This window comes from Pandoraea cepalis (genome assembly GCF_902459625.1).
GTDB lineage: Bacteria > Pseudomonadota > Gammaproteobacteria > Burkholderiales > Burkholderiaceae > Pandoraea > Pandoraea cepalis.
On the sequence record NZ_CABPRY010000010.1, the window covers coordinates 1 to 115343 of the forward strand.

Sequence of the window (115343 nt, forward strand, 5' to 3'; positions counted from 1 at the left end):
CTCTGCGGCAAGCCATACACGCGCAAACGCGCCAGACCACCATCGGGGTACAGGTTCACTCGCACATGGGTCACCGCGCGCGACTGCGTGATCGCATGGTAGTGGTGCGCATTGCCCTGCAAGCTGGTCGACGCCAGCAATTCGAACCACTCGGCCGACTCGCCCGGGGCGCCGTCCGGGCTGTGGCAACCCTCGAGCGACGCGGCCGGCGGAAAGTTGCCGGTGAAGTGGCTGGTGTCGAGGTCAACGCCAAACAACACGCCCGGTCGCGCCAGCTTGACCACGCACCAGTCGTAGCCGTTCACACGCTTGCGACGTGTCTCCCAACCATCCATCCACTTGCCGTTGTCGTCGTATTTGCCCGGGATGAAGACGGCCGGCTCTGGATTGAGCATGCGCTCCTTGGCTGCGAAGAATTCGTCGCTGGCCTCCAACGCCTGCGCACCCAGGCGCGGATCAGCCAAGTTCACGTAACGGCGCACAAATTCCGGTGCGTTCGGGTCTTGCGGGGCGAGGGCCATGCCAACTCCTTGGTGCTGGGTAATGTCTGAAACGGGGCGAATCGGGTTGCAACGCACGGGAACCGCTCGGGCCGACACTATCCGGCCGGTCTCCTTACGGTTCAGTCGCGAACCAGATCCTGCAGACGGAATCCGGCGATACGGAAGATCTGTCGCAAGCATTCTTCGATCTCGTCCGCCCGGCTGTTTGCAACGCGCGCCGCGAAGTTTTCGATGATGCTGGCACGCGTATGCCCACGCACCGCCAGGATGTACGGGAACCCGAACTTGGCTTTGTACGCATCGTTGAGTTCGGTCAGTCGCGCAAATTCGCCGGCACTGCACTGGTCCAGCCCCGCTCCTGCCTGCTCACGCGTGGACTCGGCCGTCAGTTCGCCTCGTACGGCCGCTTTGCCCGCCAATTCCGGGTGAGCACGGATGAGGTCGAGCTGAGGGCCTTCGCCAGCATCGATGACGGCCTGGCACAGGGCGTCCTGCAACGCCTCGACGGTGGCAAACGGACGGTCGTCCCAAGCCGCTTCGGCCACCCAAGGCGAATGCTCGAAGATGCCGTCGAGCGCCGCAACGAACTCGGCACGGGGCAACGCCGACAGTTCGGCAACGGTACGTTGGGTCATAGACAACGGGGCGTTCATTCACTGCTCTCCCGGAGAACAAAGGTGGCGCCCCGCCATGCTTTTCGCACAGCCCAGTGACGCCTGTCGGATTCAAATTTCTACCAGTGACCACGCCGGTTCCCGACGTAGCCGCCTCACCCAAATCTGCTCGCTCACGCCGCCACGTACGGATGGCGGGCCTGCCAGTGACGTGCCACGTCAATTCGACGACACACCCACACACGATCATGTTTCTCAATGTGATCGAGGAATCGCTGCAACGCCGCAAATCGCCCTGGGCGACCCAGCAAGCGGCAATGCATGCCCACCGACAACATCTTCGGCGCCTCGTCCCCTTCCGCATACAAGACGTCAAAGGCATCGCGCAGATAATGGAAAAAGTGATCCGCCGTATTGAAGCCCTGCGGTGCCGCGAAGCGCATGTCGTTGGAATCAAGGGTGTAAGGCACGACAAGGTGAGGCTTGACGTCCCCCGTCCCGGTCCGCACCTGTGTCCAGAATGGCAGGTCGTCGCCATAGTTGTCGGAGTCGTACACGAACCCGCCCTGCTCGACCACCAGACGCCTCGTATTCGGGCTGTCACGACCGGTGTACCAACCCAGCGGTGCGCTCCCCGTCATTTCCTTGAAGATGTCGATGGCAATGCGCATGTGCTCACGCTCAGTCGCCTCGTCCATGCTCTGGTAGTGAATCCAGCGCCACCCGTGACACGCGATCTCATGCCCCAATTCCTGAAAAGCGGCTGTCACCTCGGGATGGCGCTGCATGGCCATCGCCACGCCAAACACAGTCAACGGCAGCCCGCGGCGCTCGAATTCGCGCAAGATGCGCCACACGCCCGCCCGCGACCCATATTCGTAAATGGACTCCATGCTCATGTGACGCGCTTCGTACGCCGCCGCGCCAATGATCTCGGACAGGAATTGCTCGGACGCGCGATCACCGTGCAATACACAATTCTCGCCGCCTTCTTCGTAATTCAGAACGAACTGAACGGCAATGCGCGCACGCCCCGGCCAGTCGGCAAACGGTACGTGACGGCCATAACCGATGAGGTCGCGCGGATAGTCGCTGGAACTTGCAATGTGGTTGGCCATGGTGTCCTGGCATTCGGGGAATGGCGAAACGATCGAAGCAGTGTAGCCAAATCCATCCCGCGGAAACATAGCCAGATTCGGATATTCAGGCTGTGCTTAAACGTATAGTCGCCCCCGCACGACCCCGCCCTTTCACGCGTACTCCTTCGCTCAGGCTCATTCGGCACCCTCCCCGCCCGCGGATTTCAGCTCGCGACAAATCCGCCAAAAATACCCTCAAATAGCACAAAAAATCCTATATCTTCACCCAATACGCATCAATCTACGCAACAACAAAAAAGCACGCCGGGCCGTTGTATCGACCCGGCGTGCTTTCGCTTGCCACTATGCCGCTTTACCGAACGCTCAGTCGGCGCTCGCTTGGAAATTACGCATACAGACAGGGATATCCCGTAAGCGTCAGCGTGACCTGCGCCCCGGATGTCTGCAGTCTGGCCTGTCCGCCCACCGGCAAGGTCAGTTTGTCGGGGCAATGACCAAACGGCATATCGGTCACGATCGGAATGCCGATCGCTTTACGCACGCTCTCGATCATCGCAGGCATGTCGTATCCGTTGTCGTATTCGGTCACTCGGTACTGTGAGAAATCCCCAAGCACCAACGCACGTTGACGCGCCAGAATGCCGGACTGATGCAACTGGTACAGCATCCGCTCAACCCGATACGGCGGCTCGTTGACATCTTCGACGAACAACACGCCCCCCTCGATCTGCGGCAGGTACCGGGTACCGATCAGACTGCAGACCATCGCCAGGTTCCCGCCCCACAAGGTGCCCGATACGTCGATATCGCCGCTCGCCCCATCGCCCTGCCACTCGGCCACATGACTCGGCGAACGCAATACGGACTGGAATTGCGTCAGGGTGAAATCGCTCAGCGGTTCGGCCCCGAAGTCCGCCAGCAACATCGGCCCCGCAAACGTGGTGAGATGGGCCTGCGCCAACAGTGCCAACTGCACGGCCGTGAAGTCGCTATGACCGATGATGGCGACCGGTGCTCCCGATAACCGGCGATGCAGGCCGTCGTAGTCGAGCTGGTCGAGCAGATGCACGGCGCCGTATCCGCCGCGCACCGCGAGCACGATCTCGGGCACGGGATGGTCACGCCCCGCCAACTGGTTGATTTCGGCAACGCGCTCGGCATCGGTTCCCGCAAAGCGCAAGTACCGACGCGCAAGCGCCTCGCGATTGCTGACGGTGTAGCCGAGTCGCTCCAATGTCGCGATGCCGCGCGAGGCGACGTCGGGGTCGGGCGCGTAGCCCGACGGGGCAATCAGTTCGAGAAGCCTGGTCTGCGTCAATTGAGGGATCCCGGTGTTGGGGTTGGGGTCTCGCCCACCGCCTCGGCGGCCGCCGACGAGCGACGCGCCTTCGCAGCGGCACGTCGTTCACTGAAGAAGGTCTGGAGAATGTCGACGCACTCGTCGCGCATGACCCCGCCGAGCACTTCGGCATGATGATTGAGCCGAGGTTCCGCGAACAGGTCGACCACGCTGCCGCATGCCCCGGTCTTGGGATCCGCCGCCCCATACACGACGCGCTTCACGCGCGCATGCATGATCGCACCCGCACACATGACGCACGGCTCGAGCGTCACGTACAGCTCGCAGTCCGGCAGGCGATAGTTGCCCAACGCCTGTGCCGCCGCGCGCAGCGCCTGCATTTCGGCATGAGCCGACGGGTCATGGCCGCCGACCGGACAGTTGTGTCCAACGGCAATCACCTGTCCGCCGCAAACGACGACGGCGCCGACCGGTACCTCTCCCTGCACCATCGCGGCGCGGGCCTGCTGCAGCGCCAGGCCCATGTAGGTCTCGTCGGTGGCGGGTAAATCTCGATTCATGAAACGTTGACGAAAAGCCGCCGCGCGTCGCCCGCCCCGTTTCGGACGCGCCCCGCACAGCGCAATTGGCCGCTATCGGCAATGCGCTATTCTCGCACACGCCCCGCCACCGTCACACATCGAGCGCGTGCTCCGCAATCCCCCGCCGCACCCGCAATCCCCCGACTCGCGCGTATTTCAGTCCCAAGCCGGCGCGAGCGACGCCGGATTGGCCTGACGCTCGTTGCGATCGAGCGTGGCGATCCGTGCCATGTCGTCATTGCTTAGCCTCAGGTCGCACGCCTTCATGTTGCTCGCCAGATTCTCGCGCTTGGTGGACGATGGAATGACGGCGTATCCCTGCTGCATCGCCCACGCCAGGGCGACTTGCGCCGTGGTCGCCTCGTGCGCCTCGGCAATTTTCACGAGCACCGGATCGTTCAAGACTTTTCCGTACGCCAGCGTCATGTATGACGTGACGTGAACGCCCTGCGACCGCGCAAATTCCGCCAGTTTGCGGTTCTGCAGGTATGGACTCAGCTCGATCTGCAAGGTCGCCAGCTCGCCAGGCCCCACAATGTCAATGGCCTGCTGCAGTAGCGCAACGGTGAAATTGGACACGCCGACGGCACAGGTCAAGCCCTGCTCGCGGGCTTCGCGCAACGCGCCAAGGTATTCCGCCATCGGCACTGTGTTGGCCGGCGACGGCCAGTGAATCAGCGTGAGATCGACCCGGTCGGTGCCGAGCTTCAAGAGACTGTCCTTCAGGCTCGGAATCAACTTGTCACGGGAAAAGTTGTCGACCCAGATCTTGGTGGTCAGATGCAACGCGTCACGCTTGACGCCCGATGCCGCCATTGCGCGCCCGATGTCGGCTTCGTTCTCGTAGATCTGCGCGGTGTCGATCGCGCGGTATCCCAGCGCGAGCGCCTGGGTAACGGTATCGACGACGGTTTGGCCCTTCAAACGGAACGTGCCGAGGCCAAAGGCGGGAAGACTCATGAGTGCAACTCCTGTCAGATGCGTCGCGCCAGGAAAATCAACGCCCGTTGAACGGCGCGACGGAAGTGCACAGTGTCCCGGATTCGCGCGCACACAAGAAGCCCCCGCAGACGAACAAGATTCGTGCACTGAATTCACAAATAAGGGCGAATCGGGGCGTCGACCGCTGCGATCGACTGTGGCGACTCAGACAGCAGCCTGCGGGAGGAAGCTGGCGTCTTCGCGCGCCATCGCCTTGATTTCGTTACGGGTGGCGAGGATATGCGCCTCAAGCAGGGACACGACCGCCACCACGTCGCGACGCCGGCATGCTGCGAGAATTTCGTAGTGATCGTGCTGCGGGTTCTCTTTGCCGGTCGCCTGCGACATCGCCAGATGCGAGTAGCGGTCGGTGTTCAGGCAGTAGGCTTCGACGAGCATCCGCAAACGGCGGTTGTTGGCGGGCGCCGACAGCGCAAGATGGAAGCGCCGGTTGTATTCGGCCCATTCCGAGACGGCTTCGGACGCCGAATAGTCCGCCAGGATCTGTTCCATCCCCTGGAAGTCACGCTCCGCCATGTTGGGCACGGCAAGCTTCGCGGCATGGCATTCGAGCGCGACACGAATGTCGAGCAACTCGCACAATAGCTCGAGGTTCATGCTCGTCACGGTCGCGCCACGGTTCAGATGGTGGGTAACCAACCCCTCCGCTTCCAATTGCCGCAACGCTTCGCGCACCGGCACCCGGCTTGCGTTGAAGCGCTCGGCAAGGGCTTCCTGACGCAGTTGATACCCACCCGGGAGCACGCCGCGCAAGATTTCGTCTCGCAGCGTGTCGCGGATGGCCTCATGAAGGGCTTGGGATCTGGGTGTTCGCATACTTACTTGCCCGCTCGCGCCTCCGCCAGCGCAATGGTCAGATGGGCCACCCGCTTCTTGAGCGCATCGCGCTCGGCGGTCATGGCTTTGAGTTCCTTTGACAGACGCGTGAGTTCGTCGGTCGGCTCCGCAGTGGTGTCCCACGGCGGCGTGCCGTCGTCTTCGTCAGCGATCTCATCGTCCTTCCTCTTGCGTGGCTTGACCGGACGCGCCTCACGCACCTGACGCGCCAGCTCACGCAACTCCTGCTTGCCAGCGACCACCGCGGCCACCTGTGCCGCCTGCGGCAAGGTCGAGACGGCCGCTGCCGCGTTGATCGACACCTCCCCACGCTTGACGGCATCCACCAACTCCGGCGCCGCCGCCGTGTGGATCTGCTCGATCTGCCCCAGCGTATTGCTCGACAATCGCGCCGCACGCGCCAACGCCGCGCGCGTGAGCGCCATCGTATGCGCGGGGATCGACGCATTGCCCCCCGTTGCCTCGGCCGAATCGCTCGCCGAAGCGGCCGGCGGCGCCTCGGCTTTCGCCGGACTGTCGCTACCGGTGCGGGCTTCGAGAATGGTCTTCTTGCGCAACGCCAGCACGCCGCGCTGGTAATCGGACACGCTGCGCCGGCCCAGATGATTGTCGATCATCCACAGGCGCACATCGTCCATGGATTTGAACGACAGGTTCTGCACCGTGCGGAATTCGATGTTGTGCTTGCGGCAAATCGCGTAGCGATTGTGGCCGTCGACCAGCACGTCGCCCCACAGTACAAGGGCGTCGCGACATCCCTCGACCAGCAGGCTCTGTTCGAGCGCCGCATATTCATCAGGCGTGAGCGGATCGATGTATGCCTTGAGTTCTTCGTTGATCTGGACTGTCATGGATTTCTGTGACGATGCCGCCGCCCCCCGGTACCGCTGGCTGCGGCACGGCGCGGAACGTCGGCATGGAAAGTCGTTGCAGGCGGCATTATCGCCTGTGTGGCCGGCTTTGACGAAACGAGCGCCCGGACCCTGCCCGGGTTGGCGTTCAGGACAGCACGCCGTGATCGGTCAGGAACGCCTGAATGCGCGACAGACGCGCCGCCGGATCGATGATGCCCAGCAGGGCCTCTTTCTCGTGCGGCGGCAGCGGCAACAGCTCGGCCCATCGATCCGCGACCCACCCGCACTCGTCCAGACGATACGGCGGTGCGAGCGGCAATTTTGCCGCGCGTGCCGGGTCGCGCTGCAAGCCGGCGATCAGCTTGCCCAGTGTGTCGGCACTGATCTGCAAGTTGTCCGGGATGGCGATGTCGACGTCGTCCGGCAGCATTTGCGCTTCGCCCGTCCAGAGACCGTACTTCCCCTGCTCGACGGACGCGAGCCGAAACTTGGTCGTGCCACGGCACACGAGCTCGAGCAGCGACGGCATGGTCGCGCGCCAGTCGTCGATGCGCGCCATCGTGCCGATCATGGCGGGCTCCTCGACGCCGTCGGGCAAGCGTACCTCGCTGCCCTTGCGCAGGACGACCACACCGAATTCGGTGCCCTCGGCGAGACATCGCTTGATCATGTCGAGATAGCGCACCTCGAAGATGCGCAGATGCAACACCCCAGCAGGAAACAGGGCGTTGCCAAGCGGGAAGAGTGGGATCTGGACCATGCCATATGATGACACGAAGTCACTCGCGGTATGCGCCATTGTCTTGCGACGGCGCCTAGCGCCTACCCGCCCGCAAGCGACGCAACGCGATGACCGTTTGTCGCAATCCCCCGCGGCCGAGCGCGCGGCCGGCGCCTCATCGAGCAACGGCTCGACAAGCGGGCTGCCCCCTATGACGGCCATCGCGGCCGGATGTCGCTCGACCCGCCTCACGCCCAATGCCGCCCCGAGGCGCGGTTTTTCTGAGCGATGGCCGCCCACGTAACACCGGGTTCCCTGGTAGCGAGCCGGTGTGTCATCGGGGATGCGCCGAGATGTTACGCTTTCAGACGCGAATCGTAATGCGGGCTGCCGTTGTGGGCATGCCAGCGTCTCTGGAGGTTAGGTATGACAGTGGAAAAAGTGGCGTTGATTACGGCGGGCGGCAGTGGCATGGGCGCTGCCGCGGCGCGGCGTCTCGCGGCAGATGGCTTCAAAGTCGGCATCCTGTCGTCGTCGGGCAAGGGCGAGGCCCTGGCCACGGCGCTGGGTGGCGTGGGCGTGACGGGGTCGAATCAATCGAACGAGGCGCTGGCGACGCTGGTCGCGTTGGCCGTCGACCGCTGGGGACGTATCGATGTGCTGGTCAACAGCGCCGGTCACGGACCGCGAGCGCCGATTCTGGAGATTTCGGACGACGACTGGCACCGCGGCATGGACACCTATCTGATGAACGTGATACGCCCGACGCGGCTGGTGACGCCGGTCATGCAGAAGCAAGGTGCGGGCGCGATCATCAACATCTCGACGGCGTGGGCGTTCGAGCCGAGCGAGATGTTTCCGACTTCCGCGGTGTTTCGCGCCGGTCTGGCATCGTTCACGAAGCTGTTTGCAGACAAGTACGCGAAGGACAACGTGCGGATGAACAATGTGTTGCCGGGATGGATCGACAGCCTGCCGCAGCAGGAGACGCGCCGTGAGAGCGTGCCGATGCAGCGTTACGGCACGGCGGAAGAGATCGCCGCAACCGTGGCGTTCCTCGCGTCGGAAGGCGGTGGGTACATCACCGGACAGAACATTCGCGTTGATGGCGGACTGACGCGCTCGGTGTGAGCGTCGCGCGCCTGCCTTCACCGGATCAAATCGGTATGGCTGCCTCCCTCCCCCATCGCGCACAAGATTGGAGCGGCTCTATCCCTCGGGAACTATCGATACAGGCACGGCCACGATCGTCAGGCTGACATTCCGATGGACGCCCCTCCGTCTGGAGCTAGCTTGAGAACGCCACTCGTGGCTGCCCGCAAACTCAAGCCTGTGCCAGGACCTGCTGCGCGATGACGCTCGTAATGCCGGTCTTGTCGTCGCGCACACGCGCCAGCAGACCAATGCTACGTTGCTCGGTCACGTCGGGCAGCGCGACGACGCGCAGGGTGTCTTCTTGCGCCCATGTGGCGTTGCGCAGCATTGGCACGACGGTGACGCCGAGTCCCTGCCGCACCAGCCCCACAATGCCCTCAATCGAACTCAACTCCAGGAATTCGTTGACCTTGATGCGCTGACGCCGCAAAGCGCGATCGATCAGCGCCCCCGTGCGTTGTGTGTGGTCGAATCGCAGGAAGGGTTCCGTCGCCAGCAGCCGCGCGCTCAACGCCTGCTTCATTCCGGAAGGCGCAAGCATCACCAAAGGCTCTCGATACAAGGGCGTCCAGCGCACCCCCGCGGGCCGACGCCCCGGCGGCTCGACCAGCACCGCGCAGTCAATATCACCGGCGTCGAGCTGGGCCGTCAGTTCCATCGAGCGCGCGGTCACGATCGAGACCTCCAGGCCCGGGCGCGCCTGCTTGATCTGCAGCACGGCGGGCGCCAACGCGCTCACCGCTGACTCGATCGCACCAATCGCGACAGGGCCGACGGGCGACTCGATGCCGGACGCCAATATGCGCATGTTCTGGTATTGCGCCAGCAACAACTGCGCGTGCGGCAGCAACGCCCGGCCCATGGCGTTGAGTGCAATCGAACGCCCCACCCGATCGAATATTGCGTGACCGAACTCCTCTTCCAGCGCGCGCATTTGCATGCTCACCGCCGACTGCGTCATCGCCAGACGTTCGGCCGCCGAAGCGAACGAGCCGTACCGAGCCACCGCTATGAAAGTGCGCATGAATCGCAGGTTGCTCACGGGTTTCCTCGCGGGTCGTGTCGAGATCCCGTCGACCGCGAATTCATCAAAATATTTGCGATGACGGATCACAAATTCTAGCTTTTATTGATTTTTTTACACAAGCAGAATCAGTCGGAGCAAGTAAATCCGGCTTGCCACGGTCAAACTTCGAGACAGGAGCCTCTCCATGGAAGTTTCAGTTGAGCGCGACAGCGCCGCTACCCCGACAGCCCCGGAACGATCGGGCAAACGTATCGACGTAGGCGTGATTGCGGTATCTACGATCGGCAATGCGCTCGAATGGTTCGATTTCACGGTCTTCACGTTTTTCGCGGCCAACATCGCCCGCCAGTTCTTTCCCAGCGATAACCCGACCGCCGCCCTGCTCGCCACCTGGACGACGTTTGGCGTGGGGTTCCTCACGCGGCCGCTCGGCGGCATTGTTTTGGGTAACGTCGCCGACAGGCATGGCCGCAAGTCGGCCCTGCTGCTGACCATCTCTGTCATGGCGGTCGGTGTCGCCGTCATCGCCTTTGCGCCGACCTATGCGTCAATCGGCATGGCCGCACCGGTGCTGATGTTGATCGGCCGCTTCCTGCAAGGCTTTTCCGCCGGCGGCGAAGTGGGCAGCGCCACCGCCTTTCTGGTCGAGCATGCCCCGGTCGAACGACGCGGCGTATACGGCAGCTTCCAGATGATCGCTCAGGCCTGCAGCATGTTGCTCGGGGCCATCGTATCGGTGGGCATCACGCAAACCCTGACACCGGAGCAAATCGACGCATTCGGATGGCGCATTCCCTTCGCAATCGGCCTGCTGATCGTGCCGGTCGGCCTGTATGTGCGCTCGCGCCTGGACGAATCCCCGGTGTTCAAGCACGCCACCCAGCATGCCGAGCCCCGTCGCTCGCCTTTCATCGAATCGGTGACCACGCACTGGCGACAGGTGCTGGCCGGCTTCGGCCTGACGGTGTACGGCACCATTGGCACGTACATCTTTTATTACTACATGCCGAGTTACGCCACGAAGTCGCTGGGCATTCCGTTCAAGAGCAGCGTGATCGCGTCGCTGTGCGCGGCGGTCGCTTACATCGTCGGCACCTTTGCATCGGGTCGGATTTCAGACGTCATCGGCCGCAAGAAGCCGATGGTCGCGTCCGGCGTGATCAGCCTGGTCATCACGTATCCGCTGTTCCTGGCCGTGAGTCACACGCCGACACTGCCGATGCTGATCCTCGTGCAGTGCTGCCTGATGCTCTCGCTCGGCCTGTTCCAGGGCTCGTATTGCGCCTTCGTCTGTGAACTCTTCCCATCGCGAGTACGTGCCACGTCGATGGCGATTGGCTACAACTTCGCGGTCATGATCTTCGGCGGCTTCGCCGGCGCCATTGCCACGCTTCTCATCAGTTGGACGGGGGACAAGCTCGCTGTCGTGTACTACGGAATGTTCGGCGCGGCAGTGGGCCTCATCACGATCCTGATGCTGCAAGACCGCTCGCGCATGCCGCTGCAGTAACGATTCGCGCATCGCTCCCCATGCGCGGGACGTCGTCTCGCGCGTGTCTGACCCACTTCTGTCCCACAACGCGCCCCATGGCCAATGTCGCGCCCCGGCTTTCTTGACGATCGCCGGCGGCGGCGCCATCGGGGCCTCCATGGAGAACCCGCTTACATGTCCATCATTCCCGAAATCGCTGAACGCACCACCGAGTTGCAGGCCATTCGCCGCGACCTCCACGCCCACCCGGAGCTGCGTTACGAGGAAGCGCGAACGTCCGACATCGTTGCGCGTCTGCTCGAATCCTGGGGTATCGAGGTCACCCGCGGCCTCGGCAAGACAGGTGTCGTCGGCGTGTTGCGCAACGGCACCGGCAAGAAGACCATCGGTCTGCGTGCCGACATGGATGCCCTGCCCATCCAGGAACTCAACAGCTTTGCGCACGCCTCGCAATATGCCGGCAAGATGCATGCGTGCGGTCACGATGGTCATACCGCCATGCTGCTGGGCGCTGCGCAGCACCTTGCCACGCATCGCACGTTCGACGGCACGATCGTGTTCATCTTCCAGCCCGCGGAAGAAGGCGGTGGCGGCGCCAAGGCCATGCTTCAGGACGGCCTGTTCGAGCGATTCCCGGTCGACGCGGTGTTCGCGCTGCACAATTGGCCGGGACTCGCCGCCGGTAGTTTTGGTGCACGCGTGGGTGCGACGCAGGCGTCGAGCAATGAGTTCCGGATCGTCGTCAAGGGGACGGGCGCGCACGCCGCCATGCCGCACGATGGCATCGACCCGGTCCTGACAGCCATGCAGATCGGTACCGGCCTGCAGAGCATCATGACGCGCAACAAGCGTCCGATCGATGCTGCCGTGCTATCCATCACACAAATGCAGGCGGGCGAAGCGATCAACGTCATCCCAAACACCGCCACGTTGGCCGGCACCGTGCGTACGTTCTCCATCGAAGTGCTCGATCTGGTGGAGACTCGCATGCGGGAGTTTTGCACGTCGACGGCGGCCGCCTATGGCTGTACGGCGGACTTCACGTTCGTGCGCAATTACCCGCCGACCGTCAACACGGCGACCGAGACGCAGTTCGCCGTCGATGTCATGCGAGAGATCGTCGGGCGCGACCACGTTGTCTACCCGATCGACCCGACCATGGGCGCGGAGGACTTTTCATTTTTCCTGCAAGAGCGGCCGGGGTGCTATGCGTATATCGGCAACGGGCTGGGCGATCACCGCGCGCACGGGCACGGGCTCGGCCCATGCATGCTCCACAACACAAGCTATGACTTCAACGATGACGTGCTGACGCTGGGCTCCACGTATTGGGTTCGACTGGCGGAAGCCTTCCTGGTCGCGTGACACGTTATGGCAGCCAATTTTTTCTCTGCGACCTATGCCCAGGCGCGCGAGCGGTTCGCCGACGCTGCGCGTGCGGCTGGCGTCGCGGTGACGAGCCATGTGATTCCCGACATTACCGGGCGCGAAGGCGAGGTGTTGGCCACGGATGTTGTGCGGCTTGGGGCACCGCATACGCGTCGGCTATTGATTCTGACGTCGGGCACGCATGGCGTAGAGGGCTTTTGCGGCAGTGCGGCGCAAATAGCACTGCTGGGCGATGCAGGGCTACAGGCCCGCCTGGCGGCGGCTGATGTGGCAATCCTCGTTGTGCATGCCATCAATCCTTACGGCTTCTCGTGGCTCTCGCGGACCAACGAAGACAATGTGGACTTGAACCGCAACAGCATCGACTTCACGCAGCCGGTGCCGGTCAACGATGCGTATGCCGATCTGCACGCGCTGCTCGTGCCACCAACGTGGCCGCCGTCGGACGACAATGCGGCGGCGATAGCGGACTATATCGCCGCGTATGGTGAATCGGCGTATCAGCGCGCGTTGACCCTTGGGCAATATCGATTTGCAGACGGATTGTTCTATGGCGGGCGGGCGCCGGTGGCGAGCACCCGCCTGATGGACGCGTTGTTCAAAGAGCATGCGCAGGCGTGCGACGCGGTGGGGTGGATTGACTTTCATACCGGGCTCGGTCCACCCGGTCATGGCGAGAAGATCAGCGTGGGACGCGTCGACGCTGCCGAACTCAAGCGCGCGCGCGCCTGGTGGGGTGCCGATTTGGCCAGTCCGGTCGACGGCACGACGGTGGCATCCAACGTTGGCGGACCCTTGCTCGACAGTTTGCGGTTTGCGTGTCCGGATGCGCAGGTGACCGCCATGGCCATCGAATATGGCACGGTCCCCCTGATCGACATGCTGCACATGCTGCGGGCCGATGCGTGGCTACGTCAGCATCCGGAAGCACCGACTGCACAGGCAGCGGCGATTCGAGCCGCGGTGCGCGCGGCGTTCTGCTTCGAGGACCCGATTTGGCAAGGGCAGATTCTGGGGCAGGCGCGTGTGGCAATCCTGCAAGCCGTAACGGGGTTGGGGCGAGGTGCTGTCGACTGAGCTCCGAGGCGAGCGTTGGCGTTGCCAGTGGTGGCACCCGCCCCTTCACCCCAATGCCGTTCAGTGCGCTGACTGAACGGCATCGTCCAAAAAAGCAAATCGGCAAGCCTCTGTCCGGCGCACAGGTTGCGGAACTCGATCAATGCGGTTGACTGGCGACGACAGGGACCGTTTCGATGGTCACTCGGCGGTCAACTGCGAGGCATTGCACAGCGGCCGTCGAACGTCCGTCGGGACATTCCGAAGACACCGGGTTCGCACTCCCCATACCGACGGCATCAATCCGATGGGCATCGATGCCACGGCTGGCGAAATAGTCGCGAACGGTCTGGGCTCGGTGAAGCGACAACTGCTGATTGTAGGCTTGAGATCCAATTCGGTCGGTGTATCCCGCGACCTTGATACGCTCACCGTGCGCCACGTTATCGCCAAGCGAGGCCGCGATACTGTCAAGTTTCGCGCGCCCTTCCGGCCGCAAATCGCTGAGCGCGAATTGGTTGAACCCGAACAGCAACGACGCGTCGAGCGTGATCCGCTTGACCGGCGCCGACGTCGCAGCCGCCACAGGCGTTGGATTCACATACTTCTCGCATTCCGGCTCCACAGCGCGATTATCAATACAGCAAAACTGTACAGTTAAACTGTAGTCATGCTATGGTTTGGACATGATCAAGTCGTCACTCACATCCAAGGCACCATCAGCGGCCATCCTAGCGGGTGAATTGCGCATTTCACTAGGCAAACTGATTCGACGGGTGAGGGAGCAAGCCCATCCGGGTGACTTCACGTCCGCCCAGAAGTCGGTACTTCTCCGCCTGGACCGCGACGGGCCCGCCACCGTGTCTGCCCTGGCCCGTGCGGAGAGCGTCCGTCCGCAGTCCATGCGTATCACGGTGGCCGGACTAGAGGCGATGAAGGCCGTCAGCGGCAAACCCGATCCCACCGATGGTCGGCAAACCCTCGTCGACCTGACGCCTGGTTTTCGGAAGACCCTCAAGGAGAGCCGGACTGCCAAAGAAGACTGGCTGGTCCGCGCCCTGCAGGCGCAACTATCCCCTCAGGAGCAAGGCGAACTCGCGGCTGCAGTGAAGCTGCTGCAGCGCCTCGCCGACTTCTGAGCCAGCACCACCCCGTTTCAGGAAAAAGCATGGCCCTCACCACGCTCGACCCGAATACCGCGCTTATCATCGTTGACCTGCAAAATGGCATCGTCGGCTCCCCTCTCATTCATCCCGTTGACGGCATAGTGGATCGTTCGCGCGCACTGCTCGATGCGTTTCGCGAACGCGGCCTGCCGGTCGTTCTCGTCAACGTTGCCGGCGTTGCGCCGGGGCGTACCGAGCGGCCGCGTCACAGCGGATCGTTCCCGGCGGGGTGGACCGACTTCATTCCCGAACTCGATCAGCAGCCCAGCGACATCGTCGTGACCAAGCGAACCTGGGGTGCGTTCGCCAACACCGGCCTCGAGAACCAGCTAAAGACGCTGGGCGTCACCCAAGTCGTTATCGCGGGTGTCGCCACCGGGACTGGCGTCGAAGCGACCGCGCGTCAGGCATACGAGCACGGCTTCAATGTCACCCTGCCCCTCGACGCCATGACGGACGCACGTTCCGAGGTGCATGACTACAGCATCAAGAACGTTTTCCCGAAGTTGGGGGAAACGGGCACGGTTCAAGACGTCATCGACCTATTGTCGACAAGGAGCGCCTGAAAATGGTATGGCTTCATCTCGTCTCTTACTTCTTCGGCGGTGCGTTTCTCGCAAACGCTGTGCCGCATTTCGTCGCCGGCGTGATGGGAAAACCGTTCCAGAGCCCATTCGCGAAACCGCCAGGGCAAGGCCTATCCTCATCAACGGTAAATGTGCTCTGGGGGTTTCTCAATCTGGTCATCAGCCACTCGCTCATTTTCCGCATGGGTGATTTCGACCTGAGGAGCACGCGCGATGCCGTCGCATTCGGGCTCGGCATCCTCGCCATCGGACTACTTTCTGCGCGGCTATTTGGCCGCTTCCACGGCGGCAATACGCCAGAGCATTCGTGAGCGCGGCAGCAACGGACGTCTTCCGTTCGCTGAAGAACTTCAACTACCGGATCTGGACGGCTGGAACGCTGGTCTCGAATGTCGGGACATGGGTGCAGCGCACGGCCCAGGACTGGCTTGTCCTCACCCAACTCACCCATCACGATGCGTCGGCCGTGGGCGCGGTCATGGCGCTCCAGTTCGGGCCACAACTCCTGCTGCTGCCCTGGACTGGCTTCGCGGCCGATCACTACAACCAGCGCAAGCTCCTGATGGCGACCCAGGCGATGATGGGTATTCTTGCCTTGGCGCTGGGGCTTCTCACCGTCACGGGTCGCGTCCATCTCTGGCATGTCTATGTATTCGCTTTTCTGTCCGGCTGCGCTTCGGCCTTTGATGCCCCCGTGCGCCAGACCTTTTTGACAGAACTGGTCGGCGATGCGGACCTGCCCAACGCGGTCGCGCTCAACTCGACCTCGTTCAACGCGGCGCGAATGATCGGGCCCTCGATGGCCGGTCTGGTCATCGCTTCGGTTGGCGTCGGTTGGGCGTTTCTGTTAAACGGGGCCAGCTTCGTCGCAGTACTGGCCTCCCTGTTTCTGCTCCGTACCTCCGGTCTGCATGCGAACGCACGGGCACACCGAACCAAGGGTAGTCTGACCGAGGGATTACGCTACGTAGGGTCTCGACCAGACCTCAAGGCGATCCTGGCCATGTTGTTCCTGATCGGTACGTTCGGACTGAATTTCCCGATCTTCATCTCAACCATGGCCGTCAGTGTCTTCCATACAGATGCACGTGGCTACGGCCTCCTGTCGTCGATCATGGCCATCGGTACTGTCTCAGGAGCACTGATGGCCGCCGGCCGCGGTCGGCCACAATTCACCTCGCTGCTGATCGGTGCCACGATTTTCGGACTCGGTTGCGCGCTGGCCGCTATTGCCCCGAACTATTGGCTGTTCGCCGGTGCGTTGGTCGTCATCGGGGTAGCCGCCTTGACCTTCACCAACGCGACCAACAGCCTGATGCAGCTCACGACCGAGCCCGCCATGCGGGGACGGGTGATGGCACTGCGCGTGGCCATCGCGCTCGGGGGTACGCCGATTGGTGCACCTATCGTGGGTTGGGTGGCGAACCATCTGGGTCCACGCTGGGCACTCGGCGTTGGCGCGGCATCGGGTATCGCCGCGGCCGTCGTGGCCGTCTCCACCATGACGCGGCAGATTCACCAGCCGTGGCGGGGCGAACTTCACAAGGAGGACCACTCGCGCTAATGTAACGACTCAGCGGCACCTGCTCAGATTGAGCGGCTAATGCGAATGCCTCAACCGGGGGTTTTCAACCCGAGCGCCTGGTGTGGGCGCCGGTGGTTATTGAAGCGTATCCGGGCACCGATTACGCTTGCAGCATGCTGGATTGTCTCGAAGCGTTGCCGATTCACGCAGCGCTCTTTCAAGGTACGGATCACGCGCTCAACCATGTCGTCCTGTTGCGGGCAATGCGGCGTGATTAATGCTTGGCGCAATCGGTAACCGCGCGCCAGCACCGTGTAGCTTCGCGAGGTAAACACCAGGCCACTGTCTGAGCGCAACAGAACCGAAGCAGGCCCGCGGGGGATCGAACGGTCGCCATGTGCGCCACATCTAACCGCGTCGGTCACAGCTCGGCCATGAAGGAGCCTTCGACATTGCTGCGTAGTTCGTGAACAATAAGTTCGGTCATCCCGCAACAATCTCCCCTGGCGCCAAGCCGTCGGAATGCGGTAATGAGGCACGGAGCACGATGGCGGATTGGCGTATGCGCACAAGACCAACGTTGACGAGGAAATAGCCTTATGAAAATGGACGCATTTGCCTTCGGCACGACCCACTGGGCGGAAGTCGAGACAACGGAGCACAGAGGGGAAACCGGGGTAGCTTATTGGCGCACACGCTTTTTTGGTGAAAAACCGAATCAAATTCGAGTGCGGATGGTGGAATATGCTCCTGGCTATCTTGCGGACCATTGGTGTCAAAAAGGTCACGTTCTTTTCTGCCTGGAAGGCGAGTTGGAAACAACCCTCGAAGATGGGCGGAAGTTCGTCTTGACAACCGGCATGAGTTATCAGGTTGGCGATAACGCGGAGCCGCACCAGTCCTATACGAAGACGGGTGCCAAGCTCTTCATCGTTGACTGAGCGGCGGCTACTGAGATCGTCAAAGGACTGCACGAGGTCATGTGATATCGACCGCATGGGGTCCGCGCCCGATGTGATCGTCGCGCTTGGCAGTCGGACGCTAGCCGGCGACTACCGATCATTCGACGCATGCGCCAAATTGTCCGCTGGCTCCGCCTTTCAGGGCAGAACTGTCTCTCACTTTGACGCCTTGCAACCGATCATCGAGATTGGGAATGACGATCAACGGGCCAAAGCAAACTATGAATCGACGCTACGTCACCGCCGATGTATTCACAGCCGAGAAATTTAAGGGCAATCCCGTCGCCGTCGTGCTTGACGCCGCCGGCTTGTCTACCCGTCAGATGCAGGCAATCGCCAGCGAGTTCGCTTATAGCGAAACGACATTCGTCTTGCCTCCCAGCGATGCTTCAAACACTGCGTGGGTAAGGATATTCACGCCAAGTCGCGAGATACCTTTCGCGGGACACCCGAACATCGGCACCGCATTCGTGCTCGCCTCACAGGCTGCGTCACATGGTGTGGAGGTGCCGAACTTGCTCGTCTTTGAGGAGCTCGCCGGTCTTGTTCCGGTGAGCCTGTTGAAGGAGGGAGCGACGATTCTTGGTGCTGAACTCATTGCGCCGGAACCGTTGGCGCAGCTTTCACAGGTCGCCGAAAATCGTGTGGCGGCTTGTCTCTCACTCAGCGTTGACGATATTCGGTTCGACGCTCATGCGCCTCAGGTCGCGTCAGTTGGCCTCCCGTTTCTCGTCGTCGAACTTGCTTCACGCGATGCGCTAAGGCGATGCGTACCCGATCTAGTGGCATTCAAAGGCCTTCTGCCAATCGACGGCGCTGTCTCTATTTACGCTTATACGCGCGATGTCGACCATGCGAGAGCGGGACACGCCTGTGATTTGGAGGCCCGCATGTTCACGCCACGCATGACGGAAGACCCCGCGACAGGCAGCGCAACAGCAGCGACTGCAGCGCTCATCGCACACGTGCGCGGGGTGCCAGAGTTGGCATTATGCGTTGCTCAAGGCGTTGACATGGGCCGACCCAGCATTCTCAGGGCCAGAATTGACTTGCATGACGGGCAGACACGGATTCGTGTTGGCGGGAAATGCGTCAGCGTCATGAGGGGATCGTTTCAACTTGAAGGCGATGATTGACGTTCGTGAGCGAATGCCCGCGACAACAGCCATTGCCAGACACGAATACAAAAAAGCCCGCAAAATCGCGGGCTTAGGTGTGTGTTACTGACAGTGGATGCCGGCCAGTGCCGGACGCCGAATCATTCCCACTCGATCGTCGCAGGCGGCTTGCCCGAGATGTCATACACGACCCGGTTCAAACCACGCACTTCGTTAATGATGCGGTTCGACACCTTGCCGAGCAGGTCATGCGGCAGGTGTGCCCAATGCGCCGTCATGAAGTCTTGCGTCTGCACGGCACGCAGCGCCACGACCCACTCATACGTGCGGCCATCGCCCATCACGCCCACGCTCTTGACCGGCAGGAACACCGCAAACGCCTGGCTCGTCAGCTCGTACCACGTCTTGCCGCTGTTGGGCTCGACCGTGTTGCGCAGCTCTTCGATGAAGATCGCATCGGCGCGACGCAGCAGATCGGCGTAATCACGCTTCACTTCGCCCAGAATGCGCACACCCAGACCCGGGCCCGGGAACGGGTGACGATAGACCATATCGTGCGGCAGACCCAGCGCCACGCCCAACTCGCGCACTTCATCCTTGAACAGGTCGCGCAGCGGCTCCAGCAGCTTCAGACCCAGCGTCTCCGGCAAGCCGCCCACGTTGTGGTGGCTCTTGATCGTCGTTGCCTTCTTCGTCTTCGCGCCGCCCGACTCGATCACGTCCGGATAGATCGTGCCTTGCGCCAGCCACTTCGCATTCTTCAGCTTCTTCGCTTCCGCCTGGAACACTTCGACGAACTCACGCCCGATAATCTTGCGCTTCTGCTCCGGATCAGTCACGCCCTTCAAATGCCCCATGAACTGCTCGGCGGCGTCCACATGCACGACCTTCGCATGCAGGCGGCCCGCGAACATCTCCATCACCATCTGGCCTTCGTTCAGACGCAGCAGACCGTGATCGACGAACACGCACGTCAGTTGGTCGCCAATGGCGCGATGAATCAGCGCCGCCGCAACGCTCGAATCGACACCGCCCGACAAGCCCAGAATCACTTCCTCGTCGCCCACCTGCTCGCGGATCGCCTTCACGGCCTCCTCGATGTGGTCGCGCATGATCCAGTCCGGCTTCGCCTCGGCAATCTCCAGCACGAAACGCTCCAGCAGCTCACGGCCCTTCACGGTGTGCGTGACTTCCGGATGGAACTGCACCGCATAGTAGCGACGCGACACGTCGGCCATGCCGGCGATCGGGCAGCTCGGCGTCGACGCCATCAGCACGAAACCCGGCGGCAACTGCGTGACCTTGTCACCATGGCTCATCCACACCTTGAGCATGCCGTGACCTTCGGCCGTACGGAAATCCTCGATGCCGTCGAGCAGCGGCGTATGGCCCTGGGCGCGAACCTCGGCGTAGCCGAATTCGCGATGATGGCTCGCCTCGACCTGACCACCCAACTGAACCGTCATCGCAAACATGCCGTAGCAAATGCCCAGCACCGGCACGCCCAGATCCCAGACCGCCTGCGGTGCGCGCAGATCCTGATCCTCATACGTGCTCGCGTGGCTACCCGACAGAATGATCGCCTTCGGATTGAATTCACGAATGAATTCGTCCGACACGTCGTTCGGGTGGATCTCGCAGTAGACGTGCGCTTCGCGAACGCGGCGGCCAATGAGCTGGGTGACTTGCGAACCGAAGTCAAGAATGAGGATTTTGTCGTGCATCGTGAGGTACGGAGGAAGTGGATTCGTTGGACGTCGGCGCCGTGGCGGAAGGCACGGGCGTGACAATACCGGTGGTGCCCGCAGGCGCGACCGGTGTGGTATTGACGGAAGCGGAGCCGCCGCGAGGCGCCTCCATGCGCGGTTCAGCGCGCTTGCCTCGGGCCTCGTCGCCGGCCCGGGCATCGGGATCATCGTAAGGTGCGTCACGCCGGGGGTCGCTCACGACCCCACCACGTCCGCGACCGCCTGCCTGCTGCGCCGCCTGCACGCGCTCTTTAGTGCGCACGCTCGACGCCAGCTTGACGAGAATGGCGCCCACCACCAGCAAGACGGCCCCGAGCGCCGGCATCAACAACTTGCCCCCCCCCGTCACCGCCAACTGGCCGGAAATCAGCCACCCCAGCACGAACGCACCGATCACCCAATTGATATGCCCCGTCACTTTCGCGACGGTCGCCGTCAACTGGCCGTTCACGGTCGCGTGCCATTGCAGCCAGGCCACGCCGACGAAGGCCACACCCAGCGCCTGCGCATACAGCACGGGCGATGGCGCGGGCACTTCAATGGCCGCATACAGCGATGACCAGAACGACACAATCAACAGCACACCGAGTGCCAGATTCAGCGCCGCATCGAGGAACAGTACCGTACGCAACATGGCCTTCATGGGCGATTACTCCACGTGGTAGTTGGGGGCTTCCTTCATGATCTGAACATCGTGCACATGCGATTCGCGCATGCCGGCGGCCGTGATTTGTACAAACTCCGCCTTCTCGTGCAGGTCCTGGATCGTCGGGCAACCCAGATACCCCATCGACGAACGGATACCGCCCGTCAACTGATGCAGGATGGCCATCACGCTGCCCTTGTAGGCCACACGGCCTTCAATGCCTTCCGGCACCAGCTTGTCGGCGTTGTTGGCCGGGTCCTGGAAGTAACGGTCAGCGGCGCCATCCTTCATCGCCCCCACCGAGCCCATGCCGCGATAGCTCTTGTACGAACGACCCTGGTACAGGAACACCTCGCCCGGCGCTTCTTCCGTGCCCGAGAACATGCTGCCCATCATCACCGTGTGCGCGCCAGCGGCCAGCGCCTTGGAGATGTCGCCCGAATAACGAATACCACCGTCCGCGATCAGCGGCACGCCGGTGTCCTTGAGCGCTTCGGCGACGTTGGCGATTGCCGTGATTTGCGGCACACCCACGCCCGCCACAATACGCGTCGTGCAGATCGAGCCCGGGCCGATACCGACCTTGACGGCGTCCGCCCCGTGTTCGACCAGCGCCACGGCGGCACTCGCCGTCGCAATATTGCCGCCGACCACTTCGATCTGCGGGAAATGCTTCTTGACCCACTGCACGCGGTCCAACACGCCCTGGCTGTGGCCGTGGGCCGTGTCAACCACGATCACGTCGACGCCCGCCGCCACCAGCAACTCGACACGCTCTTCATTGTCCGCGCCCACGCCAACGGCAGCACCGACACGCAGCTTGCCGTGTTCGTCCTTGTTCGCGAGCGGGTGCTCGGTCGCCTTCATGATGTCCTTGACGGTCATCAGGCCGCGCAGCTCGAAGGCGTCATTGACGACCAGCACGCGCTCCAGGCGGTGGCTATGCATCAAGTGCTCGGCATCGGCCGGCGACGCGCCTTCGCGTACCGTGATGAGCTTTTCCTTGGGCGTCATGATCGCGCGCACCGGCTCGTCCAGGCGGCTCTCGAAACGCAGGTCACGGTTGGTCACGATACCGATGAGCTGAGCGCCCTCGACGACCGGGAAACCGGAAATGCCATGCTGGCGCGACAACGCGATCACATCGCGCACCTTCATGTGCGGCGGAATCGTGATCGGATCGCGCAGAACGCCGGATTCAAAGCGCTTGACCTTCGACACTTCACGCGCCTGCTCGGCCGGCTTCAGATTCTTGTGAATAATGCCGATACCGCCCTGTTGTGCCATGGCGATAGCCAGACGCGCTTCGGTCACCGTATCCATGGCGGCCGACAGCAAAGGCATGTTCAAGGTGATATTGCGCGTGAGCTTGGTTTTCAGGCTGGTGTCGCGCGGAAGAACGGCAGAGTAAGCCGGGACGAGGAGCACGTCATCGAAAGTGAGTGCTTTTTGGATCAGACGCATGGCAAATCCTATAGGCGCAAAACCGAATTATACAGAAATCGCAGGACGCATGGCACGTCTGCCCCACATGTCAAGGGGCTTTTTCCCCGAGGGTCGGATCAGACACGCACGGGACGGCGCCGGGACACGTCGGGGACGCAATTTGGCATCACATCGAACCCATATCTGACACGTATCGCCCGCGCGGCGACGAACTTGCGAGCCTCGCTGGCTGCCGGATTTCACAAGAGCCGCGCCCCAGCCCCATGCTATTCTTCGGCCCTTTCCGCACCGACTCGCACCGCCCCGACCGGCATCACGGGCACTGTCCGGCACGGATTACCGGCATCTCGCCAAAACCAATCACGGGTACGAATTTCATGGGGCAAGGCATTTCTTTCGGACTGGCCGCGGGCGCCTTGTGGGGTCTGGTCTTCCTGGCCCCTCGCCTGCTGCCCGGGTTCTCGCCGCTGGAACTGTCGGCCGCCCGTTACGTCCTGTACGGACTGGTATCCGCCGTGCTGCTCGCCCCACTCTGGGCTCGCCTACGGCATACCGTCACCGGCAACGACTGGCGCGCGCTGTTCCGGCTGAGTCTTGTCGGCAACCTCATTTACTACCTCTTTCTCGCGGGCGCGGTCCAGATGGCGGGGATTGCGCCGGCCTCGTTGATCGTCGGCGTGCTGCCCGTGACGGTCACGCTCGTGGGCAGCCGTGACCACGGCGCCCTTCCCCTGTCACGGCTAGCGGGGCCGCTGGCACTGGTCGCGGCGGGCATCGTCTGCATCAACGTCGACGTGTTCGCCCACGCCTCGGCAAGCGGCGGAGACTGGCGGCTCACCCTCGCCGGCATTGGCTGCGCAGTCGGGGCGCTCGTGAGTTGGACATGGTATGCGGTGGCCAACGCCCGCTATCTGGCGCGATTCGGACACTTCACGAGTCAGGAATGGTCGCTGCTGACGGGCGTCGCCACGGGCGTGCTCGCGCTCGTGCTGGCGATTCCGGCCGTGTGGCTCCCGCACCCGGTCGTGCTCGACGCACCGCGCGACTGGCAGATGTTCCTGCTCGTCAACATCGCCGTGGCGGTGGGGGCATCGACCATTGGCAATGCGTTCTGGAATGCGGCAAGCCGACGGCTGCCGCTCACCCTGTCGGGACAGATGATCGTGTTTGAAACGCTCTTCGCGCTGATTTACGGCTTTGTCTACGAACAGCGCTTGCCACGCCTGCTGGAACTCGCCGCCATCGCGTTGCTGCTGGCGGGTGTCAGCGCCTCGGTAAAATTGCATGCACGAAAACCGGCGCACTGATTCGCCCGCCGTGATTCGTATAGAGACGCTAGTCGGCGCACCACTCAGCGCACTCAGCGCCCATGTGAGCGCTTTGGTTTGCGCGCCGGTCAGCGCGGCACCGGGTCGCGCACCGCGGACGTCAACTGCCGCGACGGCTACCCAGCCATTTCTGCCCTTCTCGGCTCCCTTCGTTGCGTACCTTTTCCACGCGTCGCTGACGCGCGAGCTTGGGATCGGCCTTCAACGCCCGGTAGATTTCGATGCGATCCCCGTCCTCCACGGCGGCGTCGAGCGCGCGCAGCTTACCGAAGACGCCGGCTTTCATGCGCGACAGGTCCAGCGCCGGAAACCGCTGCAGCAGTCCGCTGCGCTCGATCGCCTCGCGCATTGTGGCACCTTGCGGCAGCGTCAGCGCGACGATCGTCTGCTCGGCGGGCAAGGCGTAGCAAACCTCGACGTTCAACTCACCCGGCATAGACGGTCTCCGCACGTTTGACAAAGGCGTCGACGAACGTATTGGCGATGTGGCTGAATACCGGGCCGATCACCTTCTCGAGCAGAAAACTCGCAAATTCGTAGTGAAGACCGAACTCGATCTTGCAAGCGTTCTCGCGCAGCGGCGTGAACTTCCAGGTGCCGTGAAAGCGTTTGAAAGGCCCTTCGACGAAGGTCATCTGAATGGAGTGCGGACGCTCCTGGAGATTGCGCGTCGCGAACGAGTGCTTCAGCCCTTTGAAGTCGATGATCAGCGACGCCTCCATGCTGTGCTCGTCCTGGTGCCGAATATCGACACCCCCGCACCAGGGCAGGAATTTGGGGTAATCGGCGACATTGGTCACCAGGTCGTACATTTGCTCGGCGGAGAAATGCACGAGAACGGTTTTACTGACTTCGGCCATCGTCTGTCGGTCGAGGCGCATGCATGACGCGGCGGCCATCGAGGTCATATCGATGTGCACGCGACGCAAGCCGCCGGTTGCCGAGACTCTTTGTTAAAATCGGTATTTTACCCGAGCCCGACTCACCGGGTCCGACCAAGTTACCCGCCAAGGATCCATGAGCATCATCGACAACAAGAAGGCCTTCTTCGATTACTTCATCGAGGAGCGATACGAAGCCGGCATCGCGCTCGAAGGGTGGGAAGTCAAGGCCATTCGCGCCGGGCGGGCGCAGATCAAGGAAGGCTATGTCGTCATCAAGCATGGCGAGATCTTTCTGATCGGCACACACATCAGCCCGCTGCAATCCGCATCGACGCACATCAACCCCGACCCCGTGCGCACCCGGAAGCTCTTGCTCAAGGCCGACGAAATCAAGAAGCTCATCGGCAAGGTGGAGCAACGCGGCTACACGCTCGTACCGCTCAACCTGCACTACAGCAAAGGCCTAGTGAAATGCGAGATAGGGCTGGCCAAGGGCAAGAAGCTGCACGATAAGCGGGAGACGGAAAAGGCGCGCGACTGGGAACGCGAGCGAGCGCGCCTGATGCGCACGCCGACGTAAGGCGCTGCATCGGTGGGCGTGTGCATCGAGGCAGACCACCGCCTCCGCCCGCTACCCAGCGAAAACGGCCCGCATTGCACTGAACCCCAGACGTTGGACGGTTCAGTTCAGCGCGGGCCGTTTTTCTTTGCGAGGCCGGACTACCGTCGGGCACCCGAATTGCCGAAGCCACCGACGCCTTCACCGCTCGCCGTCGACCCACCGGCCGTCGATCCGCCTTCGGTACCGCGCACGATCTTGAGTGCCGACGCGATCATACTGCTCATGTCCGTCAGATTCCCCGGCACGATCAAGGTGTTATTGGTTCGGGCGATCTTGCTGAACGCTTCCACGTATTGCTCCGCGACCTTCAGGTTGACCGCCTCCATACCGCCCTGCGTCTGAATGGCGGTCGCAACCTTGTGGATGGCCTCAGCGTTGGCTTCCGCCACCGCCAGAATGGCCGATGCCTGACCTTGCGCCTGGTTGATCGCGGCCTGACGTTCCCCTTCGGACTTCTGAATCGCCGCCTCCCTCGCACCGGATGCCAGGTTGATCTGTTCCTGCTTCTTGCCTTCCGACGCCGCGATCAACGCGCGCTTTTCGCGCTCGGCCGTGATCTGCGCCTGCATCGCATGCAGGATCTCCTTCGGCGGCGTGAGGTCCTTGATTTCATAACGCAAGACCTTCACGCCCCAGTTCGACGCCGCCTCGTCGAGGGCATTCACCACACTGTGGTTGATGAATTCGCGCTCTTCGAACGTCTTGTCGAGTTCGAGCTTACCGACCACGCTGCGCAGCGTCGTTTGCGCCAGTTGCGTAATGGCGACGATGAAGTTGCTCGACCCATACGACGCCTTCATGGGATCCGTGACCTGGAAGTACAGAATTCCGTCGACCTGCAGCTGTGTGTTGTCCTTCGTGATACAGACCTGGCTCGGCACGTCGAGTGGCACTTCCTTGAGCATATGCTTGTATGCCACGCGATCGACGAATGGCACGACGATGGACAGTCCCGGTGTGAGCGTCGCGTGATACTTGCCGAGACGCTCGACCACCCAGGCGTGCTGCTGCGGCACGATCTTGATCGAGCGTGCCGCAACGATCACGGCGATGATGAAGAGAATAAACGCGACGTTGGAAAACATGTTCCCCCCTTGAAGCGCCTGCCATGACGGCGGGCGAATTCCCCGTCACCCGCGACCACGGGCGATACGATGCGATGCATGCCATGCGACGACGCCGAAGCGAAAGCGAGATGCGCGTTTGCGCGCCGATCCCGGCGCCTATGCCGTCACGTGTGCGACGTACAGCCGGCTGCCGCGAACCTCACAAATGACGAACCATCCGGCGCTGGGCGACTCGCCGGGCAAAAGCTCGACGTCCCATTCGGCACCGCGATACATCGCCCGCGCCTGACCGTCAGGGCCCCAAACATCCACGCGCAGACGCTGCCCGATATCGAGGTTGGTATTGGGGTCGGCCGTCGCGTCGACCTTGATGCGCCGCTGACCGAAGCGGCTGCGGCGCAGAATCCAGACCGCCACGCCCGCGACCGCCGCCGCTGCCACCCACTGCAATGGCCAGTCGATACGCAACAGCGCCGCAATACCTCCGGCCGTCATGCCGAGCGCCACCATCAGGAGATAGAACGTACCACTTGCCAGCTCCAGCACCACGGTCAATCCGGCAATGCCGAACCACAGCCAAGCCTGTTCCATCGCAGCTCCCAGACACAAAAAAACCCCGGTGTGATACCGGGGTTTATAGCACGAAACCCACCGATCAGCGCGCGCATCCCAGGGGATGGGTCGGCCTTTCGGCGGCGTCCGATGTGCCGCTCGGACGCGTCCTAACCGAGGTCGCTATATCGCGACCATCGGCGACGGTTACTTCGCCAATTTGGCGAGTTGTTGCCACGTTTCCATCACCGTGTCCGGGTTCAACGACATCGATGCGATGCCTTCGTTCGCCAGCCACACGGCCAGATCCGGATGGTCCGACGGGCCCTGACCGCAGATGCCGACATACTTGCCCTTGGACAGGCACGCCTTGATCGCACGACTGAGCATGAACCGCACCGCAGGGTCGCGTTCGTCGAAGTCCTTGGCCAGCAGCTCCATGCCCGAATCGCGGTCCAGACCCAAAGTGAGCTGCGTCAGATCGTTCGAACCGATCGAGAAGCCGTCGAAGTACTCGAGGAACTCATCGGCCAGAATGGCGTTCGACGGCACTTCGCACATCATCACCAGCTTCAGACCATTCTCGCCACGCTTCAGACCATAACCGGCCAGCATGTTGACCACACGCTCCGCCTGGCCCAGCGTACGCACGAACGGCACCATGATCTCGACATTGGTCAGGCCCATTTCATCGCGCACGCGCTTGAGCGCACGGCACTCCATCTCGAACGCTTCGGCGAAGTCTTCCGAGATGTAACGCGACGCGCCACGGAAGCCCAGCATCGGGTTTTCTTCGTCCGGCTCGTAGCGCGAACCGCCAATGAGCTTCTTGTACTCGTTCGACTTGAAGTCCGACAGACGCACGATCACGCTCTTCGGGTAGAAGGCGGCGGCAATCGTGGCGATCCCTTCGGCCAGCTTGTCCACGTAGAACGCACGCGGCGATGCATGACCGCGAGCCACCGATTCGACCGCCTTCTTCAGGTCGGCGTCGATGTTCGGGTACTCGAGAATCGCGCGCGGGTGCACCCCGATGTTGTTGTTGATGATGAATTCCAGACGCGCCAGACCCACGCCTTCGTTCGGCAGTTGCGCGAAATCAAAGGCGAGTTGCGGGTTGCCCACGTTCATCATGATCTTCACCGGGATCTTCGGCATTTCGCCGCGGTGGATCTCGGTGATTTCAGTTTCGAGCAGCCCGTCGTAAATCTTGCCTTCGTCGCCCTCGGCGCACGAGACGGTCACAAGCGCCCCGTCCTTGAGCACGTCGGTAGCGTCGCCGCAACCCACGACGGCCGGCACACCCAGTTCGCGCGCAATGATCGCCGCGTGGCAGGTACGGCCGCCGCGGTTCGTCACGATGGCGGCGGCACGCTTCATCACCGGCTCCCAGTTCGGGTCGGTCATGTCGGCCACCAGCACATCGCCCGGCTGCACGCGTTCCATCTCGCTCGGGTCCATGATCACGCGCACTGCGCCAGCACCGATCTTCTGGCCGATGGCACGGCCCGTGGCCAATACCGGCGCCTCGCCCTTGAGCTTGAAGCGCTGCTCGACCTTGCCGATCGCCTGGCTCTTCACGGTTTCCGGACGTGCCTGCAGAATGTAGATCTTGCCGTCCTTGCCGTCCTTGCCCCACTCGATGTCCATCGGACGGCCGTAGTGCTTCTCGATGATCAGCGCGAACTTGGCCAGCTCGACGCAATCGTCGTCGGTGATCGAGTAACGGTTGCGCAGCTCCATCGGCACGTCGATGGTCTTCACGCGGCCCGGCTCGCCCGGTTGCGTGAATTCCATCTTGAGCAGCTTCGAGCCGAGCGTGCGGCGAATGATCGGGTACTTGCCGGCCTTGAGCGTCGGCTTGAAGACGTAGAACTCGTCCGGGTTCACGGCGCCCTGCACAACCGTTTCCCCCAGGCCGTAGCTGGCCGTGATGAAGACGACGTCCTGGAAACCCGACTCGGTGTCGATCGTGAACATCACGCCCGACGCGCCGCAGTCCGAGCGCACCATGCGCTGCACACCGGCCGACAACGCCACTTCGGCGTGCGTGAAGCCCTTGTGAACGCGGTACGAGATGGCGCGGTCGTTGTACAGCGACGCGAACACGTGCTTCATGCGATCGAGCACGTCTTCGATGCCGACGACGTTCAGATAGCTTTCCTGCTGACCGGCGAACGATGCGTCAGGCAAGTCTTCCGCCGTAGCCGAGGAGCGCACGGCGAACGATGCGTCCGGCTGATCGGCCGTGATACGGGCAAACTGCTCGCGGATATCCTTCTCGAGCTGCGGCTGCAGCGGGGCGTCGACGATCCATTGACGGATTTCGGCACCGGCTTGCGCGAGCGCCTTGACGTCATCCACATCCAAACCCTCGAGGCGCTGGGCGACACGCTCGGTCAGGTTGTTGTGATGGAGGAATTCGCGGAAGGCGTAGGCCGTCGTGGCGAAACCACCCGGCACGCGCACGCCGGCGCCGGCCAGTTGGCTGATCATTTCGCCAAGCGATGCATTCTTGCCGCCGACCGACTCGACGTCGGTCATGCGCAGATGCTCAAACGGCACCACGTAGGCGCCGTCGTGTGCTGCGTTAGTCATAAAAGCCCCTAAGGTAAGAAAAAAAATTCTCGGAGGATCGGCTGGGACTGACAGGGGCCGATCGACCTGTTGGATAAGAAATCGTGCATACGCGGCGTCGTGAACCGGGGGCAAGGTCTCGACGACGAGCGTCGCCCCCTCCAGACTTCCCGCGCCGCCCCGCCCCATGGGCCTGGAGCCGGGCGGCGCGCGACGGTCGCACAATTGCTTATCCAACAAGTTGCCGCTATTCTACCGTGCAACGCACCATTTTGCGATTCTGCGCATGACCGACGCCACGACACCCGGAAACTCCCCGACATCCCCCGCCGCATCGACCCAACCGGTGGCCGCGCGCCCGGTCTTCATCGTGTCCGACGGCACGGGGATTACTGCCGAAACCTTCGCGCATTCAATCCTCGCGCAGTTCGAGATGCGTTTTCGTCAGATTCGCGTTCCTTTCGTGGATTCCGTCGATAAAGCCTATGAAACGGCGCAACGGATCAATGAAATGTATCGGACAGACAATATCCGCCCGATCATTTTCAGCACGCTCGTCGACGCCCGGGCCAACGAGATCCTGCGCAATTGCCAGGGCGTGATTCTCGACATGTTCCAGACGTTCATCGAACCGCTGGAACTGGAGCTGGGCCTCAAGTCGATGCACGCCATCGGCCGCGTTCACCAGAACGCCGACAGCGAGGCGTACAAGAACCGGATCGAGGCGGTGAATTTCTCGCTCGCGCACGACGACGGGCAGTCCAACAAGAACCTGCAAAGCGCGGATGTGATCCTCGTGGGCGTGTCGCGCAGCGGCAAGACACCCACGACGCTCTATCTCGCCATGCAATATGGCGTGAAGGCCGCGAACTATCCATTGATTCCGGAAGACTTCGTGCGTGAAAAGCTGCCCTCCACGCTCGATCAGTACAAGGAAAAGATTTTCGGGCTTTCCATCGATCCGCAACGCCTCTCGGAGATTCGCAACGAACGTCGCCCCGGCAGCAAGTATGCGTCGCTGGAAAACTGCCGATACGAGGTCAACGAGGCCGAGGCGATGATGCGACGTGAGGGCATCAAGTGGCTATCCTCGACGCACAAGTCGATTGAAGAAATCGCCACGACCATCCTGCAGGAAATCAAACTGGAGCGTGACGTCTACTGACGTTGCCCGCCGCGCATGCTGCGCCATGCCGAATGCAAGAAGGGACGCCATGAGCGTCCCTTCTTGTGGATATCCCGGATGTCCACGTGCGTCCCGCCGCGCGTCGCCTCAGGAGAGCCGCTGACGCACCGCTTCGAACAGGCAGATGGCCGCACAAGCCGCCACGTTGAGCGACTCCATGCCGCCCGGCTGCGGGATACGGATCGGCCGTTGCACGCGTTCGAGCCACTGCGGGGACACACCGGCCCCCTCGTTTCCGAACACCCACGCCACCGGCGCGCGCAGATCCTGCGCATAGAGCGACGTGCTGGCCTGCAGGCTCGTCGCCAGCAACGGCACCGACAAGCGCGGCGCGAGCGAATCCGGCGTGCAATGCTCCACGATGTTCAGCGAAAAATGTGCCCCCATACCGGCACGTAGCACCTTGCTCGACCAAGCGAGCGCCGTGCCCGACATGCAATACACGTCGCGAACACCGGCCGCCGCCGCGCTACGCAGGATCGAACCGACATTGCCCGCGTCCTGCACGGCGTCGAGAATGACGCAATCCGTCGTTTGCGTTGCCGGCAGGTGCCCTGACGGCATCTCGATCACGAAAAGCAGCGGCACACCGTTGACGAGCGTCGACAACGGCTCGAAAAGCGCATGTGGCAGACACACGCGCCGATCGCCGTCCACGCGCGCCCAGATCTGTGCCACTTCGGGGTTCTCCAGCGCCGATTCCGCTGCCACGCAAACAAGCGGCTGTCCGAGTGCGTCGAGATAGGCGTCGGCCAGGTGCACGCCTTCGAGCAGCGTCTGTCCGAGTTTGCGCCGCTGCGAGTTCGACTGCGCCAACTGTTTTAGCCGCTTGTAGAACGGGTTGTCTTTGGAACTGATCAGCTTCATGACGAATGGCCCACGCGGGCGACGGTGAGCGCGCCGAACAATGCAAAGGCCTCGCGTACCGGCGCGAACGATTGGCGATGATGCGGACTCGGTCCGTGCAGACGCAGCGCGGCGAGATGGCGCGGTGTGCCGTAGCCGACATGCTCGTCGAAACCATACTGCGGGAACGCCTCGTGCAGCGCGACCAGTTGGCGGTCACGTGTGACCTTCGCGAGAATCGACGCGGCTGAAATCGCAGGCACCTTGTCGTCGCCCTTGACGATGGCTTCCGAGCGCATCGGCAACGCGGGGCACCGGTTGCCGTCGATCAGCGCCAGCGTCGGCACACGCGGAAGTCCGTTCACCGCCCGCTGCATCGCGAGCATCGTCGCGTGGAGAATATTCAGCGAATCGATCTCGGCCACACTCGCCTCGGCGATGCAATATGCGAGCGAGCGTTCAACGATCTCCTCGTAAAGCGCCTCGCGACGCTGCGCCGTGAGTTTCTTCGAGTCGGCCAGCCCCTTGATCGGACGCGCCGGGTCGAGAATCACCGCCGCCGTCACGACAGGCCCGGCGAGCGGGCCGCGCCCCACTTCGTCGACGCCGCAAGTCAGATCGGCAGCCACGTCGGCGAACAGATCAAGCGCCATTTGCGGTAGCGTCGCCTTGGGCGCGCGGGCGTGCGGCTTTGCGGCCGGTACGTCGTCGCCCGAGGTACCCTTGCGCGCACCGCGACGCCCCTTCACTTCCTCGCTCATAACCGCCCCTTCTCACGCAGCACGCGCTCGATCACTTCTGCCGCGCGCGCGGCCGTGTTTTGACGCAGTTGCTCGTGGATCTTCGTGAAGCGCACCTGCAAGGACGCTCGCAACGCCGGGTCGGTCAATTGCTTCCAGACGGCGTCAGCGAGTGCTTCCGGGGTCGCGAACTGCTGCAACAACTCCGGCACGACGAACTCGCCCGACAGAATGTTCGGCAAACCCACGTACGGCAAATAGCCCTGGCGCTTCATGATCTGCGCCGTCAACCAAGGCACCTTGTACGAGATGACCATCGGCTTCTTGTACAGGGCCGCTTCCAGCGTGGCCGTACCGCTCGCGAGAAGCACGCTGTCCGCCGCCTCCAAGGCGAGCGGAGCTCGGCCGTCGATCACGATCAGGTTGAGATCGCTGTGCGCGTCCACGATCGGTTGCATCAGCGTGCGCAGCCGCGGCGTCGCCGCCGGGAGCACAAACTGAATCGACGGCTCGCGCTCGGCCAGCAGGCGCATGGCCGCGAAGAACACTGGCGTGAGCCGTTGCACTTCCGACGTCCGGCTACCCGGCAAAATAGCGACGACCGGGCCAGTGCCTTGCAGCGCCAGTTTGGCTCGCGCGCCTGCGACATCAGGCACCATCGGAATCTTGTCGGCCATCGGATGCCCGACAAACGTCGCGTCGATGCCCGCCCGACGGTAAATCTCCGGCTCGAACGGGAACAGGCACAACATGTGGTCGACGGCGCGCTTGATCTTCTTGATGCGCCCACCGCGCCACGCCCAGATCGACGGGCTCACGAAATGAATCGTGGGAATGCCCGCCTCACGCAGCTTGATTTCGAGATCGAAGTTGAAGTCGGGGGCATCGAAGCCGACGAACGCGAGCGGCTTCTCGGCCAGCCAGCGCTCGCGAAGTTGCTTGCGAATCGAGAGAATCTCGCGCAAATGCTTGATGACTTCGACATAGCCCATGACGGAGAGCTTGTCGATGGGCCAATAAGCATCGAACCCCTCCTCCGCCATATGCGGACCACCGACACCTGCGTAAGCGATGTCGGACGGAAGGCTCTGCTTGAGACCGGCAAGCACGTTGCCGGCAATGAGATCGCCGGACAGCTCCCCGGCCACCATCGCCAGGGTTCGCTGGCCGGCACCGGGAAGGGTCGGCGGCATGGGTCAGCGCACGATACCGCGCGTGCTGGCGTTGAGGAAGTCGAGCAGCGCGCGCACGGCGTCGGACACGTCCGGAGCACCCGCGTTGCCGAAGGCTTCGATCTGCACCTTCGCTTCGTCGAGCGTCAGCCCGCTCTTGTAGAGCAGCTTGTACGCGTGACGCAGCGCCGTGATCGCATCGGCCGTGAAGTTGCGGCGACGCAGCCCCTCGACGTTGATACCGTAAGGCACTGCGCGGTCGCCGGAGGCAATGACGAACGGCGGCACGTCCTGCACGAGCACCGACGCGCCACCGATCATCGAGTGCGCGCCGATGCGCACGAACTGGTGCACCCCGGTCATGCCGCCAACGATCGCCCAGTCGCCGACAATGACGTGACCCGCCAATTGCGCGTTGCTTGAGAAGACTGTGTGGTTGCCCACATGGCAATCGTGCGCGATATGCACGTAAGCCATGATCCAGTTGTCGTTGCCAACGCCGGTCAGACCGCCGTCCTGCACCGTACCGGTGTGAATCGTCGTGAATTCGCGAATCGTATTGCGATCGCCGATGACGAGCCGCGTCGGCTCGCCGGCGTACTTCATATCCTGCGGACTACCGCCGATGGAGGCGAACGGGCCGATCTTGTTGCCCTCGCCCAGCGTCGTATGACCGTCGACAATCGAGTGCGAGAGAATCTGCGTACCGGCGCCGACCGTTACATTCGGCCCGATGATCGCATAGGGACCGACGACGACGTCGTCGGCCAGTTGCGCCTTCGCATCGACGACTGCAGTGGGGTGAATATTCGTCATGAGCGTCTTAATTCCGGTTATTCGCCGTTCTTCTTGACCATGCACATGAACTCGGCTTCCGCCGCGATCTTGCCGTCTACCAGCGCCTTGCCCTTGAACTTGTAGAAGCCGCGACGCTCGCTCAGGAAATCGATGTCGAGCACGAGCTGGTCACCCGGTTCGACCGGACGCTTGAAGCGAACGTTCTCGATACCCACGAAATAGTAGAGCGTGTTCTCGTCGTGCACCGGCTCGTCGGAGAACGTCAGGAGTGCGGCGGCTTGCGCCAGCGCTTCGACGATCAGCACGCCCGGCATCACCGGACGCTGCGGATAATGCCCCGTGAAATACGGCTCATTGATCGTGACGTTCTTGATGACCTGGATGTTCTTGTGCGGCTCCAGCCCGATCACGCGATCCACCATCAGCATCGGGTACCGATGCGGCAGCAGCTTCATGATCTTGTGGATGTCGATATTGATTGTGGTCTCGCTCATTTGTCTTGCAGGTCTTTGACCTTCGCTTCAAGTTGACGCACGCGATCGCGCATCTTGTCCAGATTGCGCATGATGGCCGCGTTTTTGTTCCATTCGGCGTTCGGGATGGCCGGAAAGGCGCTGGTATAGGTACCCGGGCCGGGAATCGACTTCGACACCCCCGACTTGGCCGTCACGATGACGCGGTCGCCAATCGTGACATGCCCGGCCACGCCCACGGCGCCGCCGAGCATGCAGAATTTACCGATGGTACTGCTGCCGGCAATGCCCGTACACGCGGCAATCACCGTGAAGGCGCCGACCCGCACGTTATGCGCGATCTGCACCTGGTTGTCGATCTTGCAGCCGCGCTCGATCACCGTATCGGCCATCGCCCCGCGATCGATGGAGGTTGACGCACCGATTTCGACGTCGTCTTCGATCACTGCGCGTCCGACCTGCGGAATCTTCACCCATTCGCCGCCAGCGGCGGAGAAATCGGGTGCAAAACCGAAACCGTCCGAACCGATCACCGCGCCCGCGTGAATCACGCAACGCGCTCCGATCACGCTCGCGTGGTACAGCGTGGCATTCGGGTACACGAGCACGTCGTCGCCCAAGGTCGTGCCTCGACCGACGAACACGTTCGCCACCAGACGCACCCGCTCGCCCAGTCGAGCCCCTGCCTCGATCACGACATTCGGGCCAATCACGCACGATGTGGGCACGACGGCCGTCGGATCGACGACTGCGCTCGGATGAATGCCTGCTGCGGGAACCGGTGCCGCCGCCTGCGCGAACATCTGCGCGACGCGCGCGAAGTACGCATAAGGATTCGGCGCGAGAATCCACGCTCGCCCCTCATGCGACGGCAGCTTGTCGAAGTCGGCCTTCGAGAGAATCACCGCCGCCGCGCCCGAGTTGGGCACTTCGGCGAGATACAGCGGATTGGACAGAAACGCGAGCTGATTCGCCCCCGCCTGATCAAGCGGCGCCAGACCGGCCACGGTGACTTCGCCATCGCCCACGAGGTCGCCGCCAAAGCGGGCGACCAGCTGTGCCAACGAAATCGACGGCGATCCCGGCATCAAAGGCGAGACCGTCACTTGCCGGCGGTGCCGCCGCCCGAACTTGCGTTCAGGGTCTTGAGCACCTTGTCAGTGATGTCGATACGCGGGCTCACGTAGACGGCTTCCTGCACGATCAGATCATACTTTTCGGTTTCGGCAATCTGCTTGATGACGCGATTGGCGCGATCGAGCACCGCGGCGAGTTCTTCGTTGCGGCGCTGATTCAGGTCTTCGCGAAACTCGCGCTGCTTGCGCTGGAATTCCGTGTCGGCAGCGGCCAGATCGCGCTGACGCTTGGCGCGCTCGGCGTCGGACAACGTCGGGTTGTCCTTGTCGAGCTTGTCCGACATGGCTTTGAGGCGCTGGGCCATGGCCTGCAGATCCGAGTCCCGCTTGGAGAACTCGGCTTCGAGCTTGGCTTGTGCGGCCTTGGCCGGTGCCGAATCGCGCAAAATGCGATCCGAATTGACGGCGGCGATGCGCGCATCCTGAGCCATGGCAGCAAAGGCTGCCCCAGCCAGCAACGCTGCGGCGAAGCCGCGCAGGCAATGCTTACGGATACCGTTCAATGTCATACCCCTTTACAACGATAAAACGTTCGGAACCGATCGACTCGCCGTCGTTAGAACGACGTACCGACCTGGAACTGGAATTTCTGGTACTGATCGCCCACCTTCTTGACCAGCGGGAAGCCCATCGAGAGCTTGAGCGGGCCAATCGGTGAAATCCACGACAAACCGAAGCCGTAGGAATAACGCAGGTTATTGAAGGTAATCGCCTGGCCGTTATCGAACACGTTACCACCGTCCATGAACGTGAAGATACGCAGCGTCCGGTCATACCCCGTACCCGGCAGCGGGAATGTCAGCTCGATGTTGCCGATCAGCTTCGACGCGCCCCCCAGCGGTTCGCCATTGGTGTCCTTCGGACCCAGCGAACTCGGCTCATAGCCGCGCACCGAACCGATACCGCCGGCAAAGTAATTCTTGAAGATCGGGAACGGCTGGCCGCCCATCCCGTGGCCGTAGCCGATTTCGCCGTTGAGTGCCAGCGTAAAGCCACGGCTCACCGGGTAGTAGTACTGGTGCTGATAGTAGGCACGGTAGTACTTGGTCGTGCCGATCGGCGTACCGATTTCGATGTTGGCCTGCTGATAATGACCGCGGTTCGGAATCAGCGCGCTATCACGCGAATCGCGCGACCAGCCGATGGTCAGCGGATAGTTGTTGCTGACGTAGCCGAATTGATTGGCGTAGTCGACATAGCGTTGCGGCGTCGTGTTGTCGTTCGTCAGATGCAGACGCGTCTGTTCGAAGCCCAGACCGAAGAACACCGTATCGACTTCCGAGAACGGCACGCCGAACTTCAGATTGCCGCCCAGCGTGTTGATACGGAAATCCGAATCGCTCGTGAGCAGCAGCGGCTGATACGTGCGGTAGTAGATGTCCGTGATACGGCTCACGCCATCGACCGTGAAGTACGGATCGACTTGCGTGACAGCCAACGTCCGGTACGTCTTGCCGGTGTTCACGTTGACCGACAGCGACGTACCCGACCCGAACACGTTGTCCTGGCTGATACCGGCTTGCAACACGACCTTGTCCGTCGACGAGAAGCCCGCACCGACGTTGATCGTGCCAGTCGGCTTTTCTTCGACCTTCACCTGGAGGTCGACCTGGTCGTTCGAACCGGCCACCGGCTCGGTCGTCACATTCACGTCGGTAAAGTAGCCCAGGCGGTTGATACGATCCTGCGACAGCTTGAGTCGGTCGGCGTCGTACCAGGAGCTTTCGAGCTGGCGCATTTCGCGGCGAATCACTTCGTCACGCGTACGCGAGTTGCCCACGATGTTGATCTTGCGAACGTACACGCGACGCCCCGGATCGACCGTCAGCGTGAGCGCCACGGTGTGGTCCTTCCGATCGATCGTCGGCTGAGCGTTCACGTTTGCGAACGCGAAGCCGTAGTTGCCGAGCATGTCGGAAATCGCCTTCGTGCTGGCCTGCAGCTTGGCCGCCGAGAACGTATCGCCGGCCTTGAGTTGCACGAGCTTGCGCACGTCGTCCTGCTTGCCCAGCATCTCGCCGGTCAGCTTGACGTCCGACACTTTGTACGGTTCGCCTTCATGCAGGTTGATCGTCAGGAACATCTCATCCTTGTCCGGCGTAATCGATACGTCGGTGGAGTCGATGTTGAATTCCAGATAACCCCGGTTCAGATAGAACGAGCGCACCTTTTCCAGATCGCCCGTCAGCTTGTCCTTGGAGTACAAGTCGTTCTTCGAATACCACGACAGCCAGTTCGGCGTGCCAAGTTGCATCTCGGCCGTCAGATCCGACGATGAGAATGCCTTGTTACCGACGAAGTTGATCTGCTGGATCGTGGCCTTCGGGCCTTCCGTCACGGCGAACTGGATCCCCACGCGATTACGCTCGAGCGGCGTGATCGTCGTCTTCACCTCGGCAGCGTAGTAACCGCGCGTAAGGTATTGACGCTTGAGTTCCTGTTCCGATTTCTCGAGCAGGTTTCGGTCGAAGCTGCGACCTTCGGTCAGGCCGACCGAACGCAATGCCTTTTTCAAACCGTCCTTGTCGAATTCCTTGATGCCGAGGAAGTCGATGGAAGCAATCGCGGGACGCTCGTTGACGTGCACCACCAGCACGTTGCCTTGCGCTTCAACGCTCACGTCCGAGAACAAGCCCGTTGCATAAAGGGCACGAATTGCTTCGGTGCCCTTATCGTCGTTGAACTTGTCGCCCGGCTTGACCGGCAAGTACGAAAACACCGTACCGGGTTCAATGCGCTGCAAGCCCTCCACTCGGATATCCTTGACCACGAACGGCTCGACGGCCCGCGCCAGGAAACTGTGTGCCGCCAGAACCGCAATCACCAGGGTCTTCGGAACAAGGTGGTATTTATTCGACAACTTGCTTCCCCAAGAAACAATTGAATCGTAACAACTCGGATTTGCCTGCGACGGCAGGCGCGTGACGCCGTCTAGTGCAACAATTTCGACAGGTCATTGAATAGGGCTACGGCAGACAGCGCGAGGATGCAAACGATGCCCACTCGTTGCAGTGCGCCCTGCCACCGCTCGGAGACTGCCCGACCGGTAATCGCTTCGACCGCATAATATAACAGATAGCCACCGTCCAGAACCGGAATCGGCAACAGATTCAATACGCCAAGGCTAATGCTGACAAGCGCGAGAAAGGCAACGAAATAATCCAGACCGAGTCGGGCTGAACGCCCCGCATAGTCCGCAATCGTCACTGGCCCACTCAGATTCTTGAGCGACGCCTGCCCGGTGATCATCTTCCCGAACATTCGTACGCTGAACGAAGTGACATCCCAGGTGCGCTGCACCCCCCTGCCGATGGCCTCGATCAGCCCATACCGAACCGTCACCGTATCGACCTGGGCCGCCAGCGCCGCGCCGATCTTGCCCACGCGCGCACCGCCCGCCTCGGCCGGATCGACTTCCGCGCTTGGCGTCAGGGTCACGTTGTGCAGCGCGCCGTCGCGTCGCACAGTGAGCGTCATTGACTTGCCCGGGTGAGCACGTACGGCGTCCACCAGCGCCTTGGCCGACGCGATGGGACTGCCGTCGACGGCCGTGATCTCGTCGCCGACACGTAGTCCAGCGGGCCCTGCCGCACCGCCCGGCAGGAGCTGGCCCACCTTGACCCGCGCCGACGGCGTCAGACCGAGGCGCTGCATGAAATCCTGCTCGCCATCGGCATCGAAGTGCTGACCCGCCGCGTCCAGCATGTATTCAGCACGGCCGTCGCGGGTGCGTGCCACGAGCGTAACGCGCTGCCCTTCGATCATCGGATCGACCAGGCGCCAGCGAAGGTCTTCCCAGGACCGAACGGGCATCTCGTCTCCGACGGCTTCGTCAGGACTCTTCCCGTTCTCTCGAACGCCGGTAATCAACTCGCCACCGGACAGCCCCGCGCGAGCGGCCAGCGTACCGGCCGCCGGCGGCGCAATGCGCGCGACGGGTTCGGTCACGCCCGCGAGATTCAGGCCCGCGTACAGGACGATCGCCAGAAGAAAGTTCGCGACCGGACCGGCCGCCACAATGGCAAAACGCTTATAGACCGACTGTCGGTTGAAGGCTCGCGCGCGATCCTCCGGGGCGACGACCTGGGTTTCATCGCGCTCGTCGAGCATTCGGACGTACCCGCCCAGCGGCAGCGCGCAAACCGTCCACTCCGTACGATCGCGACCCATCGTCCACTTGAGCAGCGGCGTGCCGAACCCGACCGAAAAACGCAGAACCTTGACGCCGCACAGCCGCGCGACCGAGTAGTGCCCCAACTCATGGAATACCACCAGCACGCCAATGGCGACGGCAAACGCAAGCAACGTGGTCAACAGAGTCATGAGCGAATGGGGGCGCGAAGGCGTTACGACATAGGGTCAGGCGTCAGGACGACGCCCGGGCCGGCAGTTTGGCGACGATGGCCGTCGCCAGTTCGCGCGCGCGGCGATCGGCGTCGAGCACGACGTCGAGCGACGTCGCCTCACCGACGGCAACCGAGTCGAGCACCTGCTCGACCACCTGGCCGATGGCCGTAAAGCGAAGGCGGCCTTCAAGGAAGGCGGCCACGGCGATCTCGTTGGCCGCATTGAGCAGCGCGCCCGCCGTACCGCCGCGATGCAGCGCGTCGAACGCCAGACGCAGGCACGGAAAACGGCGCAGATCCGGCGCTTCGAAAGTGAGCTTGCCGATGTCGGCGAGATTGAGGCTCGGCACGCCCGACGTCACCCGATCAGGGAACGCCAGCGCGTGGGCGATGGGCGTGCGCATGTCTGGATTGCCGAGTTGCGCGAGCGTCGAGCCGTCCGTATACGTCACCATCGAGTGAATCACGCTCTGCGGATGGATCAGCACCTCGATCTTCTCGGGTGGCATGTTGAACAACCAATGCGCCTCGATGACTTCGAGGCCCTTGTTCATCATGCTGGCGGAGTCGACCGAAATCTTGCGGCCCATCACCCAGTTCGGGTGCGCGCACGCCTCGTCGGGCGTCACGTTCTCGAGCGACGCCAGCTCGCGCTCGCGGAACGGTCCGCCCGACGCGGTCAACACCAGTTTTTCAACGCCGCGCGTCGACACGCGGTTCTCGCCGGCCACTTGAGGCAGGCATTGGAAGATGGCGTTGTGCTCGCTGTCGAGCGGCAACAACGTCGCCCCGGCGCGTTCGGCCGTCGCCATGAACAGGGCACCGGAGAGCACCAGCGACTCCTTGTTCGCCAGCAGAATGCGCTTGCCGGCGCGCGCGGCCGCGAGTGTCGACTGCAGCCCCGCGGCACCGACGATCGCCGCAACGACCATCGTAGCCTCGGCCGCTTGCGCAATCTCGACCAGCGCCTGCGGACCGTAGGTCACGTCGATCTTCAGACCGGCGTCGGCCAGACGCGCCGCCAGCGAGCGGGCACCGTCGGCGTCGGCCACCACCGCCACTGCCGGGCGATGCGCGACGCACTGCTCGAACAGGCGATCCAGGTTACGGTGCGCCGACAACGCGTAGACGGAGAAGCGGCCGGGATGACGCCCCACCACATCGAGCGTGCTAACGCCAATGGAGCCGGTGGAGCCAAGAATGGAGAGTCGTTGCGACATGATCAGACGAAGAGCAAAGCCAGCGGGAGCACCGGGAGCAACGCGTCGATTCGATCGAGCACGCCCCCGTGGCCGGGAAGCAGCGCGCTGGAATCCTTCACGCCGGCCTGCCGTTTGAGTTGAGATTCGAACAGATCGCCCACGACGGAGAAAGCCACCAGCACCGTCAGCGCCAATGCGCCAAGTGCCAGACCGTGCGTGCCGGCGAAATGAGAAACGAGGGTTGGCGCCTGCAAGCCGCTCGCGAGAACCCCGGCAGCGACCACGAGCACCAGCAGCCACCCGCCGATCGCCCCTTCCCAGGACTTACCGGGACTGATCGACGGCGCGAGCTTGCGACGGCCAAACGCACGGCCGGCGAAATATGCCCCCGTGTCGGCAAGCCAGACGATCACGAGCACCGAGAGCAGGAATGCCACGCCGCGATCACGCGCCAGACACAGCGCCTGCCATGCCGCGATCAGCAACACCGGGCCGGCGACCAGCAACAAACCGCGCCATGCCCCTCGCGTCGCCGGCTTGCGGGCGAGCGTGTAGGGTCCCGCGAGCACCCAAAAGATGGCCGCGGGCTTGAGCCAGATTGACGAGAGCATCCAGCCGCCCGCCCATGTCAGGCCCACCCCCAGGAGGGCAAGCGCCCCATAGAAGACGGCGCCCGTGCCATTCAGACCGACGAGCCGCCCCCATTCCCAGCCGGCGGTGGCCACGATCACGGCGGCAAGTAATGCAAACTGCGCCGGCGTACCGACGAAGATCACAGGCAAAAGAATGGCGAGAAGTACGACAGCGGTAATGACGCGTGTCTTGAGCATCAGGCGGAATGTCCCGGAGGGCTCTGGACTTGCGCGCTGGTACGGCCGAAACGGCGCTCGCGCTGCTGAAACTCGGCGATGGCCCGTTTAAGGGTATTGGCGTTGAAGTCCGGCCAGAATTCTTCGGTGAAATACAACTCAGTGTACGCCAGTTGCCACAACAGAAAATTACTGATGCGCTGATCGCCACCGGTGCGAATGAAGAGATCCGGCTCCGGCGCGTAGGCCATGCTCAGGTAAGGCGCGAGATCGTCCTCGGTGAACGACGCGTCGAGCGCCGCTGCACCACCGGCCGCCACACGTGCGGCGGCAAGCTTCTGGGCCGCCTGCAAAATGTCCCATCGCCCGCCGTAGTTGGCCGCAATGGTCAGTGTGAGACCCGTATTGTCTTGTGTGCGGGCTTCCGCACGCCTGACCAGTTCCTGAATGCGCGGCTCGAACGCATCGAGCGCGCCAATGACGCGAAGGCGAATACCGTTGCTGTGCAGCTTCCCGACTTCACGCTCGAGCGCGAGAATGAAAAGCTGCATCAGCGTCGACACCTCGTCCTGCGGACGGCGCCAGTTCTCGGAACTGAACGCGAACAGCGTCAGATACTCGACGCCGATTTCGGCGCAGGCCGTCACGGCCTCACGCACGGCATCGACGCCACGCTTGTGGCCCGCCACGCGAGGCAACTTGCGACGGGTAGCCCAACGCCCGTTGCCATCCATGACGATAGCAACGTGGCGAGGAATGCTCTCTGTCTTGGGAACGGAGCGCGTAGAGCTGAGAAAACCCATTGAGGTACGGTGCGGGAGTCGAGCGCGAAAGTCAGCAGAGATCTTGCGGTGGTGAGTGCCGGAGCACTCAGACCGTCATGATCTCGGCGTCCTTCTGCTTGACCAGTTCGTCGATCTCGGCGACAAACTTGTCCGTGAGCTTCTGCACTTCGTCGCTGCCACGGCGCTCGTCGTCTTCCGACGCTTCCTTGTCCTTGACCAGCTTCTTGAGCTGCTCGTTGGCATCGCGACGCAGGTTGCGCACGGCGACCTTGGCGGCTTCGCCTTCCGACTTGACCAGCTTGGTCAGCTCGCGACGGCGCTCTTCGGTCGGCATCGGCATCGGCACACGAATCAGATCGCCTTGCGTGGCCGGGTTCAGACCCAGATCCGATTCGCGGATGGCCTTCTCGACCACGCCAACCATCTTCTTTTCCCACGGCTGCACGCCGATCGTACGGCTATCCACGAGGTTCACGTTGGCGACCTGGGAGATGGGCACCATCGAGCCGTAGTAGTCCACCTGAACGTGATCGAGCAGGCCGACATGCGCACGACCGGTACGAATCTTCGCCAGGTTGTTCTTGAACGACTCGATCGAGCTTTTCATCTTTTGCTCGACACTTTTCTTGACGTCAGCAACGCTCATGACAACCTCCAAACCTTGAATTGTTACGCAAACGTAAATAATACGGCGTCGGCGCGCCCATGCACGCCGACGCCGCAATTTGAACTCAAACGTGGACGAGCGTTCCCTCGTCTTCGCCGAGAATGACGTGCTTGAGCGCGCCCGGCTTCACAATCGAGAAGACTCGCACCGGCATCTTCTGGTCGCGGCACAGCGCGAAAGCCGTCGCGTCCATGACCTGCAGGTGCTTGGAGATCGCCTCGTCGAAGCTGATGGTCGAATACTTTACCGCGTTGGGATCCTTCTTGGGGTCTGCGGAGTATACGCCGTCGACCTTGGTCGCCTTGAGGACCACTTCGGCGCCGACTTCCGAACCGCGCAGCGCCGCTGCCGTGTCGGTCGTAAAGAACGGGTTGCCGGTACCCGCGGCGAAAATCACGACCTTGCCTTCCTCAAGCTGACGGATCGCACGCGGACGGATGTAGGGCTCGACCACCTGATCCATGCGCAGCGCGGACTGCACACGCGCTTCGATACCCGCATGGCGCATGGCATCCTGCAGCGCCAGGGCATTCATCATCGTGGCCAGCATGCCCATGTAGTCGGCCGTTGCACGGTCCATACCCGCGGCACCGCCTGCCACACCCCGGAAAATATTACCGCCGCCGATCACGACGGCCAGTTGCGTGCCCAGGCGAACGACCTCGGCAATGTCGTCAACCATCCGTTCAATGGTCGCGCGGTTGATGCCGAATGCATCGTCACCCATGAGGGCTTCACCAGAGAGCTTGAGAAGTACGCGTTTGTAAGGAGTAGACATGGCGGTCCTTAAGAAGTCTGGTCGGGCACTGTTGGGTATTCTGGATGAAACAACGGGGACGGCACCGCCGCCCCCGGATACTGCGGTACTGCGCGAATTACGACTGCTTGGCCGCAGCCACTTGCGCCGCCACTTCCGCCGCGAAGTCGTCCTGCTTCTTCTCGATGCCTTCGCCGACCACGAACATGGTGAATGCCTTGACCGTGGTGTTGTTGGCCTTGAGCATCTGCTCGACGCTCGACTTGTCGTCCTTCACGTAAGCCTGATTGAACAGCGAGACTTCCTTGAGGAACTTCTGCACGCTGCCTTCCACCATCTTGGCCACGATCTCGGCCGGCTTGCCCGACTCGGCAGCCTTCTCGGCAGCGACCTTGCGCTCCTTCTCGATCAGTTCCGGCGAGACTTGATCGCCCGACACGGCCACCGGCTTCATCGCGGCGATGTGCATGGCGACGTTCTTGCCGACTTCGGCGTCAGCGCCGTCATACTCGACGACCACACCGATACGCGTGCCGTGCAGGTAAGCCGCCAGCTTGCCCGCCGTGTCATAGCGCTGGAAGCGACGAATGGTCATGTTTTCGCCGATCTTGCCGATCAGGTCCGCGCGCACTTGCTCAACGGTCTTGCCGTCGAGCGGCAGCGCCGACAGTGCCGCCACGTCGGCCGGGTTGTGCTCGGCGACCAGCTTGGCCACGTCGTTCGCGAACTTCAGGAAGTCGTCGTTCTTCGAGACGAAGTCGGTTTCGCAGTTGATTTCGACCACGGCACCCTTGCCGCCGTCGATGTAGGCAGCGATCACGCCTTCGGCGGTGATACGGCTGGCGGCCTTGCTGGCCTTGCTGCCCAGCTTGACACGCAGGATTTCTTCAGCACGGACCATATCGCCATCGGCTTCGGTCAGCGCCTTCTTGCATTCCATCATCGGCGCATCGGTCTTGGCGCGCAGTTCGCCCACCATTGCTGCAGTAATTGCCGGCATATCGTTACTCCTGTATATCGAATCAGTCGGGAGTGGATGGCGTCCGGACGGCCTCGCTGCCCGCCCCGTGGCGCCCCGCGCACCCGACGCGGGAAAATCGGACTAAAAAAAAGGGGCGCCACCAGCAGCCCCTTTTGTTACGCAGCGGCGGCCGCTTACGCCTCTTCGTTCACTTCGACGAACTCGTCGTTACCATCGCCGCGAACGGCTTCCACGACTTCCTTGACGGCGTTTGCACGGCCTTCGAGGACAGCGTCGGCAACGCCTTGCACGTACAGCTCGACAGCCTTGCTCGAGTCGTCGTTACCCGGGATGATGTAATCCACACCTTCCGGCGAGTGGTTCGTGTCGACCACGGCGATCACCGGAATACCCAGCTTGTTGGCTTCCGTGATGGCGATCTTGTGGTAGCCGACGTCGACGACGAAAATGGCGTCGGGCATGCCGCCCATATCCTTCACGCCACCGATAGACTTCTGCAGCTTGGCCATTTCGCGATCGAACAGCAGCGCTTCCTTCTTGCTCATGCGCTCTTGCTCGCCGGCTTCCAGGGCCTGCTCCATGTCCTTGAGCTTCTTGATCGACGACTTCAGCGTCTTGAAGTTCGTCAGCATGCCGCCCAGCCAACGGTTGTTGACGTAAGGCATGCCGGCGCGACCCGCGGCTTCCGCCACGATGTCACGCGCTTGACGCTTCGTGCCCACGAACAGGATCGTGCCGCGGTTTGCTGCCAGTTGACGCACGTACTTCAGTGCGTCCTGGTACATCGGCAACGTCTTTTCGAGGTTGATGATGTGAATCTTGTTGCGATGGCCGAAGATGTAGGGGGCCATCTTGGGGTTCCAGAAACGGGTTTGGTGACCAAAGTGGACGCCCGCTTCCAGCATCTGACGCATAGTGACAGACATGTGATTCTCCGTGAGGGTTAGGTCTTAGACCGGCTGCCGTACCCGTTTCGCCAGACTGCCACACAGCTTTGCATGACCCGCCTGCGAAGATCGGGCACCCTGGGTGCGCCGGCCCGCGATTTCAAAATTTCCAAGCCGACAATCGACACTGCCACCCCGCCACCCGCCGGATGCGGCACCGATCGGCACCACACTGGGGCAAAAACGCCCCTGAAAACCCGGCGAAGACCGTTGAAACACAAGGGAAAACCCTTGGGTTTATTAGCAATTCGTCCTCGACTTAGCCCGAGATTATAGCATCGCACCCCACCAGCACTCAAGCGACGCGTGAACTTGTGATGACAAGTCGGAAACGCCCGATCCGCGCGGTGCTCCGGCCGGTTCACCGCGCGGCCGAGCGATGCGCCAGGAACCTCGGAAATTCCTCGTCGGAACGCTCCGAAATCCAAGCCGGACGGGGCGAAAACCGTCCGTTGGTGCGATAATGCGGCACTGTTTACGCAATCTCTCCGATTCAGCAATGGCCATCACCCTCAAGAATGCCCACGATATCGAAATGATGCGCGTCGCCTGCCGACTGGCCAGCGAGGTGCTCGATTTCATTACGCCGCATGTGCGCGCCGGCGTCACGACCGGGGAGCTCGACCGGCTCTGCCACGAATACATGCTCAAGGAGCAGGGCACCGTGCCGGCACCGCTGAACTATCAACCGCCCGGTTATCCGCCCTACCCCAAGGCCACCTGCATCTCGGTCAACGACGTGATCTGCCACGGCATTCCCGGCGACAAAACGCTCAAGAACGGCGACGCGCTGAACATCGACATCACCGTCATCAAGGATGGCTACTTCGGCGATACCAGCCGCATGTTCATCGTCGGTGAAGGTTCGATCCTGGCGAAGCGTTTGGCGCAGGTGACGTATGAATGCATGTGGCTCGGCATCAACCAGGTGCGCCCGGGCGCGCATCTGGGCGATATCGGCCAAGCCATCCAGACGCATGCCGAAGCGCAGGGATATAGCGTGGTGCGCGAATACTGTGGCCACGGCATTGGTCAGGTATTCCACGAGGACCCGCAGATCGTGCATTACGGTCGCCAGGGCACCGGCCTCGAGCTGCAGGCGGGCATGATCTTTACCATCGAGCCGATGATCAACGCGGGCAAGCGCGAGATTCGGACGATGCCCGATCAATGGACGGTCAAGACGCGCGATCGCAGTCTGTCGGCGCAATGGGAGCACACGGTGCTCGTGACGCCGACGGGCCACGAGGTGCTCACGCACTCCGCCCTGACGCCGCCGCCGCCGCCCGGTTCGTCGTATGTGACATCGTTCGCCACCGCTACCTGAGCCACTGAAGTCCGGCCGCCTGTCACCGCAGCGGCCGCCCGGCCTGACTCGTTACTTTCACCACCAGGAAGCCGCCATGCACGCGCGTGCGCACGCCCCGTCTCCGCTACGTCAGGCCCTCAAGGACCGCAAGGCCGAACTCGTCGACCGCTTTTCCACGCACGGCAAGATCGACGTGCTTCTGCATGGCTTGTGCCAGGCGGTCGATCAAGCCATGCGCGACGCGTGGGACGAGTGCGAGATGCCCGATGGTTTCGCGCTCGTCGCCGTGGGCGGCTACGGGCGCGGCGAACTGTACCCGCACTCGGACGTCGACATTCTCCTGCTCCACGCGGATGCCGACGCGCAGGTGCTCACCTCGCACGTGGAGCCGTTTATCGGCTTCCTGTGGGATATCGGGCTCGAGATCGGATCGTCGGTCCGCACGGTCGACGAGTGCATCACCGAAGCACATGCCGACGTCACTGTACAAACCAGTCTGCTGGAAGCCCGCCTGCTCACCGGCAATGCGGCGCTCTTCGACGACTTCGAGCGGCGCTTCTCCGCCGATCTCGATCCGCGAGCGTTTTTCCGCAGCAAACAGTTGGAGATCCGCCAGCGTCACGCCAAGTATCAGGACACCCCGTACAGCCTTGAACCCAACTGCAAGGAAAGCCCGGGCGGACTGCGCGACCTGCAGGTCATTCTCTGGATGACGAAGGCCGCCGGCCTCGGCAACAGCTGGGCGGAACTGTTCGCGCGGGAACTGCTGACCGATCGTGAGCTCAAGGAGCTGCGCCGCAACGAGCAATTCCTCAAGGGCCTGCGCGCACGGCTGCACTTGCTGGCGCGACGGCGTCAGGACGTGCTCGTATTCGACATGCAAACGTCGCTCGCGCAAAGTCTCGGCTTCGATGCCACCCCCACCAAGCGGGCCAGCGAGCAGCTCATGCGGCGCTACTACTGGGCCGCCAAAGCCGTCTCGCAACTCAATACGGTGCTGCTGCTCAACGTCGAAGCGCGCCTGTTCCCGCAAACCAGCGGGGTCACGCGGGTGATCAACGAGCGTTTCGTCGAGAAGCAAGGGATGATCGAGATCGTGGACGACGAGTTGTACCAGCGTCACCCGAATGCGATCCTCGAGACGTTCCTGCTTTACGAACAGGTCGTCGGTGTGAAGGGGCTCTCGGCGCGCACGCTGCGGGCGCTGTATAACGCTCGCGAACTGATGAACGCGCAGTGGCGCGCCGACCCCGAAAATCGCAGCACCTTTCTCGGCATTCTCCAGCAGCCGCAGGGCATTACCCACGCCTTGCGCCTGATGAACCAGACGAGCGTGCTCGGCCGCTACCTGATCAACTTTCGTCGCGTGGTTGGCCAGATGCAGCACGACCTGTACCACGTCTACACCGTCGACCAGCACATCTTGATGGTCGTGCGCAACATCCGCCGTTTCGCCGTGGCGGAGCACGCGCACGAGTACCCGTTCTGCAGCCAGTTGATCGCGAACTTTGACCGACCTTGGGCGCTGACGGTCGCGGCCTTGTTTCACGACATTGCGAAGGGTCGCGGTGGCGATCACTCCACGCTCGGCATGGCCGATGCCCGACGTTTCTGCGCCCGTCACGGCATCGACAAGGAGGACACGGATCTGATCGTCTGGCTGGTGGGTGAGCATTTGACGATGAGCACGGTGGCGCAGAAGCAGGACACCACCGACCCCGAGGTCATCCGACGCTTTGCGGCGAAAGTGGGAAATGAGCGGCGCCTGACGGCACTGTATCTCCTGACGGTCGCCGATATTCGCGGCACCAGTCCGAAGGTGTGGAACGCCTGGAAGGGCAAGCTGCTGGAAGACCTGTATCGGCTGACGTTACAGGTGCTGGGCGGCGCCAATCCGGATCCGCGTTCACAGCTCAAAGCGCGCAAGGAAGAGGCCCTCGGGCTGCTGCGCCTCTACACCGTGCCGGAGCGCGCGCAGGAGGCACTCTGGAGCACGCTGGACGTCGCCTACTTCCTGCGCAACGATCCGGCCGACGTCGCATGGCAGACGCGCCATCTTTGGCGGCACGTGGGCAGCGCGACCCCCATTGTCAAGGCTCGTCCCTCACCGATCGGCGAAGGGCTGCAGGTGATGGTCTACGTGCGCGACCAACTCGATCTGTTCGCGCGCATTTGCGGCTATTTCGAGCGCAAAGGGCTATCGATTCTCGACGCCAAGGTACATACGACCAGCCACGGCTTTGCCCTGGACAGCTTTCTGCTGACCGACCCGGGTCTGGACACGAGCTATCGCGACATCATCAATCTGGTGGAGAGCGAACTGGTGTCGCTGCTCACGCGTGTCGAGCCACTGGCAGAGCCCAGCAAAGGCCGGCTGCCGCGACGCTCGCGCAGTTTCCCGGTCACGCCGCGCGTCGATTTGCGCCCCGACGATCGCGGTCAGTACTACTTGCTATCGGTGTCGGCCAACGACCGCACCGGTCTGCTGTACGCGGTCGCTCGCGTGCTTGCGCGTCACGGCGTAAGCGTGCGTACCGCCCGCATCAACACCCTCGGCGAGCGTGTCGAAGACACGTTCCTGCTCGATGGCAGCCGTTTGCAGGACAGTCGTCTGCAAATCGCCGTCGAGACCGAATTACTCGAAGCATTGGAATCATGAGCGATACCCCGCGCACCAAACTGAGCGCCAAACATCCCCGCACTCTCGACAAGACTCGCGCTCCGGTGCGTTCGTCCGGCGCGCTGAGCCGTCCGACCAAAGCCGTGCCCGCGTCGATGCTCGACGCCAGCGGCGCAAAAAAGAAGCCGGCCGCGAAACCGGCACGACCGCGTACGGTGGACAATGCGGCTACGCCGGCGGGTGCACGTCGCCCGGCCGGAAGTGCCGTCGCGCCACGCAAACCTGCGGCCGGCAGCACAACGCCGTACGAAAAGCGTTCGACGGGCGAACGTCCGCCCGCACGTGGCCAACGCGAGCGCGTTGCTGGCGCGCGTCCGGCACGACTTGACGACGAAACGCGTCCGCGTCGCGCTGCCGAAGGCGGTGCCCGTGGCGATTTCGCCCGCCCGGCCAAACGGGGACCCGACGACCGTGCCCCGCGCCGTTTTGACGAAGACCGTCCGCGTCGTGCCGCCGAAGGTGGCGCCCGTGGCGATTTCGCCCGTCCGGCCAAACGGGGACCCGACGACCGTGCCCCGCGCCGTTTTGACGAAGACCGTCCGCGTCGCGCTGCCGAAGGTGGTGCCCGTGGCGATTTCGCCCGTCCGGCCAAACGGGGACCCGACGACCGTGCCCCACGCCGTTTTGACGAAGACCGTCCGCGTCGCGCTGCCGAAGGTGGCGCCCGTGGCGAAGGCGCGCCCGGCGGCCGCTTCGCCCGCGACGATCGTGACGCGCGGACCGCACGGCCGGCACGCCCCGCGCGCGTCGCGCGCGATGCCGATGACGACGTCAAGATCCATCACGACGCCGCTGGGTCGCTGCGCCTATCCAAGCGCATGTCTGAACTCGGCCTGTGTTCGCGTCGCGAAGCCGACGAGTGGATCGCCAAGGGTTGGGTTCGCGTCGACGGCAAGGTCGTGACCGAACTCGGCACGAAGATCCTGCCGACCCAGGAAATTACCGTCGTGCAGGCTGCGCACAAGGAGCAAGCCAATCGCATGACGATCCTGCTGCACAAGCCCGTGGGCTACGTCTCCGCACAGGCAGAAGACGGCTACGAGCCCGCTGTCGTGCTGGTCACGCGCGAGCATCACTGGGCCGAGGACGATTCCGGCGTGCGTTTCTCGCCGTCGCATCTACGCAGTCTCGCGCCCGCCGGACGCCTCGACATCGACTCGACCGGCCTGCTCGTCCTGACGCAAGACGGTCGCATTGCCAAGCAACTGATCGGGGAAGATTCGGATATCGAGAAGGAGTACCTCGTGCGCGTCTCGTATAACGAGCATGTCGAAAACGTTCAGGCGCATTTCCCGGCAGACCGTCTGGCCCTGCTGCGTCACGGCCTGGAACTCGACGATCAACCGCTCAAACCCGCACAGGTCGAGTGGCAGAACCCGGAGCAACTGCGCTTCGTGCTCAAGGAAGGCAAGAAACGTCAGATCCGCCGGATGTGCGAACTGGTCGGCCTGCATGTGACCGGCCTCAAGCGCGTTCGCATGGGACGCATCACGCTGGGCAACCTGCCCGTTGGTGAGTGGCGCTACCTGCGCGCCGGCGAAGGCTTCTGAGTCGGCACACAGCCCATGAAAAAGCCTGCCATCGCGGCAGGCTCATCGTGCACATGAACCCCATGCTTCTCGGAGCATGGGGTTTTGTCTTTCAGGCGAGGGCGCTATCGGACGAGCCCGCGATCTGGTCCAGACGCTCGGCAAGATCAGCCAATTGCCGCGAATCAGATTAACGCGGTGCCGCCTCGTCCCCCGCGTCAGTCGTCGCTCTTGGGATCAAGTCCCGGAAAGAGAATCTCGGTAAATCCAAACTTGCTGAAGTCGGTAATGCGCATCGGGTAGAGCTTGCCGATCAGGTGGTCGCACTCGTGTTGAACGACTCGGGCGTGAAAGCCCTCAGCCACGCGATCGATCGCTCGGCCATACTGGTCGACCCCCTCATAGCGAAGCATCGAATAACGATTGACCATGCCGCGCAGCCCCGGCACCGACAAGCAGCCTTCCCAGCCCTCTTCCATGTCCTGCGTGAGCGGTGTGATGACGGGATTGATGAGCACGGTTTCAGGCACTTCGGGCGCGTCCGGGTAGCGCTCGTTATGCTCGAAGCCGAAGATCACCACCTGCAGATCGACGCCGATCTGCGGCGCCGCCAGTCCCGCGCCGTTTGCGTGCTTCATGGTGTCGAACATGTCGGCGACCAGCTCCCGCAACTCGGGCGTGTCGAAATGTTCCACGGGTTTGGCGATGCGCAGCAGGCGCGGATCGCCCATCTTCAGGATGTCGCGAATCATCGATTGGATCCTCCCATCAAAGCGCGGCCAACATCGCCCGCATAGCGTCTTCATCCAGCACGGGCACACCCAGTGCCTCAGCCTTCGCCAACTTGCTGCCGGCTTCTGCGCCCGCCACCACGTAGTCGGTTTTCGCAGAAACCGAACCGGCAACCTTTGCCCCCCGCTCCTCCAGCATGGCTTTCGCCTCGTCGCGCGAGAGCGTCGGCAGCGTGCCTGTGAGCACGAAGGTCTTGCCGGCCAGCGGCAGCGGTGCCGCAGCCGCCGGCTCCGATTCCACCCAGGTCACGCCCGCCGCCCGCAGTTGCTCAATCACTTCGACATTATGCGGTTCGCCAAAGAAATTGGCGATGGACTGGGCCACAATCGGTCCGACGTCGGGCACGGCCAGCAACTCCTCGGTGCTCGCCGCCATCACATTGTCGAGCTTGCCAAAATGACGCGCGAGATCCTTCGCCGTCGCCTCGCCCACATGGCGAATACCCAACGCGAAGATGAACCGCGCCAGCGTTGTGTGACGCGCCGTCTCCAACGCCGCCACGAGATTGGACGCCGACTTGTCGGCCATCCGGTCAAGCGCGGCAAGCTTCGCCACGCCCAGTTTGAACAGATCTGCAGGCGTGCGAATGATGTGCTGGTCGACCAGCTGCTCCACGAGCTTGTCGCCAAGCCCCTCGATGTCGAGCGCCCGACGCTGGGCAAAGTGCAGCAACGCCTGCTTGCGCTGCGCCGCGCAAATCAAGCCGCCCGTGCATCGCGCGATCACCTCGTCGGGCAGTTTCTCGATGGCCGATCCGCACACCGGGCACGCCGTCGGCATGACGAACGCTCTTGCATCGTCGGGTCGACGCTCGAGCACCGATCCGACGACTTCCGGAATCACATCGCCCGCCCGGCGCACGATCACCGTATCGCCGATCATCACGTCCTTGCGGCGAATCTCGTCTTCGTTGTGCAGCGTAGCATTCGTGACGGTCGCCCCGCCGACAAAGACGGGCGAGAGCCGCGCCACCGGCGTAATTGCCCCGGTCCGCCCCACCTGCACTTCGATGTCGAGCAACGTCGTCAGCGCCTCCTGCGCCGGAAACTTGTGCGCCAGCGCGAAGCGCGGAGCGCGTGAGACAAATCCAAGCCGATCCTGCTCGTCGCGACGATTGACCTTGTAGACGACGCCATCGATGTCGTAAGGCAGCGACTCACGCGCCTCTCCCACCGCGCGGTAGAACGCCAGCAACCCCTGTGCGCCCTGCACGACTTCGCGCCGCTCGTTGACCGGAATGCCGAGCGTGACATACCAATCGAGCAATGCCGAGTGCGTCTCCGGCATCGGCACACCCACCAGCTCCCCCACCCCATAAGCAAAGAACGACAACGGACGCTTCGCCGTAATCCTCGAATCGAGCTGCCGCAGGCTGCCCGCCGCCGCGTTGCGCGGATTGACGAACACCTTCTCGCCTGCCGCTTCCTGCGCCCGATTGAGTTTGTCGAAGTCGGCCCGGAACATCAGCACTTCACCACGCACCTCAAGCACTTCGGGCGGGTTGTCGGTCTTCAGGCGCAGCGGAATCGTCTTGATCGTGCGGATGTTTGCGGTGACCTCCTCGCCCGTCGTGCCGTCGCCACGCGTGGCCGCCTGAACGAGCACCCCGCGCTCATAGCGCAATGCGATCGCGAGCCCGTCAAACTTCAGCTCGGCCGCATATTCGACGGGCGCGCCGAACAGATCGCCGGTGGGTGCGCCGCCATCGCGCAGTCCATCCGACACGCGACGATCGAACGCTTGAACATCCTCGTCGGCAAAGCCGTTGTTCAGCGAGAGCATCGGCACGCGATGCACGACCTGTGCGAACCCTTCCACCGGCTTGCCACCCACACGTTGCGTGGGTGAATCGGGACGCTTCAATTCGGGATGATTCGTCTCGAGCGCGACCAGTTCGGCAAACAGCCGGTCGTACTCGGCATCCGGAATCAGCGGCGCATCCTCTTCGTAGTACGCGCGGTTGTGACGCGCCAACTCGGCACGCAACTCGGCCGCGCGGCGGGCGGCGGGCGATGCATCGGTAGCGGTAGGGGCGTTCGCGCCCTGACCCGGAACAGAAGTTTGGGACATGCAAGCAGACTCGGGAGACGGGAAGTCAGGACATTATGCCTTCGACGTACGCAACTGCGCGTTGTCGATCGCATTCATCCATCGATTGGAACAAAAAACGCCGCTCACCCGACGGTGAACGGCGTGCTTCGAACGCGGCATCCGACGGGTCGTCGTCTGCCGCGCTTCGGTTCGAAATTACTGGCTGAACAGGCGGCGCGTGACCGGCGAGCCCGCCGGCAGACCGCGCGCCTCGAGGCGTTCGTAGAGCTTGAGCAATTGCTTGTCGACGTTTTGCAGCGCAGCATCGGAGAGCGGTCGACGCTGATCGTCCACCACCCGGCCCCCGATGCGCTGTCCGATCGAACGTGCGTAATCGCACATCAGACGGAACGGCAGCAGGTCCTCGTCGGCCACCGGCACATCGAGCAGCATCGTGATCAGATCGCCGCCCTTGTATGTCAGGTCGTCACGCAGGAAGTTGGTGTCGCCGAACTGCAGCATGAACACCGGATTCTGGCGTGCATCGAGCTTGACGAACCGCATGCCGTCGCGTGAGAGCAGCAGCCCGTCTTGCGTGGCGACCGCCTGCACGTAGTTGGCCGACCACGGCGCGCCGTCCGAAAGCACGTTCACCGACAGTTGGGCATCGCATTGCGCGGCAAAGCTGTCGAGTTCACGGCCGCGGGCGACCGTCTCCACCATGTCGGGCAATTCGGGCAAGGCGTCAGCCGCATCGGCGAGGGTCTGCACGAGATTCGAAAACTCGGAGAACTCGACCTCATTCAGGGCGCCCGCGCGGTTGGCCAACTGTACAGCCATACGCAACTGGTGGTAGCGCCCGCCGGAGCGAATCAACTCCCACGGCGAATGCTCGTCGGCACGGCCCTCAATGTTGACGGGTTTGCTGCCCGCGCGGCGCATGCGTACCGTCAGCGGCATCAAACGCTCCGCCGCGATCACATTGGCCAACGGTAGTGCGACGACGCAGTCGATGCGCTCGTCGATGATCGGTGGCGGACCGCTCGGCGCAGCCGGCGGTGCTGCCACGGGCACCACGGCCGCAGTCGCTGCCTCGGGCGTGGCAGCCGCCGTCGCGACTGCCTCGGCGTTCGCGACGGGTTCGTTGGTGTCGACGTTGGCGAGCTCGGGCGCCGCGGCCGCCGTGGCGACCGAACCGGCCGCCGCAGCGTCCACCGTGTCATCGGCCGCCAGTTCCGCGTCAAAGCGTGCGACCGCGCTCGCGGCCGCCGCTTCCTGCGCATCGCGGGCCTGCGCTTGCCTGTCGAGAGCGCCGTCGTCGGCCTCCACCGCCGTGTCGGCCGTGGCAGTCACGGACTCCTCGGGGCGGGCGGCATGGGCTGCGGCGTCCTGCGTGGCGCGCTTGCGCGATGCCGGCGGCGCATCCCAGGCATCCTCGTTGATCGCGAACGCATCTTGCACCGAACTGCCGGCCGCCACCGCTGGCCCCAGCGTGGGCTCACGGCGCTCGCTCGACTGTGCCGGCACCCGCGGCGGCGAAAGCGTCGGTTCGATGAACGGACGATCGTCGTCGGCATCCGGCACGCCGGCGGTCGCATCGATGCCGGCACCGTCGACCGGCATGCGACGCGGTATTCGTGCGCGTGCCTTGCTGCCCTGCCAGGCGTTATAGGCCACGACTCCCAGCAGTACCACTACCCCTGCGCCAATCAAGCTGAGCTGCAGTTCATTCATGCGCGGCGTTCCTCTCTCTTCTCCATCGTGGGCGCGGGCTCAGACGATCTCGGCCAGATTGATCGCCGACTCCATGTCCACCGCGACGATCCGCGACACCCCTTGTTCCTGCATGGTGACGCCGATGAGCTGATTGGCCATTTCCATCGCGATTTTGTTATGCGAAATAAATACGAATTGGGTACGGTCCGACATGCGCGCCACCATCTTGGCGTAGCGCTCGGTGTTGGCATCGTCCAGCGGCGCGTCCACCTCGTCGAGCAAACAGAACGGTGCCGGATTGAGCTGGAACATGCCGAACACCAGTGCAATGGCCGTGAGCGCCTTCTCCCCCCCCGACAGCAGATGAATCGTGGAGTTCTTCTTGCCTGGCGGTTGCGCCATGACTTGTACGCCAGCGTCGAGGATTTCGTCGCCGGTCATGATGAGCTTGGCTTGTCCGCCGCCGAACAGCAGCGGGAACAGTTCGCCGAAATGCTTGTTCACTTCGTCGAACGTGCCCTGGAGCATCAACCGCGTCTCTTCGTCGATTTTGCGAATCGCGCCTTCGAGGGTGTCGATGGCATCGTTCAGGTCGGCCGACTGTGCGTCGAGGAAGACCTTGCGCTCACGCGCCGTCTCCAACTCTTCCAGCGCGGCCATGTTGACCGGACCCAACGCGTTGATCGCGTTGTTGATGCGGGTGACTTCGCCTTGCAGGTACGACGGCTTCATTTCGGGCGTGAGCTTGACGGCGAGTGCCTCCTCGTCGACCTCGGCCGCCGTCAGTTGCTCGACAAACTGCTCGCGGTTCAGGCGTGCCGCCTGCTCCTTCAACTGGAATTCCGTGATTCGGTCGCGCAGCGGTTGCAGCCCGCGCTCCGCCGCCAGCCGCTCTTCGTCGCTCTGACGCAACTTGTGCGTGAGCGCCTCAAGTTCGATGCGTGCGGCCCCGAGAATCTCTTCCTTCTGCGCGCGGAGTTCAAGCGCGTCCTGCAAACCGTTCTCGACCGTCTGTTCGGTGATCTGCGCGAGTTCGGCCTGTGCCTGCTCGATCGACACCACCAAACGTTCGGCCTGCTCGAGCGCCGTCTGGATACTGCGGCGGTGCTCGTCGATCTTGCTTGAAATCCCTTTTTGACCGAACGCCGCTTCCTGCGCCAGACGCTCCAACTCGCGCGCGCGGTTGCGGGCATCCGAGAGCCGGCTGTCGAGCGATTCGAATTCGAGCTGCCCGTCTTCGAACGTCGCCTGCAATTCGGCCAGACGCGCGTCGCTCTGCTCGAAGTTCGCCTCCGATTCGGCGCGCAGCGCCAGTTGCTCCTCGATCTGCGCGGCGATTTCACGCAGCTCTTCGTCGATCTGCGTGCTGCGGGCGTTGAAGCGCTCATAGGCTTGCGTGAGCTTGAGCACATCCATCTGCAGCGCATGCACACGCTGGGTGGCGCGCTCGGCACGCCCGCGCACCTCGGTGAGCGACTGGGCCGCCTGGCTGTAGGCAGCCTCCGCCCGCACGGCGGCGGCCTTGGCTTCGTCCGACAGCAACACCTGCGCGCGCAGTTGCTTGCCCAGGTTCTCGATTTCCTGCTGACGCGCGAGCAAGCCAGCCTGCTCGGAGTCGGCGGCATAAAGCTGCACACCCACGCGCGTGACCTGGTGCCCCGCCTTGACGACGAACGACGCGCCCTCCGGCAGTTGCGCCCGGGCGACCATCGCCTGCGCGAGATCGTCGGCGACGAACACGTGACCGAGCCACTCCTGCAGCACGGCACGAAGGCCAGGATCGTCGATGCGCAGCAACGAAAGCAGCGGGCGCAGCGACGCCGGGGCGTCGAGCGCACGCGCGGCGGCTGGCGGCGAATAGAACGCCAGCTTGGCCGGCGGCGCATCGCTCGCAAACGCCTTCACCCAGTCCAGATTGCTGATTTCCAGGGCAGCCAGACGCTCGCGCAGCACCGATTCAAGGGCGTTTTCCCAGCCCGGCTCAATGTGCAGTTTTTTCCATAGACGCGGCAATTGCGCCAGCTCGTGCTTGTCGAGCCACGGCTGCACCTTGCCCTCCGTCTGCACACTCTCCTGAAGTTGCTTGAGTGCGGTGAGGCGCGCTTCGAGCTGCGCAATGGACGCGGCTTCGGACTGCACCCGCGCCTGCGCCTCGGCACGCTCGGCTTCGAGTCGCGGCAGCCGCTCCTGCGCGTCGGCAAGTTCGGCCTGCGCGTCTTCGAGCATCGCCTGATGTTCGGCAAGATCGGCGCGCTGCATCTCCAGCTCGGCTTCGTCGGGCTTGTCGAGCCCGCGCGCCTCCCCTTGCAGACGCTCCTGACGCTGCTGCAACTGCTGCAACGCCTGATCGGCATTGCGCTGGTGCGCCGCTTCGAGCTTCAGACTCTGCTCGACCTGCGAAATCTCGCTGCGCTGCTCGTTGAGCAGGGTCTGCGCGTCGCGCCAGCCGGCTTCCAGCGCCGGCAGCGCGTCGTTCTGATCGGCCGCCTGATCCTGCGCCGTGGCCGCGCGCTCTTCGGCGATGATGAGTTCCTCTTCCGCGAGCGCCAGGGCCTCTTCCGACTGCGCCGATCGCGCCTGCCATTGCTCGCGCTGCGAGGTGAGCGCCGCCAGTTGCGCCTGCACGCGGTTGCGCGACTCGACGACGTAGCGGATCTCGGCTTCCAGCCGGCTGACCTCCGAATTCGCCTCGTACATGGCGCTTTGCGCGGCCTGAACGGCATCGGTGGCCGTGTAATGAGCGGCGCGCAGCGTTTCGAGATCCGATTCGGAGCCGCGCAGACGCGCCATCTGCGCTTCGAGATCGACCTGCGCCGATTCAATCGCGCGCTGTTGACGCTCTTGTTCGTTCTGGGCTTCGTTCTTGCGCAGCAGCCACAGCAGCTGCTGCTTTTCTTCGCCGTCGCGATGCAAGTCCTTGTACCGATTCGCCACCACGGCCTGCGATTCCAGCTTTTCGAGATTGCTGCCGAGTTCGCGCAGAATGTCTTCGACGCGCGTGAGGTTCTCGCGCGTGTCCTGCAGGCGGTTCTCGGTCTCGCGACGGCGCTCCTTGTACTTGGAGACGCCCGCGGCTTCTTCGAGGAACACGCGCAACTCTTCCGGCTTGGCCTCGATGATGCGCGAGATCATCCCCTGCCCGATGATGGCGTAGGCGCGCGGCCCGAGGCCAGTGCCGAGGAAGATGTCCTGAATGTCGCGCCGGCGGGCCGGCAGGTTGTTGATGTAGTAGCTGGAGGTGCCATCGCGCGTAAGCACGCGCTTGACCGCGATGTCGGCGTACTGGCTCCACTGCCCGGCGGCGCGCCCGGCGCTGTTGTCGAACACGAGTTCGACGCTGGCGCGGCTCGCCTGCTTGCGGGCGGTCGACCCGTTGAAAATCACGTCCTGCATCGATTCGCCGCGCAGCTCCGAGGCGCGCGACTCACCGAGCACCCAGCGCACGGCGTCGATGATGTTGGATTTGCCGCACCCGTTGGGGCCAACGATCCCGACCAGTTGGCCAGGCACCGCGAAGTTCGTCGGATCGACGAAGGACTTGAAGCCGGCGAGTTTGATGGAGGTCAGACGCACGGCAGGTTCGCTTTATCGGTCATGGAATGATGGGAAAGACGCAGACGCGCTTAGCTGGTCCTGTCGGGCCTTGCGCGCACTGCTGCGCACTGGCCGCTGACATCGATATGACATCGGTTCGCATCATACCATCGCATCCCCCGCCGTCGCGCATTTACAACGCCCGGAATCCGGCAAAATGCCTGACAGCACGCCGGCGGCCACAATGCACAGTCCGCCCGCAATGTCGCGCACGCCCAGCCCTTCGCTCGCCAGCCACCAGGACGATATCGCCGCCACCACGATCTCGAAGAGCATGATGAGCGCCGCCTGATTGGCGGGCACCCGGGCCAGCCCGAACTGCACCACGACGTTGGTCAGCGCAATCGCGCCGCCCAAGGCGAGCGCCACGGCAGCGGCGGCCGTACCCGACGTGAGCACCGAGACGGCAGCGCGCCCCGTGTCGGTCCCGCCATCGAACGGCAACACCAGCAACCCGCCGACCACGCAGCCGAGATACAGCGTCCAACTGCGCATTTCGGCACGCACGTCGGGCATCGCCTGACTGACGCGCCGCAGCAGCACGTTATTGAGCGCAAAGGCCGCCCCGGCAATGGCACCCGCCCATTCGCCGGGATTGTTGGGCAGCGGCCAGCCCAGCGCGGGCGACCAGAGCATCAGCCCCGCCCCACCGAGCGCCAGCGCGATCAGCCCAACGCCGCGCACGCCGACGCGCTCGCCCAGCAGCCAGTGGGCGAACAGCGCCGTCCAGACCGGCGTCAGGTAGAACAGCAGCAGCACACGCATCACATGACCGTGCGTCGTGCCCCAGACAAACGCGACGTTGGTCGCGCCGCCGGCGAACCCCACCCCCGCGAGCAGCCACGACCACCGCAGCGTGCCGAGCGAGCGGCGATATACGAGCGTGAGCAACAGCAGCGCGACGCTTGCGGTACCGATCTGCGCGGGAACGGCCGCCACGCCCCACTGGGCGAGCATGCGATAGGGAAACCAGGCCAGCCCCCACACCGACGACCCCATAAGAATGGCCAGTGCAGGTGCCGCCCGAACGCGCAGCGACGCGCTCGCCGTCGACGCCGGGCCGTGTGCGCCGTTGCCGGCTACGGTCATGCTGTTGACTCCTGAAAAATCTGAGTTATTCCTTGGGCTTGCCCCATCGGCGCCTCGGAATAGGCTGAATTACGCAGCGGTCGCGCTTTGTGCGCGCCATAACGGTATAATTTTCGCTTTGCCGATCTTGCCATTCTTTAGCGCGTTCGGGAACCGTCCTTCGCGCGTTGTTACGAACGATACCGCCGCCCTGCGTGGCCTGCGCCCTGCCAGTCCGGCCCCGGAAAGCGCTCGTCGTGCCGCGCGGCGGCGCGGTGCAACGCCCGGCCGGCCCGAACGGCGCCGGATTGCCCTCGAAAGGTGCCTTGCCCGGCAGCGCGAACCCTAGCCCTGAGTCTGTTTGAATTCACGTGAACCCATTACTCGACAAGCTCCAGCCCTACCCCTTTGAACGCCTGAAGTCGTTGGTGGCGGACATCACGCCTGCCAGCACGTACAAGGCCATCAGCTTCGGCATCGGGGAGCCCAAGCACCCGACGCCGCAGTTCATCAAGGAAGCCCTGATCGACGGGCTGGGCGGCCTTTCGAACTATCCGGCCACCGCGGGCGGCGAGCCGCTGCGCGTGGCAATCGCCGAGTGGCTGGAGCGCCGGTACGCGCTGCCCAACGTGAATCCGGCCACGGAAGTCCTGCCGGTCACGGGCTCGCGCGAGGCACTCTTTTCGTTCGCACAGGCGGTCGTCGACGGTAGCAAGCCTGGCGCGCGCGTGGTGTGTCCGAACCCGTTCTACCAGATCTACGAAGGCGCCACGCTGCTCGCCGGCGCGACGCCCTATTACGTCGACAGCGATCCCGCGCGTAATTTCGCCCCGGACTACGACGCCGTGCCGGCCGACGTCTGGCGCGACGTCCAACTTGTCTATCTCTGCTCGCCGGGCAATCCGACCGGCGCCGTGCTGAGTCTTGCCGACTGGAAGCGCCTGTTCGACCTCTCCGACGAATTCGGCTTCGTGATTGCGTCGGACGAGTGTTATTCCGAGATCTACTTCGACGAAGAACATGCGCCGCTGGGCGCCCTGGCGGCGGCGCATCGACTGGGTCGGGGCTTCGACCGTCTGGTCGTGTTCTCGAGCCTGTCGAAGCGCTCGAACGTGCCGGGCATGCGCTCGGGGTTCGTGGCGGGCGACGCCGCCGTCCTCAAGAAATTCCTGCTGTACCGCACGTACCACGGCTGCGCGATGAGTCCGGCCGTGCAAGCGGCGAGCGTTGCAGCGTGGAATGATGAAGCCCACGTGCGTCTGAACCGCAGCAAGTACCTGAAGAAGTTCCAGACCGTCACGCCAATGCTCGCCGACGTGCTCGACGTGCGTCTGCCGGACGCGGGCTTCTACCTGTGGGCCCGGGTCGACACGAAAACCGGCTTGTCCGACACGGAATTCACGCGCCAGTTGCTGGCGCAATACAATGTGGCCGTACTGCCCGGGTCGTACCTGGGCCGCGCGACGCACGGCACCAACCCGGGCGAGAACTATGTGCGCATCGCCCTCGTGGCCGATGTGGATGAATGCACCGAAGGCGCCCAGCGCATCGTGCAGTTCTGCCAATCCCTTTAATTCTCACTGCAACCGATTCTCGCCATGTCGCAACCACTGCAAACCACCATCGACCAAGCCTGGGACAACCGTGCCGAGATCTCGGCAAAGTCGGCACCTGCCGAGGTGCGTGAGGCCGTCGCCCACGTCATCGCCGAACTGGACAAGGGCGCCCTGCGCGTGGCCCAGAAGCAAGACGGCCATTGGATCGTGAACCAATGGGTCAAGAAGGCCGTGCTGCTGTCGTTCCGCCTCGAAGACAATGTCGTGATGCCGGCTGGCGGCTTCAGCCAGTTCTATGACAAGGTGCCGAGCAAGTTCGCCGACTACACCGCCGACGACTTCGCACGCGGCGGTTTCCGCGTCGTGCCGCCGGCCGTGGCGCGTCGTGGCTCGTTCATCGGCAAGAACGTCGTCCTGATGCCGTCGTACACCAACATCGGCGCCTACGTCGACGAGGGCACGATGGTCGACACGTGGGCCACTGTCGGTTCTTGCGCCCAGATCGGCAAGAACGTTCACCTCTCGGGCGGCGTCGGTATCGGCGGCGTGCTCGAACCGCTGCAGGCCAACCCGGTCATCATCGAGGACAACTGCTTCGTCGGCGCCCGCTCTGAAGTCGTGGAAGGCGTGATCGTCGAAGAGAACTCGGTGATCTCCATGGGCGTGTATCTGGGGCAATCGACCAAGATCTACGATCGCGAAACCGGTGAAGTGCATTATGGCCGCGTGCCGGCCGGCTCGGTCGTGGTGCCGGGCAACCTGCCCACGAAGGACGGAAAGTACAGCCTGTACTGCGCCGTGATCGTGAAGAAGGTCGATGCGCAAACGCGCGCCAAGACGGCCATCAATGACCTGCTGCGCGGCGAATAAGGCGACGCGGCATCCGAGGCTTCGCCGCCTGTCGGGCGGCGACGGCTTCGGCGCGTCTTTGCAATCGCGACACCAGGAGTTTCGGCGATGACGGCAGTGCTGTATGGCATTCCCAACTGCGACACCGTGAAGAAGGCGCGCACCTGGCTCGACGAGCATGGCGTGGCGTACGATTTTCACGACTTCAAGAAAGCGGGCGTGAACGACGCACTGCTGGACACCTGGCTCGCCCAGGTACCGCTTGCCACGCTGCTCAATCGCAAGGGCACGACCTGGCGCAAACTCTCGCCGGAACAACAAGCGGCGGCGGCCGATACGTCGGTGGCCCGCACGCTGATGGTCGAAAATCCGTCGCTCATCAAGCGCCCGGTGCTGGTGGCCGATGGCCAGGTTTGCGTGGGCTTCACGCCCGACAGTTACGCCTCACGATTCTGAATTCATGACTTTCTCCCAAGGCGCCACGCTGGCGCTCACCGAGCAACTGATCGCCCGTCACTCGGTGACGCCCGAAGACCGCGACTGCCAGGCCATCCTGGCCCGCCGCCTCGAAGCCATCGGCTTCGCGTGCGAGACCATCGCGTCGAACGGCGTGACCAACCTCTGGGCGCTCAAGCGCGGCACGCGCGGCACCGACGGCCGGCTGCTCGTCTTCGCAGGCCACACCGACGTCGTACCGACCGGCCCGCTGGAGCAATGGCATTCGGATCCGTTTGCCCCCACGCATCGTGACGGCATGCTCTACGGTCGTGGCGCCGCCGATATGAAAACGTCGCTTGCGGCGTTCGTGGTCGCCTCCGAGGAGTTCGTCGCCCAACATCCGGATCACACCGGCTCCGTGGGTTTCCTGCTGACCAGCGACGAGGAAGGCCCCGCCACCGACGGTACCGTGAAGGTCGTTGAAGCGCTCACGGCGCGGGGCGAGCGCCTGGACTATTGCGTGGTCGGTGAGCCGACATCGAGCCAGCGCCTGGGCGACATGGTCAAGAACGGGCGTCGCGGATCGATGTCGGGCAAGCTCGTCATCAAGGGCGTGCAGGGGCACATTGCCTATCCGCACCTCGCCAAGAACCCAACGCACCTATTCGCACCGGCACTGGCCGAGCTGACGCAAACCGTGTGGGACAACGGCAACGAGTATTTCCCGCCCACCACGTGGCAAATCTCGAATATCCACGCAGGCACCGGCGCGACCAACGTCATTCCCGGCGAGTTGACGGTGATGTTCAACTTCCGCTTCTCGACGGCCAGCACGTCCGACGGCCTCCAGCAACGGGTGCATGCGTTGCTCGACCGTCACGGCCTGACCTATACGCTCGACTGGTCGATCAGCGGCCAGCCGTTCCTCACGCCGCGCGGCGACCTGTCGGCAGCGCTCGCGAGCGCCATCCGCGAGGAAACGGGGCTCGAGACCGAACTCTCGACCACGGGCGGCACGTCCGACGGGCGTTTTATCGCGCGCCTCTGCCCGCAGGTCATCGAATTCGGTCCGTGCAACGCCAGCATCCACAAGATCGACGAACACATCGCGGTGGCCGACATCGAACCGCTCAAGAACATCTATCGGGGCGTGTTGACGCGCCTGGTGGTCTGAGACGCACGAGGCATTCCACCATGACGACACAGACCCATCCCTTCCAGACGTTACGCGACCTGTTGCGCTATGCCGTCTCGCGCTTCACCGAGGCCGAGCTGGCCTTCGGGCATGGCACGGCCACGGCGTACGACGAGGCCGCCTATCTGCTGCTGCATACGCTGCACCTGCCGATCGACACACTCGACCCGTTTCTCGACGCCCGTTTGCTGCCCGAGGAAATCGAGCGCGTGCTGTCGGTCGTCAACCGTCGTGCGGGCGAGCGCGTGCCGGCGTCTTACATCACGAATGAAGCGTGGATGCACGGCCACCGGTTCTACGTGGACGAGCGCGTCATCGTGCCGCGCTCGTTCATCGGCGAGTTGCTGGAAGACGCCTTGCAGCCATGGGTCGATCACGCCGACGATGTGGCCGAGGTCCTCGAACTGTGCACCGGCTCGGGCTGCCTGGCGATTCTGGCCGCCGAGACCTTCCCGGCCGCGCAGATCGATGCCGTCGACATTTCACCCGACGCGCTCGCCGTGGCCAAGATCAACGTGGCCGACTACGGCCTCGACGACCGTGTCGCGCTGCATCTGGGCGACCTGTATGCACCGCTGCCCGCGGGCAAGCGTTACGAAGTCATCCTCACCAATCCGCCGTATGTGAACGAAGGCTCGATGCAGGTGCTGCCGGCCGAGTATCGCCACGAGCCGCGTCTTGCCCTGGCGGGGGGTAACGACGGGATGGACGTGGTTCGACGCATCATTGCCGGTGCGCGCGAGCACCTGACGGCGCATGGCGTCCTGGTCGTGGAAATCGGCAACGAACGTCACTTTGTCGAAGCCGCGTTCCCCGATCTGCCGATGACGTGGCTCGCCACGAGCGCCGGCGACGACATGGTGTTCCTGGTGCAGGCCGCCGATCTGCCGTAATCGCCTCGGTGCTCGCCCATTGCAGCGAGTGCTCGCCTAAGGTCATGCAGCCCGGTTACACTCGGGTTCCCGGGTCCGCGCGACTCACGGCATGGAGGAAGATTGTCCGTCATGGTGCTCAATTGGCTCGACGTCGGCTTTGCCGTCGCCTGTATCCATGCACTGGGGGCGATCGCCGCGATCCATGCCGTGCTGACGGTACGGACGTCGCAGGGCGCCGTGGCGTGGGCGGTATCGCTCGTCACGATGCCCTACCTCACGCTCATCCCCTACCTGTTCCTCGGCCGATCGAAGTTCATCGGCTACGTCGAGGCACGTCGCGCCCGGAATCAAGCGTTGCAATCGCGCATCGGCGAAACACAATGGAGCGGTGAGCCGCCTGTCGCGATGGAAGCCCATCCCGAGTTTGCGGCGCTCACCGCCATGACGGGCATGTCGTTCGTTGCCGGCAATCGCGTGCGCCTGCTCGTGAACGGCCACGCCACGTTCGACGCCATCTTCGCCGCCATCGACCGCGCGCGCGACTACATCGTCATTCAGTTCTTCATCGTCAAGGACGATGCCCTTGGACGCGCCCTGTCCGCCCGCCTGCTCGCGCGCGCCGCCACGGGCGTGAGGGTTTTCTTTCTCTACGACCGGATCGGCAGCCACGACTTGCCGCGCAGTTACTGCGACACGCTGCGCCAAGGCGGGGTCCTCGTGCACGAGTTCGCCGCCGCCAAGCGCGGCATCTTCGTGAATCGCTTCCAGTTGAACTTTCGCAATCACCGCAAGATTGTCGTGATCGACGGCAACGAAGCGTTCATCGGCGGCCACAACGTCGGCGTGGAATACCTCGGAGAGAAACCGCCGCTGGCCCCCTGGCGCGACACGCACATTGCCGTGCGCGGCCCGGCAGTGGTCGGCATTCAACGCGCGTTCGCCGAAGACTGGCACTGGAGTACGGGCACGGTACCCGAGCTGAATCGTCAACCGGTCGCCTCCGGCGAAGACATGCACTGCCAGGTGGTGCCCAGCGGCCCCGCCGACCGGCTGGAAACGTCGTCGCTCTTCTTTGTCACCGCCATCAACGCTGCGCAACAACGGGTCTGGCTCACCACCCCCTACTTCGTGCCCGATGAAGCCGTGTTCTCCGCATTGCGCCTGGCGGTGCTGCGCGGCGTGGACGTGCGCATCCTGATCCCCGACCGGGCCGATCACCGCGTGGTGTTCGAAGCCACCACGTCGTACGCCTTCGAAGCCGCCCGCAGCGGCATCAACGTCTATCGGTATCAACACGGCTTCATTCACCAAAAGGTCGTGCTGATCGACGACAGCGCGGCCGCCGTCGGTAGCGCCAACCTCGACAACCGGTCGTTCCGCCTCAATTTCGAGATCATGCTGCTGACCGTCGACCGCGCCTTTGCGGATGACGTCGCGTTCATGCTCACGCACGACTTCGAGCATGCCACCCTGCTGAACAAGGACGAATTTCGGACGATTCCGAAATGGCGCCAGATTGTGATGCGCGTGGCGCGCCTTTTCGCCCCAATTCTGTAGCCGGTCGACGGGGCGCATCGCATTCGCCTGCGCAGACCGGTAAAATAGCGGTTTTGCCGTCCTCTGCGCGTGGGTTTGCCGGCATGGCACGTTCGGTCCTCATTGGATCAACGGCGCATGCCCACCGCGCAGGCCAAGGACGTACTGACCCGCTTACCCCTCGGCCTTTTTCGTGATCCGATTCGAACACCTTTCCCTCGCGCGCGGCACCAAGCCGCTCTTCGAGGACACCTCCGTCACGCTCAACCCGGGCGAGCGCGTCGGCCTCGTCGGCGCCAACGGCGCCGGCAAGTCCACGCTGTTCGCACTGTTGCGCGGGCAGTTGCACGCGGATGGGGGCGATGTCTTCGTGCCCAGTAGCTGGCGTTTGGCGCATGTGATGCAGGAGACGCCGGCGGTCGAGCGTACTGCGCTCGACTACGTTCTCGACGGCGACACGCGGCTGCGTGAGATCGAAGCGAATATTGCGGCGGCGGAAGTCGCTCACGACGGGCATGCCCAGGCCGACGCCCATGCGGCCTTCGCCGACGCCGACGGCTACACCGCCCCGGCCCGTGGCGAGGCGCTGCTGCTCGGCCTCGGCTTTACGTTGGCGCAAACGCAATTGCCGGTCGCCAGCTTCTCGGGCGGTTGGCGCATGCGTCTGAATCTGGCGCAGGCGCTCATGTGCCCGTCCGATCTGTTGCTGCTCGACGAGCCAACCAACCACTTGGATCTGGACGCCATCGTCTGGCTCGAAGACTGGCTCAAGCGTTACCCGGGCACGCTCATCGTGATTTCGCACGATCGCGAATTTCTCGACGAGGTCTGCAACGTCACGCTGCACATCGAGAATCAGCAGATCAAGCGTTACGGCGGGAACTACAGCCAGTTCGAAATCCTGCGCGGCCAGCAACTGACGCTGCAGCAAAGCGCCTTTGAGAAGCAGCAAAAGACGATTGCGCACCTGGAGTCGTTCATCACGCGCTTCAAGGCCAAGGCGACGAAGGCACGTCAGGCGCAGAGTCGCGTGAAGGCGCTCGAAAAGATGGAGCGCATCGCCCCCGCGCATATCGCGTCGCCGTTCACGTTTGAGTTCCGCCCAGCCGACAGCGCACCGAACCCGATGCTCGTGCTCGAAGCGGTCCGTTGCGGCTACCCGCTCGAGGACGGCAGCGAGAAAGTCATCCTGCCGCACGTCACGATGTCGGTGCAGAACGAGCAACGCATCGGCCTGCTCGGCGCCAACGGTCAGGGCAAATCGACGCTGATCAAAACGCTCGCCGGCACGCTGGCGACACTCACCGGCTCGGTGAAAACTGGCAAGGGCCTGCAGATCGGCTACTTTGCCCAGCATCAGGTCGAAACGCTGCGTCACGACGATTCGCCATTGCAGCACTTGCAGCGACTCGCCCCGGATACGCGCGAGCAGGAGCTACGGGATTTTCTCGGCGGGTTCAATTTCCGAGGCGACATGGCCACGTCGTCGATTGCCCCGTTCTCTGGCGGCGAGAAGGCGCGTCTGGCGCTCGCGCTCATCATCTGGCGCAAGCCGAACCTTCTGCTGCTCGACGAACCGACCAATCACTTGGACCTCGAAACGCGCCACGCGCTCACGATGGCCTTGGCGCAGTTCGACGGCACATTGATTCTCGTCTCGCATGATCGGCATTTGCTGCGCGCGACCACCGATCAGTTCCTGCTCGTGGCCGGCGGCGAAGTAAAACCGTTCGACGGCGATCTCGACGACTATCGCGACTGGCTGCTGCAACACGCGGCCGACCAACGGGCCGCGGCACGCGACGCCAGCAACGGTAGCGGTGAGAGTGCAGAGGGTGGCGACGGTGTCAATCGCAAGGATCAGAAACGCGCCGAAGCGCAGGAACGCCAGCGGCTGTCTCAACTGCGCAAACCGCTGCAACGCAAGATCGAGAAGCTGGAGCAATCGATGGCGAAACTCGCGGACGAAAAGGCGCGACTCGACGCCATCCTCGCCGACAGCGGCACTTATGAAGACGCGAAAAAAGCCTTGTTGACCGACAGCCTCAAGCAGCAGGTGGACGTCACGGCCAAACTATCGGACATTGAAGCCGAATGGCTCGACGCGCAGGAAGCGCTCGAGCAGATTGTCTGACCGGCATCAGACCGCGAGGCGGCCGGGCGGCGGCGCATTGTCGCGATACCGCTATGTCACCCGCCGCCGACACGAAAGCCCGGTCGATTTGAGGGGCCCACAAGCGCTCGACGCACGTCCAATCCCTGGTGCGCATGAGGCGCACGTCAATCGATCCGGGCCTTAATCATGCGCGCACCCTAGACGCCTGGGCGATGGCATGCCCTGAGAAGGCCTGTCCCGGAACGCCCCAAGCGCCAGCGTGACTACAACCCCGCCACGACGGAAATCGCGTGCTCCAAACGGTCGACGGCATGCACTTCGAGGCCGTCGATGGGTTGCTTCGGCGCATTCGCTTTCGGGATGATCGCAATCGAAAAGCCCAGTTTGGCGGCTTCCTTGAGACGATCCTGACCGCGCGGGCTCGGCCGGATTTCGCCCGCCAGCCCGACCTCGCCGAATGCCACGATGCCGCGCGGCAACGGCTTGTTGCGCAGCGACGAATGAATCGCCAGCAACACGGCCAGATCGGCCGCCGGCTCCGAAATCTTCACGCCACCGACAGCGTTCAGGAACACATCCTGATCGAAACAGGCGATGCCCGCATGACGATGCATCACGGCGAGCAACATTGCCAGCCGGTTCTGCTCCAGCCCCACGGCCAAACGCCGCGGATTGGGCACCTGCGCCGTGTCGACCAGCGCCTGCACCTCGACGAGCAGCGGGCGCGTGCCTTCCTGCGTGACGAGCACGCACGAGCCCGGCACGCTTTGCTCATGTTGCGAGAGGAACAGGGCCGACGGATTCGCCACGCCGCGCAGGCCTTTCTCCGTCATCGCGAACACGCCCAACTCGTTGACGGCACCAAACCGATTTTTGAACGCCCGCACCAACCGGTACGACGAGTGCGTATCGCCCTCGAAATACAGCACCGTGTCGACGATGTGTTCGAGAACACGCGGCCCGGCGAGACTGCCTTCCTTGGTCACATGGCCGACCATGATCACCGTTACGCCGCTCTGCTTGGCGCTGCGCGTGAGTTGCGCCGCGCATTCGCGCACCTGCGCGACCGATCCCGGCGCCGAACTGAGCGCTTCGGAATAGACCGTCTGGATCGAGTCGATCACGACAACGTCGGGCTTCTCCGATTCGATGGCGCCCAAAATCTTCTCGAGCTGGATTTCCGCCAGCAAATCCAATTCCCCGCCGCCCTCGCCCGCGGCGCCGAGGCCCAGGCGCTGCGCACGCAAGGCGATCTGCGCGCCCGATTCTTCGCCGCTCACGTAAAGCGCACGCCGTTCGCGCGCCAGATGCGCAAGCGACTGGAGCAGCAGCGTCGACTTGCCGATCCCGGGATCCCCGCCGATGAGCACCACGCCGCCGGCAACCAGACCGCCGCCCAGCACGCGGTCGAATTCACTCACGCCGCTGGAGAAGCGCGGCACATCGGCCGCCTCGATCTGCGCGAGCTTGCGCACCGGCGTACTCTTGGCGAGCGATTGGTATCGATGACCTGTTGGCGCTTCCGCCACCGATTCGACGAGCGAATTCCAGCCGTTGCAGTGGGGGCACTGCCCAGCCCACTTGGGCGTCTGCCCGCCGCATTCGGTACAAATATAGACAGTCTTGGCTTTGGCCATGCGTGGCGATCCTGTCCTGATGCTCAGTTCGCGTACACCGGCACGCGGCGCGCCACGGCACACATCAGCTCATAGCCGAGCGTGCCGGCCGACGCTGCGACCTCGTCGATGCAAAGGCCCCGCCCCCACAACGTGACAGGCGCCCCCACGCGTGCCTGCGGCACCGGCGTGAGATCGACGGCCAGCATGTCCATCGACACGCGGCCCACGGTGCGCGTGCGCACACCGTCGACCAGTATCGGCGTGCCCGAGGGGGCAACACGCGGATAGCCGTCGGCATAGCCGCAGGCAACTGTGCCCACGCGCATCGGCGTCTCGGCGGTGAAGACGCTACCGTAACCGACCGTACCGCCCGCCGGCACGTCCTGAATGCCGATCAACTCGGCTTCGAGCGTCATGGTCGGTTGCAGATCGAGCGCGGCCGCCGGGACTTCGAGACCTTTCGGCGAGGAGCCATAGAGCATGATCCCCGGGCGCACCCATGCTCCGTGCGCTTCCGGATGGAACAGCGTGGCGGCCGAGTTGGCCAGGCTGCGCTCGCCCGGCACGTCGCATGCGCCACGCTCGAACGCTTCCATCTGATACGCGATGCCGCGCGGACCGTCGGCATCGGAAAAGTGAGTCATCAGCACGATCTGGCTCACGCCAGGAATCGCGCGAGCGCGCTCCCATGCGGCGCGAAAACGCTCGGGGGCGAAGCCGAGACGGTTCATGCCCGAATTCATCTTGAGCTGCACGTTGAGCGGCTTGCTCAGGCGCGTGGTCTCCAGCATGCGCAGTTGTTCGTCGCTGTGCACGGTCGTCGTCAGCCCATACTTGTCGACGACGGCCAGATCTTCGGGTTTGAAGAACCCTTCGAGCAGCAGAATCGGACCGGCCCAGCCGAGTTCGCGCAAACGCACGGCCTCATCGAGATCGAGCAGGCCGAAGCCATCGGCGTCGCGCAATCCGGGATACGCGTTTTCAATGCCATGCCCGTAGGCATTGGCCTTGACCACGGCCCACACCTTGGCGCTAGGCGCACTGCGGCGGGCGACATCGAGATTGTGAGCGAGGGCTGCGGTGTGAATCGAGACTTTGATTGGACGAGGCATAAGCGGACACGGGATCGAAGGAGACGCTCGCCAGGACAGGCCGGCGGCATAACGCATCGGCATATTTTCGTGTTATAAAGCCGTGCGCACAACTTGTTTTGCCAAATTTTTCTCCCGATAACAAGACCGGTCTCAGACCGAGGGCGACCGGGCGCCCGACACGGGGAGCATCAAGGCCGAATATACGGCTGAATAACGACAGTTGATTGGCCGAAGCGCGCCGATACCCCGATGTTTAAGCCCGGTTTCTTCCGTGGGAAGCCCGTTGCGGGCGCTGCGGATACCGACAACCGAGACACGCAAGTTTTACGCAGCACGGGATCGACTCAAGGAACGATGAAGAAAGGCTTTTATACCATCATGGCCGCGCAGTTTTTTTCGTCGCTGGCCGACAATGCATTGCTCATCGCCGCAATCGCGCTCCTGAAAGATCTGCACTCCCCGCAGTGGATGACGCCACTGCTCAAGCTCTTCTTCGTGCTCTCGTACGTCATTCTCGCCGCCTACGTCGGGGCCTTCGCCGACTCGATGCCCAAGGGCAAGGTCATGTTCATCAGCAACTCGATCAAGGTCGCGGGCTGCCTGATGATGCTGTTCGGCTCGCATCCACTGATCGCGTATGGTGTAGTCGGCTTCGGCGCGGCGGCCTACTCGCCCGCGAAGTACGGCATTCTTACCGAATTGCTGCCCGCGGAGAAACTGGTCGCGGCCAATGGCTGGATCGAAGGGCTGACGGTCAGCTCGATCATTCTCGGCACCGTCCTCGGCGGCACACTTATCAGCCCGCATATTTCCGAATGGGTGCTCCAACGCACGCCGGAGGTCATCAACACGCCGGCGATGGCCTCGATGGTGGTCATCATGGTCATCTACGTGATTGCCGCGCTGTTCAATTTGCGTATCCCCGACACGGGCGCGCGTTACGCGCGTCAGCAACGTAATCCAATCCGACTCGTCTCCGATTTTGCCGACTGCTTCACCACGCTGTGGCGCGACAAGCTGGGCCAGATCTCGCTCGCCGTCACGACCCTGTTCTGGGGCGCGGGAGCAACGCTCCAGTTCATCGTGCTGCGCTGGGCCGAAAAAGCGCTGGGCATGACGCTGTCGGAAGGAGCCATCCTGCAGGCGGTGTCCGCTGTGGGTGTGGCCATCGGCGCCATCGCCGCCGCCTCGCGCATCCCGCTCAAGCGCTCACTCTCAGTGCTGCCGGTCGGCATCGCCATGGGCATCGCGGTGATGGCGATGGCCTTCTTCTCGAAGGACCTGCTGCCGTGGGGCGCCGATTGGAAAGTGCCGCTGTACCTGATCGTTGCCTACATCTTTCTCATCATCGTCGGCGCGCTCGCGGGTTTCTTCGTGGTGCCGATGAACGCCCTGCTCCAGCATCGCGGTCACGTCTTGCTCTCGGCGGGCCATTCCATCGCCGTGCAGAACTTCAACGAGAACCTTTCCGTGCTCATCATGCTGTGTCTCTACGCGCTGCTGATCTGGTTCAACGTGCCGGTGGGGGTCGTCATCATTCTGTTCGGCGTGTTTGTCTCGGGCACGATGTGGCTCGTCATGCGGCGTCACCAGGCCAATCAGCGCGAATTCGATTCGGTCGCGCTCATCGGCGAAATCAAGCATTGATATGTCTTCGCGTCAGTCGTCCGTTCCCATCGTCCTCACCATTGCCGGCTCGGATTCCAGCGGTGGCGCAGGCATCCAAGCCGATCTAAAAACGTTTTCCGCGCTCGGCGCCTACGGCGCCAGCGTGATTACCGCCCTCACCGCGCAGAACACGCGGGGGGTCACCGCCATCCACACGCCGCCGGCCAGTTTCGTCACTGCGCAAATGGATGCCGTTTTCCAGGATCTGACGGTCGATGCCGTCAAGCTGGGCATGCTTGGCAATGCCGACGTCGTACACGCCGTTGCCGCTGGATTGCGGCTGTACAAGCCGCGCTTCGTCGTGCTCGATACCGTGATGATCTCGAAGAGCGGCCACGCGTTGCTGCAACCCGATGCCGTCGCCGCATTGCGCGATGAACTGCTGCCGCTGGCCGATCTGATCACCCCCAACCTGCCGGAAGCCGCGGCGCTGCTCGGCGTCGAGCCCGCGACCGACGAACGCGAGATGGAACGGCAAGCGCAAGCGCTGCGCGCGCTGGGCGCACGCCATGTGCTGGTCAAGGGAGGCCATCTGGCCAGCGATCTCAGCCCGGACTGGCTCGTGAGCGCGACAGGGGTCGAGCGCTTCACCGCCCCGCGCATCGCCGTGCACAACACCCACGGTACCGGCTGCACGCTCTCCGCCGCGCTGGCCGCGTTGCGACCCCGTCGCAACGACTGGTCGGACACCGTGCGCGACGCCAAGGCGTATCTCAACGGCGCGCTTGCCGCCAGCGACACATTGCACATCGGCCACGGTGTCGGCCCCGTGCATCACTTCCACGCCGTCTGGCCCAAGGAGTGAGGCGCTGACGCGCTGAATGCTCGCAATACGCGCAATGCGCCGACTCAGATCGACGGCGCGCCGTCGTCGGCACTCTGCGCCAGCGCGCGACGCGCGGCCGCGTCGGCCCGTTCGCTCAATTCTTCGATGCGATGCCGCGCGCGCGGCGCCCAGAAATCGGGCACGATAAATCCGCGCTCATCCTCGAACCAATCCCCCTCGCCCGCCCGCCGGTTCAGCGACACGACGAGCAACGGCTCGGCGCCGCGTTCTCGCCAGTGCGTCTCGATTCGGGCATGCATCGCCGCCAGCGATAGCGCCGACGAATCGCTGACGCGCGCGGGGGCCAGCCAACGCGCGCGCGGCAATAATGCCCACGTGCGTTCGCGTGCGGCGCTCGGCGCATGCTGTGTCGACTGCGCGTGCGCCCACCACTCGTCGAGCGTCGCCCACCAGCCTCGACCGTGCGCTTCGGACGCCACCGCCGGCAACTGCCCACGTTGCGCGAGTGGATGGAAAAGCCAGCCCTTCAGATAGACCTGCGGCAGCCACGGTCCGGCGACGGGTAATGCGCTAAGCGCTGCGTCCAGCGTGGTCAGGCGCAATTGATGATCGAGCAACCGCGCCACCTTGTCGGCCAGGCTGTCGGCCAGGTTCGGTCCGAGCCAGTGAAACTGCACGGCTCGTTCGTCGAGTCCCGACGATGGCGTCGCTGGCGGCACGAACAGATAGAGCTTCACCGCCAGCTCCCAATGCAGCAATTGACGGTCGGCGCGCCGGGCCAACAGGAAATCGCACTCGCCGAGCGTCATATTGCCGCGCCGGGCGTCACGCACCTGCAAACCGGCGGCGAGCAGATCGAAGCGAGGACTGTGCAGCAGTGCGAAGTGCAGCAATTGCTCCGCATAGCGCCCCAGGCGATGGCTTTCGCCGCGCGCAAGAAAATCGCGCAATGGCTCGACGTCGGCATCGCAGGCCAGTAGCCAGTCGTGCAGGATTCGGGAATGAGGAGCGGGGTCGGCGATGTCGGGCTGGCGCGCCGCATCGTGCACCGCCTGCACGCCGTCGAACTGCGCCAGCGCCGCCGGAAAGCGGGCGGCACTGAGCAGATCGGAGGACAACAGCAGCCACGCGAGGTCGCGCACCGGCGCCTCGCGCAGCGTCTCGATCAGTTCGCCGTAGGCGTGTTGGAGGGAGTCGATTCGCACACAGCCTCATAGGTGGCCCGCGCCAGGCACCAATCCGTCCAGGCCTTGGCCTTGTCGGGCAAACTGCGCAACAGGTAGGCGGGATGGTACGTCACGATCACCGGCACGCCTTCATATTCATGCACGCGCCCGCGCAGGCTGGCGATACTCGCCTGCGTGCGCAGAATGCTCTGGGCGGCGAAACGCCCCATCACCACGATCACGCGCGGCTTGAGCAGTGCCACCTGACGCCTCAGGTAAGGCTCGCAGCTCGCGACTTCGGTCGCCTCGGGATCGCGGTTGTTCGGCGGACGGCACTTGAGCACGTTCGCGATATACACGTTCTCGCCGCGCTGCAATGTCACGGCGCGCAGCATGTTGTCGAGCAGCTTGCCGGCCTGACCGACGAACGGCTCGCCCTGCAAATCCTCCTGCTGCCCCGGGGCTTCCCCCACGAGCAGCCAGTCGGCCTCGCGGTCACCCACACCGAACACGGTTTGCGTGCGCTTTTCGCACAGGCCGCACAGGCGACAATTGGCGACGCGCTCCGTCAGCGCCTCCCAGTCCAGTGTCTCGACGCCCGGCAGCGCAGGGCGCGACGGTGCCCCGGCCTCGCCTGCATCGCGCATGATCGACCACAGCGCAGCATCGGCCGCTGCGTCGCCGTCGCCGCTGCCATCGTCGTCGAGCCACATCGGCCTGTCGTCGGGCGGCAGGTCCTCCGTGCGGCGGTTGGCCCCACGCGACTCGGGTGTCTGTGCCGACACGGGTGCCGACTCACGGCGGACAGGGGCGGCGGGCACTTCGTCCGATATCGCGGTGCTTCCCGTAGCACGCGCCATCGCTGGAGCGACGCTTGGCGTCACGTCCCACGGCGGCAGGTCGTCGGCATGGGTTTCGCCCCCAAGGGGGGAGGCCGCATCGACGCGTGTCGCGACGTCGCCTTCCTCGTCAGTCGACGTTACCATCGCCGCCTTGGCCACGGCCTCGTGCGACATCCACACCGGCCACAGCCCGAACTCTTCCAGAATCGCTTTAGGCCACGGCACGATCAGTCTCCCACGTCAGGCGCATCACAATGGCGTCTTCACGACGCCCGCTCGCCGGATAATATCCCTTGCGCCGGCCAATCTGCACGAATCCGAAACGCTCGTACACGCGCAGCGCCCTTACGTTCGACGGACGCACCTCCAGCAATACGCCGCTCATGCCGTGAGCACGCGAGACGCGCACCACCTCGTCAAGCAACTGCACGCCCAGCCCGTTGCCCTGCATTTCCGGCACGACGCACACGTTGAGCAAATGCGACTCGTCGACGACCGGCATCATCAAAAAATAACCGAGCAGTGTGCCGTCGACCGCGCGCAGGCAGACGCCCTGATGCCCGGCGTCGAGCGAATCGGCGAAGTTCTGGCGGGTCCAGGGATACGGATACGCGCGCACTTCGACGGCTACGACCTCGTCGAGATCGGCCAGCGTCATCGGCGAATAATGGTTCGGACCGGTCTGGCGCATCAGGGCACCTCCGGGGCATTTGCCTTCGCGGTCTGGGCGGCAGCCTGCTTGATCGCTTCGCGCTCGGCGGTCGTTTGCGCCACCTTGTTGCGGATGTAGACCGGCATGGCCTGATCGGCGGGAATGGCACCGCCCCGCGCGAAGGCGCGGGCCGCGAGCGCTGCGACGTAACGGGCACGCGGCATGGCGTTGGCCAGGACTGCCTGCGCCTGCGCGCTCGCCTGCAAACGATCGCCGAACGCCAGCGCGGCATTGCCCGCGATGACGAAATCCACGTCGGGTGCGCGTACCCGTTCGGCAGCGTCGAGCGACGCAGGCAGAACTTCGCGCCAATCGTTCGTGGCGCTCTCCCAGGCGTAATCGGCCCAATAGGCCTCATTCATGCGGGCATCGAGTGCGACGAGCACTCGTCGCGTGTCGACGCGCAATGCGCGCGCCGCTTCGGCACACGCGAGCAACGTCCCCACCGGCACCACGGGCAGTGCGGCGCCAAACGCCAACCCCTGCGCGACACCGCAGGCCGTGCGCAACCCGGTAAACGACCCCGGCCCCGCCCCGAAGGCGATCGCGTCGCAATCGGCAAGCGTGACGCCGGCCTCGCGCAGCACGTCGCGCGCGGCGGGCAGAATATGGGTGCTGGAGACCGGGCCGGTATCGAGGTGGCGCTCGACCACAAGGGCCGGGGCACCGCTGGCGAGATCGTGACGGTATACGGCAACCGAACAGAATTCGGTCGAGGTATCGAGGGCGAGAAGCGTAATCGAAGACATGGCGCTATTGTAATCGGGTGGGCGGCGAGCCACCTAGCGGCACCGACGGTCGCCCGCCCCTGGACGGTGCCAGCTTGCCGCATTCCGCATAGCCGAGCATCGCAACCGCCCCATCACTCCGTGCAAATCCGAACGTGCATTTCCCCAAAAACACTGCTATAATCCGCGCTTCGCTTCGCGGATCGTCATTGGACTTCCTGCGAGGCGACGAAAAACTGCGTTTTGCCCCAATCCTGTGATAAGCCGCTGTAGTTCTTGCCGGTACTGGCGTTCCTGATAGAGGAACGACCCGCCACCGTCCCTGGCTTACGATACGGATTTCGATCCGCTTTCTGCCCCATCCGCGATTTGCTTCCTGCTTGCGACGAATTGGGTTTGCCGATTGGCGCCAACGCCCCGACATCACCTTTTTGATCCGCAAGAGGCTTCATGGAACAAACTTCCAAGATGTCTGCGCTCGCGCAGACGTATTTCCCTTCGTCCGAAGAAAACGCTAACGCTATTGTTGTCGATGCCGCTCCGGCAGCCAGCAACGACGGCACGCCCACGTTCGCCGAACTCGGCTTGAACGCGGCGATTCTGTCGACGCTCACCACCGCAGGCTATACCCATCCGACGCCGGTGCAGCAGCGCGCGATTCCCGCCGCGCTCGCCGGTCGCGATCTGCTCGTGTCGAGCCCGACGGGCTCCGGCAAGACGGCCGCCTTCATGCTGCCCGCCATCCACCGCTTCGCGGAAATGCAGGCCAGCGGCGAGCTGAACAGCCGCGCCCCGGCCGCGCATCCGCGCAACGTGCCGGCAGAGCCGGGCGAAAAGCCCCGCAAGGGCCAGCGCGTGCGTCGCGTGGCCGCCCAGCCGCTGCTGCTCGTGCTCACGCCGACGCGCGAACTGGCGCAACAGGTCTCGACCGCGGCCGACACGTACGGCAAGCAACTGCGCCGCCTGCGCACGGTGAGCATTCTCGGCGGCATGCCCTACCCCCGTCAGCTCGAAATGCTGGCGAAGCAGCCCGAGATCATCGTGGCGACGCCGGGCCGTCTGCTCGATCACATCTCCAGCGGCAAGATCGATCTGTCGCAACTGATGATGCTGGTGCTCGACGAAGCCGATCGCATGCTCGACATGGGCTTCATCGACGACATCCAGACCATCGTCGACGCCACGCCGGCATCGCGCCAGACACTGCTGTTCTCGGCAACGATCGACGGCCGCATGGGCGAAATCACGCGTCGTCTGCTGCGCGATCCGGAAACCATCGAGATCACGCGCGGCTCCGACCAGCGCACCAACGCCAACATCGAGCAAACGCTCCATTACGTGGACGATCGCGCCCACAAGGATCGCCTGCTCGCACACCTGCTCGGCAACGATTCGCTCGACCAGGCCATCGTGTTTACGTCGACCAAGCGCGACGCCGACCTGATCGCCGACCAGCTCGAACAAGCCGGTTTCGACAGCGCCGCGCTGCACGGCGACATGCCGCAAGGCGTGCGTAACCGTACACTGCGCGCCCTGCGCGAGCGTCGTGTGCGCGTGCTGGTCGCCACCGACGTGGCCGCACGCGGCATCGACGTGCCGGGCATCACGCACGTGTTCAACTACGATCTGCCGAAGTTTGCGGAAGACTACGTCCACCGTATCGGCCGTACAGGCCGCGCCGGTCGTCGTGGCGTGGCCGTGAGCCTGGCCGCGCACGCCGAAATCGGCGCGGTGCGTCGCATCGAACGCTACACGCGTGAACTGCTGCCGGTGAATGTCGTGGCCGGTTTCGAACCGCGCCGTGCCGCACCGAAGGCCGGTGCCGGCGGCAAGCGTCCGGGCCCGAGCCGCAGCGGTCCGCGTCACGGTCAAGGCAACGGCGGCGGCAGCCGCTGGAGCAACAACGGTCCGCGTCACGCCAGCAGCGCCGGTAACGGCGGCAGCGGTAGCGGCGGTTATCAGGGCGGTCAGCGTTTCGGCGGCAACAAGCCGGCCGGTGCCCCGTTCGAGCGTCGCGAGGGCAATGGCTTCCAAGGGGGTTACCAGCAGAACGGCGCGGGTAACGGCGGTAATGGTGGCAATGGCTTCTCGAACGGCAGCGCGACCGACCGCTTCGAGCGTCGCGCTCCGCGCCCGGCCGAAGGCGGCTATCGTCAGGATCGCGGCACGCGCAGCTTCGACGCCCCGCGTCAAGATCGTGGCTTCAGCAATCGCAACGGTGGCGGCTTCAACAAGCGTCGCGACGACTGAACGGCCTGAGGTCGTCAGGACCGATACCCCATCGGTCCTGCGCAAATGCCTGAAAACCCCGGATGTTGACGTCAACGGTCAACGCCGGGGTTTTTTGTTACGCGCGCCGGATCGAAAGAGGCCGACACGTAGGCGCAAGCACTGCCAATCGGCGCTCGCCAGACGACCCCGTCGATCTCAGCGCGTCGACACAAACTGATCGGTCGCTTCGATCAACCAGTGCAGAATCGTGGGCTCGTTGAAGGCATGTCCGGCGTCGGACGCCCAATAGAAATCCGCCTCCGGCCACGCCTTGTGCAAGTCCCAAGCCGTGCGGGCAGGGGTCGCCACGTCGTACCGGCCCTGGACGATCACACCCGGAATGTCGCGCAGGCCGCGCGCACCATCGATTAACTGGTTCGGCGCGAGAAACCCGTCGTTGACGAAGTAATGATTCTCGATGCGAGCGAACGCAATTGCGTAGCGCGGATCGCCGAACGCCTCGGCAAGATGGTCGTCAGGCAGCAGCGTGATGGTGCTGCCCTCCCACATACTCCATGCCCGCGCCGCCTCGATTCTCACGGCCTCATCGCGATGGGTCAGCCGCTTCTGGTAAGCACGCATCAGATCGCCCCGCTCTTCAAGCGGGATCGGCGCGAGGAACGACTCCCAGCGATCCGGAAACAGCCACGATGCGCCCTTCTGGTAATACCACTGCAACTCGTCGCGGCGCACGGTGAAAATGCCGCGCACGATCAATTCGCTTACTCGGTCGACGTGCGCCTGCGCATAGGCCAGTGCCAAGGTGCTCCCCCACGAGCCCCCTAACACCAGCCACCGGTCGTATCCGAACTTGACGCGCAAGCGCTCGATGTCATCCACCAGGTCCCACGTCGTGTTGTGGTCCAGACTCGCATGCGGTAACGAGCGTCCGCAGCCACGCTGGTCGAACAGCGTGACGCAGTATTTGCCCGGATCGAACAACCGCCGATGCTCCGGCGAGCAACCGCCCCCGGGACCGCCGTGCAGAAACACCGCCGGCTTGCCCTGCGGATTGCCGCACCGCTCCCAATACACTTGGTGCCCATTGCCCACATCGAGCACGCCGTGCTCGAAAGGCTCGAGCGGCGGGTACAGGCCGCGCAGCGTTTCCGGGCGAATCTCTACAACCTTGCCAGGCCCCCGCGGTACAAGCGCCTGCGCGCGTGGACCGTTTGGCAGGCTGCGGGCGGCATCATCGGGAAAGTCGAGCGACATCGGCATCCTCACATGAACACGGGGCTGGGCATTGTCGACGTCACGCCCCAGCGCAACGCCGACCATGGAAACTCGGGCGAATAGCACGAGAATCCATCCGTCGAAGTTCAGTGTAGCGCGGCACCCAAGACAAGACAAAACTCGCGCTCAAAACGAAATGGGACGATGTAGCCATCGTCCCATTCGTACAGCGATGCGATCACCGAGTCACGATAAGGGCGTGAATCGGACTCAAGCCTAGTCAGACCGTTTCAGCCCCCATCGGAGCCCTTCATCACGCTTCAAACCACTTCGTACAGCGGCAACGTAAGGAACTCGACAAAATCGTCGCTGGTGCTCATTTGCTCGAAAATGACGGCCGCGCGATCATACGTCGGCGCCACTTGCCCCACGAGTGCTTTCACATTGGCAAGCTCCTGCGGAATCAGCTCGCGCACCAGCTCGGCGGTGACCTTGCGGCCGTCGTCGAGCTTGCCCTTCGGCGAGCGGATCCACTGCCACACCTGCGAGCGCGAGATCTCGGCCGTTGCCGCATCTTCCATCAGGTTGTGAATCGGCACGCAACCATTGCCCGCCAGCCAGGATCCCAGGTAGTGGATGCCGACATTGATGTTGTTGCGCAGCCCCGCCTCGGTAATCGGCGCTTCCGGCTGGAACGTCAGCAGGTCACGGCCCGAGACCCTCACATCGTCGCGTTGCTTGTCGATCTGGTTCGGACGCTCGCCCAGCACCTTCACGAACTCTTCCATCGCCACGGGCACGAGCCCTGGGTGTGCCACCCAGCCGCCGTCGTAACCGTCGGCGGCGTCGCGCGCCTTGTCGCCGCGAATGCCGGCCATCGCCCGCTCGTTCGCTTGCGGATCGTTCTTGATCGGAATCAACGCGCTCATGCCGCCAATGGCAGGCGCATTGCGGCGGTGACACGTCTTGAGCAGCAGCAGCGCGTAGGCCCGCATGAACGGCACCGTCATGTTGATGCGGCTGCGATCGGCCAGGCAGAAGTCGGCATCGACCTTGAACTTCTTGATGCACGAGAAGATGTAATCCCAGCGGCCGGCGTTCAGGCCCGCGCTGTGCTCGCGCAGTTCATACAGAATCTCGTCCATTTCGAACGCGGCGAGAATCGTCTCGACGAGCACCGTCGCCTTGATCGTGCCCTGCGCCAGGCCCAGTTCGGTTTGGGCGAGCACGAACACGTCGTTCCACAGGCGCGCCTCGAGGTGGCTCTCCAGCTTCGGCAGATAGTAGTAAGGCCCGAAGCCGCGCTCGAGCGACGTCTTCGCGTTATGGAACACATGCAGGCCGAAGTCGAACAGGCTGCCCGACATGCGCACACCGTCCACGCTCACGTGCTTCTCGTCGAGATGCCAGCCGCGCGGACGAACGATCAGCGTGGCGACCTTGTCGTTCAAGGCGTAACGCTTGCCGTTCTGTTCGAGACTGATGGTGCCACGCACGGCGTCGCGCACGTTGATATGCCCTTGCAACTGGTTATGCCAGTTCGGCGTGTTCGAGTCCTCGAAGTCGGTCATGTAGCTGTCCGCCCCCGAGTTCAGCGCGTTGATGATCATCTTGCGCTCGACCGGCCCCGTGATTTCCACACGACGGCATTGCAACGCCGCCGGCAACGGCGCGATGCGCCATTCGCCGTCGCGGATCGCTTGCGTCTCGGGCAGGAAATCGGGCACTTCGCCGGCGTCGAGTCGTGCGGCGCGGTCCGCGCGGGCCGCAAGTAGTGCCTGACGGCGCGGTTCAAAGGCGCGGTGCAGCTTGGCGATGAAAGCGAGTGCCTCGGGGGTCAGGATCGCTTCGTACTCAGAACGAATATCGGTGCTGGCATCAACATGCAATTGCATGCCGGGGGGCAGAATCAGGGACATCAGGGATCTCCAACGATCTTCATTTATATAAGGGAGTGCGCCGCAAGGAAGAACTTCAGGGGCTTTGCACTAGGCCTCACACCGCGTTGGGCGTCAGGCGCGCGCTCCCGTCACTCCCTCGACGAACCGCTGCAAGTCGCGCATGTCGCGCCCCATCCCTTGCGGCGTGACGCCGAGCTGTTCGACCGGCAGCCCGGCCCGGTTGACCCAAAACGTCGGGTAACCGAACCAGGTAGCACCGGCCGCGTCCCAGCCGTTGCTGGAGACGAAAACGATGGCGTCGGCAGGCAGGCCGAACGCGTCGGGGCCGAGTTGATAGGCCTCCGGGGCGGTCTTGAATTTGCGTACCGCGTCGACCGACAGCACATGCTCGAACAGATCCTTGATCCCAGCGCTCTTCAGGCCGACGTCGAGCATGCGAGGATCGCCATTCGAGAGCACGCCGAGCCTGAGACCCATTGCACGCAACGCGCGCAGCACAGACGGGTTCTCGGGGAAGACGGACAGACAGGTGTACTCGTCCATCAGGCGCTTCTCGGCGACAGACGAGAGCGTGAGATTCAGACGCGCCGCAGCGTAGCGCAACGCGTCGACGGTGATGTCCCAGAACGGACGGTAGCGTTCGCCGCGCGGGCCCGAGAGCGAGCGCAGTTGCGTGTATTCGATCTGCTTGGCCCGCCACAGCTCGGCAAGCGCCGCCCCGCGTCCCGGGAACTGCTGCTCGGCGGCCGCCGCGACGGAGTACACGTCGAACAACGTGCCGTAAGCATCAAAAATCACTGCCTGAATACGCGAAGCCATAACTTGGGTATCACTCAATATTGCTTGTCATTGCCTGCCAATTGTATTATTGATAGCAATCACCATAAAAGTTCACAAAAATCACTTTATCTTTGACTTTTTAGTACATAATCCCCCGCGTGGATCGCTTCAAACAAATCGAAACGTTCGTCGCCGTGGCCGCCAAGGGGAGTCTGTCGGCGGCCGCAGCGCTCGAAGGCGTGGCGCCGGCCGTGATCGGGCGGCGCATCGACGCGCTTGAGTCCCGCTTGGGCGTGAAGCTGCTCGTGCGCACGACGCGGCGGGTCACGCTCACGTTCGAGGGATCGGCGTTTCTCGAGGACTGCCAACGCATTCTCAACGAGATGCACAACGCCGAGGCTGCCGTATCGGCGGGCGGGGTCAAGGCCAGCGGCCATCTGCGGCTCTCGGCACCGGCCGGGTTCGGGCGACGGCACGTCGCCCCGCTGCTGCCGGCGTTCATCGAATCGCATCCAGACGTCACGGTCACGCTCGACCTCTCCGACCGTCTCGTCGATCTGGTCAACGAAGGCTTCGATTGCGCGATCCGGCTGGGCGAGTTGCCCGATTCGAGCCTCGTATCGCTGCGGCTGGGCGAGAACCGCCGCGTGTGCGTGGCGGCGCCGGGGTATCTCGCACGCCACGGACGCCCCGAATCGCTCGATGCCCTCGCGCGTCACAACTGCCTCGCTTTCGGATCGACGGCCAATCAGCAGCGCGGCTGGACCTTCTCGCAGGACGGCAAGGTCGTGACTATCCGCGTGAGCGGCACGATGGAATGCACGGACGGCGCCGTGCTGCACGACTGGTGCCTGGACGGCTACGGCCTCGCGTGGCGCTCGTGGTGGGAGGTTGGCGACGATATCCGCGCGGGCCGGCTCATGAGCGTGCTCGACGATTTTGCCGCGCCGCCCATCGGCATTCACGCCGTCTTCCCGCAACGCCGTCACCTGCCGCTGCGCGTGCGCCTGTTCATCGACCATCTCAAGCACCATTACAGCAGTTCGGTCTACTGGCGAGATGACGCGGCACCCGTCGCGCCGCACAGCGCGGCCGTCTGAGCGGCGGCGCGCCGCGGTGCGAGGGGGCGTGAGGGCGAGTGAGGGCGCGTGAGGGGACCTGAGGGATTACCGCCCTATCGGGACTATCGGGTTTGCCCCCGTTGTTGCGTCGCGCCAAAGCCATAGAATCGAAACGAAGGGTCCGCTGGCGATGCGCAGGCTTGAGGGCAAGACATGGCCCTGACTGGCACCGGATGTCTCGGGACAGCGGACGGGCTGCAAGACCGTGATACCTGCGCGAGCCTGTGAACGCGTGTTCAGCAACGCCAACTGCGGGAGGTCATATGCTGTTTACCCACATCCTCATTCCGACCGACGGCTCGGAGCTTTCCGAAAAGGCGGTCACGGGCGGACTCGAACTGGCGCGCGCGCTCGGTGCGAAGGTCACGGGCTATTGCTGCCTCGCGGAGTATCCGTATTCGCCCTTCAGCGAGTATGTACTGGAAGCGCCGGCCACCTTCAGCGAGCGCATTGCCGAAGAGGCAAGCGCACACCTCGACAAGCTGGCCGAAGCCGCCGCGGCGGCGGGCGTGCCGTTCGAGCGCGACAGCTCCACCTTCCCGGCGCCTTATCTCGGCATCATCGACGCGGCGCAACGTCACGGATGCGATGTCATCCTGATGGCCTCCCACGGACGGCGCGGGCTGACCAGCCTACTGCTTGGCAGCGAGACGCAACGTGTTCTCGTGCACTCCAAGATTCCGGTGCTCGTCTACCGCTGATCCACTCGCGGCAACTCGGCCGCACATGAAAAAAGGCCCGTGAGCGGGATACGCTCACGAGCCTCCTCTCGTTCAGGCGTGCATGGCACCCTCACCGCGACGGGACCGCAGTCAGGGCCGCCCCCGGCCGGATAGGCCGGACGCGCGGTCATCGCGCGATGTCGCACCGCCGGCTGACGATGTGCCCCCACGCGCATCGTCGCTGGCGGGCGCACCGCGCCCTCCCTCAGCCCGGTCAGGCTGCCTTGACCTTTGCCTTCTTCTCGTCGAAGAACTGTTCGTCCTCCGTCGAACCCTTCAGGGCCGTGGTCGATGCGTCACGCTCAATCGTCTGCGTAACGGCATCGAAGTAGCCCGTACCCACCTCGCGCTGGTGCTTCACCGCGGTGAAGCCCTTGTCGGCCGCCGCGAATTCGGCTTCCTGCAACTCCACGAAGGCGCTCATCTGACGACGGGCATAGCCATGCGCCAGGTTGAACATCGAGTAGTTCAGGCTGTGGAAGCCGGCCAGCGTGATGAACTGGAACTTGTAGCCCATGGCGCCGAGTTCCTTCTGGAACTTGCCGATGGTCGCATCGTCGAGGTTCTTCTTCCAGTTGAACGACGGCGAGCAGTTATACGAAAGCATTTTGCCGGGGAAGTGCTTGTGAATGCCCTCGGCAAATTGCCTGGCGAATTCGAGATCGGGCTTGCCGGTCTCGCACCACACCAGATCGACGTACGGTGCGTAAGCCAGACCACGGGCAATCGCCTGATCGAGGCCGTTGCGCGTGCGGTAGAAGCCTTCGACCGTGCGCTCGCCGGTGCAGAACGGCTGATCGATCGGATCGACGTCGGCGGTGATCAGGTCAGCGGCTTCGGCATCGGTCCGGGCGATCAGGACGGTCGGCACGCCGAGTACGTCGGCAGCCAGTCGTGCCGCCACCAGCTTGGCCACGGCTTCGCGCGTCGGCACGAGCACCTTGCCGCCCATGTGACCGCACTTTTTGACCGACGCGAGCTGATCTTCGAAGTGCACGCCGCCGGCGCCCGCTTCGATCATCGCCTTCATCAGTTCGAAGGCGTTGAGCACGCCACCGAAACCGGCTTCCGCGTCGGCCACGATCGGCGCGAAGTAATCGATATAGCCTTCGTCGCCCGGGTTCTTGCCTTCCGACCATTGGATCTGATCGGCCCGCGTGAAGGTGTTGTTGATGCGACGCACGACTTGCGGCACCGAGTTGGCCGGATACAGCGACTGGTCGGGGTACATTTCACCCGCCATGTTCGCGTCGCCGGCGACCTGCCAGCCCGACAGATAAATCGCCTTGAGACCGGCCTTGACCTGTTGCATGGCCTGATTGCCGGTCAGCGCGCCGAGGGCGTTCACAAACGGCTCGTCGTTGATCATTTGCCACAGGCGCTCCGCACCGCGGCGGGCAAGTGTTTGTTCAGGCTGGATCGATCCACGCAGGCGCACCACGTCTTCGGCCGAGTAGCCACGCTTGATGCCCTGCCAGCGCGGATTGTTCGCCCAATCCTGCTCGAGTTGCTTCACCTGGTCTTGACGTGTCGTCATGATGATCTCTCCTGGTTTCTCGATACAAACAAAGCGGTGACGCCTGACTGCCTGTGCGGCTTGAAACCGGCATGTCTTGTATAAGAGTTTAGGGATTTTTCACGCAACGCAACAGAACGAACCACGGCATGGAGTAAAATTTTTTAACTATAAAAATCAATAATATACGAATATTATTTCTCGATGCGAAACGATATTTTCCGTTCTGAAATGGCATCGTTGTGCCGAGCAGCGCAAATTTTTACGCACCGCAAGATCGTTCCACATCATGAAAAAAGCGGGTGACGGCGAGTCCCGGCTTTGCAACCTCGCGAACAGGCGCGGGCGCGGTGGTTACGATGCGGCCCGACGGGCGGCCGTCGCCACCCTGGGCGGCTTGCACACGAACCAAACAGCGAGCGCGATGAAACAGCCGCCGACAACGTGCGCCATCGTGACTGCTTCATTGAGGAACAAGGCGCCCCACAGCACACCGAACGGCGGAATGAGAAACGTCACGGTCAGCGAGCGCAACGGGCCGAGATCCGCGATCAGGCGGAAGAACATCATGTAGGCCACCGCGCTGCAAAGGAAGCCGAGCGCGGCCATTGCGGCCCAGACGCCGCCGGTCGCCGGGCCGGGAATGCCGGACGTTGCCGACACGTAGCCGAAGAACGGCAGCAGCACGACGGCCGCCCCCAGTTGGCTGCCGAAGGCGACCAGCTTCGCATCGAGGCCGCCCCGGTCGGAAATCCAGCGTTTGGTCAGATAGCCCGCCAGGCCATAGCAGGACGTGGCGACGAGACACGCCAACGCCCCCATGACCACCGGCCCCGACATCGTGACCGGTCCGGCACGCGTCAGTACGGCGACGCCGACAAGCCCGAGCAAGACGCCCAACCCCTTGGCCCCCGTCAGGCGCTCACGAAAGAACAACGTGCCGATGATGACGCCCATCAGCGGCGTGGTTGCGTTGAGAATCGCCGAGTAACCGGCCGGGAGCACGCGCGCGGCGAGGCAGTACATCGCGAACGGAATGCCGGAATTGATGACGCCGAGCAGCATCGACACCCCAAGCCGCCCCTTGAACTCCCAGCGCACGCGCATGACCAGCAGGATGACCGCCAGACCGATGGCACCCAGGGTCACGCGAAGGAACGCCGTGGGCAGCGGCCCGAGCACGGGGACGATGATGCGCATGAAAAGAAAGCTCGCGCCCCAGATGGCGGAGAGCGTCAGCAAACGGGCAATGTCGGACGAACGCATAGTCGGCATGACGGCACGGTTGGCCGCCGGGAAGAATGGGAACGCATGAATCGTCCCACATCGACGCCAGGCCTGCTGGTCAAAATCGGACATGGCGGCAACGGCACAGTTGCGTTCATCGTCAACCCATATTGCCCGCCATGGTGGATCACACACGGTCCATTTTCGGAATCGGCGCATTGAGCAAACAAGCGGTCGCGCGCTATGGTGACTGACCGATCGATCGGAGATTTCACACTCATGACGCATCACGATTCACGCGCCGTCTCTCCTCACGAGGTCCGACCTCCGTCCGACGGGCCACCTCTCAGTCAGAAGACCATCATTCATCCGATTCTCCGCACCCGCCCTCCCACCCAGACGACCTCGCTGCACGCATCGCCCGCAGTGGTGCCACGCGGTTACGACCTATGGAATCACTATGAGGTCGCTTGGCTCGACATGCATGAGCGCCCCCAGATCGCCGTGGCGGAAATCGTGATTCCGTGCGATTCCCCGTACACGCTGGAGATGTCGGACGCGCAACGCTATTTCCTGACGTTGCGCGAGCGATGCTTCGAATCTCCCGACGCGCTGGAAGCGCACGTGGCGGGCGAGTTATCGCGCTGCCTGCAAGCGTATGTTCTGGTGCGCACGACACCGGTCAGGCACGCCGTTCGCACCACGGCCGCCTGCGGGCCGGGCGCGGAGAGTCTCGACCTCGCGCCGGTCAGCGTGGTACGCGGTGGCGTGCAGGCGAATGTCCTGTGCCTCGCCAGCGACGTCGGTGGGGCGCTGGCCTCGCCGATTCGCGAATGCCTGGTCTCCGACCTGTTGAGCGTGCGATGCCCGCTCACTGGCGGCGTCGACTACGGAACCGTCTGGTTCGACTACACCGGCGCACCCATCTGTCGCCGCGCACTGCTCGCGTACGTCCTGTCGTTTCGCGATAGCGCGATGCTGATCGAGCACTGCGTGGATACGCTCTTCAGTGACGTGCTCACGCGATGCGCGCCAACACGACTTGCGGTCGGCGCACGCTTCACGCGGCGTTACGGACTCGATATCAATCCCGTGCGCTCGACACATGCCATCGCTCTCACCAATCTGCGCACCATTCGCCAATGACCTCGACGATCTCCCCTGCCCCACTGCCCGCGGCACTCGCCGCACGCCAGGCCACGCGCATGACGCCCGCCGTCATCGTGCTCGCGATCGCCTTCGTGAGCTTCCTGCTGATCTCGAACGCATTGGGGGCTCGCGTATGCGAGGTCACGCTGCCCTGGTCGGTCGGCGACGAGCCGTTGCGGCTGACATTCTCGGCCGCCCTCATCAGTTTCCCGTTCGCCTACCTGTTTGCGTCGGTACTCACGGAGGTCTATGGCTATCGCATCAGCCGCATCGTGATCTGGAGCGGTCTCGCGGCCAACCTGGTGATGATCGGATTTTTATGGCTGATGACCCTGTTGCCGACCGAAGCGGCCTGGGCAGCACAAACCGGCTTCACGGACGAGGTGCAGCGCCACTGGTACGAGGCCATCGCGCATATGTTCCTGGCGTCGGTGTCCGCATGCTTCGTGGGCGAGTTCGCGAACGCCGCCACGCTCGCGCGCATGAAGGTGGCGATGCACGGCCGGCGGGCGAGCCTGCGCCTCATGGCGGGCAGCGCGCTGGCCGCCATGCTCGATACGGTCGTCTTCGTGACGGTGGCATTCGCCTACGTGCTCGACCTGGACGCGATGGCCCGCATGGCCGGACTCGAATTCGTCTTCAAATGTGCGATGCAATGGCTGGTGCTGCCGCTCACGGTGGGTCTGGCGCAAGTGCTCAAGCGCGTGGACGGCATCGACCACTATGACGTCGGCACCTCGCTCAATCCGTTCCGCTTTCGAGCATCGATGTCGCGGCAATCCGTGGAGATTCGATAGCGCATGTCGCTCGCGCGCTGTCACAGCCGTGCCGCGGCGACACCACGGCTACGCCAGAATTACGCCGCGTTGGCGTCGCGCGCGCGGCGATACGTGACCCAGTCCCCATCGGCAATCTGCGGCAATGCGTGGACGGCCGATTCGCTTACCGGATAGACGATGCAGGCGTAGGTTTTGCCGTCACAGGCGACCTCGCGCATGTCTCGAACGAACAACCCCGCCTCACCCGGATACACGGCTTCGATCTCGTCGAGCACGGGGACCAGGGCCGTTGCGATGCGGTAGATGTCACCGGTGACGCGGCCTGCGCTGTGGCCGTCGCACGCCGTGGCGTCGAGCACCATGCCCGGATAGTCCCCGAAGTCGTATAGCCGCCCGCCGAGCGATGTGGTACCGACATAGACAGGCGCCTCGATACCGTGTCGCTCGGCGGCATACGACACGTCGTTGATTTCTCCGGCACGCAGCGTGCCGTAGACAAAAACGTAGACCCCCTCGTCCTGCGAGTCATGGGCATCGTGGGCGTCGACCCGGTCACACGTTGCAGTATTCATCACCAGCATCCAAATCGGGAAAGCGGAAAAACGGGAAAGCAGGCCACGCGTCGGCCCTCAACTACGCCTATCGTGCCCGATACGTCCTCCGTCCGAGCCAATCGCCGTCCTGATGACCGACTGCCGACAGGATCGCACGCGCAACCCGCAAGAAAAAAATCCCCGCGCATATGGCAATACGCGGGGACGGATCATGCGGCCCATGCAATGCGCGGGAACCGCGTTCGCGCTTACTCGGCGGCCGGTGGCGTCGCTTCGGTCGCCTCGGTCACCGGCCGGGCGGCGTCGCCCTCGAACGTGAATCGCCCGTTGCGCCAGTCGACCGGGATGGTGTCCTTCGGCCCGAACTTGCCCGCCAGCACCAGCTTGGCGATCGGGTTCTCGATCTCCTGCTGGATCGCCCGCTTGAGCGGCCGCGCACCGAACACCGGGTCGAAGCCCTCGCGCGCCACATGCGTGAGTGCTGCCTTGGTCACGTCGAGCGTCATTTCAAGCTTGGCCAGACGTTGACGCAGGATCTCGATCTGGATCGTGGCAATCGACTCGATGTGCTTCTGGTCGAGACCGTGAAACACCACGACTTCGTCGATGCGGTTCAGGAACTCCGGACGGAAGTGATCCTTGATTTCCACCCACACGGCGTCCTTGATGCGGTCCTGCGGCTCGCCGACCATCGACTGAATCATCGACGATCCGAGATTCGACGTCATCACGATCACCGTGTTCTTGAAGTCCACCGTACGGCCCTGGCCATCGGTCATGCGCCCGTCGTCGAGCACTTGCAGCAGCACATTGAACACATCCGGGTGCGCCTTTTCGACTTCGTCGAGCAGGATCACGCTGTACGGCTTGCGACGCACGGCTTCCGTCAGGTAGCCGCCCTCTTCATAACCGACATAGCCCGGAGGCGCGCCAATCAGCCGAGCGACGCTGTGCTTCTCCATGAACTCGCTCATGTCGATGCGGATGAGGTGATCCTCGGCATCGAACAGGAACATCGCCAGCGCCTTGCACAGCTCGGTCTTGCCCACACCGGTCGGCCCGAGGAACAGGAACGAACCATACGGACGGTTCGGATCCGACAGCCCGGCACGCGAACGCCGGATGGCGTCGGCCACGGCCGTAATCGCCTCGTCCTGCCCGATCACGCGCTCGTGCAGCTTGTCTTCCATGTGGAGCAGCTTTTCGCGCTCGCCCTGCATCATCTTCGAGACCGGGATGCCGGTCGCCCGCGAGACCACTTCAGCAATCTCTTCGGTGCCCACCTGCGTGCGCAACAGGCGTGGATGCGACTGCTGGCCCGCCGCTTCCGCCGCGTCGGCGTCCTTCAACCGGGCTTCGAGCTGCGGCAGCTTGCCATATTGCAGTTCAGCCACCTTGTCGAGCTTGCCTTCGCGTTGCAGCTTCGTAATGTCGGCACGCACGCGCTCGATCTCTTCCTTGACCTGGGCGCTGCCCTGTACCGCCGCCTTCTCCGCGGTCCACACTTCTTCGAGGTCGGCGTACTCGCGCTCCAGGCGCGAGATCTCTTCCTCGATCAGCGCCAGGCGCTTTTGCGAGGCTTCGTCGGTTTCCTTCTTGACGGCTTCGCGCTCGATCTTCAACTGGATCAAGCGACGGTCGAGCTTGTCCATCACTTCCGGCTTCGAGTCGATTTCCATCTTGATCTTCGACGCGGCCTCGTCGATCAAGTCGATGGCCTTGTCCGGCAGGAACCGGTCGGTGATGTAGCGCTGGCTGAGTTCCGCCGCCGCCACGATGGCCGGGTCGGTGATCTCCACCCCGTGGTGCAGCTCGTATTTCTCCTGCAGGCCACGCAGAATCGCGATCGTTGCCTCGACACTCGGCTCGTCGACGAGCACCTTCTGGAAACGACGCTCCAGCGCGGCGTCCTTCTCGATGTACTTGCGGTATTCGTCGAGCGTGGTCGCGCCGATGCAATGCAATTCACCGCGCGCGAGCGCCGGCTTGAGCATGTTGCCCGCGTCCATGGCGCCCTCGGCCTTGCCCGCCCCGACCATCGTATGAATTTCGTCGATGAACAGGATCGTGCGCCCTTCATCCTTGGCGATGTCGCTCAGCACGCTCTTCAGTCGCTCTTCGAATTCGCCACGGAATTTCGCGCCGGCGAGCAGCCCCGCCATGTCCAGGGCAAGCACGCGCTTGTTCTTGAGCGACTCCGGCACCTCGCCATTGACGATGCGCTGCGCAAGTCCTTCCACGATGGCCGTCTTGCCCACCCCCGGCTCACCGATGAGCACCGGGTTGTTCTTCGTGCGGCGTTGCAGAATCTGGATCGTGCGACGAATTTCGTCGTCGCGGCCGATCACCGGATCAAGCTTGCCAAGCGACGCGCGCTCGGTCAGATCCAGCGTGTACTTCTTGAGGGCTTCGCGCTGATTCTCGGCATCCTGGCTGTTGACGGATTGCCCGCCGCGCACGCCTTCGATGGCGGCTTCGAGCGACTTGCGCGTCAGGCCACGCGCCCGCGCCAGCTTGCCCGTTTCGCCCTTGTCGTCGGCCAGCGCGAGCAGAAACATTTCGCTGGCGATATAGCTGTCGCCATGCTTCTGTGCTTCCTTGTCGGCCTGATTGAGCAGGCCCGCGAGTTCGCGGCCGACCTGGACGTTGCCGTCGGTGCCTTGAACTTGCGGCAGCTTCGCGAGGGCCGTCTCGATGTCGTGCGCGAGCGGCTGCACCTGCACACCGGCACGCTGCAGCAACGAGCGCGCGGCGCCCTCGGGTTGAGCAAGCAGCGCTGCGAGAAGATGCAGCGGCTCGATGTATTGCTGGTCGCGACCGACTGCCATGCTTTGGGCATCAGCCAGCGCTTCCAGGAACTGCGTGGTGAATTTGTCTTGTCGCATCTAGGGCTCCGGTAAGAAATCTCTCTGGATCGGATGTGCGGACAAGCCCCTGCGGTTTCAAGGGGCATGGCAGCGCGACGATTGACATTGTCGTGCGAGGCCGGAACGGGTCGGCACCTGCGCCGGCAGCGGGCGAGATGGCGCCATACGGAGGGGCGTGAAACGACCGCAGGACACGCCCGGCGTTGAAGCTCATAATAGCGATTTTCAGCCTCCCGCACCACGCGTCGCGCCGACGGCAGAACGTCGAGAAGTGCCGGCGCGCCCGCCCGGGTGCCACTCGCAATGTCAGCACAAACCTCCCGCCAGCCGCCGGATCCGTGGCCCGCAACGCGCCTTGCCGAGATCGACGAAGACGCCGTGCGACTGCTCGTGAACACCTTCTACGGGCGCATCCGCGACGACGAGATGCTCGGCCCGGTGTTCCGGCAGGCGCTCGAAGGCCGCTGGGATATGCATCTGGAAAAAATGGTGGCTTTCTGGTCCAGCATCGTGCTTGGCGCCAAACGCTACCGCGGCAATGTGACGCAGGCGCATCAGCCGTTCGGCCACCTGAGCGGCGAGCATTTCAGCCGCTGGCTCGCCCTCTTCTTCGATACGCTGGACAGGCTCTTCGAACCGCAGGCCGCGTTCGCCTTCGCGGAACCGGCCATCCGGATCGCGGAAAGTCTTCAGTTGAATTTGTTCGGATGGGAATACACGCTGCCCCCGGCGCAACGGGCGCTACTGGACAGCGTGAAGCAGGCAAGACCTGCACGGCCTCATGAATGACACGATCGGCGAAAATGCAAAATATTCGCCAATGTTATTGAATAATAAAAGCGGTAGTCAGCACTTGCCAGACGTCCCAGACGCATCGCCGGTGGCCCAGCGCTCGCGCGCTGCCGTGTCCGTCTCGCGTGCGTCGACCCAGCGCTCGCCCTGCGGCGTCGCTTCCTTCTTCCAGAAGGGTGCCTCGGTCTTCAGATAGTCCATGATGAACTCGCAGGCAGCAAACGCATCCCCCCGATGGGCGGACGTGACGGCCACCAGCACAATCTGATCGCCGGGGCCCAGTTCGCCGTAGCGGTGAATCACCAGCGCGTCGAACAAGCGCCAACGCGCGCACGCCTGCTCGACGATCGCCGCGAGCGCCTTCTCAGTCATGCCAGGGTAGTGCTCGAGCGTCATGCGCGAAACGTCGTTGCCGTCGTTCAAATCGCGCACCGTGCCCACGAAGCTCGCCACGGCCCCCACGCGCAGATCATCGGCGCGCAGCCGTCGAATCTCCTCCGACAGGTCGAAATCCTCGGTCTGTACACGAATCGGCATGCTGGTGGTATCTCCTGTCCCGTGAATCGCTACGCTGGCGACGACATGTGGCTCAACCGCCCGTCACGGGCGGGAAGAACGCGACTTCACAGCCGTCGGTCAGGCGCGTGGCCGCCGGCACCATCGTATGGTCGAGCGCCATGCGCAGCGCGCGCTGCGCGCCGAGCGTCTCGGCCCACACCGGTCCACGGCCGCACAGCCACTGACGCACGTCGCCCACCGTGGCAATCCCGGCGGGAACATCCACACGCTCCTCAGCGACATTGAGCGCCTCGCGGACGCTGGCGAAAAAGCGAAGTTCGATCTGCATAGTCTGGCTGGCGCGCCGCATCGGCGACGCACCTGTCTCTCAATATAGGAGGTCGGAGAACGGCAGGAACGCCACCGTCTGGCCGGCTTCGATGCGATGCCCCGGCGGATTGTCGATGAGGCCGTCGCCCCACACGGTCGACGTCAGCACCGCCGAGCTCTGGTTGGGAAACGCGTCGAGGCCACCCTGCTCGTTGATGCGGGCGCGCACGAATTCATTGCGACGGTCCGCCTTCGTCTGCGTGAAGTCCGCGCGCATGGGAATGCGACGCGGCGTCACCGCCGTAGCCCCCTGCAAACGCAGAATGAACGGGCGCACGAACAGCAGGAACGTCACGAAGCTGGACACCGGATTGCCGGGCAGGCCGATGAAATGCGCCGTCTCTCCGCCAGCCCGATTGACCTCGCCATATGCGAGCGGCTTACCCGGCTTGAGCGCGATCTGCCACAGATTGAGGCGGCCTTCGGCTTGCACGGCGGGTTTGACATGATCCTCCTCGCCCACCGACACGCCGCCGGACGTGATGATCAGGTCGTTGCCGCGCGCCGCATCGCGCAGAATCGCGCGCGTGGCGGCCAGATTGTCGGGCACGATGCCGTAATCGGTCATCTCGCAGCCCAGATTCTCCAGGAGCCCGCGCAGCACGAAGCGGTTCGAATTGTAGATGCTGCCTGCACGCAGCGCCTCGCCAGGCATGGTCAGCTCGTCACCGGTGAAGAAAACGGCCACACGCAAGCGACGCGCGACTTGCAGCTTCGCCATGCCTACGGACGCCGCGAGCCCCAGCGCCGGGGCCCTCAGCCGGGTTCCGGCGGCGAGCACGACGCTGTCACGGCGAATATCCGACCCTTGGCGGTTGATGAACTCCTCGACCGCCGGCCTATGGCGAATCACGATGGTCCCGTCCTCACGCGCTTCGCACTGCTCCTGCATGACGACGGCGTCGGCACCCGGCGGCACCGGCGCGCCCGTGAAGATGCGCGCCGCCGTGCCGCCGGCGAGCGGTTCAGGGGCGTGCCCCGCCGCAATGCGCTGCGAGACCGGCAGCACGGTCTCGTCCCCGATCAGGTCCGCGACCCGCACGGCGTAGCCGTCCATGGCACTCGTATCCATCGGCGGCACGTCTAGCGTGGCGATCACGTCGGCGGCCAGCACGCGAGCGTTGGCCGCAAGCGTGTCGACCGTCTCCTGCCGATCCAGCGGTCGGGCTGCTGCCAGCACGGCATTCAGGGCGTCTTGTGTACTCAGCATGGTGAAGGCGCGCAAGTCAAGGGAGACATCAGGAGGACAGGGCGAGCGCCGCCTTACAGGCCGGTGTGCTCGGCGATATAGGCCTTCACGCTCGCGACGTCGTTCGGCACCGTCTCGAAGCGCTGCGGCAGCGATTCGAGCTGCTCGAAGCCGGCCGGGCGCGGCGGCTCGCGATGCAACGCCTCGCGAATCGTCTCGGCGAACTTCGCGGGCTGGGCGGTCTCGAGCACCACCATCGGCACGCCGGGTTCGAGCGCTTCGCGCGCGACCTTCACACCGTCGGCCGTGTGGGTGTCGATCACCACGTCGTAACGCTTGGCGACGTCCTGGATCGTCGCCAAGCGATCGGCATGCGTGCTGCGCCCCGAGACGAAACCGAACTGTGCCACGCGGGCGAAGGCTTCGGTGCCCGACAGGTCGAAGCCGCCTTCGCGCTCGACTTTCGAGAGCAGCTCGGCAGTCGCCTTCGCGTCGCGACCGAGCAGATCGAACAGGAAACGCTCGAAGTTCGACGCCTTCGAGATATCCATGCTCGGGCTGCTGGTGTGGAACGTCTCGGCGGACTTGCGCACGCGGTAGTGGCCGGTGCGGAAGAACTCGTCGAGCACGTCGTTTTCGTTCGTGGCCACGACCAGCTTGCGGATCGGCAGGCCCATCATGCGGGCGATATGGCCGGCGCAAACGTTACCGAAGTTGCCCGACGGTACCGTGAACGACACCTCGCCATCCTGGCCCGACTTACCGCCCGTCGCGGCAAAGTAGCCCTTGAAGTAGTACACGACCTGCGCCACGACACGCGCCCAGTTGATCGAATTGACCGTGCCGATCTTGTAGCGCGCCTTGTAGGCGTGATCGTTCGACACCGCCTTGACGATGTCCTGCGCGTCGTCGAACACCCCTTCGACGGCAAGATTGAAGATGTTCGGATCCTGCAGGCTGTACATCTGGGCCGTCTGGAACGCACTCATCTTGCCGGCCGGCGAGAGCATGAAGACGCGAATGCCTTCCTTGCCGCGCATGGCATACTCGGCCGCGCTGCCGGTGTCGCCGGACGTCGCGCCGAGAATGTTGAGTGCATCGCCATGCTGCGCCAGAGCATACTCAAACAGATTGCCCAGCAACTGCATGGCCATGTCCTTGAACGCCAACGTCGGGCCGTTCGAGAGCGCCAGCAGCGAGAGCTGCGTGCCCCCTTCGACCCCCAGCGGCAGCAGCGGCGTGATGTCGGCCGCGTCTTCGCCCGGACGCACATTGCGGTACACCTCGGCGGTGTACGTGCGCGCCGTCAGGTCGGCCAGGATCTCGGCCGGAATGTCGCCCGCGAATTTGGCCAGCACCTTCGCGGCCAGCTCGGCGTACGACAACTGGCGCCAGGCGCGCAGCTCGTCGGCCGTCACCTGCGGGTATTGCGTTGGCAGGTACAGGCCGCCATCCGGCGCCAGGCCGCCAAGCAAAATGCTGGAGAACGATTGCGGCTCGCCCGAGGTCAGGCCCGCGCCGCGCGTGGAGATGTATTTCATGTGGGTCGTGTCCTGTCGTATCGGTTCGTATGGGCCGGCGCTCAGCTCAGCGCCTCCATGCGGATGCGCGTGACCTTCGAGAGCACCGTCTCCATCGCCTCGATCTTCGCAATGGCCGTATTGATGTGCTTCTCCTGGGTCTGGTGCGTCAGGATGATGATGTCGGTCTGATGCTCACCTTCGCGCGATTCCTTCTGCAGCAGCGCGTCGATGGAGATATCGAGATCGGCGAGGATGCGCGTGAGCGCCGCCATCACGCCCGCACGATCGAGCACGCGCAGACGCAGGTAGTAGCTGGTCGTCACCTCGTCGATGGGCAGCACCGGCGTGTTCGACAGCGCGTCGTGCTGGAACGCCAGATGCGGCACGCGATGCTCCGGATCCGCCGTTTGCAGACGCGTCACGTCGACGATATCGGCGACCACGGCCGAGGCGGTCGGCTCGGCGCCCGCGCCCTTGCCGTAATAGAGCGTGGCGCCCACGGCGTCGCCCTGCACCAGCACGGCGTTCATGGCGCCTTCCACGTTGGCGATGAGGCGCTTGGCCGGAATCAGCGTCGGATGCACGCGCAGTTCGATGCCGGCCTCGGTGCGACGCGTGATGCCCAGCAGCTTGATGCGGTAACCAAACTCTTCCGCATACTTGATGTCCAGCGCCGAGAGCTTGGTGATGCCTTCGACATAGGCACGCTCGAACTGCACCGGCACGCCGAACGCGATGGCGCTCATGAGCGTGAGCTTGTGCGCGGCGTCAACGCCTTCGATGTCGAACGTCGGATCGGCTTCCGCGTAGCCCAGACGCTGCGCGTCGGCAAGGGCCACGTCGAAGTCGATGCCCTTGTCGCGCATCTCCGAAAGAATGAAGTTCGTGGTGCCGTTGATGATGCCGGCGATCCACTCGATGCGGTTGGCGGTCAGGCCCTCGCGCAGCGCCTTGATGATGGGAATGCCCCCAGCGACGGCTGCTTCGAAGGCGACCATCACGTTGGCCTTGCGCGCGGCGGCGAAAATCTCGTTACCGTACAGGGCCAGCAGCGCCTTGTTGGCCGTGACCACGTGCTTGCCGTTCTCGATCGCCTTGAGGACCAGTTCCTTCGTGAGGTCGTAGCCGCCGATGGTCTCGACCACGACATCGATGTCCGGGTCGTTGACCACGTCGAACGGATCGCCCGTCACGACAGCGGCGCTGCCCACGAGGCCTCGGGCGCGGTCGACATTGCGCACTGCGACCTTCGTAATCTCGATCCCCCGGCCGGCGCGACGTTGAATTTCTTCCTGGTTGCGAGCCAGTACCTGGAAGGCGCCGTAGCCTACCGTGCCAAGGCCGAGCAGGCCCACTTTGATCGGTTTCATGCGGTTTTACTCAAAAGTCGAAATCGGGTGGCGCGCATCACTTGCCGTGGCGACGGCGATAACCGTCAAGGAAGCGGGCAATGCGACTGATGGCGTCTTCCAGGTCGCCCTCGTGAGGCAGGAACACTACGCGGAAATGGTCGGGATGCATCCAGTTGAAGCCGCTGCCCTGCACCAGCAGGACCTTCTCTTCAAGCAGCAACTGGAGAATGAAGTCCTGATCGTTGGCGATGGGATACATCGCCGGATCGAGACGCGGGAACAGGTACAGCGCGGCCTTCGGCTTCACGCAGGTCACGCCGGGAATGTCGGTGAGCATGCGGTGCGCGATCTCGCGCTGCTCGTACAGGCGTCCGCCCGGCACGATCAGGTCCTTGATGCTCTGGTAGCCGCCGAGCGCCGTCTGAATGGCGTACTGGCCCGGCACGTTCGGGCACAGGCGCATCGAGGCCAGGATGTTCAGCCCTTCGATGTAGTCGCTCGCCGGACGCTTGTCACCCGACACGACCATCCAGCCCGCGCGGTAACCGCACGCGCGATAGCTTTTGGACAGACCGTTGAACGTGATGGTGAGCACGTCCTCGGACAGTGAACCGATCGAGGTATGCTCCGCGCCGTCGTAGACGATCTTGTCGTAGATCTCGTCGGCATAAATGATGAGCTTGTGCTCACGCGCGAGCTCGACGATGTCTTTGAGCAGTTCGTCCGAGTACAGCGCGCCGGTCGGGTTGTTCGGGTTGATGATGACGATCGCACGCGTATTCGGCGTGATCTTCTTGCGGATGTCGGCGAGATCCGGCTGCCAGTCCGCCTGCTCGTCGCAGACGTAATGCACCGGCGTGCCGCCCGACAGGCTGACGGCTGCCGTCCAGAGCGGGTAGTCGGGCGCGGGCACCAGCACCTCGTCGCCATCGTTGAGCAGCGCCTGCATGGCCATCACGATCAGCTCGGAGGCCCCGTTGCCGAGGTAGATGTCGTCGAGCTGGACGTCCTTGATGCGCTTTTGCTGGCAGTAGTGCATGATCGCCTTGCGCGCCGCGAACACGCCCCGCGAGTCCGAATAACCGGCCGAATTCGGCAGATTTCGGATCATGTCCTGCACGATCTCGTCGGGCGGCTCGAAACCGAACGGCGCCAGATTGCCGATGTTCAGTTTGATGACGCGATGCCCCTCTTCTTCCATGCGCTTGGCATGTTCGAGCACGGGTCCACGAATGTCGTAGCAGACATTCTGCAATTTCAGCGATTTGAGGATCGGTTTCACGGCGATTGTGGTCTTGGCGGGCGGCGCAGGGGTCCGGGCGAGCCGGCAGGCAGGCGGCACGCACGACGCACCGGCGGTCGAACGGCGATGTACGCGAAGCGCACAGGGCACCGCATTTCCCCGGTTTAGGCGTGGCAAATGCCGCACTGCAACGGTTTTGCCGTGCTGCGTACGGCAAAAAGCTATAATTTAGCCAATTATGACAGAGTTCGGCAATGCATCATTGACGGTTTGCGCCATGCGAGGCAAGATGCCCGCCCGTTGAACGATCTGCCGACGTGCATCCACCCCCGGGCAAGCCCTGGGCAGGGAATCTTTCTAAAGTGAAACTGCATCAAGACCCGTCGCAAGCATTGAACACGGTCACCGGCTACGGCCGGGGCTATGTCGAGGTCAACAAGATTCGTCACGAGCACAGCGTGATCATTGCGCCCGAGGGCGAGATCCAGGCCTGGCCGGTGTCGCGCTTCGACGCGCTCGAATCCGCCCATTTCGACCAATTGCATGCCCTCGACCCCGAAGTCGTGATCTTCGGCAGCGGTGAGCGCCTGCGCTTCGCGCATCCGCGCCTGACCACGTCGCTTACCAGCCGGCGCGTTGGCGTCGACTCCATGGACACCCAGGCCGCCTGCCGCACCTACAACATCCTGATGAGCGAAGGGCGCCGCGTCGTGCTCGCCCTGCTCATCGAGACCGAGGCGACTGCGTGAGCCGCCGCCCGCTCGCCTCCGGCCTGTCGGCTGCTGCCCCCCTCGCGTCCTCTCCCCTGCCCGCCCCCGCGTCGCCGCCCGCGGCCTACCCGCTCTCGCCGGCCGCCTTCTGGCTGCTGCTCGTGGCGTTCGCGCTCGTGTGGTTCGGCGTGCTCGACTACCGCCACCTGATCGCGAGCGACGAAGGCCGTTACGCGGAAATGGCGCGCGAGATGTGGATCACGGGCGACTGGATCACGCCCCGCTATAACGGCTACAAGTATTTCGAGAAGCCGCCGCTGCAAACGTGGATGAATGCGCTCACGTTCGCGGCATTCGGGCTTGGGGAATGGCAAGCCCGGCTGTGGACCGCGCTCACGGGGTTCGCGGGCGTGCTGATGGTCGGTTTTACCGGCCGGCGCGTGTTCAATGCCCGCGTGGGTCTGTTCGCGGCCGTCGCACTCGCCAGCGCGCCACTGTGGTCGTTGCTCGGGCACTTCAACGTGCTGGACATGGGCCTGTCGTTTTTCATGGGACTCTCGCTGTGCGCCCTGCTGCTGGCACAGCGCCCGGGGCTTGCGCGCCCCGCCGTGCGCGCCTGGATGTGGCTGTGCTGGGCGGCCATGGCGCTCGCCGTGCTGAGCAAGGGGCTCGTCGGCATCGTGCTGCCGGGCGCCGTGCTCGTGCTCTATACGCTCATTGCACGGGACTGGGCCTTGTGGCGACGCCTGTACCTGGGCAGCGGCCTGATCGTTTTTTTCGCGCTGGCGGCCCCGTGGTTCGTGCTGGTGCAAATGCGCAACCCCGAATTCTTCGACTTCTTCTTCATCAACGAGCACTTCCGACGCTTCGCGATGGAGGGCCATAACCGAGATGGCGCGCCGTGGTATTTCGTGCCCGTGTTCCTCGTCGGCTTCCTGCCCTGGCTGTCGGTCCTGCCGGGCACCGTACGCGCCACGCTGCGCATGCCCCGCCAGCCCAACGGCTTCGCCCCCGCGCTGATGCTGTGGGTATGGTCGGCGTTCATCTTCGTGTTTTTCAGCGCCTCGCACTCGAAGCTGATCTCGTATCTGCTGCCCATCGCGCCGGCCATGGCGCTGCTCTTCGGCCTGTATCTGGCGCAATTGCGGCGCGACACCGTGCGCCTGCACCTGGCCGGTTACGCGATCCTGCTGATTGCCGCGCTCGTGATGGTGGCCATCTTCGCGGGGCGCCCCGGGAGCGTGCGCAATCCAAACGAGCTGTACAAGGCGTTCCAGATCTGGCTGTATGTCGCGATCGGCCTCGGCCTGGCCGGCACGCTCGTGGCATGGCGACTGGCGCGACATAGTGCCCGGCGCGCCCTGCTCACCTTTGCCGGCGGCATGCTGTTGCTCGTGAGCGTCGGCGGCATGGGGCACGAAGTGTTCGGGCGCCAAAGCTCGGGCGTATTGCTTGTGCCGGCCATCAAGGCCGAGATGCAGCGTCTCGGGCCGAACGTGCCGTTTTATTCCGTCAATGTGCTCGATCACACCCTGCCGTACTACCTCGGTCGCACGATGATCATGGTGCAGCACCCGGACGAACTGGAATTCGGCGTGAAGCAGGAACCGCAGAAATGGCTGCCCACGCTCGACGACTTCTACGCTCGCTGGCGCGCCGATCCGAAAGCGCTCGCGCTGGTCGATCCGGACACGTTCGGCAAGCTCGAAACCGAGCACTTGCCCATGCGGATCGTCGCGCGTGATGCCCGCCGCGTCGTGATCACGAAACCACAGGCGGAAGACAACGTAAAATAGCGCATCTGGCTGTCGTTTGATCCGCTTGCCGTCAACGGCTTTGGCCGGCGACAGCGACACGAACAGGTTGGCGCGCTTAGGGAAACTAAGCGCCAGCCAATTTGCGGTATCCATAATTATTCACAAACGTTCATCAACGTTCCATGAATCTCGCCACCTTTTCACTTATTCTCACGGGCGTGCTGCTCAATGCGTGCGCCCAGTTGTTGCTCAAGGCGGGTGCCAGCTCGATCGGCGCGCTTGAGTTCACGCGGGCCAACATCGTGCCCATCGGCCTCAAGCTGGCCACGCAAGTGCCGATCATGGGCGGGCTCGTTTGTTATGCGATCAGCGTGGTCGTCTGGATTCTGGCACTCTCTCGCGTCGAGGTCTCGATCGCGTACCCGATGCTCTCGCTCGGCTACGTGGTGAATGCCTTTGCCGCGTGGTACCTGTTTGGCGAGGCACTGTCCATGCAGCGTGTCGTGGCCATCGGCATCATCCTGGTCGGCGTTTATATTCTTGCGCGCAGCTAAGGCTGCTGACGGACCGAAATCACGGACGCGCCGCAACAAGCAAACGCCGGCGCGTCTCCCCCTGTTTATCTGAGGCTTGGTCTTAATAATGAGCGACTCGGCAACCGCCCAACCGAATCTTCCGTTTCTGCCGTTCACGCGGCCGAGCATCGACGACGCCACCATCGCCGGCGTTACCGAGGTGCTGCGTTCTGGCTGGATCACCTCCGGCCCGCAAGTGCAGGCCTTCGAGAAGGCCTTGTCCGATTATTTTGGCGCACGCCCGGTGCGCGTCTTCAACTCGGGCACCGCGACGCTCGAAATTGGCCTGCGCCTGGCCGGCGTGCAAGACGGTGACGAGGTGATCACCACGTCGCTGTCGTGGGTCGCCACGTCCAACGTGATTCTGGAAGTCGGCGCGACGCCCGTATTCGTCGACGTCGACCCAGCCACCCGCAATCTCGATCTCGATCTGCTCGAAAAGGCGATCACGCCCAGGACGCGCGCGATCATCCCGGTCTATCTGGCCGGGCTGCCGCTCGACATGGACCGGCTGTATGACATCGCGCGCCGTCACAACCTTCGCGTGATCGAGGACGCCGCGCAAGCCATGGGCTCGACCTGGGGCGGCAAGCGCATCGGTGCCTTCGGCGACCTCGTCTCGTTCAGCTTCCACGCCAACAAGAACCTGACCTCCATCGAAGGCGGTGCGCTCGTCTTCAACAATGAAGACGAAGCCCGCCTGGCCGAGAAGTACCGTCTGCAGGGCGTGACCCGCACCGGCTTCGATGGCATGGACGTTGACGTGCTCGGCGGCAAGTTCAACCTCACGGACGTCGCCGCACGCGTCGGCCTCGGCCAGATGCCGCATCTGGCGGAATTCAACCGCCGTCGCACGGCGCTGGCGCGGCTGTATTTCGATACGTTCGCGGGCGGCGCGGCCGTGGCGCTCGGCCTCGGCCTGCCGCACGCCGACTTCACGAACTCGAACTGGCACATGTTCCAGGTCGAGTTGCCGCTGGCGCGCCTCACGATCGATCGCGCGGGTTTCATGGAAAAACTCAAGGCGCGCGGCATCGGCAGTGGCGTGCATTACCCGGCCATCCACCTGTTTACGCTCTACCGCAGGCTCGGCTTCCGGGAAGGGCAGTTCCCGCATACGGAGCGTCTGGGCCGTTCGATCCTGACGTTGCCTCTCTTCCCCGCCATGACGGATGCCGACGTTGCGCGCGTCTGCGAAGCCGTCAATGCCCTCTGCGCCGACCATCAAAAATGACCTGTCCACAACTCTCCATCGTCATCCCGGTCTATAACGAAGAGGCCGGACTCGCCGCCCTGTTCGCCCGGCTGTATCCGGCGCTCGACAAGCTGGGCGTGGCTTATGAAGTGGTGTTCGTCAACGACGGCAGCCGCGACCGCTCGGCCGCATTGCTTGCCGAGCAGTTCCGCGCGCGCCCGGACACGACGCGCGTCGTGCTGTTCAACGGCAACTACGGACAACACATGGCCATCCTGGCCGGCTTCGAACACACGCGTGGCGAATGGGTCGTCACGCTCGACGCCGACCTGCAGAACCCGCCCGAGGAAATCGGCAAGCTCGTCGAGAAGCTGGCGGCCGGGCACGACTACGTGGGCACGGTGCGCATGAACCGTCAGGACACATGGTTCCGCCGCCATGCCTCGCGCGCCATGAACCGCCTGCGCGAGCGCATCACGCGCATTCGCATGACCGATCAGGGCTGCATGCTGCGCGGTTACAGCCGTCATATCGTCGACACGGTCAATCAGTGCCGTGAGATCAACACGTTCATCCCCGCGCTGGCCTACACGTTCGCGCAAAACCCGACCGAAGTCGACGTCGCCCACGAAGAGCGCTTCGCCGGCGAGTCGAAGTATTCGCTCTATAGCCTGATTCGCCTGAATTTCGACCTCGTCACCGGCTTCTCGGTGGTGCCGTTGCAATGGCTCTCGGGCGTCGGCATCACGCTGTCGGCGGCCTCGGGACTGCTGTTTATCGTGCTGATCGCCCGCCGCTTCCTCTTCGGCTCGGAAGTTCAGGGCGTGTTCACGCTGTTCGCCGTCACGTTCTGTCTGTTGGGCGTGATCCTGTTCGGCATGGGCCTGCTGGGCGAGTACATCGGCCGCATCTATCAGCAGGTTCGCCAGCGTCCCCGCTATCTGGTGCAAGCCGTGCTGGAGGACCCGTCGTCCGGCCAACCGGACAAGGGGACCGGCGCGACGTCGAGCGTGCGTCAGACGACCGGCGCCACGGAACTGGGATCGCACGCCTCATGAGCACCCAAGTGCCCCAAGCCGCCAAAGCTGTCGTCTTTGCCTACCACAACGTGGGCGTGCGCTGCCTGCAGGTGCTGCTCGCGCGCGGTGTCGACGTCGCACTCGTCGTCACCCATCAGGACAATCCGAACGAGAACATTTGGTTCGGCAGCGTGGCCAGTGTCGCCGCCGAGCACGGCATCCCGGTCGTCACCCCCGACGATCCGGCCGATCCCGCGCTCGCCGCACAACTGCGCGCCATCGCGCCGGACTTCATCTTTTCCTTTTACTATCGCCACATGATTCCCGTGGCGGTGCTCGAAATCGCCTCGCGCGGCGCCTTCAACATGCACGGGTCGCTGCTGCCGAAGTATCGCGGCCGTGTACCGGTGAATTGGGCGGTTTTGAAGGGCGAAACAGAAACGGGCGCAACGCTGCACGAGATGGCCGCCAAACCGGATGCCGGCGCCATCATCGACCAGACCGCCGTGCCGATCCTGCCGGACGATACGGCGGGCGAGGTCTTCGAGAAAGTCACGGTCGCCGCCGAGCAGACGCTCTGGCGCTGCCTGCCGGGCCTGATCGCCGGCACCGCACCGCGACAGGTGAATGAACTGAGCGCAGGTAGCTACTTCGGCGGACGCAAACCGGAAGACGGCCGCATCGACTGGTCGAAGCCCGCAAAGGACGTCTACAACCTCATTCGCGCGGTCGCGCCGCCCTACCCGGGGGCGTTTACCGACGTGGCGGACCGTCGCTGGGTTGTCACGCACGCCCGTTTGTCACGTGCGCCGGCGCCCGCCGGTTTGCCCTGCGGACTGCAAGTAGTGGATAATGCGCTCCTTGGCGTTTGTGGCGACGCAAATGCTGTCGTCATTCATGAACTAATGCTGGACGGCAAAGCAGTCACGCCGGCACAGTTTTCCCAGCTCAATCACTGACCGCAATATGAAAAAAGTCCTGATTCTCGGTGTCAACGGGTTCATCGGCCACCATCTGTCGAAGCGCATCCTGGAGACGACCGACTGGGAAGTTTATGGCATGGACATGCTCACCGATCGCCTCGGCGATCTGATCAACCACGAGCGCATGCACTTCTTCGAAGGCGACATCACGATCAACAAGGAGTGGGTCGAGTACCACGTTCGCAAGTGTGACGTGATCCTGCCGCTCGTCGCCATCGCCACGCCGGCCACCTACGTGAAGGCTCCGCTGCGTGTGTTCGAACTCGACTTCGAGGCGAACCTGCCGATCGTGCGCTCGGCCGTGAAGTACGGCAAGCACCTGGTGTTCCCGTCGACCTCCGAGGTCTACGGCATGTGCACCGACGGCGAGTTCGATCCGGAAAACTCGCCGCTGATTTACGGTCCGATCAACAAGCCGCGCTGGATCTACGCCTGCTCGAAGCAACTCATGGATCGTGTGATCTGGGGCTACGGCATGCAGGAAGGCCTGAATTTCTCGCTGTTCCGCCCGTTCAACTGGATCGGCGCCGGTCTCGACTCGATCTACACGCCGAAGGAAGGGTCGTCGCGTGTGGTCACGCAGTTCCTCGGCCACATCGCTCGCGGCGAGAACATCAGCCTGGTCGACGGCGGCAGCCAGAAACGCGCCTTTACCGACATTGACGACGGTATCGACGCCCTGGTGCGCATCATCGATAACAAGAACAACATTGCCAGCGGCAAGATTTACAACATCGGCAACCCGACGAACAACTTCTCGGTGCGCGAGCTGGCCAACATGATGCTCAAGCTGGCCGCCGAATATCCCGAGTACGCCGACACGGCCAAGAAGGTTCAACTCGTCGAGACCTCGTCGGGCGCCTACTATGGCAACGGCTATCAGGACGTGCAGAATCGCGTGCCGAAGATCGAGAACACCATGCAGGAACTCGGCTGGGCACCGACCACGTCGATGGACGACGCGCTGCGCAAGATTTTCGAAGCATATCGTGGCCATGTCGCCGAAGCGCGCCGTCTGGTCGAGGCCGAGTAAGCGCCATCAGGGGCGCGGTCAGGCGGCAGCCGCCTGGCCCTCCGCCTCGGGGTTGCGGGCCGCCAATTGCAGCTCATGGCAGCCCGTTGCACCCCATCGCATTGCACGCCCGGTGCGCCCTCGGCGCATCGGGCGTTTTTGACTCGGTAGTTTGTTTCGTAGTTCAGGATATCGCCGACAGTCATCGCGATATCTCACTCAAGGGCGGCTATGGCCAACATTGTCCTGAAGATCGACGTCGACACGCTGCGCGGCACACGCGAAGGCGTGCCCAATCTGCTCGCCGCACTGGCCGAGCACGAGGCGCAAGCGACGTTCCTGTTCAGCCTCGGGCCGGACCACACCGGTTGGGCACTCAAGCGCGTCTTCCGTCCAGGCTTTTTGAAGAAAGTTTCACGCACCTCGGTGGTCGAGCACTACGGCTTCAAAACGCTCATGTACGGCACGTTGCTCCCCGGCCCGGACATCGGGCGGCGTGCGGCCGACGTCATGCGCACCGTGCGAGACGCGGGCCACGAGACCGGCATCCACACGTGGGACCACACGTACTGGCAAGACAACGTGCGCACACGCGACGCCGCCTGGACGCAGCATCAGATGTCGCAAGCCCATGCGCGCTTCCTCCAGGTCTTCGGTGCGCCACCGCTCACGCATGGCGCGGCTGGCTGGCAGATGAATCATCACGCGTTTCGGCAGATCGACGCCTGGGGCATGAAGTATGCGTCGGACGGACGCGGCATCGCCCCGCACTACCCCATCGTCGATGGCGTGCGTCTACAGCATGTGCAAATGCCGACGACCCTGCCGACGGTCGACGAGTTGCTGGGCATCGACGGTCGTGACCTCGACGGCGTGGCCGAGCATCTGCTTGCCCTGACCCGCGATCCGGCGCAACATCACGTGTTCACCCTTCACGCAGAACTCGAAGGGCAGAAACTGGCCCCGCTGTTCCGTCAATTGCTGGCTGGATGGCGCCGCCAAGGGCACGCCCTGGTGACGATGGGCCAATACTACGAGACGCTCGATCTTGCCTCGCTACCGGCGCATCCCGTCGTGTGGGGCGAAATTCCGGGCCGCTCGGGCGATCTGATTCTCGAGGGCCGGGCCACTGCCTGAACCCGCTTTCGATCCACTTCCCCGTTCCGGCCTTGCAAGGCCACCCAAGGAGACCATAGTGACGGTAGCCATCGACACCCCCGTGCCCGATTTCACCGCACCGGCCACCGGCGGCGATTTTTCGCTCAAGGCGTATCGCGGCCAGAAGGTGGTGATCTATTTTTACCCGAAGGACAATACCCCCGGGTGCACGACGGAAGGCATGAACTTCCGCGACAACTACGATCAGTTTCAGGCCGCCGGGGCGCAAATCGTCGGCGTGTCGCGCGACAGCCTTCGCTCGCATGAAAACTTCCAGCGAAAACTCGAACTGCCCTTCCCGCTGATCTCGGACGGCGACGAAGCGGTTTGCCAATTGTTCGGTGTCATCAAGTTGAAAAAACTGTATGGCAAGGAACATCTGGGGATCGAACGCAGCACGTTCCTGATCGACGAAAAAGGCGTATTGCGCAACGAATGGCGCGGCGTACGTGTGCCCGATCACGTTGCCGAAGTGCTGAGCGTCGTGCAGGCGCTCTGATCCGCTGGAGGGCTTGTCAGTGCCGCGGCGCATCGGGCGCCGGGCATCGTCGCCGGCCCCGCGCAAGTGCGCTTCCGTCGCGTGTTGCACGAGGACGGAAAGCGACCGCCAGTGCGGACATTCGGCGCTATACAAGCACGGCAAGAGACGTTATAGTCAGCCGTAATGATGAAGCGCATTGAACCAGACTATTGCAGGCGTTGCCACGGCGGCGCCTTCAGCCAAGCCGCCTCTCCGGTGCGTCCGGGCAGGCGGCTTTTTTGTTGCCGGGACGTGGGGTACCGCAGTCTGTCCCGGCCGAGTCGTGTTGTGTTTTCTTGAAACGGGAAATCTATGCCATTGCCATCGGCGCCGACCAAACCGGGCTCGTTGCTTGCCCCGGAACAATTCCCCACTCGCCTCAAACCTTCGCGCACGGAGGCCAAGAAACCGATCCCCTCGTCTGAGCAACTCGCACTGGGCGAGACGTCCGGTGCCACGGGTGCCGGCGCGGCCGAATTGAAGGTCGTGCCTAAACCCTCCGCGGCACCGCAGACGACAGTACAACCGTCGCCCGTCGCACGCTCGCCCCAGTCGCCGCCGGCGGCCGAGTCGAACGGGGCAACGCCGTCCCTCAAGGCCGTCAAGCCTACGTCAACAGGCACGGGCTCGAAACGGGCACGTCTGAAGGACCAAGAACCCGCCAAGCTCTTCGTGCTCGACACGAACGTGCTCATGCACGACCCAAGCAGCCTGTTCCGCTTCGAAGAGCACGACGTCTATCTGCCGATGATGACGTTGGAAGAGTTGGACAATCACAAGAAGGGCATGTCGGAAGTGGCGCGCAATGCGCGTCAGGTGAGCCGCACCCTTGACGGGCTGGTCGCCGAGAGCGGCACGAAGTCGATGACCGAAGGCATCCTCCTCTCGCGGCTCGGCAACAAGGACGCCACGGGCCGCCTGTACTTCCAGACCGACCTGACCGACGTGCCGCCGCTCGACGGGTTGCCGCAAGGCAAGGCCGACAATCAGATTCTCGGCGTCGTGCGGGCATTGCAGGACAAGTTCCGCGATCGCCAGGTCGTGCTGGTGTCGAAGGACATCAACATGCGCGTCAAGGCGCATGCGCTCGGCCTGCCCGCGGAAGACTACTTCAACGACAAGGTGCTCGAGGACAGCGATCTGCTCTACTCGGGCGTGATGCCCCTGCCGACGGACTTCTGGACCAAGCATGGCAAGGGCATGGAGAGCTGGCAGGACAATCGCACCGGCACCACGTTCTATCGCATTACCGGGCCGCTCTGCGCGAGCTTCCTCATCAACCAGTTCGTCTATCTGGAGACGAACAACGGCGAGGCGCCGTTCTACGCGCAGGTTCGCGAGATCAACGGCAAGACGGCGCTGCTGCAAACGCTGCGCGACTATGGACACCACAAGAACAACGTGTGGGGCATCACGGCGCGCAACCGGGAGCAGAACTTCGCGTTGAACCTGCTGATGAATCCCGAAGTGGACTTCATCACGCTGCTCGGTCAGGCCGGTACCGGCAAGACGCTGCTGGCGCTGGCCGCCGGTCTGGCGCAAACGCTCGACGAGAAGCGCTACAACGAAATCATCATCACGCGCGCGACCGTGCCCGTCGGTGAAGACATCGGCTTCCTGCCGGGCACCGAGGAAGAGAAGATGCAACCGTGGATGGGCGCGTTCGACGACAACCTCGAAGTGCTGCAAAAGACCGACGATTCCGCCGGCGAATGGGGCCGCGCGGCCACACAGGAACTGATTCGCTCGCGACTCAAGGTCAAGAGTATGAACTTCATGCGCGGTCGTACGTTCGTGAACAAGTTCGTCATCATCGACGAGGCGCAGAACCTTACGCCGAAGCAGATGAAGACGCTCGTCACGCGTGCCGGCCCGGGGACCAAGCTGATCTGTCTGGGCAATATCGCGCAGATCGATACGCCGTACCTGACCGAAGGCAGCTCGGGACTCACCTATGTGGTCGATCGATTCAAGGGGTGGGGACACAGCGGGCACGTCACACTGGCGCGCGGCGAACGTTCGCGTCTGGCCGACTACGCGGCGGAAATCCTCTGACGTCTGCCGACCGTGGACGGCGAACCGCTTCGTTCTACGCGCTTCGCTCCACGCTCAACACGACGGCGCCTTCGGGCGCCGTTTTTTTTAACTGCCGGCGTCGCCAAGGCGGCGCGCACCGACGACAGCGTCATCCGGGAATCCGCTGATTTGTGACGTCGATGCCACAGAACGCCCGTCTTTCGGCGCTTTTACGGTGCATCGGCCCGTTAAGCGTCGTAAACTCGTCGCATGCGACTCCTCTCTCGCCTCCTTGCTCGCGACGTGACGCATCCGGCCGTCCTGCCGAACGCGTGGGGCCGTTGCGTGGGTGCGCTGGCGCTGACGTTGCTGGTCGCGGCTTGTTCGTCGGGTCCATCAATCCGACAAGGCGGCAGTGCGAACTACGGCAACCGCACGATGGGGCCGGAGCGCAGCGCGGGTCAGGAGGAAATCACGCTCGAAGCGATGAGCCTCGTTGGCATTCCTTACCGCTACGGCGGCAATACCCCGGATTCCGGTTTCGATTGCAGCGGCCTCGTGCGCTACGTCGTGGCGCGCGCCGCCGGTGTGAACCTGCCCCGCACAACGGCCGACATGAGTGGTGTGGGCACACCGTTGGCGCGCGACGACCTCGCCTCGGGCGATCTCATCTTCTTCAACACGACGGGACGCGCCCACTCGCACGTAGGCATTTACGTGGGTCAGGGGCAGTTCGTACACGCGCCGAACACCGGCGGCACGGTGCGCCTGGAGAGCCTCTTCATTCCGTATTGGGCACGCCGGATCGATGGTGTGCGACGCGTCGCAGCGAACAAGGCACCCGCGGGTAATACGACTTACGTGAATCGGTCGGCGCCAGCCTCGCTCGCTCAGACGCCCGCCGCGGCAACGCCGCCGAGCGAGCCCGTGAACCCGCCGAACATCGCACCGAACCGCCCGCTTACCGGGGCGCCCCCGTCCCCGATGGTAACGCCGCAGGTCTTGGTGCCGAGTCGCACAGCCAACCTCACCCCCCCAGCCCCGCAAGACGACGATCCGATCGCTCGCTTCGCCAACAGCTCGATGTAATCACTTCAGGCGAACGAGAATCGGTTGAGCGTGAACTGAAGGGTCAGCGCAGGTGCGCAAGCAGCGTCGCGGCGCCGCCGACATTGATCGCGACGCCCACCAGCGTGGTGACCGGACGACGATACAAGCAACGATGGATCAATGCAGCCATGTCAGCCTCCCATGAGGATCGATTAAATACTATGGCGAGATAATAATTGATCGCCATTGGCTATAGAAATTGATTCTCTCGATGGCGTCGATGCGGCCTGTCAATGGGGCCACGCCGACCGCGGGGGCTGAAGCAGGACACAAAAAAAGCGGCCGAAGCCGCTTATTTTGTTGCCCGGGCGGGTCACACCGTCATGAGACGGCAGCCCGCCGAACCGACATCACAGAATCTGCTTGCCGACCCACCACGCGATCGCGGCGATGAATGCCGAGGCCGGGATCGTCAGCACCCATGCCCAGACGATGTTGCCTGCCACCCCCCAGCGCACCGCCGAGAGCTTGCGCGTGGCGCCAACGCCCACGATGGCGCCGGTGATGGTGTGCGTGGTCGAGACCGGCACGCCGAGCCACGACGCGAAGAACAGCGTAAACGCCCCGCCGGTTTCGGCACAGAAGCCACCGACCGGCTTGAGCTTGGTGATCTTCTGCCCCATCGTGCGCACGATGCGCCAGCCACCGAACATGGTGCCCAGACCGATCGCCAGATAGCAGCCCACGATCACCCACAGCGGCGGTTCCGCAGCCTCCTGCGGCCACATGCCCGCGGCGATCAGCAACATCCAGATGATACCGATGGTCTTCTGGGCATCGTTACCGCCGTGTCCCAGGCTGTACATACCGGCCGAAATCAGCTGCAGGCGGCGGAACCAGCGGTCCACGCGCGCGGGTGGCGTTCGGAAGAACAACCAGGACACCAGCAGCATGAAGAACGAACCGAGCACGAAACCGAGCAGCGGAGAGATGAAAATGAACGCGACCGTTTGCAGCAGTCCACTCGTGACAAGCGAACCCGTGCCGGCCTTGGCCACCGCAGCGCCGACCAACCCACCGATCAGCGCGTGCGACGAACTCGACGGAATGCCGTAGTACCAAGTAATCACGTTCCACGCGATCGCCCCGACGAGGGCGCCGAAGATCACGTAGTGATCCACGATTTCGGGATGAACCGTCCCCTTGCCCACCGTCGCCGCGACTTTCAGATGAAAGACGAACAGCGCGATCACGTTGAACATGGCGGCGAAAGCCACCGCCTGATGCGGCTTGAGCACGCCCGTCGAGACCACCGTAGCGATCGAGTTGGCGGCGTCGTGGAAGCCATTCATGAAGTCGAACAGGAGCGCAAGTGCGACCAACAGTCCGATCAGCCAAAGGCTGATGTGCAGCGTTGCCATCGAAAGTCTCCGCTCAGGCGTTTTCCAGCACAATGCCTTCGATGATGTTGGCAACGTCCTCGCACTTATCGGTCACCGATTCGAGCAATTCGGACACGGCCTTTTGCTTGATCAGCTCCTTCACGTCGGATTCTTCGCGAAACAGCTTCGAGAGCGACGCACGCAACAGGCGGTCGGCGTCCGATTCGAGCCCGTCGATTTCCTCGCAGAGCTTCAGGATCTCGCGCGCGCGATCCATGTCGTTGAGCAGCGCCACGGTGCTTTGCACCCGT

The 115343-nt window shown here is 63.5% G+C and carries 103 protein-coding genes and 2 pseudogenes (1 of these 105 running past the window's edge); 42 read left to right on the plus strand and 63 right to left on the minus strand.

The window, feature by feature from the left end; genetic code table 11:
• The 9 genes and pseudogenes from PCE31107_RS18285 to PCE31107_RS18325 form a co-directional block, all read right to left on the minus strand.
• Positions 1–521, minus strand: a pseudogene (locus tag PCE31107_RS18285) (allantoicase); the annotation flags it as partial.
• A gap of 101 nt (positions 522–622) precedes the next feature.
• Entirely contained in the window at positions 623–1144 is a 522-nt protein-coding gene (gene uraD, locus PCE31107_RS18290) for a 2-oxo-4-hydroxy-4-carboxy-5-ureidoimidazoline decarboxylase (protein ID WP_370363962.1), read from the minus strand.
• A gap of 146 nt (positions 1145–1290) precedes the next feature.
• Positions 1291–2235, minus strand: coding sequence for an allantoinase PuuE (puuE, locus tag PCE31107_RS18295; RefSeq protein WP_150610133.1), 945 nt, complete (start codon positions 2233–2235; stop codon positions 1291–1293).
• Between the two features lie 367 nt (positions 2236–2602).
• A complete protein-coding gene (gene ldcA / locus PCE31107_RS18300; RefSeq protein WP_150610134.1) occupies positions 2603–3535 on the minus strand; it encodes a muramoyltetrapeptide carboxypeptidase in 933 nt (310 codons plus the stop codon).
• Positions 3532–4077: a tRNA adenosine(34) deaminase TadA gene (tadA, locus tag PCE31107_RS18305; protein WP_150610135.1), complete on the minus strand. Its 546-nt coding sequence runs from the start codon at positions 4075–4077 to the stop codon at positions 3532–3534. The genes ldcA and tadA overlap by 4 nt, the downstream gene beginning before the upstream one ends.
• Positions 4078–4254: 177 nt before the next feature.
• A complete protein-coding gene (dkgB, locus tag PCE31107_RS18310) occupies positions 4255–5058 on the minus strand; it encodes a 2,5-didehydrogluconate reductase DkgB (protein ID WP_150610136.1) in 804 nt (267 codons plus the stop codon).
• Positions 5059–5244: 186 nt separating this feature from the next.
• Positions 5245–5916, minus strand: a complete 672-nt coding sequence (locus PCE31107_RS18315) for a GntR family transcriptional regulator (RefSeq protein WP_240756246.1) — start codon at positions 5914–5916, stop codon at positions 5245–5247.
• A gap of 2 nt (positions 5917–5918) precedes the next feature.
• Positions 5919–6788, minus strand: coding sequence for a ParB N-terminal domain-containing protein (locus tag PCE31107_RS18320; RefSeq protein WP_150610137.1), 870 nt, complete (start codon positions 6786–6788; stop codon positions 5919–5921).
• Positions 6789–6936: 148 nt separating this feature from the next.
• Positions 6937–7551 (minus strand): LON peptidase substrate-binding domain-containing protein, encoded by a 615-nt coding sequence (locus PCE31107_RS18325; RefSeq protein WP_165385276.1) that lies wholly within the window; start codon positions 7549–7551, stop codon positions 6937–6939.
• A 387-nt stretch (positions 7552–7938) separates the two neighbouring features.
• Here PCE31107_RS18325 and PCE31107_RS18330 point away from each other — a divergent pair, with 387 nt between their 5' ends.
• On the plus strand, positions 7939–8643 hold the full coding sequence (locus PCE31107_RS18330) for an SDR family oxidoreductase (RefSeq protein ID WP_150610139.1): 705 nt from the start codon (positions 7939–7941) through the stop codon (positions 8641–8643).
• A 193-nt stretch (positions 8644–8836) separates the two neighbouring features.
• On the opposite strand, the gene PCE31107_RS18335 is transcribed toward PCE31107_RS18330, so the two are convergent.
• On the minus strand, positions 8837–9709 hold the full coding sequence (locus PCE31107_RS18335) for a LysR family transcriptional regulator (protein WP_130025829.1): 873 nt from the start codon (positions 9707–9709) through the stop codon (positions 8837–8839).
• Positions 9710–9878: 169 nt separating this feature from the next.
• Between PCE31107_RS18335 and PCE31107_RS18340 the strand changes: the two genes are divergently transcribed.
• The 3 genes from PCE31107_RS18340 to PCE31107_RS18350 all read left to right on the plus strand — a co-directional run bounded on the left by PCE31107_RS18340 (position 9879) and on the right by PCE31107_RS18350 (position 13652).
• Positions 9879–11204 (plus strand): MFS transporter, encoded by a 1326-nt coding sequence (locus tag PCE31107_RS18340; RefSeq protein ID WP_017232069.1) that lies wholly within the window; start codon positions 9879–9881, stop codon positions 11202–11204.
• Positions 11205–11360: 156 nt separating this feature from the next.
• Positions 11361–12551, plus strand: a complete 1191-nt coding sequence (locus tag PCE31107_RS18345) for a M20 aminoacylase family protein (RefSeq protein ID WP_150610140.1) — start codon at positions 11361–11363, stop codon at positions 12549–12551.
• A 6-nt stretch (positions 12552–12557) separates the two neighbouring features.
• On the plus strand, positions 12558–13652 hold the full coding sequence (locus PCE31107_RS18350; RefSeq protein WP_150610142.1) for a M14 family metallopeptidase: 1095 nt from the start codon (positions 12558–12560) through the stop codon (positions 13650–13652).
• A 139-nt stretch (positions 13653–13791) separates the two neighbouring features.
• Here the strand turns inward: PCE31107_RS18350 and PCE31107_RS18355 are convergent, their stop codons facing one another.
• On the minus strand, positions 13792–14232 hold the full coding sequence (locus PCE31107_RS18355) for an OmpA family protein (RefSeq protein ID WP_174966716.1): 441 nt from the start codon (positions 14230–14232) through the stop codon (positions 13792–13794).
• Positions 14233–14317: 85 nt separating this feature from the next.
• Between PCE31107_RS18355 and PCE31107_RS18360 the strand changes: the two genes are divergently transcribed.
• The 4 genes from PCE31107_RS18360 to PCE31107_RS18375 are packed head-to-tail and all read left to right on the plus strand — an operon-like array spanning position 14318 to position 16948.
• Entirely contained in the window at positions 14318–14770 is a 453-nt protein-coding gene (locus tag PCE31107_RS18360; protein WP_130025824.1) for a MarR family winged helix-turn-helix transcriptional regulator, read from the plus strand.
• A 29-nt stretch (positions 14771–14799) separates the two neighbouring features.
• Positions 14800–15363, plus strand: a complete 564-nt coding sequence (locus PCE31107_RS18365; protein WP_150610146.1) for an isochorismatase family protein — start codon at positions 14800–14802, stop codon at positions 15361–15363.
• A gap of 2 nt (positions 15364–15365) precedes the next feature.
• Complete coding sequence (locus PCE31107_RS18370; protein ID WP_150610148.1) at positions 15366–15695, plus strand: hypothetical protein; 330 nt, start codon at positions 15366–15368, stop codon at positions 15693–15695.
• Positions 15692–16948: an MFS transporter gene (locus PCE31107_RS18375; protein WP_150610150.1), complete on the plus strand. Its 1257-nt coding sequence runs from the start codon at positions 15692–15694 to the stop codon at positions 16946–16948. Before PCE31107_RS18370 ends, PCE31107_RS18375 begins: the two co-directional genes overlap by 4 nt.
• Positions 16949–16998: 50 nt before the next feature.
• On the opposite strand, the gene PCE31107_RS23720 is transcribed toward PCE31107_RS18375, so the two are convergent.
• Positions 16999–17154 carry a transposase gene (locus PCE31107_RS23720; RefSeq protein WP_246181884.1) on the minus strand — a complete coding sequence of 52 codons (156 nt, stop codon included), beginning with the start codon at positions 17152–17154 and terminating at the stop codon, positions 16999–17001.
• Positions 17155–17508: 354 nt separating this feature from the next.
• Between PCE31107_RS23720 and PCE31107_RS18385 the strand changes: the two genes are divergently transcribed.
• Both PCE31107_RS18385 and PCE31107_RS18390 read left to right on the plus strand, forming a co-directional pair.
• Entirely contained in the window at positions 17509–17850 is a 342-nt protein-coding gene (locus PCE31107_RS18385; protein ID WP_130025820.1) for a DHCW motif cupin fold protein, read from the plus strand.
• Positions 17851–18065: 215 nt separating this feature from the next.
• On the plus strand, positions 18066–19007 hold the full coding sequence (locus tag PCE31107_RS18390; protein WP_246181880.1) for a PhzF family phenazine biosynthesis protein: 942 nt from the start codon (positions 18066–18068) through the stop codon (positions 19005–19007).
• A gap of 122 nt (positions 19008–19129) precedes the next feature.
• Here the strand turns inward: PCE31107_RS18390 and guaA are convergent, their stop codons facing one another.
• Genes guaA through guaB form a run of 3 tightly spaced genes read right to left on the minus strand, consistent with a single transcriptional unit; the run spans position 19130 to position 22847 of the window.
• Complete coding sequence (guaA, locus tag PCE31107_RS18395; RefSeq protein WP_130025819.1) at positions 19130–20713, minus strand: glutamine-hydrolyzing GMP synthase; 1584 nt, start codon at positions 20711–20713, stop codon at positions 19130–19132.
• On the minus strand, positions 20688–21380 hold the full coding sequence (locus PCE31107_RS18400) for a hypothetical protein (RefSeq protein WP_150610152.1): 693 nt from the start codon (positions 21378–21380) through the stop codon (positions 20688–20690). The genes guaA and PCE31107_RS18400 overlap by 26 nt, the downstream gene beginning before the upstream one ends.
• Before the next feature lie 6 nt (positions 21381–21386).
• Positions 21387–22847, minus strand: coding sequence for an IMP dehydrogenase (gene guaB, locus PCE31107_RS18405; RefSeq protein WP_017234118.1), 1461 nt, complete (start codon positions 22845–22847; stop codon positions 21387–21389).
• A gap of 359 nt (positions 22848–23206) precedes the next feature.
• On the opposite strand from guaB, the gene PCE31107_RS18410 reads away from it, so the two are divergent.
• Positions 23207–24136: a DMT family transporter gene (locus PCE31107_RS18410; RefSeq protein ID WP_150610154.1), complete on the plus strand. Its 930-nt coding sequence runs from the start codon at positions 23207–23209 to the stop codon at positions 24134–24136.
• Positions 24137–24257: 121 nt separating this feature from the next.
• Here PCE31107_RS18410 and PCE31107_RS18415 read toward each other — a convergent pair whose 3' ends face one another.
• Both PCE31107_RS18415 and PCE31107_RS18420 read right to left on the minus strand, forming a co-directional pair.
• Positions 24258–24593: an RnfH family protein gene (locus PCE31107_RS18415; RefSeq protein ID WP_130025816.1), complete on the minus strand. Its 336-nt coding sequence runs from the start codon at positions 24591–24593 to the stop codon at positions 24258–24260.
• Positions 24583–25017 carry a type II toxin-antitoxin system RatA family toxin gene (locus tag PCE31107_RS18420; protein WP_026131979.1) on the minus strand — a complete coding sequence of 145 codons (435 nt, stop codon included), beginning with the start codon at positions 25015–25017 and terminating at the stop codon, positions 24583–24585. Before PCE31107_RS18420 ends, PCE31107_RS18415 begins: the two co-directional genes overlap by 11 nt.
• A 154-nt stretch (positions 25018–25171) precedes the next feature.
• Between PCE31107_RS18420 and smpB the strand changes: the two are divergent.
• A pseudogene (smpB, locus tag PCE31107_RS18425) lies at positions 25172–25621 on the plus strand (SsrA-binding protein SmpB); the annotation flags it as partial.
• Positions 25622–25761: 140 nt separating this feature from the next.
• Here the strand turns inward: smpB and PCE31107_RS18430 are convergent.
• From PCE31107_RS18430 to ppsA, 3 genes are all read right to left on the minus strand, one after another.
• The gene (locus PCE31107_RS18430; protein WP_130025815.1) at positions 25762–26748 is read right to left on the minus strand and encodes an SPFH domain-containing protein; all 987 of its coding nucleotides are present in this window, start codon (positions 26746–26748) and stop codon (positions 25762–25764) included.
• A gap of 138 nt (positions 26749–26886) precedes the next feature.
• Positions 26887–27321, minus strand: coding sequence for an NfeD family protein (locus tag PCE31107_RS18435; RefSeq protein ID WP_130025814.1), 435 nt, complete (start codon positions 27319–27321; stop codon positions 26887–26889).
• A gap of 168 nt (positions 27322–27489) precedes the next feature.
• On the minus strand, positions 27490–29880 hold the full coding sequence (ppsA, locus tag PCE31107_RS18440; RefSeq protein ID WP_017234125.1) for a phosphoenolpyruvate synthase: 2391 nt from the start codon (positions 29878–29880) through the stop codon (positions 27490–27492).
• A 265-nt stretch (positions 29881–30145) separates the two neighbouring features.
• On the opposite strand from ppsA, the gene ppsR reads away from it, so the two are divergent.
• A complete protein-coding gene (gene ppsR, locus PCE31107_RS18445) occupies positions 30146–31024 on the plus strand; it encodes a posphoenolpyruvate synthetase regulatory kinase/phosphorylase PpsR (protein WP_130025813.1) in 879 nt (292 codons plus the stop codon).
• Positions 31025–31132: 108 nt separating this feature from the next.
• Here the strand turns inward: ppsR and PCE31107_RS18450 are convergent, their stop codons facing one another.
• The 16 genes from PCE31107_RS18450 to rpsB form a co-directional block, all read right to left on the minus strand.
• Positions 31133–31912, minus strand: coding sequence for a TrmH family RNA methyltransferase (locus PCE31107_RS18450; RefSeq protein ID WP_130025812.1), 780 nt, complete (start codon positions 31910–31912; stop codon positions 31133–31135).
• On the minus strand, positions 31909–32544 hold the full coding sequence (rnhB, locus tag PCE31107_RS18455) for a ribonuclease HII (protein WP_240756296.1): 636 nt from the start codon (positions 32542–32544) through the stop codon (positions 31909–31911). The genes PCE31107_RS18450 and rnhB overlap by 4 nt, the downstream gene beginning before the upstream one ends.
• A 104-nt stretch (positions 32545–32648) precedes the next feature.
• Positions 32649–33824: a lipid-A-disaccharide synthase gene (gene lpxB / locus PCE31107_RS18460; protein ID WP_174966717.1), complete on the minus strand. Its 1176-nt coding sequence runs from the start codon at positions 33822–33824 to the stop codon at positions 32649–32651.
• A gap of 3 nt (positions 33825–33827) precedes the next feature.
• Entirely contained in the window at positions 33828–34619 is a 792-nt protein-coding gene (gene lpxA / locus PCE31107_RS18465; RefSeq protein ID WP_017234129.1) for an acyl-ACP--UDP-N-acetylglucosamine O-acyltransferase, read from the minus strand.
• Positions 34620–34636: 17 nt separating this feature from the next.
• Positions 34637–35095 (minus strand): 3-hydroxyacyl-ACP dehydratase FabZ, encoded by a 459-nt coding sequence (fabZ, locus tag PCE31107_RS18470; RefSeq protein ID WP_017234130.1) that lies wholly within the window; start codon positions 35093–35095, stop codon positions 34637–34639.
• On the minus strand, positions 35092–36162 hold the full coding sequence (gene lpxD, locus PCE31107_RS18475; RefSeq protein ID WP_150610278.1) for a UDP-3-O-(3-hydroxymyristoyl)glucosamine N-acyltransferase: 1071 nt from the start codon (positions 36160–36162) through the stop codon (positions 35092–35094). Before lpxD ends, fabZ begins: the two co-directional genes overlap by 4 nt.
• A 14-nt stretch (positions 36163–36176) precedes the next feature.
• Positions 36177–36719, minus strand: coding sequence for an OmpH/Skp family outer membrane protein (locus PCE31107_RS18480; protein ID WP_017234132.1), 543 nt, complete (start codon positions 36717–36719; stop codon positions 36177–36179).
• 47 nt (positions 36720–36766) lie between these two features.
• Positions 36767–39070 (minus strand): outer membrane protein assembly factor BamA, encoded by a 2304-nt coding sequence (gene bamA / locus PCE31107_RS18485; protein WP_174966718.1) that lies wholly within the window; start codon positions 39068–39070, stop codon positions 36767–36769.
• A 71-nt stretch (positions 39071–39141) separates the two neighbouring features.
• The gene (gene rseP, locus PCE31107_RS18490; protein ID WP_150610156.1) at positions 39142–40533 is read right to left on the minus strand and encodes an RIP metalloprotease RseP; all 1392 of its coding nucleotides are present in this window, start codon (positions 40531–40533) and stop codon (positions 39142–39144) included.
• A 43-nt stretch (positions 40534–40576) separates the two neighbouring features.
• A complete protein-coding gene (gene ispC / locus PCE31107_RS18495; RefSeq protein WP_150610158.1) occupies positions 40577–41776 on the minus strand; it encodes a 1-deoxy-D-xylulose-5-phosphate reductoisomerase in 1200 nt (399 codons plus the stop codon).
• Positions 41777–41778: 2 nt separating this feature from the next.
• Positions 41779–42588, minus strand: coding sequence for a phosphatidate cytidylyltransferase (locus PCE31107_RS18500; RefSeq protein ID WP_150610160.1), 810 nt, complete (start codon positions 42586–42588; stop codon positions 41779–41781).
• Complete coding sequence (gene uppS / locus PCE31107_RS18505; protein WP_130025806.1) at positions 42588–43370, minus strand: polyprenyl diphosphate synthase; 783 nt, start codon at positions 43368–43370, stop codon at positions 42588–42590. The genes PCE31107_RS18500 and uppS overlap by 1 nt, the downstream gene beginning before the upstream one ends.
• 67 nt (positions 43371–43437) lie before the next feature.
• Complete coding sequence (gene frr, locus PCE31107_RS18510) at positions 43438–43998, minus strand: ribosome recycling factor (RefSeq protein WP_017234137.1); 561 nt, start codon at positions 43996–43998, stop codon at positions 43438–43440.
• Positions 43999–44083: 85 nt separating this feature from the next.
• Positions 44084–44797, minus strand: coding sequence for a UMP kinase (gene pyrH, locus PCE31107_RS18515; RefSeq protein ID WP_026131984.1), 714 nt, complete (start codon positions 44795–44797; stop codon positions 44084–44086).
• 97 nt (positions 44798–44894) lie between these two features.
• Positions 44895–45776: a translation elongation factor Ts gene (gene tsf / locus PCE31107_RS18520; RefSeq protein ID WP_026131985.1), complete on the minus strand. Its 882-nt coding sequence runs from the start codon at positions 45774–45776 to the stop codon at positions 44895–44897.
• Positions 45777–45931: 155 nt separating this feature from the next.
• Positions 45932–46684 (minus strand): 30S ribosomal protein S2, encoded by a 753-nt coding sequence (rpsB, locus tag PCE31107_RS18525; protein ID WP_020372913.1) that lies wholly within the window; start codon positions 46682–46684, stop codon positions 45932–45934.
• A gap of 484 nt (positions 46685–47168) precedes the next feature.
• Here rpsB and map point away from each other — a divergent pair, with 484 nt between their 5' ends.
• From map to PCE31107_RS18540, 3 genes are all read left to right on the plus strand, one after another.
• Positions 47169–48032 carry a type I methionyl aminopeptidase gene (map, locus tag PCE31107_RS18530; RefSeq protein WP_130025805.1) on the plus strand — a complete coding sequence of 288 codons (864 nt, stop codon included), beginning with the start codon at positions 47169–47171 and terminating at the stop codon, positions 48030–48032.
• A 76-nt stretch (positions 48033–48108) separates the two neighbouring features.
• Positions 48109–50673, plus strand: a complete 2565-nt coding sequence (locus PCE31107_RS18535; RefSeq protein ID WP_150610162.1) for a [protein-PII] uridylyltransferase — start codon at positions 48109–48111, stop codon at positions 50671–50673.
• The gene (locus tag PCE31107_RS18540; RefSeq protein ID WP_150610164.1) at positions 50670–52244 is read left to right on the plus strand and encodes a pseudouridine synthase; all 1575 of its coding nucleotides are present in this window, start codon (positions 50670–50672) and stop codon (positions 52242–52244) included. Before PCE31107_RS18535 ends, PCE31107_RS18540 begins: the two co-directional genes overlap by 4 nt.
• A 197-nt stretch (positions 52245–52441) precedes the next feature.
• On the opposite strand, the gene def is transcribed toward PCE31107_RS18540, so the two are convergent.
• The 5 genes from def to PCE31107_RS18565 all read right to left on the minus strand — a co-directional run bounded on the left by def (position 52442) and on the right by PCE31107_RS18565 (position 61445).
• A complete protein-coding gene (gene def / locus PCE31107_RS18545) occupies positions 52442–52975 on the minus strand; it encodes a peptide deformylase (protein WP_150563524.1) in 534 nt (177 codons plus the stop codon).
• A gap of 16 nt (positions 52976–52991) precedes the next feature.
• Positions 52992–55085: an NAD-dependent DNA ligase LigA gene (gene ligA / locus PCE31107_RS18550; RefSeq protein ID WP_150610166.1), complete on the minus strand. Its 2094-nt coding sequence runs from the start codon at positions 55083–55085 to the stop codon at positions 52992–52994.
• 177 nt (positions 55086–55262) lie between these two features.
• The gene (locus PCE31107_RS18555) at positions 55263–56780 is read right to left on the minus strand and encodes a cell division protein ZipA C-terminal FtsZ-binding domain-containing protein (protein WP_150610168.1); all 1518 of its coding nucleotides are present in this window, start codon (positions 56778–56780) and stop codon (positions 55263–55265) included.
• A gap of 39 nt (positions 56781–56819) precedes the next feature.
• Positions 56820–60335, minus strand: a complete 3516-nt coding sequence (smc, locus tag PCE31107_RS18560) for a chromosome segregation protein SMC (RefSeq protein ID WP_150610170.1) — start codon at positions 60333–60335, stop codon at positions 56820–56822.
• 123 nt (positions 60336–60458) lie between these two features.
• Positions 60459–61445, minus strand: coding sequence for a DMT family transporter (locus PCE31107_RS18565; protein ID WP_150610172.1), 987 nt, complete (start codon positions 61443–61445; stop codon positions 60459–60461).
• A gap of 350 nt (positions 61446–61795) precedes the next feature.
• Here PCE31107_RS18565 and dapC point away from each other — a divergent pair, with 350 nt between their 5' ends.
• The 7 genes from dapC to PCE31107_RS18600 all read left to right on the plus strand — a co-directional run bounded on the left by dapC (position 61796) and on the right by PCE31107_RS18600 (position 70007).
• Positions 61796–62998: a succinyldiaminopimelate transaminase gene (gene dapC, locus PCE31107_RS18570; RefSeq protein WP_150610174.1), complete on the plus strand. Its 1203-nt coding sequence runs from the start codon at positions 61796–61798 to the stop codon at positions 62996–62998.
• 24 nt (positions 62999–63022) lie between these two features.
• Entirely contained in the window at positions 63023–63850 is an 828-nt protein-coding gene (gene dapD, locus PCE31107_RS18575; protein WP_150610176.1) for a 2,3,4,5-tetrahydropyridine-2,6-dicarboxylate N-succinyltransferase, read from the plus strand.
• Between the two features lie 87 nt (positions 63851–63937).
• Positions 63938–64285, plus strand: a complete 348-nt coding sequence (locus tag PCE31107_RS18580) for an ArsC family reductase (RefSeq protein ID WP_150610178.1) — start codon at positions 63938–63940, stop codon at positions 64283–64285.
• Positions 64286–64289: 4 nt separating this feature from the next.
• A complete protein-coding gene (gene dapE / locus PCE31107_RS18585; RefSeq protein WP_130025796.1) occupies positions 64290–65441 on the plus strand; it encodes a succinyl-diaminopimelate desuccinylase in 1152 nt (383 codons plus the stop codon).
• A 20-nt stretch (positions 65442–65461) separates the two neighbouring features.
• On the plus strand, positions 65462–66355 hold the full coding sequence (gene prmB / locus PCE31107_RS18590) for a 50S ribosomal protein L3 N(5)-glutamine methyltransferase (protein WP_150610180.1): 894 nt from the start codon (positions 65462–65464) through the stop codon (positions 66353–66355).
• Positions 66356–66466: 111 nt separating this feature from the next.
• The gene (cls, locus tag PCE31107_RS18595) at positions 66467–67894 is read left to right on the plus strand and encodes a cardiolipin synthase (protein ID WP_150610182.1); all 1428 of its coding nucleotides are present in this window, start codon (positions 66467–66469) and stop codon (positions 67892–67894) included.
• Between the two features lie 172 nt (positions 67895–68066).
• The gene (locus tag PCE31107_RS18600; RefSeq protein WP_130025793.1) at positions 68067–70007 is read left to right on the plus strand and encodes an ATP-binding cassette domain-containing protein; all 1941 of its coding nucleotides are present in this window, start codon (positions 68067–68069) and stop codon (positions 70005–70007) included.
• 245 nt (positions 70008–70252) lie between these two features.
• On the opposite strand, the gene radA is transcribed toward PCE31107_RS18600, so the two are convergent.
• Positions 70253–71626, minus strand: coding sequence for a DNA repair protein RadA (gene radA, locus PCE31107_RS18605; protein ID WP_017234104.1), 1374 nt, complete (start codon positions 71624–71626; stop codon positions 70253–70255).
• Between the two features lie 23 nt (positions 71627–71649).
• Complete coding sequence (gene alr, locus PCE31107_RS18610) at positions 71650–72720, minus strand: alanine racemase (RefSeq protein WP_150610184.1); 1071 nt, start codon at positions 72718–72720, stop codon at positions 71650–71652.
• A 336-nt stretch (positions 72721–73056) separates the two neighbouring features.
• Between alr and lplT the strand changes: the two genes are divergently transcribed.
• Positions 73057–74349 (plus strand): lysophospholipid transporter LplT, encoded by a 1293-nt coding sequence (gene lplT, locus PCE31107_RS18615; protein ID WP_017234102.1) that lies wholly within the window; start codon positions 73057–73059, stop codon positions 74347–74349.
• Position 74350: 1 nt separating this feature from the next.
• Complete coding sequence (gene thiD / locus PCE31107_RS18620) at positions 74351–75175, plus strand: bifunctional hydroxymethylpyrimidine kinase/phosphomethylpyrimidine kinase (protein WP_150610186.1); 825 nt, start codon at positions 74351–74353, stop codon at positions 75173–75175.
• Between the two features lie 44 nt (positions 75176–75219).
• On the opposite strand, the gene PCE31107_RS18625 is transcribed toward thiD, so the two are convergent.
• The 5 genes from PCE31107_RS18625 to PCE31107_RS18645 all read right to left on the minus strand — a co-directional run bounded on the left by PCE31107_RS18625 (position 75220) and on the right by PCE31107_RS18645 (position 79057).
• Positions 75220–76362 carry a DUF1853 family protein gene (locus PCE31107_RS18625; RefSeq protein WP_150610188.1) on the minus strand — a complete coding sequence of 381 codons (1143 nt, stop codon included), beginning with the start codon at positions 76360–76362 and terminating at the stop codon, positions 75220–75222.
• Complete coding sequence (locus tag PCE31107_RS18630; protein WP_150610190.1) at positions 76323–77390, minus strand: uracil-DNA glycosylase; 1068 nt, start codon at positions 77388–77390, stop codon at positions 76323–76325. Before PCE31107_RS18630 ends, PCE31107_RS18625 begins: the two co-directional genes overlap by 40 nt.
• Positions 77377–77856, minus strand: coding sequence for a ribosomal protein S18-alanine N-acetyltransferase (gene rimI / locus PCE31107_RS18635; protein WP_150610192.1), 480 nt, complete (start codon positions 77854–77856; stop codon positions 77377–77379). Before rimI ends, PCE31107_RS18630 begins: the two co-directional genes overlap by 14 nt.
• A complete protein-coding gene (tsaB, locus tag PCE31107_RS18640) occupies positions 77856–78626 on the minus strand; it encodes a tRNA (adenosine(37)-N6)-threonylcarbamoyltransferase complex dimerization subunit type 1 TsaB (protein ID WP_150610193.1) in 771 nt (256 codons plus the stop codon). Before tsaB ends, rimI begins: the two co-directional genes overlap by 1 nt.
• A 185-nt stretch (positions 78627–78811) precedes the next feature.
• Positions 78812–79057, minus strand: a complete 246-nt coding sequence (locus PCE31107_RS18645; protein ID WP_130025786.1) for a hypothetical protein — start codon at positions 79055–79057, stop codon at positions 78812–78814.
• Between PCE31107_RS18645 and PCE31107_RS18650 the strand changes: the two genes are divergently transcribed.
• Positions 79056–80855, plus strand: coding sequence for a DEAD/DEAH box helicase (locus PCE31107_RS18650; RefSeq protein ID WP_240756244.1), 1800 nt, complete (start codon positions 79056–79058; stop codon positions 80853–80855). The two genes, PCE31107_RS18645 and PCE31107_RS18650, sit on opposite strands and share 2 nt — an antisense overlap.
• A gap of 177 nt (positions 80856–81032) precedes the next feature.
• Here PCE31107_RS18650 and pip read toward each other — a convergent pair whose 3' ends face one another.
• The 3 genes from pip to PCE31107_RS18665 form a co-directional block, all read right to left on the minus strand.
• Positions 81033–81971: a prolyl aminopeptidase gene (gene pip / locus PCE31107_RS18655; RefSeq protein WP_174966723.1), complete on the minus strand. Its 939-nt coding sequence runs from the start codon at positions 81969–81971 to the stop codon at positions 81033–81035.
• A 401-nt stretch (positions 81972–82372) separates the two neighbouring features.
• On the minus strand, positions 82373–83971 hold the full coding sequence (gene aceB / locus PCE31107_RS18660; protein ID WP_130025785.1) for a malate synthase A: 1599 nt from the start codon (positions 83969–83971) through the stop codon (positions 82373–82375).
• A 93-nt stretch (positions 83972–84064) separates the two neighbouring features.
• Positions 84065–84772 (minus strand): haloacid dehalogenase type II, encoded by a 708-nt coding sequence (locus PCE31107_RS18665; protein ID WP_150610196.1) that lies wholly within the window; start codon positions 84770–84772, stop codon positions 84065–84067.
• 119 nt (positions 84773–84891) lie between these two features.
• Between PCE31107_RS18665 and PCE31107_RS18670 the strand changes: the two genes are divergently transcribed.
• The gene (locus PCE31107_RS18670) at positions 84892–85833 is read left to right on the plus strand and encodes a LysR family transcriptional regulator (protein WP_150610198.1); all 942 of its coding nucleotides are present in this window, start codon (positions 84892–84894) and stop codon (positions 85831–85833) included.
• Positions 85834–86120: 287 nt separating this feature from the next.
• Positions 86121–86555 carry a universal stress protein gene (locus tag PCE31107_RS18675; RefSeq protein WP_174966724.1) on the plus strand — a complete coding sequence of 145 codons (435 nt, stop codon included), beginning with the start codon at positions 86121–86123 and terminating at the stop codon, positions 86553–86555.
• Positions 86556–86790: 235 nt separating this feature from the next.
• Here PCE31107_RS18675 and aceA read toward each other — a convergent pair whose 3' ends face one another.
• Together aceA and PCE31107_RS18685 are read right to left on the minus strand one after the other, a co-directional pair.
• Positions 86791–88113 carry an isocitrate lyase gene (aceA, locus tag PCE31107_RS18680; protein ID WP_017232259.1) on the minus strand — a complete coding sequence of 441 codons (1323 nt, stop codon included), beginning with the start codon at positions 88111–88113 and terminating at the stop codon, positions 86791–86793.
• 333 nt (positions 88114–88446) lie between these two features.
• Positions 88447–89358: a DMT family transporter gene (locus tag PCE31107_RS18685; protein ID WP_174966725.1), complete on the minus strand. Its 912-nt coding sequence runs from the start codon at positions 89356–89358 to the stop codon at positions 88447–88449.
• Between the two features lie 240 nt (positions 89359–89598).
• On the opposite strand from PCE31107_RS18685, the gene PCE31107_RS18690 reads away from it, so the two are divergent.
• Both PCE31107_RS18690 and PCE31107_RS18695 read left to right on the plus strand, forming a co-directional pair.
• Positions 89599–90465: an NADPH-dependent 7-cyano-7-deazaguanine reductase QueF gene (locus PCE31107_RS18690; RefSeq protein WP_174966719.1), complete on the plus strand. Its 867-nt coding sequence runs from the start codon at positions 89599–89601 to the stop codon at positions 90463–90465.
• The gene (locus tag PCE31107_RS18695) at positions 90462–91265 is read left to right on the plus strand and encodes a VUT family protein (RefSeq protein WP_174966720.1); all 804 of its coding nucleotides are present in this window, start codon (positions 90462–90464) and stop codon (positions 91263–91265) included. The genes PCE31107_RS18690 and PCE31107_RS18695 overlap by 4 nt, the downstream gene beginning before the upstream one ends.
• A 59-nt stretch (positions 91266–91324) precedes the next feature.
• Here PCE31107_RS18695 and PCE31107_RS18700 read toward each other — a convergent pair whose 3' ends face one another.
• Together PCE31107_RS18700 and clpB are read right to left on the minus strand one after the other, a co-directional pair.
• Positions 91325–91819, minus strand: coding sequence for a gamma-glutamylcyclotransferase family protein (locus tag PCE31107_RS18700; RefSeq protein WP_130025779.1), 495 nt, complete (start codon positions 91817–91819; stop codon positions 91325–91327).
• A 230-nt stretch (positions 91820–92049) separates the two neighbouring features.
• Positions 92050–94686, minus strand: a complete 2637-nt coding sequence (gene clpB / locus PCE31107_RS18705; protein WP_150610207.1) for an ATP-dependent chaperone ClpB — start codon at positions 94684–94686, stop codon at positions 92050–92052.
• 372 nt (positions 94687–95058) lie between these two features.
• Here clpB and PCE31107_RS18710 point away from each other — a divergent pair, with 372 nt between their 5' ends.
• Entirely contained in the window at positions 95059–95457 is a 399-nt protein-coding gene (locus PCE31107_RS18710; protein ID WP_246181881.1) for a group III truncated hemoglobin, read from the plus strand.
• Between the two features lie 57 nt (positions 95458–95514).
• Here the strand turns inward: PCE31107_RS18710 and moaE are convergent, their stop codons facing one another.
• The 6 genes from moaE to PCE31107_RS18740 are packed head-to-tail and all read right to left on the minus strand — an operon-like array spanning position 95515 to position 101694.
• Positions 95515–95997: a molybdopterin synthase catalytic subunit MoaE gene (gene moaE / locus PCE31107_RS18715; protein ID WP_150610209.1), complete on the minus strand. Its 483-nt coding sequence runs from the start codon at positions 95995–95997 to the stop codon at positions 95515–95517.
• 52 nt (positions 95998–96049) lie between these two features.
• Positions 96050–96307 (minus strand): molybdopterin converting factor subunit 1, encoded by a 258-nt coding sequence (gene moaD, locus PCE31107_RS18720; protein WP_017232267.1) that lies wholly within the window; start codon positions 96305–96307, stop codon positions 96050–96052.
• A 39-nt stretch (positions 96308–96346) separates the two neighbouring features.
• Positions 96347–97558 carry a molybdopterin molybdotransferase MoeA gene (locus PCE31107_RS18725; RefSeq protein WP_150610211.1) on the minus strand — a complete coding sequence of 404 codons (1212 nt, stop codon included), beginning with the start codon at positions 97556–97558 and terminating at the stop codon, positions 96347–96349.
• A gap of 53 nt (positions 97559–97611) precedes the next feature.
• Positions 97612–99078, minus strand: coding sequence for a threonine synthase (gene thrC, locus PCE31107_RS18730; RefSeq protein ID WP_130025774.1), 1467 nt, complete (start codon positions 99076–99078; stop codon positions 97612–97614).
• 41 nt (positions 99079–99119) lie between these two features.
• Positions 99120–100430, minus strand: coding sequence for a homoserine dehydrogenase (locus tag PCE31107_RS18735; protein ID WP_130025773.1), 1311 nt, complete (start codon positions 100428–100430; stop codon positions 99120–99122).
• Positions 100431–100467: 37 nt separating this feature from the next.
• On the minus strand, positions 100468–101694 hold the full coding sequence (locus PCE31107_RS18740) for a pyridoxal phosphate-dependent aminotransferase (RefSeq protein WP_165385270.1): 1227 nt from the start codon (positions 101692–101694) through the stop codon (positions 100468–100470).
• Between the two features lie 323 nt (positions 101695–102017).
• Between PCE31107_RS18740 and PCE31107_RS18745 the strand changes: the two genes are divergently transcribed.
• The 11 genes from PCE31107_RS18745 (at position 102018) to PCE31107_RS18795 (ending at position 113689) form a co-directional block, all read left to right on the plus strand.
• Entirely contained in the window at positions 102018–102404 is a 387-nt protein-coding gene (locus PCE31107_RS18745; protein WP_130027810.1) for an Mth938-like domain-containing protein, read from the plus strand.
• A complete protein-coding gene (locus PCE31107_RS18750; RefSeq protein WP_150610213.1) occupies positions 102401–104161 on the plus strand; it encodes a glycosyltransferase family 39 protein in 1761 nt (586 codons plus the stop codon). The genes PCE31107_RS18745 and PCE31107_RS18750 overlap by 4 nt, the downstream gene beginning before the upstream one ends.
• Positions 104162–104304: 143 nt before the next feature.
• On the plus strand, positions 104305–104676 hold the full coding sequence (locus PCE31107_RS18755; protein WP_017232274.1) for an SMR family transporter: 372 nt from the start codon (positions 104305–104307) through the stop codon (positions 104674–104676).
• 88 nt (positions 104677–104764) lie between these two features.
• A complete protein-coding gene (locus tag PCE31107_RS18760; protein ID WP_130025771.1) occupies positions 104765–105931 on the plus strand; it encodes a DegT/DnrJ/EryC1/StrS family aminotransferase in 1167 nt (388 codons plus the stop codon).
• Positions 105928–106950 (plus strand): glycosyltransferase, encoded by a 1023-nt coding sequence (locus PCE31107_RS18765; RefSeq protein WP_150610215.1) that lies wholly within the window; start codon positions 105928–105930, stop codon positions 106948–106950. Before PCE31107_RS18760 ends, PCE31107_RS18765 begins: the two co-directional genes overlap by 4 nt.
• Positions 106947–107870: a formyltransferase gene (locus PCE31107_RS18770; RefSeq protein ID WP_150610217.1), complete on the plus strand. Its 924-nt coding sequence runs from the start codon at positions 106947–106949 to the stop codon at positions 107868–107870. The genes PCE31107_RS18765 and PCE31107_RS18770 overlap by 4 nt, the downstream gene beginning before the upstream one ends.
• A 7-nt stretch (positions 107871–107877) precedes the next feature.
• Entirely contained in the window at positions 107878–108927 is a 1050-nt protein-coding gene (locus tag PCE31107_RS18775; protein ID WP_130025768.1) for a bifunctional UDP-4-keto-pentose/UDP-xylose synthase, read from the plus strand.
• A gap of 210 nt (positions 108928–109137) precedes the next feature.
• Positions 109138–110043 carry a polysaccharide deacetylase family protein gene (locus tag PCE31107_RS18780; RefSeq protein WP_150610219.1) on the plus strand — a complete coding sequence of 302 codons (906 nt, stop codon included), beginning with the start codon at positions 109138–109140 and terminating at the stop codon, positions 110041–110043.
• Positions 110044–110101: 58 nt separating this feature from the next.
• The gene (locus tag PCE31107_RS18785; protein WP_130025766.1) at positions 110102–110563 is read left to right on the plus strand and encodes a peroxiredoxin; all 462 of its coding nucleotides are present in this window, start codon (positions 110102–110104) and stop codon (positions 110561–110563) included.
• Between the two features lie 333 nt (positions 110564–110896).
• Entirely contained in the window at positions 110897–112639 is a 1743-nt protein-coding gene (locus PCE31107_RS18790) for a PhoH family protein (protein WP_150610220.1), read from the plus strand.
• Positions 112640–112870: 231 nt separating this feature from the next.
• Positions 112871–113689, plus strand: a complete 819-nt coding sequence (locus PCE31107_RS18795; RefSeq protein ID WP_150610222.1) for a C40 family peptidase — start codon at positions 112871–112873, stop codon at positions 113687–113689.
• A gap of 371 nt (positions 113690–114060) precedes the next feature.
• On the opposite strand, the gene PCE31107_RS18800 is transcribed toward PCE31107_RS18795, so the two are convergent.
• Positions 114061–115071 carry an inorganic phosphate transporter gene (locus PCE31107_RS18800; protein ID WP_017232284.1) on the minus strand — a complete coding sequence of 337 codons (1011 nt, stop codon included), beginning with the start codon at positions 115069–115071 and terminating at the stop codon, positions 114061–114063.
• A 13-nt stretch (positions 115072–115084) separates the two neighbouring features.
• Positions 115085–115343: the 3' end of a DUF47 domain-containing protein gene (locus PCE31107_RS18805; RefSeq protein WP_017232285.1), read on the minus strand. 368 nt of this gene lie beyond the right edge of the window; only the last 259 of its 627 coding nucleotides appear in the window; its start codon lies beyond the right edge, outside the window; it ends in the stop codon at positions 115085–115087.

What these genes read in the sequence shown, in the direction of transcription:
- puuE (WP_150610133.1), bottom strand. Translation starts at nt 2,235, where the DNA reads ATGGCCAACCACATTGCAAGTTCCAGCGACTATCCGCGCGACCTCATC.
- tadA (WP_150610135.1), bottom strand. Translation starts at nt 4,077, where the DNA reads ATGAATCGAGATTTACCCGCCACCGACGAGACCTACATGGGCCTGGCG.
- dkgB (WP_150610136.1), bottom strand. Translation starts at nt 5,058, where the DNA reads ATGAGTCTTCCCGCCTTTGGCCTCGGCACGTTCCGTTTGAAGGGCCAA.
- PCE31107_RS18315 (WP_240756246.1), bottom strand. Translation starts at nt 5,916, where the DNA reads ATGCGAACACCCAGATCCCAAGCCCTTCATGAGGCCATCCGCGACACG.
- PCE31107_RS18320 (WP_150610137.1), bottom strand. Translation starts at nt 6,788, where the DNA reads ATGACAGTCCAGATCAACGAAGAACTCAAGGCATACATCGATCCGCTC.
- PCE31107_RS18325 (WP_165385276.1), bottom strand. Translation starts at nt 7,551, where the DNA reads ATGGTCCAGATCCCACTCTTCCCGCTTGGCAACGCCCTGTTTCCTGCT.
- PCE31107_RS18330 (WP_150610139.1), top strand. Translation starts at nt 7,939, where the DNA reads ATGACAGTGGAAAAAGTGGCGTTGATTACGGCGGGCGGCAGTGGCATG.
- PCE31107_RS18340 (WP_017232069.1), top strand. Translation starts at nt 9,879, where the DNA reads ATGGAAGTTTCAGTTGAGCGCGACAGCGCCGCTACCCCGACAGCCCCG.
- PCE31107_RS18345 (WP_150610140.1), top strand. Translation starts at nt 11,361, where the DNA reads ATGTCCATCATTCCCGAAATCGCTGAACGCACCACCGAGTTGCAGGCC.
- PCE31107_RS18350 (WP_150610142.1), top strand. Translation starts at nt 12,558, where the DNA reads ATGGCAGCCAATTTTTTCTCTGCGACCTATGCCCAGGCGCGCGAGCGG.
- PCE31107_RS18360 (WP_130025824.1), top strand. Translation starts at nt 14,318, where the DNA reads ATGATCAAGTCGTCACTCACATCCAAGGCACCATCAGCGGCCATCCTA.
- PCE31107_RS18365 (WP_150610146.1), top strand. Translation starts at nt 14,800, where the DNA reads ATGGCCCTCACCACGCTCGACCCGAATACCGCGCTTATCATCGTTGAC.
- PCE31107_RS18370 (WP_150610148.1), top strand. Translation starts at nt 15,366, where the DNA reads ATGGTATGGCTTCATCTCGTCTCTTACTTCTTCGGCGGTGCGTTTCTC.
- PCE31107_RS23720 (WP_246181884.1), bottom strand. Translation starts at nt 17,154, where the DNA reads ATGGTTGAGCGCGTGATCCGTACCTTGAAAGAGCGCTGCGTGAATCGG.
- PCE31107_RS18385 (WP_130025820.1), top strand. Translation starts at nt 17,509, where the DNA reads ATGAAAATGGACGCATTTGCCTTCGGCACGACCCACTGGGCGGAAGTC.
- PCE31107_RS18390 (WP_246181880.1), top strand. Translation starts at nt 18,066, where the DNA reads ATGACGATCAACGGGCCAAAGCAAACTATGAATCGACGCTACGTCACC.
- guaA (WP_130025819.1), bottom strand. Translation starts at nt 20,713, where the DNA reads ATGCACGACAAAATCCTCATTCTTGACTTCGGTTCGCAAGTCACCCAG.
- PCE31107_RS18400 (WP_150610152.1), bottom strand. Translation starts at nt 21,380, where the DNA reads ATGAAGGCCATGTTGCGTACGGTACTGTTCCTCGATGCGGCGCTGAAT.
- guaB (WP_017234118.1), bottom strand. Translation starts at nt 22,847, where the DNA reads ATGCGTCTGATCCAAAAAGCACTCACTTTCGATGACGTGCTCCTCGTC.
- PCE31107_RS18410 (WP_150610154.1), top strand. Translation starts at nt 23,207, where the DNA reads ATGGGGCAAGGCATTTCTTTCGGACTGGCCGCGGGCGCCTTGTGGGGT.
- PCE31107_RS18415 (WP_130025816.1), bottom strand. Translation starts at nt 24,593, where the DNA reads ATGCCGGGTGAGTTGAACGTCGAGGTTTGCTACGCCTTGCCCGCCGAG.
- PCE31107_RS18420 (WP_026131979.1), bottom strand. Translation starts at nt 25,017, where the DNA reads ATGGCCGAAGTCAGTAAAACCGTTCTCGTGCATTTCTCCGCCGAGCAA.
- PCE31107_RS18430 (WP_130025815.1), bottom strand. Translation starts at nt 26,748, where the DNA reads ATGTTTTCCAACGTCGCGTTTATTCTCTTCATCATCGCCGTGATCGTT.
- PCE31107_RS18435 (WP_130025814.1), bottom strand. Translation starts at nt 27,321, where the DNA reads ATGGAACAGGCTTGGCTGTGGTTCGGCATTGCCGGATTGACCGTGGTG.
- ppsA (WP_017234125.1), bottom strand. Translation starts at nt 29,880, where the DNA reads ATGACTAACGCAGCACACGACGGCGCCTACGTGGTGCCGTTTGAGCAT.
- ppsR (WP_130025813.1), top strand. Translation starts at nt 30,146, where the DNA reads ATGACCGACGCCACGACACCCGGAAACTCCCCGACATCCCCCGCCGCA.
- PCE31107_RS18450 (WP_130025812.1), bottom strand. Translation starts at nt 31,912, where the DNA reads ATGAAGCTGATCAGTTCCAAAGACAACCCGTTCTACAAGCGGCTAAAA.
- rnhB (WP_240756296.1), bottom strand. Translation starts at nt 32,544, where the DNA reads ATGGCGCTTGATCTGTTCGCCGACGTGGCTGCCGATCTGACTTGCGGC.
- lpxB (WP_174966717.1), bottom strand. Translation starts at nt 33,824, where the DNA reads ATGCCGCCGACCCTTCCCGGTGCCGGCCAGCGAACCCTGGCGATGGTG.
- lpxA (WP_017234129.1), bottom strand. Translation starts at nt 34,619, where the DNA reads ATGACGAATATTCACCCCACTGCAGTCGTCGATGCGAAGGCGCAACTG.
- fabZ (WP_017234130.1), bottom strand. Translation starts at nt 35,095, where the DNA reads ATGAGCGAGACCACAATCAATATCGACATCCACAAGATCATGAAGCTG.
- lpxD (WP_150610278.1), bottom strand. Translation starts at nt 36,162, where the DNA reads ATGCCGGGATCGCCGTCGATTTCGTTGGCACAGCTGGTCGCCCGCTTT.
- PCE31107_RS18480 (WP_017234132.1), bottom strand. Translation starts at nt 36,719, where the DNA reads ATGACATTGAACGGTATCCGTAAGCATTGCCTGCGCGGCTTCGCCGCA.
- rseP (WP_150610156.1), bottom strand. Translation starts at nt 40,533, where the DNA reads ATGACTCTGTTGACCACGTTGCTTGCGTTTGCCGTCGCCATTGGCGTG.
- ispC (WP_150610158.1), bottom strand. Translation starts at nt 41,776, where the DNA reads ATGTCGCAACGACTCTCCATTCTTGGCTCCACCGGCTCCATTGGCGTT.
- PCE31107_RS18500 (WP_150610160.1), bottom strand. Translation starts at nt 42,588, where the DNA reads ATGCTCAAGACACGCGTCATTACCGCTGTCGTACTTCTCGCCATTCTT.
- uppS (WP_130025806.1), bottom strand. Translation starts at nt 43,370, where the DNA reads ATGGGTTTTCTCAGCTCTACGCGCTCCGTTCCCAAGACAGAGAGCATT.
- frr (WP_017234137.1), bottom strand. Translation starts at nt 43,998, where the DNA reads ATGAGCGTTGCTGACGTCAAGAAAAGTGTCGAGCAAAAGATGAAAAGC.
- pyrH (WP_026131984.1), bottom strand. Translation starts at nt 44,797, where the DNA reads ATGTCTACTCCTTACAAACGCGTACTTCTCAAGCTCTCTGGTGAAGCC.
- tsf (WP_026131985.1), bottom strand. Translation starts at nt 45,776, where the DNA reads ATGCCGGCAATTACTGCAGCAATGGTGGGCGAACTGCGCGCCAAGACC.
- rpsB (WP_020372913.1), bottom strand. Translation starts at nt 46,684, where the DNA reads ATGTCTGTCACTATGCGTCAGATGCTGGAAGCGGGCGTCCACTTTGGT.
- map (WP_130025805.1), top strand. Translation starts at nt 47,169, where the DNA reads ATGCGGCACTGTTTACGCAATCTCTCCGATTCAGCAATGGCCATCACC.
- PCE31107_RS18535 (WP_150610162.1), top strand. Translation starts at nt 48,109, where the DNA reads ATGCACGCGCGTGCGCACGCCCCGTCTCCGCTACGTCAGGCCCTCAAG.
- PCE31107_RS18540 (WP_150610164.1), top strand. Translation starts at nt 50,670, where the DNA reads ATGAGCGATACCCCGCGCACCAAACTGAGCGCCAAACATCCCCGCACT.
- def (WP_150563524.1), bottom strand. Translation starts at nt 52,975, where the DNA reads ATGATTCGCGACATCCTGAAGATGGGCGATCCGCGCCTGCTGCGCATC.
- ligA (WP_150610166.1), bottom strand. Translation starts at nt 55,085, where the DNA reads ATGTCCCAAACTTCTGTTCCGGGTCAGGGCGCGAACGCCCCTACCGCT.
- PCE31107_RS18555 (WP_150610168.1), bottom strand. Translation starts at nt 56,780, where the DNA reads ATGAATGAACTGCAGCTCAGCTTGATTGGCGCAGGGGTAGTGGTACTG.
- PCE31107_RS18565 (WP_150610172.1), bottom strand. Translation starts at nt 61,445, where the DNA reads ATGACCGTAGCCGGCAACGGCGCACACGGCCCGGCGTCGACGGCGAGC.
- dapD (WP_150610176.1), top strand. Translation starts at nt 63,023, where the DNA reads ATGTCGCAACCACTGCAAACCACCATCGACCAAGCCTGGGACAACCGT.
- PCE31107_RS18580 (WP_150610178.1), top strand. Translation starts at nt 63,938, where the DNA reads ATGACGGCAGTGCTGTATGGCATTCCCAACTGCGACACCGTGAAGAAG.
- dapE (WP_130025796.1), top strand. Translation starts at nt 64,290, where the DNA reads ATGACTTTCTCCCAAGGCGCCACGCTGGCGCTCACCGAGCAACTGATC.
- prmB (WP_150610180.1), top strand. Translation starts at nt 65,462, where the DNA reads ATGACGACACAGACCCATCCCTTCCAGACGTTACGCGACCTGTTGCGC.
- cls (WP_150610182.1), top strand. Translation starts at nt 66,467, where the DNA reads ATGGTGCTCAATTGGCTCGACGTCGGCTTTGCCGTCGCCTGTATCCAT.
- radA (WP_017234104.1), bottom strand. Translation starts at nt 71,626, where the DNA reads ATGGCCAAAGCCAAGACTGTCTATATTTGTACCGAATGCGGCGGGCAG.
- alr (WP_150610184.1), bottom strand. Translation starts at nt 72,720, where the DNA reads ATGCCTCGTCCAATCAAAGTCTCGATTCACACCGCAGCCCTCGCTCAC.
- lplT (WP_017234102.1), top strand. Translation starts at nt 73,057, where the DNA reads ATGAAGAAAGGCTTTTATACCATCATGGCCGCGCAGTTTTTTTCGTCG.
- thiD (WP_150610186.1), top strand. Translation starts at nt 74,351, where the DNA reads ATGTCTTCGCGTCAGTCGTCCGTTCCCATCGTCCTCACCATTGCCGGC.
- rimI (WP_150610192.1), bottom strand. Translation starts at nt 77,856, where the DNA reads ATGCGCCAGACCGGTCCGAACCATTATTCGCCGATGACGCTGGCCGAT.
- tsaB (WP_150610193.1), bottom strand. Translation starts at nt 78,626, where the DNA reads ATGTCTTCGATTACGCTTCTCGCCCTCGATACCTCGACCGAATTCTGT.
- PCE31107_RS18650 (WP_240756244.1), top strand. Translation starts at nt 79,056, where the DNA reads ATGGAACAAACTTCCAAGATGTCTGCGCTCGCGCAGACGTATTTCCCT.
- PCE31107_RS18645 (WP_130025786.1), bottom strand. Translation starts at nt 79,057, where the DNA reads ATGAAGCCTCTTGCGGATCAAAAAGGTGATGTCGGGGCGTTGGCGCCA.
- aceB (WP_130025785.1), bottom strand. Translation starts at nt 83,971, where the DNA reads ATGTCCCTGATTCTGCCCCCCGGCATGCAATTGCATGTTGATGCCAGC.
- PCE31107_RS18665 (WP_150610196.1), bottom strand. Translation starts at nt 84,772, where the DNA reads ATGGCTTCGCGTATTCAGGCAGTGATTTTTGATGCTTACGGCACGTTG.
- aceA (WP_017232259.1), bottom strand. Translation starts at nt 88,113, where the DNA reads ATGACGACACGTCAAGACCAGGTGAAGCAACTCGAGCAGGATTGGGCG.
- PCE31107_RS18685 (WP_174966725.1), bottom strand. Translation starts at nt 89,358, where the DNA reads ATGCGTTCGTCCGACATTGCCCGTTTGCTGACGCTCTCCGCCATCTGG.
- PCE31107_RS18690 (WP_174966719.1), top strand. Translation starts at nt 89,599, where the DNA reads ATGACGCATCACGATTCACGCGCCGTCTCTCCTCACGAGGTCCGACCT.
- PCE31107_RS18695 (WP_174966720.1), top strand. Translation starts at nt 90,462, where the DNA reads ATGACCTCGACGATCTCCCCTGCCCCACTGCCCGCGGCACTCGCCGCA.
- PCE31107_RS18700 (WP_130025779.1), bottom strand. Translation starts at nt 91,819, where the DNA reads ATGAATACTGCAACGTGTGACCGGGTCGACGCCCACGATGCCCATGAC.
- clpB (WP_150610207.1), bottom strand. Translation starts at nt 94,686, where the DNA reads ATGCGACAAGACAAATTCACCACGCAGTTCCTGGAAGCGCTGGCTGAT.
- moaE (WP_150610209.1), bottom strand. Translation starts at nt 95,997, where the DNA reads ATGCCGATTCGTGTACAGACCGAGGATTTCGACCTGTCGGAGGAGATT.
- moaD (WP_017232267.1), bottom strand. Translation starts at nt 96,307, where the DNA reads ATGCAGATCGAACTTCGCTTTTTCGCCAGCGTCCGCGAGGCGCTCAAT.
- PCE31107_RS18725 (WP_150610211.1), bottom strand. Translation starts at nt 97,558, where the DNA reads ATGCTGAGTACACAAGACGCCCTGAATGCCGTGCTGGCAGCAGCCCGA.
- thrC (WP_130025774.1), bottom strand. Translation starts at nt 99,078, where the DNA reads ATGAAATACATCTCCACGCGCGGCGCGGGCCTGACCTCGGGCGAGCCG.
- PCE31107_RS18735 (WP_130025773.1), bottom strand. Translation starts at nt 100,430, where the DNA reads ATGAAACCGATCAAAGTGGGCCTGCTCGGCCTTGGCACGGTAGGCTAC.
- PCE31107_RS18755 (WP_017232274.1), top strand. Translation starts at nt 104,305, where the DNA reads ATGAATCTCGCCACCTTTTCACTTATTCTCACGGGCGTGCTGCTCAAT.
- PCE31107_RS18760 (WP_130025771.1), top strand. Translation starts at nt 104,765, where the DNA reads ATGAGCGACTCGGCAACCGCCCAACCGAATCTTCCGTTTCTGCCGTTC.
- PCE31107_RS18765 (WP_150610215.1), top strand. Translation starts at nt 105,928, where the DNA reads ATGACCTGTCCACAACTCTCCATCGTCATCCCGGTCTATAACGAAGAG.
- PCE31107_RS18770 (WP_150610217.1), top strand. Translation starts at nt 106,947, where the DNA reads ATGAGCACCCAAGTGCCCCAAGCCGCCAAAGCTGTCGTCTTTGCCTAC.
- PCE31107_RS18775 (WP_130025768.1), top strand. Translation starts at nt 107,878, where the DNA reads ATGAAAAAAGTCCTGATTCTCGGTGTCAACGGGTTCATCGGCCACCAT.
- PCE31107_RS18780 (WP_150610219.1), top strand. Translation starts at nt 109,138, where the DNA reads ATGGCCAACATTGTCCTGAAGATCGACGTCGACACGCTGCGCGGCACA.
- PCE31107_RS18790 (WP_150610220.1), top strand. Translation starts at nt 110,897, where the DNA reads ATGCCATTGCCATCGGCGCCGACCAAACCGGGCTCGTTGCTTGCCCCG.
- PCE31107_RS18795 (WP_150610222.1), top strand. Translation starts at nt 112,871, where the DNA reads ATGCGACTCCTCTCTCGCCTCCTTGCTCGCGACGTGACGCATCCGGCC.
- PCE31107_RS18800 (WP_017232284.1), bottom strand. Translation starts at nt 115,071, where the DNA reads ATGGCAACGCTGCACATCAGCCTTTGGCTGATCGGACTGTTGGTCGCA.